The sequence below is a fragment of the Enterococcus sp. AZ196 genome, assembly GCF_050498845.1.
Classification (GTDB): Bacteria; Bacillota; Bacilli; order Lactobacillales; family Enterococcaceae; genus Enterococcus_A; species Enterococcus_A murrayae.
Map to the genome: position 1 here is coordinate 2,843,067 of NZ_JBIPAM010000001.1, position 96,934 is coordinate 2,940,000.

A 96,934-nucleotide genomic window follows, 5' to 3' on the forward strand; every position below is an offset into this window, starting at 1 on the left:
TAAGATAAGAAATTCAAATAGTGTTTGATCATCATGAACAGGAATTCCCCATTCCGTATCATGATAGATTTTCTCCAACTCATTATTGTTTGCCCAATTACAACGCTTTTTCATAAACACACTCCTTTTAAATGGTATTATATCATACGGAAAAAGTATGCAAGCGGAGGGCATGAAGGAGGAATAATATGAAACATGTTTGGACATTTTCTTGTAGTCCAGATGATGAGGGCAATTTTCCAGAGCTGTATTCATCGTTTAAAAAAGCTTTGTATCGTTTCAATGATGAATACGAATTTGTGGTAGCTAGAGGAAAGATTATTGAGGTTAGTCGTAGTGATGGAAAGATTGCAGCAAGTTGGACTGAAGGTAAAGGTTCTACACAAGAAACACAATTTTCAATTCTACTAGAAAAAATTTCAGTCAGCTAACGACTTTTAATCATTAAAAAATTACCTCATAAGGATAGGAGGTAATTAAAGTAAGTGATAAGAAATTACTATCTTTGTAGAAGTACTTTTGATACAAAGATTGCTGCTAAGTATCCCAATATTAGCAGTGCAATCCATAGCCCGGCTTTTTTTACAAGGGAAGTTTTGTTTTTCATAATGTAACACCCTTTCGCTTGTTATTTAGTAAAAGTATACATTGACTAGCTGAAAATTGATAGATAGAAAGTTAAGCTAACGGAGGAATTGTGGGAAGAAATAAAGTAGGAAAAAGCTCCATTAGTTGGAGCATTAGCATACAAAAGAAAGAGTAGAATAGCAGTGATTTTATCAAACATAACCTTGAGAAAGATACAGTTACGGCTGTCATATTAAATAGCCTATCATTACGAAACATAACAAGTATTTCTCGTTTTGCTTTGTGATCTGATATGCCATGCCAGCCAATAAGGAAAATAGCATGCAGGATATGCCATTCCAAAGATCTATCCCATTTGAAATGAAATGAAACGCACCCCAGGTTAATGAGAGAACTAAACCACCAAAGGGAAAAAGTTTAGGGCAGGATAAGTTTGGTGATGAATCAATTGATTTTTGAGCATAAATAATAATCATTGATACTAAAGCAACTTCAAAAATATAGTAGATATATTGAGTGATAACAAGATATAAGTTCTCTTTGGTTCTTATTTCTCCAATAATCTTTAAAGTCCCCCAGTCAATATAAGTAATAACTTTACAGAAAAAAAGAAGACAAATAAATATAAAAAAACCTAAATTAGTGACGTCTTCATTCTCTTTGGTTCTTATTTCGCTATCCAATTTGGATCTGTATCTGATTATGCCCATGATGGAAATCGCCCAAAGGAGTGAGGTAATAAGTGAATGAAGTCCTTTTTGAAAAATTGTGTAGTCACTGTAATAGTAGCCAAAAAGAAAAGGTTCAATTACTCCTAAAGAAAAAAGTTCTAGTGAAGCCAGAACTATGAAGCAGAAAATTGAAAGATAAAAATATTTTTTTTGAATTTTCAAAGGTTATCAACTCTTCCTATATATATTAATTTATAGTATCAAACCTGTTAGAAAGTGTAAAGAAAGCCTTTTTAGAGGGAAAACAGCACTATATATTTTAAAGCGTATTGCGCAAGTCGAGTATCAGAAGAAAATGAAAATTACCTCTGCTAACGGAGGAAATCAAGTAGGAAAGCTCCATTAATTGGGGCTATCCTACTACGAGTCAAGCAAAAAATAAAAAAAGGAAAGATTACTTTCCCTGTAATGAAAACAAATACATCAAAAATAAATTTATCATTGCTATAACAATATATAGCAATCCTATTTTGAAACCAAAGATTTTATAAAAAGAAAGGCCTCCTACACTATAAACAAAAATTTCTAACATAAGTTTGTTTAATCCGGTAAGAACGTGGGGAGATTTTGGGGCACCATAGCGAGCCCATATTAGTGTAATTAAAATACTGATTATTAAAAATAGTATTTTAATATAAATTTTTTTCTCAATGAAAATCCCGCTTAGTATCCCTAGTACAGTTACTACTTCTAAGAGAAAACGGGCAGACAATATAATCTCAGTCATTTTTTTACTTCCTCAACAATTTTCTCACATTGAATTTTCAGGTCGTGTAAGTCCTTTCTTAGTAAAAGTGGTAACTCAGATTGCATCTTGCGTTTCATTAGTTTTATAGACAAACCTTCCAATGATTCAGATACCTCAACTGTGGTTCTTGACTTATTGGTTGTCAACTTCCAATTATGAACGGCGTATGCACCAATTGTTTTTCCAGTCCAACCAAATAAAGAAGTTGTGCAAGTGTGAATCTGAGAGTTGTATTTTAAACCATTAGATTTCCACTTAAAATCAGTACCGGTACTAACGTTATTGTCGATAGATAATAACTGTACATTACTAATATCTTGACGCCAGGTAGGCCATTCTAAAATATTTGACAAAATTGACATGATGGTTTTCTTACTTGCATGTATTTCGATGGTCTCATGAGCAATAACCGGAGCCTGATAATTTATTTCTGTATTAAAAACATTTACTGAATTAGTCATAGTAATCCTCCTACTACAATATATTTATAGGTTATAAGGGACTAACTTAAGTAATCCCTTTTATCTATCATGTTGCTTAAGCTGTTAGAATGAGAAAGCAATGGTCAGGCGTAAAACCTCCTTGGACTATCACGTCCGCTATCAAGTCTGTCAACCAGCTGCTCATTCACAGCGTTCGTTTTATGCAGGTTGAACTGCTGTTTTCCAGTACGTTCGTGTCACCCCCAGTAGATTGAATCGGCAATGTGCTAATGCTGGCATTTCATTGCAATAATTTTTAAGGAGAGGATTATTTTGAACGCAGTAGGTGTTGATGTTTCTAAAGGTAAAAGCGTTATTTCGATTATCCGTCCCTTCGGTGAAGTTGTTTTGAGTCCTCGCGAGATCAGCCATACTTCTAGTGATATTAATGAGTTGATTCATTCTCTTTTAAAGCTAGAAGGAGACATCAGGATCGTCATGGAATACACAGGGCGCTATCACGAACCTGTTGCACATTGGCTTTCTGACGCAGGCTTTTATGTCAGTGTAGTAAATCCCAAACTCGTTAAAGATTTTGGAAATAACACTTTACGTAAAGTAAAATCTGATAAAAAAGACGCTATTAAGATCGCTCGCTACGCGCTTGACAACTGGAACGACCTGCGACAGTACAATCTTGTGGATAAGCAAAGAGATCAATTAAAGACCCTGAACCGTCAATTTGATTTTTATACGAAGAATAAAACTGCCATTAAAAATAATCTCATTTCTCTTTTGGATCAAACTTTCCCTGGAGCCAATACGTTTTTCTCTAGTCCGGCACGATCCAACGGAAGTCAAAAATGGGTTGATTTTGTTACAACTTTTTGGCATGTTGATTGTGTTCGAAATATGTCCTTGAACGCATTTACCGAACGGTATCGAAAATTTTGTAAGCGTAACGGATATGACTTTCAACCAAATAAACCTGAACAACTTCTTAAATCATCCAAAGAATTAGTTGCTATTTTACCCAAAGATAAAATGACTAAATTGCTTATTATGCAGGCAATTGAGCAATTAAATACTCTTTCCAAAACCGTTGAACAACTTCGTTTACAAATGGACCAACTGGCTTCACAATTGCCGGAATATCCTGTAGTCATGTCCATGAAAGGTGTTGGAGCGTCATTAGGTCCTCAGCTTATAGCAGAAATTGGCGACATTAGTCGTTTCTCTCGCAGAGGAGCATTAACTGCTTTTGCGGGTGTCGATCCTGGTGTGAATCAATCTGGCACTTATAATCAAAAGGGTGTTCGCACCTCTAAGCGTGGCTCTGCACAGCTTCGAAAGACTCTTTTTCAAGTCATGAATACTTTAGTTAAAAATTCCCCAGAAGACGATCCTGTATACACGTTCATTTCTAAAAAGAGAGCAGAAGGAAAACCTTATTATGTCTATATGACCGCTGGATCAAATAAATTCTTGCGTGTCTACTACGGACGTGTAAAAGAATACCTAGCTTCATTTCCAAAAATGGAATAGCGCCATGCACGTATGAATTAAATTAAAAACCAGCGATTTTCGGTGGTTCTATTTGTCATGCTCTCAAAACAGACAAATTTTTTAGTAATTTCTGATTGACTTTTTATTTGCAGGCTTGATACTATTTTACACTAGTGGGCTAATAACTAAAATAGGGCTTGGGACCAATTCGGTTATTGAGCAATTCTATTTGAAATAACTATAAATAGGACACATTAAATAAACCTCAGCCCTGTAAAAAAAAACTAGCTACGGCTCCTTGACTATATAAGTAAATGAATAGTTAGTTGGTTAAATTTTATTCTTTGGATACTTATAGACGGTACCTTTTAAGGCCATTGCATAAAGACACTTGATCAATTTATTAATGCAGGCTACAGTAGCAACTTTATGTTTCTTAGAATACGGGTGTTCTTTTAGTTTGTAGTAATAATCAACAATATGGTTTGGGTGCCAACGTTGTTGTCTAATCATATTTGAAATGACGACATAAAATATTTTTCTTGCGTTGGAATTCCCACATTTATTGATGTGATCGTGCCCAATAAATGTACCAGATTGATATCGCCGGATATCAATACCGATATAAGCATTCATTTTTTTTGGTGAATCAAACCTATTTAAATCGCCCAATTCTCCAATGATCAAAGCGGCGCTAAGCTCACCGATACCAGGAAAACTAGCAAAAGAGTGGAATTCTTTTGATTGCCTAGCTAAGTTAATTAGCTGCTTAGCTAATGCTTCCTTTTTGGCCAGCAATTCTTGTAGTTGATCTGAGAAATAACCGATCTTTTCTGTAAGCGTCAGATAATAAGGCGTCTCGTTTTCTCCTTCGCCGACTGCTAAACTTACTATATCAACTACAGGAGGTGTTCCAAATGGAGAAAAAAGAGATTGTGCCCATTCAGATCGTGGATCGAAATCCACCAATGGCACCCACTGCTCCCGCAAAATCGAAACTCGCTGCTCGTGTAAAATTAGGCCAAGCCGAAGCCTATATTTACAATGGAACGGATAAATATATTTTAGCTACAATCATGAAGGAGCTGAGCATCCATGCTTCTCGACTTCACTCACGTACCTAATATCTTTATCGTTTGTGGGAAAACCGATCTTCGAAAAGGAATCGATGGACTTGCGGCCTTTGTCACAGAAACATATCAACTCGATGTTTTCGATCACTCGCTCTTTCTGTTTTGTGGCTCAAAACCAGACCGCTTCAAGGCACTTTACTGGGAAGGTGATGGCTTTTTATTATTGTACAAACGATTTGAAAATGGTCGGCTTCAATGGCCGAAAAACTCTTCAGAAATGAAGAAATTAGATGTTCGGCAATTGAAGCGACTGCTTATAGGCTTTTCGATCGAAGAGAAGAAAACCATTCATTCCAGCACCAAGGGTGCCTTCTATTGAAGTAGTAGAAACGTTGGTTTTATGCGATTTCTACTACTTTTTTGTCGTCAGAAATGGTATAATAATAACAGGTGATATCAAGCGTGGAGGTGTAAATGATTGACTAAAAAGGGAAATCAGCTTCTTTTGGATAACAAGAAACTGGAGAAGCGTCTCCAAGAAATGACTGAACAATTTGAACTCGTCCTTGAACAAAATCAGTACCTTCAAGAACAGCTATTCGCGATGCAGCGTCAGATGTATGGACGAAAAAAAGAAGATACGCCATCTGTCGATGGGCAAACAAATTTATTTGATACAGACCCTTTTAAGGAACCAGAGCAGACTGGTCAGGAAAGCCAGGAATTGATTGAGGTAAAGAGCTTTAGACGGAAAAAGACAAAAGGAAAAAAAGCCTTGTCGCTTGCCCACTTACCCGCAAACCATCTTCACTATTATTTGGAGGGTGAAGACTGTCTTTGTGATGCCTGTGGTACTCACATGACTGAAATTGGCTCCACCGTCGTCCGTGAAGAACCTCTATTTATTCCTGCTCATATTGAAAAAAATTTATTTCACCAGCATGCGTACAAGTGTTGCACATGTGAAAAAGACAATGGAACAACATCAATTAAGAAAGCTCGTGTACCAAAACCTCTGATCAATAATAGTTTTGGCAGTCCTACGATGGTAGCTCAGACAATCGTTGAAAAATATATCAAGAAAGTGCCTGCCTATCGGCAAGAGAACGAATGGAAAACCTTTGGCTTTCCATTGGATCGCCAGAAAATTACACATTGGCATCTTCTGGCGACAGACTACGTCTTGTCGCCGCTGTATCAACTATTAAAAGATACCTTACAGAACCAAGAAGTCATTCATGCGGATGAGACGCACTACAATGTCTTAGACGTTCCAAAAGCCACGACCTATTATTGGCTGTATACTTCTGGAAAAGCAGAAAGCTATCCCATTGTTCTTTACCAACATGAATTATCGCGCAAATATGAAATCCCTCAGAATTTTCTTACACACTTTACTGGCTATCTACATAGTGATGCTTACGCAGCTTATGGAAAAATGGCTGGCATCAAGAATGTTTACTGCTGGGCACATGTTCGTCGGAAATTTCATGAAGCGATCGGCTCACAGCCCAAAAAATATAGCACCGCCTTATTAGGCGAGCGCTATTGCGACCTTCTTTTCAAAGAAGAGAAGAAACTACGCCATCTAGATCCAACGGATCGTCAAAAACAGCGCAGTCAATGGATCAAACCCATCGTGGATGAATTCTTTTCTTGGGCATCTAATCTATGTGTTCTCCCAAGATCAAAACTGGGAGAAGCCGTTGCATATCTGCTAAAGTACAAGGAAGGATTGTGTACTTTCTTAGAGGATGGACGGTTAGAAACCACGAACAATCGCGCGGAACGAGCCATCAAAGAATTGGTGATCGGTCGAAAAAACTGGTTGTTCTCAAAAAGCGAAAAAGGGGCGCAAGCAACAGGAATCATTCTGAGCATTCTACGGACAGCTGTAGAAAATGGCTTAGATCCAAGAAAATATCTGATCTATTTATTTGAAAATATCCCCAACCTGCCAAGTTTAACAAAACCTGCGCTGGCAGCTTATTTGCCTTGGAATCAGGAAGTTCAAAGAAAGTGCCAAGCTAACTATTAATAAAAAAAGCACGCCCATCAATCATCCTTAAGTATACAGGAGGATTGATGGGCTTTTAATACACCTTACTATCTGACGCTTACTCTTTTCTACTTGGATATCGGTAGAAGAGACCGCTGGATAAGAGTTCTTAGCGTAATTAATAATACGCAGTGCTATTTCAGTTGCTTTGTCATCAGACATTTTTTTAGCAGCATTTCGTTTTATAAAGTTTTTAATTTTTGTTTTTGAAGTTTTTAAAACTATATCCGGATGAGGAAAGACTTTAATGAAGGCTAGCGAATACGACAAAATCCGATTATCAATCAGGTAATCAAGTTCAGGAAAGCATTGATGTAATGCGTTGTGAAGACGAATACGAGTTCGTTGAGCAAATTCATCTACTTCAGTGTAGAAGCGACACAAGCTACGTAGTGAAGAATAAATTGAGGTAGGAGAGGTGCAAGCGACTCGCTCATTTCTCAAATGAGATTGAGCTAGCTTATGAGAGTCATGTTTATCTGTTTTCCAATTGCGAAGGCTTCCTTGATCTAGCTGACGCTTGGCCAAGTAGGGATTTAGGCAATAGAAAGATAGATTGTTCTCAGCGCAAAACCGATCAATTACTTTGGAATAGATACCAGTAGATTCGTAGACAATATCGGGCGGAGTGGGACAAGAGTTGACGACATCCAAAAGCGTTTGAAAACCAAGTTTAGTATGCATGATTTCAAATTCTGATTGGCAAACAGACTCTTCGTACAAAACAACATTACTTTTACCCTTGGAGACGTCTAAAGCAATAACATAGGTCATAAATTTACTCTCTTTCTAAAAGTATTTGAAAGTTCTTCACTCTGTCATTTCGATTCTACTTTCCTAAACCCGAGCTCGTAGCCCATCATACTTTAAACCGATTCGGAAATGAAAGTGAAGAAGCCCAGTTTCACGTTGGGATTCTACGATCCAGCCCCAAGATCCGAGCTTTCTTTCACTTCTAACTATAGCTTAGAAAGCTATAGCGGCAAGAAAATCCGTCAATTTTCTTACAAGTCCATATTAGTATGTTTCACGTAGAAATGCATGAATTAATTTACAAAATAGAAAAGCTTATTCTATTTTGTAAATTAAACAGATTAGATTAAAGATTTTTGACATCAACATTTTTTGCTCCATTTCTCCAATATTGACAGCTTGTGAATTGGCCTTGTCAGAAACAATACGTATGGATAAAAAGCTTATTTTATTCAAAAAGCAACATTGGGCTATTGAAGCTGATTCCATGTCAACACAATCAATGTGAAAGTCATTTATTAAAGATGTCCTTTGTTTATACGTGGTGACGAAACCTTCACCTGTACCAAAAATACCCTTTTTTAATGAAGGATCATGTTTTGAGAACGAATGAATTACATCTTTATCCGCTTCGTAAAAGAGTTGATAGGGAAATTTAAGTTGCGATTGCTTTTTTCGAATGTCGTAATGACAATACTTCTTACCGAGATAAATATCTGATAAAGAAGAATTAGAAGATATTCCTCCACAAATACCGATATTAAGAACCAGATCTGGAGAAAATTTATCAATTAATACTTGAGTAAAAATGGAACTATTTGTTTTGCCCTGACCGGAACAAAGTAAAACAAATTGATGGACACCTTGTTTTGAAACATAGAATTTTCTACTTAGATATTCGAATATTTGTACAGGAGCTAGTCTTTCTATTAACGGTTGGATTTCCAAATCCATAGCAGAAATAATTCCAATTTTCATAATAGATCCTCCAAGATGATTTTAGAAAATTGTACCATAAAAATTATTGAAAGATGCGAATGAAAAAGTCCACAAACGGAGGAGATCACGGAAAAAAATAAAGAGACTGTTGGTTAGACAGTTTCTTTATATTAATTATGAATCAAAAATTAGTGGGACTAATTTTTATCGTAACAATTCCCAAAGTGATTTTGAAAAGGCCGTCTATTACAAATAGTTGATTTATAGGTAACATAAAAAAATAATTAATCAATACATTAGATACTGTCAGGATTGATAGTACTAACATAATTTTACCGTGTACAGGTATGAAAGCTAAAAAATGAACACTGACTGCTAAAAATACCATTTTCCAAGTAAGAATAATTTGGGAAGCGAATACTACCTTTTGGCCTACTAGTGGGATCGTAGCAAGAACTATCATTGCGGTGAGTAATAACAACCCGATGTTTGACCAAGTATTTTGCTTTTTGGTGCCTTTATGAAGAGCATATTTATTTCTTGTTCTTTTATTCAATTGCCAAAACATACCTAGGCTATAAATAATTATAAATAGTATTGGATTAGGAATAACGCCAGAGCTAGTTCTTAAAGGAATTAATAGCGTTAGTGTAGAAATGCCGGCAATTACTAGCCATATGCCATTAATAAGTTGTCGAGGATAAACGTATAATGTCTCATTTTTCATAATGCAACCTTCTTTCTAAAAGGATTATATCAAAAAATCACGAAGTGAGTGTGGTAATTATTAAATGATATGGACTTACACAAACGGAGGAATTGTGGGAAGAAATAAAGTAGGAAAAAGCTCCATTAGTTGGGGCTATAAAGTAAAAAAGTCTCAAAACTGAGACTTAAATGAAAAATAATTTATGAGGATTTTCGTTTTGCAGCAACTCGACATGAAATATAGTAAAAAAGCATTGCAAACGCACCTGTTGCCCCTACAAGAAAGTACCAATTGGAAGTATATAAAGAAAGACAGAAAAAGAATGATAAGATAGTTGCTGTAATAATAATGCCCAAATTAGCTTGTTTTAGATTCAAAAAATCACCACCTATTCATAGTGTTAAGTATAGTGATTTGTACGGGAGAATTCAATCAGAAAAAGCATATATTTTTGTTTATTTTGAAGAAAGCAAAAAGTTCAGTTATAGGAAGAATTACAGGAAAAAGGTCACGTGTATGGGGCGCTATCAAGTAGAAATAGAAAAGAAAAAATGGTGCCAAAAAAAGACACCACAGCTTCTATTTTTCTCTTTTGAAAGTAATTAAAGTGGCACCTTTGAATTGAAGTGAAGTTGACATATAGGAATATGTGACAAGCTCCCAACCTTCTTGTGAGCGTTCGTTAAATAGATCATTTAACTCGAGTATGTCACTTTCTTCCGCTTTGTCAGTAGTCCATTTAGTTTTCGTATACAGTACTTCAGTTTTATATTCGTACATTTCTATTACTCCTTGTATATTAGAGTTAGGGTTTTAACCTTCCGGTTTTGATTGGATAACCCTATGAACCATCGTTATTTAAATTTGGTATTAACTCATTCATTTTGAGATAATATATTTATTGGATTGAGAGGCTATGCCGTTTACTCCTTGAGTTTTTGAAGCTCGTAATCGAAAGACTGGCACCTCTCTCTGATAAGTGGATCACGTATGAGTTAGATGTTGAAAGTTTTTGCTTTACTCCGTATCTCGTACAAGGTAGTGACGCTTTTCAGTTGAGTGGATTTCAATCCAAAATATTTTTTTAGAAAGGTCAAATGCATGTACTTCTTAGGAATTGATATCGGCAAGCGAACCCACGTAGCTTCTTTAATGAGTAAAGAAGGTAAGGTAATATTAAAAGGTTTTTCTTTCCCTAACACTACTGAAGGAGCTGACTCACTGATTGAGCGGATTTCAAAATATTCAGAGACTCCCGCTGACTTTGTTGTCGGAATGGAGGCTACAGGGCATTATTGGCTCTCTATCTTTTCATACCTCCACGAATCAGACTTTTTGATTCACGTTGTGAATCCTCTTCAAACCGATGGCTGGCGCAAAGGAACAGAAATCAGAAAACGAAAAAATGATATTATTGATTCTGTTTTGATTGCAGACTTAATGCGTTATGGTTCCTTTGTAGAAACAGTATTGTCTGATGAAAATGTTTTTTCGTTAAAACAACTTTCACGTTACCGAACCTATTTAGTAGGTACCGTAAGCGACTTCAAACGAAAAATCATAACTATACTAGATCAAGTGTTTCCTGAATATACATCAATTTTTACCAAACAAAGTATTTTCGGAAAAGCGTCTAAAGAGTTATTGCTTGAGTTTAGTTCTCCTGTAGAGCTAGAAGAAATTTCGGCAGAAACGTTGGCTCAATATTTAGCTGAGTTAAGCAGAAACCGAATAAAGCCAGAGAAAGCAGATCAATTGAAGCAAGCAGCTTCTAACTCCTTTGGAGTAAAATTTGCTCAAGAAGCTTTTACATTTCAATTACGCTCCATGATTGAACAATTGAAATTCATCGAAAGCCAAGTAAAGGAGACTGAAAAAGAAATTAAGCGCATAATGAGCGATTTAGACTCCGTTATTCTCACAATCCCTGGAATCGGTCCCATAAATGGCGCGACTATTCTTGGTGAAATTGGAGACATTCACAAATTTTCTAATCCGAAAAAACTGGTTGCTTATGCTGGCATAGACGCTTCTGTGTCCCAATCGGGGCAATATGAAGCAACACATAATGTTATGAGCAAGCGTGGATCTCCTTACTTACGAAAAGCCCTGTTTTCAGCTGCTCTGGTTGCTTCTCAATGTGATCCTGTTTTTCGCGCGTTTTATCAGAAAAAAATTTCTGAAGGTAAGCATCATCTGACGGCCTTAGGTGCTGTTTCTCGTAAGCTTTGTTATGTAATCCATGCTATTTTGACTAAAAATGAACCTTATAAGATTGTTTCCGATTAGCTATTGAACAATCAAAAAAAATCTAATAGTGGAAGGTCTATTTGTTGCACTCATTTTTAGACTTAATTGTTATAAAATATTTTTTTTATTTAGCTATTTTTCACTTGACTCTATATAGTTAGTCTTTCCTTTAATAAAAAGAATTTTAGCAAATTAGTTTTAATATATGTCTAAATCGAAACTATTTTTTCTACTGGGGTTGATTTTCTTAACATAGAGAGAAAAGAAGACAGGAAAGGAAACAATAGTTTCTAAGAACTATCAAAATAAGTATGCAATCGGAAGGAATATCACAGCTTCAGTAATTGGGGCTAGCAGAAAAAAGAACCCGCTGCGAGAATCAATATAGTCATCAAGTTATATTTATGATTGATGCAGAATACGAATAAGAAACAATCATTCATTTTCTGGATATCTAAAATGATCCTATACGTGTAACTTTTGGGTATACCGCAGGTAGACACATGAAATTTATTGATATTCTTGAACTATCATCCTCCATTTAAAGGAAAGGATTGTATTTCAATTGTTAATTCTTCTCGAGCAAGCTTGCCTAGGATTGTTCTTTTGTTATTGACATATTTCTATCGATGGAAATAAATTTTTGTTCTTTTGCCGTCATTTAGAGCTGTAAATTTTTTAATTTTGAGCTGATTTTACTAAACTTCAATCCCTTTTAAATGGATTAAATCAATGTAAGAGGTTCTTTACGTTGATAAATGTAGGAATGTAAAGTACTCTTGATAGAGGAAAAACCTAAAGTAAATTAATCTATTTCTAAGGAGGAAGTCATGAACATTGGTTCTCAGTTGCAACTGCAAAGAAAAAAACTAAATTATACCCAAGAAGAGGTAGCAGAAAAGATACATGTTTCTCGGCAAACTATCTCTAGTTGGGAAAATTCAAGAAGTTTACCTGATGTAATGAGCGTTATTTTAATGAGTGATGTTTATGGTCTCTCTCTGGACAATTTATTAAAAGGAGATAGAAAAATGATCGAAAAAATTGAAGCAGAAGAAAATTTAAGAAAAGCTAGTAAATGGATATCAGGGATAAGTTTTGGAATAAGTGGAATCGTTGTTATAATGAGTTTTATCTTTGAGCTTGGAGAGGCAATCAATCTCAATGTTCGATGGATAGCCTCATTACTTGTTCTAGTTTTAGGAGTATTAAACTTAGCGTCCATTAGTATATTTGAAAATTACAAAAGACAAATACAAAAAAGTAAGCACAAGGAAATTTCTACAAAAAAAGTGGTTTTTATTGTATTAGGATTAATTTTAATCGGATTGATTTCAGGTTTCTTATTTGCTTATTATTCGTGATTGGGTATAGGTCGAATAACAATTATTGAGGTTTTCTTTTGATGAGATTCTGAGTTGATCGAACCAATTCTATACGATACGATAAACAATATGAGTGACGAATTTTTGATAAAAATAGAAATTTATGAACGCAACACAAGGGGATTCTGTTACGTTCGTGAAATAGTAAGTAGCAGCATACATCTCAATGTATGCTGTTTTTCTTTTCAATTCGAAACTTTCCTATACCTAGATCACTTTGGTATTAACGTATTTTAACAATAAATATATGTTTAGGATATAAAAATTATCGAAAAACGAAAATAAAATGTTGACTTACGAAAAATAGAGTGTATACTTAGGTTCAGATAAAAGATTTGGAGGAAAGAAAAATGAAAAATAAACATTTGTTTGGGTTGTTACAAGGGTTGTTTACTATTGGTACTGGAATCTTGTCTGTAGGGTTTGTTGCTGTAAGTGGGTTTGGTGTTGGGATGAATTTGCTGAATTTGGAAAAGATTGCTGCTCAGTCAACGATTGATGTTCAGGGTGCTGGAAATTTAGAGGCATTAAAGGCAGCGAGTTCGCCTCTAATGATCCTGTCGGTTCTGCTAATTTTAGCAATCTTGATTGGTATCTCTCGTTTATCGAGTTTGATTTTTAAGAAGTTGAAACAGAATGAAATTTTTGTTGTCGAAAACGTTGAAAAGATGAAGTGTATTGCATTATTAGCAGGTAGTCTTTCGATCCTATCTTCGCTACCAACATTTTTGATGAATCACTCAGGAATAGGAAGTGGCTATATGTTTGATCTTGGGTATCTAATTGTTGCATTATTACTACTCTCTTTTGCAAAAGTGTGGGATCGCGCAAATGAGTTAGTTTAATCAGATAAAAGCAAAACGAAATGAAAAGTCTATTTAAAATGGAGGAAAAGAAAATGAAAAGTAAAAGCTTATTTGGATTATTGCAAGGTTTATTCACAATTGGTATGGGAATTATGATCGCAGGAGTTGCCGCTGTCACTATTTTTGGCGTAGGTATGAATTTTGTCAATTTAGATTTTATTACAGAGAATGTACAGGTCGAGGCCAATGGTATCGGAACCTTAGAAAACTTAGAGGCCTTACGTTCACCGTTAACAATTTTGGCCGTTTTATTGGTTTTTGTCATTTTGATTGTAGTATTCCGACTATCAGGCAAAATATTCAAAGAATTAAAGAATGATAATTTATTCGTTGGTGAAAATGTTGTGAGGTTAAAACAAGTAGCTCTATTAGTCGGAAGCCTATCCATCCTTTCTTCATTGCCATCATTAGCAATGAATTATGTAGGAGTGACTAGCGAACTGTATATGTTCGATATCGGCTATTTTATCACAGCGTTGATCATCTTCGCTTTTGCGAAAGTATGGGAACGAGCGAATGAAATTGCGGAAGAGAATGAGTTCACAATTTAGGAAAGGATCGTGTACAGTGATGATACGAGTAAATTTAGATGTGGAGCTAGCAAGACATAAAATGAGTTCAAAAAAATTGGCTAAAGCAATAGGGCTGACTACGACAAACCTGTCTGTTTTGAAGACAGGAAAAGCAAAGGCAATTCGTTTCAGTACGTTGGATGCGATTTGCAGAGAATTAAATTGTCAGCCTGGAGACATTTTGGAATACGTCGAAGATGAAGTTGAATAGTTAGAATGATGGGAAATGGGGAGTTGGAAAATGAAAGTAATTCTAAAAGATAAGAATAACGAAGTTCGGGTGCTTTGGGTAGTTCTGGTAAGTATAGTGAACTTTTTCGTGAGTATTGTTGGTATGAATTTATTGTTTTTAAATTTATTTCCGAACAATAAAATATTAGGATATGGACTGTACTGTGCGGCAGCATGTACGTTATCCATAGTGGTTACTCGTTTTATAGGTAACTATAGTTTTTCTAAAGATCGACTTCAAAATATGGATTTTCTATTTGGCAAAGGACTCCTATCAAAGATCACCTCGGGATTCATTATTGGATTAGTAACGAATGGCGTATGGGCATTGATTTGTTGGTATTTAGGGCAACTTGAGATTATGTATAATGGATTCAATTTGGAAGTATTTGTTATTAGTTTCTTTGCTTATTTAGCAGTTGCTGTTGTAGAAGAATGTACATTTCGTGGCCTTATTGATACCGCATTTTCTAAATTTGGCTCAGTTGTGGGAATACTATCCTCCTCGACAATGTTTGCTTTTATGCATGGTGGATTAGAAGAAGGAGGATTAGCTTTTATAGAAAGATTCGCATTCGGTATTCTATTTAGTTTATTGATGAGACGTACACATAGTTTGATCTTTGTAGTAAGCGCTCATTTTTCTCATAATTTTGTATATACCGCTATTGCAGGAATTGGTGAAACTGGAAGAAAGACGCTATTCAGCACCCTGTTTACATCTAAGGCTAATTTTTTGGCTGGTAGTGTTGATGATGGTTCTTTGATTTTGATTTTAGTTTTGATGGCCTTGGTGTGTATAACCTTGTTTCAAATGAGCAAGGATAACGGAAAATTAAATAAAGTTAGTGCTTAATGGTTTTAAACAAAGAGGATGATTCAAAATATAAATTAGACATTTAGGAAGGAAGATCATGTGGACTATCTACTTACAACTTGTTTATGGCTTATTGCTTCTCTAATAGGATGTGCTATATTTTGGAAAGGTTGGAAGAATTTAAAAGATACACAAAGATGGTTTCTGATTAGTAATTTGGTGCTTTCCATATTTGCTATTCTAGTTTACTTTTTCTAATCAGGAATGGAAATAATGCAGAAAACGATACTAAATGTGGTGGGCACCCCGTCAATAGGACAATGAAATATTTAAAGAGTTTATGAGCTGCTTTTCGGTTAGCGAAAGGCAGCTTTTTTCTATTTGAAGAAGCGTCTAAACAATCATTAAGCTGCTTCGTAGTATTGGTTGTGGTATTCCATCGGTGTTAAGATGTGCAGTTTTCGTTGATAGCGACCATTGTTATAGTAGTCGATATAAGAATCGATCATTGTCATCAATTCGTCGCGACTGATAAATTTTCTGCCGTAATACTGTTCGCGTTTGAGAATCCCCCAAAAGCCTTCCATTGGTCCGTTATCAATACATTTTCCTACTCGAGACATGCTTTGCGTCATTTCTGCTTTAACGATTTTCTTGTAAAAATTCACATGGGTATATTGAAAGCCGCGATCACTATGAAAGAGCGGATGAGCGTCTGGTTCAAGGGCAACTGCTTGATCGAAGGTATCAAAAACAAGGTTCAAGTCATTCGTATCCCGAATCACGTAAGAGACGATACGACGATCATACAAATCTAAAATGGCGCTTAGATAAAGTTTCTTCACTTCAGGTCCCACATAATATTTGAACTCCGTGACATCGGTCAGCCATTTTTGATTCGGCGCTTCAGCAGTAAACTTCCGATCTAGGATATTCTCGGCAACATGATAGGGTTGGTTCGCACGTTTCGTGATACTGTTGGCTGAATGTTTAATCGTTGACTGAATGCCTTCGTGTCGGCAGATCCGCAAGACGCGTTTGTCATTTACATGGATATCATGTTCTCGATTCAGTGTATTATTTATACTGCGATAGCCTTTTTCTGGATGGTCGTCATGAATCGTTCGGATTACTTTGGCTAATTCCATATTTTCCACTGTTCGTTCGCTATACGGATGTTTGATCCAACGAAGATAAGCAGAACGGGTAACCTGTAAAAGTTTACACATTGGGAGAATGGCATAGCCTTTTTCCTCGTGAAGCTCTTTGATTGCTTCGTAAGACACGATTTTTCGGACTTGTCCTAGTGATCCCTCCTTTCTAATTCCCTGACTTTTTTTAATAAATCAATCTCCATCTGTTGGTCCTTTACTTGTTCTTCCAGTTGGGCGATTTTGATCTGCGCTTCTTCTTCAGGCGTTCGGCTAACTTGCTTGGCTTTGCGTCGCCCTCGCCGATCTTCTAAACCAGCTTTGCCTTTTTCTTCATATCGTTTGACCCATTGGTATAAATTGGCATAGTTCACTTGGTACTTAACAGCTGTCCCGCTATAATCATACTCATTGGCAATACAATAGAGGACCATTTCGATTCGTTCATCTAGACTGAATTTTTTTGTTTGTCTCACTTTACTTCCACCACTTTCTGATTTGAAGTCTCCATGAGTATTATATATCCTAATCCAGTCTCGAAGTTGCCTTTCACTTCTTAAACCATATTTTTGAGCAACTTGATCAAGGCCTCTGTTACCATCTAAGTAATCCCGAACAGCTGTCAATTTTAGATCTTTAGAATAATGCTTATTTTTCTTGGTAGCGAGCAATCCAGTTGGTCCTTCATTTTCATAGAGAATACACCACCTGCGAATCGTTCTAATGCTTACTTGAGCTTTCTGAGCAGCTTGGCTTCTACTAATCTCTCCATTTAAACACTGTTCAACAATAGCCACTCGTTCTACTGGAGTCCCTGACATCTTTCTTTTTCCCATACTAAAAACCCCTAACTAAGATTTAATTGTTTCTTTGTCCTAGTTAGGGGTAGCATATCAATGATGAATGTCGGTGTTTTATTAAAATGTAGTTTTCGTATACAGAAAAATTCCTAAAAACAGACAGTTGTGAATGTAACACACTTAGATTATGTTGCGTTCAGAAGCTAAATCATATAGCTAAAGGCCAGTCTATTGAATTTGTTTGTCACAACTTCAATAGACTGGCCTTTATAGGATTATTTTGGAGGGATGATCGCCAATAATCCATTGTTCAAAGGAACATAGATAGAAGAGGCAGTTAATAATGAATTGTTAGGTGTCCCACTAGTCGGCAATGCGGTCATTGCTAAAGCGATCAGGCTATCTCCACGAAAGAGATTCACGAATTGTACTGTAGACATGGTATGAGGAACTCGTGGATCATTCATGCTGATAGCAATCAATTTTGATTGAAGGTCATCTTTTGTCTTAAAACTGGTTTGAGGATCTTTAACCTTAGAATCAGTCGTTGTAATCGTTGTTTTTTTCCCTTGATCAAAGGTTGTCAATTTGTACGTTTTGATGATCGCATTCAATTTTTCTGCGTATTGCTTATCTGTCGCGTAACGTCCTTGTAGGTGCTTCGTAGCGTCTTTGTAGGACGCTGTTTGTTCTTTCCAAGCAGCTTTGTAGAAAGTTGTATTACCAGAGATTCCTTTTTTGATTAATTTTGCGTAGTCTTCCAGTGATTCTTTGTAAGAAGGATACTTTCTAAACTCAGAAGTAATTTGGAAACTTGCTCCGAGAGTATCTTGTTCTAACGTTTGGAAGGTAACCGTTTGATCTTTGTATTTCCCTTTAATTCCAAAAAGATTATAGTTTGGTGCGCTGGCTAAAGAGCTGTTTCCAGACCCGCTTTCCAAAATGGCTTGTGCGATCATGACAGAAGCGTAAATGCCGTTCTTTTGTCCAATTTCACGGGACGTTTCCCCAATCTTCTTAATAAATTGATCGGTTGTTTGATTTTTATTAAAAATGAATGGTTGATTTGTGCTGTATTCACCAAATGCATTTGCTAATGAAGTCGTTGCCTTAGGCAACCCAGCGATATTCACTCGAACCGCAAATGTTGGTGTGAAAGCACTAATGCTACCAATTTTTACTACGTCGCCTGGTTGTGGTGTATGGATATAATGCCCGTTACCACTATAAATTGCGACATGTGTTGTGACACTTGTTGGTGCTCCCCAGAACAATAAATCACCGGTCTGGGCTTCACTGACGGGAATTTGTGTTCCAGCATATTGCTGATCGCCGGTCCAACCACCGATGTTATGGCCAGTCGCATTCGCGTAAACCGCATAAGTGAGTCCAGAACAGTCAAAAGCATTGGGCCCTTTAGCGCCCCAAACGTAGGGTTTGCCACGATGACGATACGCTTCTTGAATAATAGCTGTTTGTACGTCGTTACTGAAAGTTGGTGTCGCTTGATTGGAAGTAATACGGACATCTGCGGCCGCTTCTCCTTCAGGTTCGCGAGAGGGTAACTGCTGTTCATTGCTCGTTGCTGGAACATTTACCGTCGGTTTTTGTGCTGAATTACTTGTAACTTGCCCTTTCGGTACATTGTTTTGACTTCCATTGTTATTACTAGTGTTGGGCTTCGCTTCAGGCGTTGTATCTGTCTTTGAGGGCTCTACCGCTTCCGTCGAAACCACCCGCTGGAAGTCTGCTCTTGTGTGGTGAATGTTCCTTCAAGTTGAATTAGGCGTTGTTCCAATATTTGATAGCTTCTTTCCAATTGTTGGTACTTTTTCGTTAATACTTGAAGCAGTTCATCTTTATTTGCCAACGTGCCATTAACTTGTTGGATGATTTCAGTCATTAATTCACTATGCTGCATGGTATTTAAACGGTGCTGCGTATCAAAAAGTTTGCGCAAAGAAATGTCTCTGTCCAATGTCGGGATCAGTTCTACTACTTTTTGAAATTTTTGAATTTCTTCCAGTGAAAACAATCTGGTTTTACGGTGGTTCGTCATTCTTTTTGATCTAGTGCGACTAGAAAATGGAATGTAATCATAGTGAAATTGATAATCGCACTCTTTTTGAATAAAGTTTGCCCACTTGTTTAAAGTAGAGAGGGAATTTAGCCCCTCTACTTTTTCAAGAACGTCATGAGCGGTGAAGTATTCGATCATTTGTTTGGAAGGAGTGTGGCTTTGTTGGCAATCGCAGCTAGTCCATAGCTCACAAATTGTCTGTTCACACGCCCCCAACGTTGTAATCACAAGGTTATCGAAGCGAATAATTGCCATGCCTTGTTCATCTAGTGCTTCTTTCGTGATAACGGGGGTATCACTCTTCACTTTGACGCTGATTTTTTCAAATCGGAGCTTCGGAAGGACACATTCATACGTCCAACCCAATACTTCTCCATCTTTTTGCCAGCGAGTGACTTGCACAACTTGATACTCTGTTTCTAGTTTTTCTTTTGGTAAGGTTAAATCATTGATTTTTACTGCCATGTCGGCCTCTTTATTTATACGTTTTTTGTATACGATTTAGTTAAAAAATTTGTAGTGGTACCTCTACGATTTTATCATATACGAATCTATATACGATGTCAACACTTTTTGAGAAAAATATATACGAAATTATAAACGATGTGCTATAATCAAGGGTGAAGCGATATGAAGCAGCATTAGATAACATGAAATGATATAGGGGGAATTAAAGATGTTTGGACTATTAAAACCGAATAAAGAGCAAGTTGGCAGCCGTTTGAGAGAAGTGAAGGATGAACTAGGTCTTTCTTTTAGTGAATATGGCAATCGTTTGGGATTAATTAAGCCAACCATCAATTCTTATGTTCGAGGGTATTCTTTAGCATCCTTAGAAGTCGTGGAAAAAGTTTCAGAGCTGAGTGGTAAACCAGTCGGCTGGTTTTATTTTGGTGAGATAGAAGAATATATCAAAGAATATTTACTATTACGAGGACAAGAAGCTTTGTTAAAGGATCACCCCGATGTACCACTAAAAATAAAAGAAGACTTTTTAATTGGAGACTTCAAAAATCCGGGATGGGAAACAGATTTTGGTTATCCTGTAGAAGAGTTTATAGATGATTGTTATGCAGAAATTCATATTAAATTGTTAAGAGAATATGTTCAATTACTGGCGCTAAACTATCTTAACGAGCATACCGCTTTAGATGATAGTAAGAAAGAAGATGCAAGTATCTTCCTTAGTTCCGAAGTTATGGGATACTATGAGGCGACCAGAGATTTTGATTATGGTGATACTGAACAGGTTATGGCTGCTGTAGAAATCTATTATGAAGGAACATTAAAAGAGAAAGAAATTTCTTTTGATGATGGGTATCTTGTTGGGAGGTTAATTAATATTCTTGCAGATGATGATGAAACAGAACAACTTATTTCTGGTTTGTCTGAAGAATTGACAGGAAAACGTTTCTCGAATTTTTTTGGAGGAAATGAATTAATACAAGTGTTCCAGTCACTACGTCCTGAGTTATTGAAGCTGTATGCAGAAACAACCTTTGATGAGTATTATGAATGGTTTGAGAAATAAAAGCGAATGTCTAACAAAATAACACTAAAAAAGAAGTCAACAGCCATTACGTTCTCCTAACGTCGCTGTTGACTTCTTTTATTGGACATTTCGTTTTGTTTGTGCCCCGAGGAACTCACAAGATAGCAAGACTTTGGCTAATCTCGGAACATTAAGTGTGACATGTCCAACGTTTGTGGAGATAAAGGAGCTAGTCGTTGTAACAATACAATTTTTGCCCTTCTGAATCTAGCGAAATAGTAAGAAAATAAAGTGTAGCTAGTAGCCTTAAGTCTAGTCTTTAAATCTTCAATTTGGGTTTCTGAGGTGGCAGTACTATTTAAAAAATCTTGGTAGAAAGCATTGAAAATGTAGGAGCTAGAAAAAAATTCTGTCATAATTTTTTTCTTGTTTAGTGGCATCATTGTTCTATAGCTAAAAAAATTATTTAGCACAGTTAAAGAATCTTTCTATGATGTATTTCTTCTCCTAAATCTCACCAAGTAATGTTGTAGTACTTAGAGAAAAATGACCTGTATACCCAAAAGAAAAAGTATTGAATGAGTTACTCGATTGATGTAGCTGCCGAATAACTTACTTTTTTTTACGTAAAAATTTCCAGTAAGCTAAATATGGAATAATCACAAACAGTATAAGAAAATATTTATTAACTATCGTATCAGCTTCCCCTTTCATGTTAAAGTGAATAGGTATTTTTATGGGCAAGAATAAACACGCAAAAAGTATTATGAGAATTAGCAGTAATAAAATGATTAAGTCTTTAAAAATAGGTTTGTTCATAATCTTATCTCCGTTTGCGATTTTCTATTGTAAATAATGCACTTTTTTAATTTTTATTACAATGAGTACGACAGCTAAAAGTTCTACTATGGCTAGAATTGTTACACCTAATGTACCAAAAATAAGAGAACCTGCTGCTGATAATGAAATGAGTATCATACTAAGTACAGCAGTTATAATAATAGCCATACTTTGTTTAACAACTACCATCTCGTTAGACCAATTGAAATTAGGAAATTTTAAGTTAATTGCTAAACCTAAGGATGATATGAATAGCAAGCTTGTCAATAAAAAGAAGATATGGATGATAAAATCGAATCCTCTCAAACCCAAAGCACTCCAGCAAGCCACACTTGCCGCCATCAAGCCAGGAAGAAATAATAAAATATTCAGTAACCCTTTAGCAATGCTTAGCTCTTTTATCGAAACCGGTAAGCTTTGGATGATCCAAACATTTTTTCTTTCAAATGAAAAGCTACATGATGTCGTTGTTGTTAAAGTTAGACACACAAGAAAAATAATAAAATATATAAAGGAGCTTGTCATCGTTAAATTAAGCGAATCAATTACAACGGGTGAAAACTTAGGTAACAAGCCCATTGCTAAACCAACTGCTATCACAAATAATGCAATAGGTGAAATAAGCGTGTTAACCACGTAGGTGAAGGAAGAAAAATAACGACTAATTTCTTTTTTGAAAAGTGCTACCAATATAGGACGAACCTTCAAAACATAATGCTTATTAACTGCTGGTTTCACTCCGAAAAGCATTGCTAATGAATCGTATTTTTTTACGATCATTAAACACAACCCGCTAAATGCAATGAGCACTGTAGCAAATAAAAGAATGATTTTTAACCAGTTATTTTCCGTAACTACTTCCAACAATGAAATGGGTAAAAATGATGTGTTGATTATTCCTGCTTTCGAATTGAATGGAACAGTCACATAAGCATATACGAGTGGTGAAATAAAAATACCCAATGCCAAAATAGCCTCAATAAAAGTACTCCTAAAATTCAAAAAAAAGAGAAATAATTTAACCAATATTGAGACAACTATACTACAACCAATTGCAAGTAACGGAATCATAATCACATAAATCCCAACAATTAATAAATGAATCAACGGGAATGGCTGAAAGAAATACAAAGGAATTTGAACGCCGAACAAAATTACGCTACAAAGAATCAGCTGAATGATGTATGAAGAAATAATATTTACAAGTTTAGCTTGCCATTTTTTGATTGGTAAAACAAATAGTTGATCATGGTCGAACCCAACTAAAATATTTTTGACTCCAGATAATAATGTCCAAATTCCCGAAATCCAAAACAGTATAGATGCCACATAAGGATTGACCTTGTCTAATTGAAGCTCTTGATTCATTTGATAAGGTAGAGAAATAATATAGCCGATGACTAAGACGAGTGCTACAAGATAGCCAATTGTTGTGAGTAAAGCGTGCGTTCTTATCGTCATATTCTTATCAGAGAGCTTTGACCATTCAAATTGATTTCTTAAGCGTACCTGAATTAATGTTTTCATTTGCTTATTCATGAATTGTAACCCTCCTAAACAGTTCCCCTAAGGATTCTTTGGCAACCAATTCTTTCATCAAACCGTTGACTTTCACCTCTCCTTGATCGATCAATACAACTCGATTACAGATTTTTTCAGCCACTTCTAATACATGAGTAGAATAAATGATTTTTGCTCCTTTAGCTGCTCTTTTTTGCAGTTCATTGGTTAAAAAGTAAGAAGCATTTGGATCTAAACCAACAAATGGCTCATCTAGAACAATTAAGTCCGGACTATGAAGAAAAATTGAAATTAAAACTAACCGCTGTTTCATACCATGAGAATAGTTTGAAATCAACTGACTCAAATTTTCATTTAAGTCTAACTGTTCTGCTAAATACTTTACTTCATTCACAAAAACGTGTTGATCAACATTGTACATTGAACTAATAAAGTTTAAATATTCATAGCCCCGCAAATTTTCATAAATATCTGGATTATCTGGAGAATATCCTAGCATCATCTTAAATTTCTTAGAATCTTTTTGTAGGTCTACGCCATTAAGAATAATCTCTCCTTTATTATAAGGATGAATACCTACTATGGATTTCAAGGTAGTTGTTTTTCCTGCCCCGTTTGCCCCAATAAAAGCACAAATATCTCCAGTTTCTATTGTTAAGGAAAGGTCTTGAATTCCCTTTGTCGTCCCTTTGTATATCTTTCTTAAATTCTTTATAGTTAACATATTAAATTTCTCCTCCTTGACTGACAAAATGTCAGTTTGCGTTTAATATAAAACCGATGGAGAGTATCCTATCGGTTTTTATATAATAATTATTCGAATAGCCCTTCACATTTAAGTACTCTTGTCAAAATTAATTTAAAAGATTTAAGTTGAAAACTTCCATTACTTTTGATATTTGTATTATTAGATGCGAATACATAGGCCGTAATAAGCAAATATGATGTTTCTAGTGGGAATTCAACTTCTAACACATCCTCCCTTTTACCTTGTTCAAGAATGTTCGAAAAATATTCTGTTAATTTTTCAATTAAATTATGAGAAAATTTATCCATAAGATACTGGTTTTGCTCAAGGTTAAAGGCATTTTGCAGTTCTATCGTTTCGTTTGTAATATCTTCAGGAGATATCATAGTAATTGAGAAAAAATCTCTAATTTTTTGGATAGCTGATTTATTAGGATCGTACGAAAGGCTATATAAATTTTCTAATAAAGGTTTCGAATGCCTTTCAACTATACAATACAAAATGTCTTCTTTATTTTTAAAATGATAATAAAGCAATCCTCTTGAAATATGAGCTTTTTCAATAATATCTTGTGTTGTTGTGTTTATATATCCTTTTTCTACAAAAAGTAAAAATGCGCTATCCATAATTTCAGCTTTACGAATTTCAGGTTCTTTTATATCTCGCATTTTAATTCTCCTTTTTCATGATTATATATAACGACTGACAAAGTGTCAATATGTATTATAAATAAAGATAGAGTAAATTTTTTTGTAGGAAAATTTTAAGTGAACTAGTCCTTAATTTAGGAACGATGTATAACTTGAAGATAACTATGATCGCTGAATTATATGATCAATAATTTCTTTGGACAACTAATTTTTTTATATTGATAAAGCAGATAGAACTATTTGATTAATGTGTTTTGTAGTTACGTATATAAGATTTTTGGGGCTTTTAGGAATATTTTTAAAATGAATAGTATGAAGATGGTTAAAGATCGCAAAGGACCGGGCAAACGAAGAAGGCATTGTAGTGAATCCACCAAGTTTAGGCAATCGACCTAGAGAAGGCGAGGTCACCTATGCGTCTGAGGTCAAAGATGTTTTGATTCCTTATACGATACGTGAAGATACGTATAATTACTATGAAGTACGCAACTATGTCAACGACGTCAATCAGGAAAACACGCAGGTACTTCAAACCTGCGATGACGAGATAAAATCTCGTGAAACCTATACCTATGGTAACGAGCGTCTCAGCTACACAAACGAGAAGATGAGGGACGAGTATCAATACCTGACCGATGCCCGAAGCAGTGTGACAGGCATGATGCAGGACGGTGAACTAGAGAGTACCAATAGTTACTCTGTATTCGGTACACCAGAAGAAGTGGACGAAACGGGCAATCCATATGGCTATACAGGTGAAGCGCAAGATATAACGGGGTATAATTACCTAAGAGCCCGTTATTACGATAGCCAAAGCGGTACTTTCTTGACACAAGATAGCTATGAGGGAGAAGAAAACAATCCACTGAGTCAAAATGGGTATACGTATGTGGAAAATAATCCGATCAATTATACTGATCCGACCGGCCATAAGAAGAATTTCTTCCAGAAATTATGGTCTGGTGTGAAGAAGACGGCTAAAAAAGTTGCATCTAAAGTAAATAAATATATCGTAAAACCTGTTGTCAATTTTGTGAACAGCGCGAAGAAATGGGTGAGCAATAAAGTCCAAGGAGTGGCACGTGTAGCTAGTAATGTTTGGAATGGTGTTACAAGTTTTGCAAGAAATTCTCACAATACCGTGAAAAGCTATTTTAGTGGAGGAAGCAGTTGAAGAACTACTTATGGTCCGCCATATTATGGCGGTAGTGGCTTAGGGGGCTATTTGAATGCTAGTAGGGCACCAACTAGCCGTGGGTTTACAGGTCATGCACAACTAGAGGCGATTTTAGTAGCAAATCATCAGCAACGAATCAGTATAGAGTATACTAAAATAACAGGTAAAAAAGGTTATCCGAAGTCTAAGGAAGCACAACAAATGTTTAAAAACTGGGGACCGGCTTTACAAAACACAATGACGAAGTTCTGTAAAACGGCTAAAAAAGCTGTGAAGGACACTGGCAAAACAGTTGCTGCGTTTGGATTAGGTGCGATTACTCAGATTTTAGAGAATAATGGAATAACTCCGTCAATAAATTCAACCTTTAGTCTACTTGCGAATCAAGATTGGGTTAAGAAAAACAAAGGGTATAATTTTGGAGTACTTGCTGGTAAACTATCTGGTTATATGCAAGCGGCTGTGGAATATAAGACGGCATTTGGAATAGCGAATGCAGGATTTTCAGCAGCGCTTGGTCAATTTGGTGCAACGAGCTTTGCGACTGGGGGAGTTGGATCGTCTGGAGCGGCAGCACTATCAGCAGGGATTGCAACGGCGACTGCAGCAATTTCATCAGCGGTAATAAGTCATGCAAATATGGTGGCTAAGAATACTACACAGGCGTTTAAGAGTGGGAGTAATTATAGTAATTCGGGAAATAGTGGTGGATCACGTAGTTTCGAAAATAAAGAGAAGTTAGACGGTCATTATGAAAAACATGGTTCCGAGATGAAAGAGGCATTAAACAAAAAGAATTATTCGAAAAAAGATTATCTTAATGATGCAAACCATGTTATAAAAGAAGGACAATTTGTCCCAGAAATGAATGGTTATATTAAACTTATTGGTGGTAAAGGGAGTGCAAAATATGCTTTTGTAGGTTTAGACAGAAAAACTGGGAATATTACAACAATGCATTTGAAATCTGTTCAAGAACTTATGAAAAAAGCACCAAGTTTAGGTTTAAAAAAATAGTAGGAGGTAGATTATGATCACTGTAAAGGATATAATTTGGATCGATGAGAAATCAGGAGAAGCGGATGTATTATTATCTGATGAAGAATACTTTGTAGAATGTTTCTGTAGTGACTGTAGCTTATCTGTAGGCGATGTTTTTTTTGATATGGTTCATGGGTTCAACGTGACAAGCATTTATAGGAGTTTTGAAAAAAAAAGTGAAGTTGTGAGAAAAAATGGAATTTACCATCTAAAGGGACAACTTATAGACTTAAAAAACTTAACGCTTAGAATTGGAGAATTTGGTTTTGATTTATCTGAAGGGAATGTTCCCAATGATATTAAAGAAAATGAATTTGTTGAAGTAAATCTGTCAAGAATCGATATTTACTAAAAAAATATCTTGCTGTTTTTTTAGCAGGTTATTATCTAAAATACTACAAGTAACTGGTAGTTATTTATAAGTGGGAAGTTTTTCATCACATAAAATGAACTTATTTCTGGTAAAAATCAGAAATAAATTACCAGACTCAAAAAGAAATTTGAATTGGCTTACACTAAATTAGACAGAAAAAAGGTGTGTAAAGTAAATGTGGGAAAACTTCAGTAATTAAAAAAGAGTTTTTCATATCTAAAAGAGAGTATAAAATATTTTGTGTAAGTTCCAATGGTAAAATGAACTAAATCAATCAGGAGGAACAGACCATGAGTATGCTCTCTAAAGATCAAATCAAAGAAATGATTCAACACTATGATATTAAGACTACCGAAGATATAAAAGATGCATTTAAAGATATGTTTGGTGAAACGATTCAAGAGATTATGGAAGCAGAACTGGAGACACATCTCGGTTACGAAAAACACGATAAAAAGACGACGAGCACTACGAATAGGCGAAATGGTTCCAGTTCTAAGACCTTACGGTCCTCAGAATATGGCGACCTGCCGATTGCTGTCCCTAGAGATCGAGAGGGTGAATTTGAGCCTGCCATCGTTAAAAAGAATCAATCTTCTGTTTCTGGTTTAGAAGAACGAATTATTGCCATGTATGCCAAAGGCATGAGCACCAGAGATATTCAAGATCACTTTAACGATTTATATGGATCCGAAGTGTCGCCAACGCTCATTTCAAATGTCACAAATAAAGTTTTGCCGCTGGTAAAGGAATGGCAAAATCGACCTTTAGAAGCACTCTATCCAATTATTTTTATGGATGCGATTCACTTTAAAGTCCGTCATGAAGGCCGGATTCAATCGAAAGCTGCCTATGTTGTTTTAGGTATCACAGTTGAAGGTTTAAAAGAAGTTTTAGGTATTTGGATCGGCGAATCTGAATCATCAAAGTTCTGGCTATTGGTGTTGAATGAGTTGAAAAACCGTGGTGTGCAAGATATTTTGATTGCGTGTACGGATAATCTAAATGGATTCAGTGAAGCCATTCAAGCCACTTTTCCAGAAACAGAGGTTCAAAAATGCATTGTCCATCAAATTAGAAACAGTGTGAGATTTGTTGGTTATAAGGATTTAAAGGCTGTTACTACTGATTTAAAGCCGATCTATAAAGCATCTACTGAGGAACAGGCTTTAGAAGCCTTAAGTGATTTTGACGAAAAATGGGGGAAAAAATATCCAATCATTACTAAAAGTTGGATGGATAATTGGACCGAATTGGCTACTTTTTTCAAGTATCCAGAAGAATTAAGACGAATCATTTACACAACGAATCTTATTGAAGGATTTCACCGACAATTGCGAAAACAGACAAAATCAAAAAGTGTGTTTCCATCAGATGAGTCGTTAATAAAGATGCTTTATCTTGTAACAATGGACGTCACAAAAAAATGGACCATGAAGGTCCAAAATTGGGGTCAAATTCTGTCACAATTCGTCATCTTTTTTGAAACTCGAGTGACGGGCTATGATACACTTTTCTTGACTACCAGTTACGTTACCGGAAGGAATGAACTCTATTGAGAAAAACATATGATCGTGAATTTAAACTAAAGATTTCACAGGATCTCCTTGAGAAAAAAGTAACTACCAAGAGAATCGCTGAAGAATACAATATCTCTCGTCCAACCATTTCCCGATGGGTTTCAGAATATCGTCGATACGGGAAAAATGCTTTTGCTGGAAAAGGAAAAAGATTACCTGATAAAGCAGATTTCTACATTCTTGAACAGGAAAATAAGCGGCTAACAGAGGAAAATGAAATTCTAAAAAAGTTCGACACGTTTGTGAAGCAAAAAAAGTAGTTCGTTTTGAGTTTGTTCACAAACATCATCAACAATATTCAATTCAAACTTTGTGCAGGATTTTAAATGTAAGTAGGCAAGGATATTATTTATGGCGGAATCGTCGCCCCAGTAGGACTCAACTCCGCCATGATTTTTTAAAACAGAATATTAAGCGAGTGTTCTACGAACACAAAGGTCGATACGGATCTCCAAGAATCGCTCAACAACTTTACGATGAAGGAATAGAGACTAATAAACGTGTTGTGGCGGTCCTTATGCGTGGAATGAATTTATGTGCAAAAGGATTTCATCGACGCCAACCTTCTTATGGCAGAGGAAAAGCAATCGAAGAAATAATAAAAGAAAATTTATTGAATCGACAATTTGAACAGAGCCAAATTGATGCTGTTTGGGTGACAGATATTACTTACATTCCTTGTAATGACGGTCGCCTCTATTTGTCCACCTACATTGACTTAGCAATTCGTATTCCACGTTGCTATATGGTGGATTCAAACATGAAAAAAGAAATTGTCATCCATCCATTACAAATTTATAAAGGAGAATTGCCTGCGGTAATTCATTCCGATAGAGGTAGCCAATATCGGTCTCTTAGCTATCAAGAGCTGTTGACCGACCACCACATCATCCATTCGATGAGCCAACCTGGGACACCTGTTGACAATGCGGTAATCGAATCATTTCATCGATCGATCAAACGAGAATTAATCGAACCCAACAAGCATAAAAGTAAAATAGAGATGAAGGTGTTGATTCAAGATTATTTAGAAGACTACTATCCAAACAAAAGAATCCATACAAAATTTATGATGACTCCTCGACAATTTGAGGCGAAGAAAATAAGTAATCTAACCGACTGTTAACTAAACTGTTGCAGGTCCCATATAGACCTAACACATTATATTAGACAAGGGAGAATGGCGGAAAACAGGCTCTCTTGTCTATTTTCATATTCTAAACAAAGACGGCAACAATTCCCGGACAAAATCAACGCTATAGTAATCCAACAATTCCGCTACAGTTTCCATAATCTGAAGCTGTAGAAACGGTTTGATTTTTTCCCTTTCTAAAAGATCCTTAACATGGGTCAAATATTCTTTTTTAGTCAATGTGATCTCCCTTCAGCTACATATATTTATCTACAAATGCTTTTATAACAACTTCAAATCCGTGATCATTAAGCTCTTCGTAATATCCACCCTTATAGTAAGAGAGGCCCATTGTTAATGCCTGTATCTGTATCGGTGTAAATCCTACATTTTTGATCTGGCTTTCCATCAGGTTCATTGCAGTTTGCTGCACTTCATTCATACTATCACCCCAAAAAAGTATTTTTTAGATGTTCCACATAGCCTATCACAAATTATTCTGAATCATCTTCACTAATCAACCTTGCTGTCCCAAAATCTTCCTCAAGAATTTCAGCATCTGAAATGTCTTCTCCTGCACATGTCCTTCTGAACTTTCCATAACAACCGTCGTTATCTGTTGTTCTTTTAACCACAAAGCAAGTTCAGCCAGCTCAAAAGTTCGTGTTCCAAACGTTTTTAATGCCTTTTTCGCACGATTTGTTGAGAGACTACCTACAAGTGTACAAGCGACCACCGTCTTTTGATGTACATCCAATCCGCAACACCGTTCGACCATTACATCCATGATTCTCACTCCTAAAATCGTTTACGAAGCAACTGACCTATTTTGGAAAGATTCGAAGTAATTTTATATACGTGCACTTGGCGACAATTCGTTGTTCTCACAAAATAAGTCACTCGGTTTTCTGTACGGGGGCTAATCCACCATTAATAGCGTCGAGCACATGTACCTTCGTAACTTCTATTATAACAAGAAACCGTTTTCTATCCCATGTTAGAGAAGTGAAACTTCTTTTAAGTTTTCTGCATGGATATTCCAGTAACCCCAACATGGAGAAGGTCGTAAGGAAATCATTGAATCGGTGCTCAAATCTAAGGTGCTAACGCAATATTTTCATTTTATTTATACTTTTTACAAAAACCTTATTATATCAACATTTCGAAAAATAAATAACACCTATAAAAACAGGGTGATGTCAACAAAAAAGGAGGGATTTCCTTCAAATGAAAAAAACATCTAAACGCTTTTAAATAAAGCATTCAGAAAGTTTAAAATTATCAATACCTGATCTATTCATTTGGCAAAATTGACATTTTCTTTTTTGAGTGTGCGCCAAGAAATAAAGCTGATATATCACTATTTTGTACCTTTAAATCTCTTGTTATTTGACTTCTCTACCCCCCTGTTAGAATACGGGGGTCATGGCTTGTCGAGCTGTGCTCGACAAGCCTATTTTTTTCATTTGTTGCTTGAAACTGACCAAAAACCGTACTCTTTCTCAACGTTGTAACGTCTATGCTTGAGTCTCAGTCGAGGAGACCTCGACTGAGACTTTGCATTCACCGCTGGGCGCGTTAGCGCCCAGCTCTCACAAGGAGACCTTGTTCGCTCTGCACATGGACGTACAACTTTGGAAAGCGTTTCAACCCAGCAACAAATAAAAAAACTTTCGTTTGTGCTGCCAGATTAAACACGTGATTCTTCAGCTGTCCACTCTAGTCATCTTTCGCTGTCCTTTTGTTCAATGTGCCCCACACAAATTATTTTTGATAGCCTAATAACCATTTTCGAACAGCGCTCTTGCTATAAAGAACCATTCCTGAGTCTAAACGAATTTCTGGACACCCATGAATCACCCACTCTTTTAATGTATTGACACTGACATCAAAATATTGTGCACAGTACTTCTGTTTTACTATGTCATGCTCCTCTCTTGCGTTTTCCAACGCTTCTTTGGTCAACGCATAAATACGACTGTAGGTCTCTTTCTCCCAGCTCAACAATGTCTCTTCGATCGTCATACAATCCCTCCTTATTTAGTTTTCAAAGACCACTTAAATATTCATTATGTAAACTTTATTAATTCCAGTTCCATCCTATACCCATTTTTATAATATGTCAATACGCTTTTTGTTTTTTATTATATAAACTTTTTGGTTTATTTGTATTGAATTCACAGATTATGAGAGTATACTAAAGTCAAAGAGGTGAAGAGAATGATTGAAAACTTTGGTGGAAATATTGCTAGATTAAGAAAAGAACAACATCTTTCCCAAGAAGAATTAGCGGATCGAATCGGTTTTCAGAAGCAAACAATCTCCAATATTGAACGGGGAATACGCTACCCAACGTTTGAAACGTTAGAGAAATTAAGAAAGGTGTTGAATGCGGGACCAATAGAACTTTTTGGAACAGAAGAAGAAGTCGCATTAGAAGAGACTACAAAAGTCTTAGAGCGGATCGATGAAAATGAAGATAAGATTGAACGGATGGTGAGGTTTTCAAAAGCCTTCAACGAACAATATGTCCACGAAATCAATGAGGTCTATGAGAAGGCAGAAGCCATTCAACGATTATTTACAAGACAACCAAAACTTGATGAAGAGGGCTTTCCGATTACAACAAAAGATGACGAAATCATTTGGGAACCCGCCTTCTTCGATACCCTTCCGTTTGATCAATTAGACGAGGTCATAAACAAAATAGACTATATTAAAAAGAATCAAGATTTACTGTAATTTTCTTTCTTATGTGCCCCACACATAAAGGAGATAATAGACAATGCTATCAAATGAAAAAATAAAACTTTACACAACAAAAGGAGGAGAAAAGAAGTACGTATCTAAGAATACCTATATCGGTACTTATTCTGATGGAAGCCAAAAGAATACGACTATAAGAGGTAAAACAAGATCAGAGGTTAGAGCCAAATATTTAAAAATGGCGAATGAATTTAATCCCGATGTAAGACAAGTAGAGCAGGAAATTATAACATTTAATGACTTATATGGTATTTGGTTACCTCAGTACAAAAAGGGGGTCAAGCCATCAACGTATAGAGGAACAAAAATGAGAATCGAAAAATATGTACTACCTGATTTAGCTGTAACTAATCTCAATGAACTAAACGTACTTGCTCTACAAAGATATTATGATGGATTCATGGAAAATAATGGCACAAAATATTATCATCAAATTTTGCAGCTCATATCAATGATAATTCGTTACGGTGTAAGTATTGGGGTATTAGAAAATGATCCTACTAGATATGTCATTAAGCCCAAAATTGAGAAAAAGAAGAAAGAGCGTGTTTACTTAAATAAAGAAGAGTTAAATAGATTATATAAGTATTTAGATTCCTTGGACAATCGTTACATCAATGAAGTAAAAAGAACTATTTTTCGATTATTGCCTCAATCAGGTATCAGAATTTCTGAGTGCTGTGCACTGAATTGGAACGATATAGATTTTGAAAATGGTTCAATCACAATTTCCAAAGGTTTCATATTTACAGAAAATGGTTGGATGATAAGTAACCCTAAAAATATGTCATCCATTAGAAGCATCCCTATAGATATGAAGACTTTGCAACAGCTAAAAGTCTTAAGGAATAAACAAAATGAGTACTTTTCTAAAAAAGGTCAAGATAGAGATGCATATGTATTCTTGTCAAGAGATGGGCACGTACTCCACAGTGCAAGCATCTATGATATGCTAAAGCGAATTGTAAGGAAATTGGAACTCCCAGATATTAATCTACATAGTTTGAGACATACTCATGCTACGTTGTTGTTTGAGAGTGGTGCTACTCCTAAAGAGGTGCAAGCTAGACTAGGTCACTCTAGTATCAAAACAACAATGGACACTTATACACATGTCGGGGAAGAAACGGGACAGAAGACAATAAATACACTAATGCAATATCTTGAAGAATGACTAACTAAGCCAAAAACTAAGCCAAGTCAATAATTTTCCGATTCTAGAAAAAAAACAGCCCCAAAACCTTGATTTAAAAGGGTTTTGAGGCTATCCATAAAAATTACATTAATTTGTTGTAGAATTCAACGACTAATGATTCGTCGATTTCTGGGTTGATTTCATCGCGTTCTGGTAAACGAGACAATGAACCTTCTAATTTTTCATCGTCGAAGCTTACGAAAGCAGGACGACCAACAGCTGATTCAACTGCTTCTTTCACAGTAATCATGTTTTTAGATTTTTCACGGATACCGATAACTTGGCCAACTTCTACTTCATAAGAAGCGATGTCAACACGTTTGCCATCGACAGTTACGTGACCGTGGTTAACTAATTGACGAGCTTGGCGACGAGTAGAAGCCAAACCTAGACGGTAAACCACGTTATCTAGACGACGTTCTAGTAAGATCATGAAGTTAACACCGTGTTTACCTTCTTTGATTTTGCTAGCGCGTACGAATAAGTTACGGAATTGACGTTCGTTTAATCCGTAGATGAAACGTAATTTTTGTTTTTCTGACATTTGCAAGCCGTATTCAGATTTCTTTCCACGGCTGTTTGGTCCATGTTGACCTGGAGCGTATGGACGACGTGCTAATTCTTTCCCTGTTCCTGATAATGAGATACCAAGACGACGAGATTGTTTCCATGATGGTCCTGTATAACGTGACATTAAAAATTCCTCCAATAAATTGTTTTGGAGTAAAATAATCCGTTGAAAAATTCATATCCGTGTAGTTCGTTCTTCAATCTTCACCTTTGCAGCCGCGGTTACACAATTGAACCAATGCTGGCAACGAACTGGGGACGGGCTATTATTCCTCTGCTGCATTATTTTACACAAAGGTCAGTATAACGGAAAAGACTACACCGAGTCAAGTTCAGCTGTTGCTTTTTTGAAAAAAATGTGTTAATTGTTGGGTGCTGACAAAAAACGATTCCTTTTTATCAAAGACAGCAAAAAGATTGAATGAAAATTACGGAAGAAGTTTTTGCAAATTCTCTGAAACTTCTCTACAATGAAGAGGTGAAAAGAGGTGGATCAATCAATGGAAGCGTTGATTTTTCCGTATCAACCGGATCATGCAGAACCGATGGCTCGCTATATGAAAAATCTCTTTCCGTTTTGCGGCGTCAAAAAACCGCAAAGGGCCTTGTTAGAGCGTCCTTATTTAAAAGAAAGCCTAGCGCTGCCGCTGTCGGAGCTGATTCAAGAGATTTTCCGCAACTACCGCAAGGACGAGCGGGAATACCAATACTATGCCATTGATTTAGCGCAGAAAAATATCCAACGCTTCTCACTGGAGGAGCTAGCCGCTTTGCTTCCTTTATTAGCGGAAAAGAGTTGGTGGGACAGTATTGATGCCTGGCGTAAAGTTTTTTCTACGTGGGTCTTGGCTCACCCTGAGAAGTTGGAGTCTGTGTACAGCTTCTTTTATCAGCACGAGAATTTCTGGTATCGGCGTATAGCGATTAACCTGCAGCTTCTATTTAAAGAAGAAACTGATACAAAATTATTGGCACAAGCAATCTTGGCGGATCTGACGACGGAGGAATTTTTCATTCAGAAGGCGATCGGCTGGGCGTTGCGGGATTATAGCAAGGTGAATCCTGATTGGGTAAAGAGTTTTATGCAGCAGCATTCATTAAGTAAGTTAGCCCTACGTGAGGGCAGCAAATACATATAAATGGAGAGAGATATTTTGGAAAGAAAATTAATCGCACTAGACATTGATGGGACCTTGTTGAGCAGCCAAAGAAAACCTTTGGACAGCACGATGAAGGCGTTGAAAGCATTGCGTGAAGCTGGACACTTAGTGACTATTGCGACGGGACGTTCCCGCTTGTTGGCTGGTGATGTGATTCATCAGTTGGGGTGTACGAATTACATCATTTGTAATGGCTCTGCCGGTTTTTTAGATCATGAGCAGGTTTATAAGCATACGCTTGATCGTGAAGCTCTGACTCGGATGATTGACTTTGCCAGTGAGCGGAAGATCGATATCATTCTCTTTGGCCTAGATTCCTTTGGGCGTGTCACGAATTTCGACGGAGCAAAAGTCAGCAATGCCATGTCTTCTTTTGGACAGCAGGCTCCTGCATACGATGCAGATTATTTCTCTCAGCATGAAGTCTATCAAGGCTGTGCCTTTTATGACCAGTCCATGGATGAAGAATTTCAAGCGGCCTTTCCAGAATTTCGATTGGTTCGCTGGCATGAAAATAGTGTAGACATCATTCCAAATCCTGGATCGAAGGCCCAAACGATCTTAGCGTTAGCGAAGAAGGTCGGGATCAAACCAGAAAACATCGTTACTTTCGGTGATGGCAATAATGATATTGAAATGCTGAATTTGGCAGGGACAGGTGTGGCGATGGGCAATGCTGCTAACCATGTCAAAGAAGCCGCGAATCTTGTGACCGATACGAACGATCAAGACGGTATCTATAAAGCATTACGCCAATTAGAATTGGTTCATGAATAAGCAGATGTAAGAATCGGGAGTTTTTTTCCCGGTTCTTTTTTGGATTAATTAACAAATAATGAAGGGAAAGGCCTGGGATTTGTTTAATCTCCCCTTTGGAACGAGGACTATGTTCTTGAGTTCTTTCACGAAAGACGATGTTTTTTTGACAGTGTTTCTCACAAATAAGAAACCGCTCGTGTTTTATTTATTTACTTGTGGAAAACAGAAAGAAAAATGACAAATTAAACAGATTTAAATATTATAAAATCTTTTTTTAACATTTTCATTTATTAATTCTATTTGTTTTTTTAAGTTTTCTCTACTTGTTGTTAATTTCTGTAACTATGTTGACGGAGGTGTTCTTTTTCGTATATCATATAGTCAATAAATGTTTTTTTATTAACTAAAAAAGTAGTACATATAGGAGGAGAACACATGAAAAAGTTTAGGGTGCTTAGCGGAGTGGTTTTACTGAGCAGTTTGTTATTAACGATGACTGCCTGCTCAGGCGGCGGAGAGACAAAAAAAGAGGACAAAAAGGAAAATACAGCGCAAACCTCCAAGGTTGAAATGAGTGTCGAAGGAGGCAGCTACATCATTCCTGATGGGGAAAAGGTTGATGATGAAACAGGCTTTTTAGCATTAGACATCAAGGTGAAAAATAAATCAAAGGACAAATTAGATGTTTCCTCTAGTGACTTTGCTTTATATGATGAAGACGGCAAGAAGGTTTCTTCCGAGCATGTCTATGATTCTAACGATAATTTTAAGGTAATGAGTAGTGAAAGCCTGTCAGAGGATAAGAGCTTCACCGAGCCGCTGGTATTTGAAGTCAAGAAGGATGCGGAATATGAGCTGCATTATAAACCGACATACTACACAGATGAAGACAAAGATGAAGGCATCGAGCTGAAACTAAACACGAAAAAATACAGCGATGACACTAAAGCAGTGCAGGCCTTGACTAGTCAATACGTAACGAAAGTCTTTTTCGGTTCTGACGAAGTGAAGGATGAAGATAAGAAGGCGGCTGGAAAGCTTGAGCTGGCAAATGATGTGGAAGCAGAACGCAAGACCTTCAAAGATGACAGTATCAATAGCCTGAAGGATGATTTCTCAAACTACGAGCCTTCCACGGCTGAATTGGAAAAAGTCATTACTCAGATCCAACAGACGAATGCTGAAAAAGGCAAAGTGACTTACAGCTTTAAAGAATTCTTCCCAGAATCAGCAGTAATCTATGTGCGTCCGGAAATGGTATTTTTAGATGATGTCGATACGAAATCGATCACAGATAAATTCGTTGAAGAAAACAAAGGCAAATATACTGATTATACAAGTGTTCGTCGTGATGCAGAAAAATACCTGTTACAGGAATTACCTGGAAAAATCAATGAAGCGCCAATCAATACTGATGACAATATGAACGGTGAAGGCTATCAAGTGAAGCTGGAGAAAAAGGATGGCAAATGGGAAATCAACTCATCCAACGAAAGCCGAAACTACTATTTCAAATCCATGAAAGCAGCCTTCAGAGGCGGACTGAATGACTAGAAAGACTGGAACGCTGGCAGTTATTGCGTTGATAGCGGTAATTGTTTTTGGTTCCATCAGCTATTCCAGTTATAAAAATAGTGAGGATGCAACGGTCGATCGGCTTGCGGAGGCATTGCTTAAAAATGACCAGACGGAAATCAAGCGCTATATGCCAAGCTATTCGAACAAGAAGAAGATTACAAAAGATGCGCAAAAGGTTTTTTATCAGCATTTGAAGAAAATGAAGAAGGAACAAGTCGTCAAGCTATTGAAGGAAGATGAAAATTTCACGATTAAAGAAGGCTCTTCCTTTTTGAAGCCGGCGCAAATTTATCCGAATGCGCGTTTTTTAGTGATCGAGCTGCCTAAAGGAACGGAGCTTCAAGCAACGATCCAAGCACAAGATATTTCCGGCGAGTATGTTGAAGAGTGGAACAAGTATACCTTTGGCCCATTCCTGCCGGGAAAATACCAATTGACCTATGAGATGGCCCATCCGAAGTTCGGAGCTAAAAAGGACAAGGAGACCATCGATCTCAAAGCGGAAGACCAACGGGTGACGGTTGCAGAAAATAGTCTGTATGAAGGCAATCAAAAATTTCAAAAGCACCTGCTGGCTTCTGCAGTCAACTACTTCGATTCTTTCAACAAGGGCATTCGAGAAGGGCTGAATATGTCCCAATTGACTGCCTCTAAGCGGCACAAAGAAGAGATGCAGAGCAGCCTTGAAGAGCTGAAGCCGTACTTAAAAAGCTTTGATCAGCAATTTCAATCAGTTAAAATTGATTGCGATTCAATTTCGGTAAACAACGGACAAACAAAAGTACAATTAGATTTGTATATCGATCTTAAGCGCTCGATGCAATTGGTTGAGGAAGTCGGAATCGATGAGGCGCTGAGCTCAGATAAGCAAAATGCTATTGTGAGTCTAGTTTATGACGAGGATCAGAAAAAATGGCTGATGGATGAGCTGGATTTTAACACTTATCAGCAGGACCCAGAGACCTGGGAGCATGTTCAAAGCTATCGTGCAGAAAGTGAAAAGAAAGCACATTGGGATAAAGAAGGAGCAGCCGAGGTTGTTTAACAGTTGAAAACTGTGGGTGAATACTGCCCACAGTTTTTTTTATTTTTAAAATGCCTTCAGCAAGTGGAATGGAATCTTTTATTTTCAAGCAAAAACAACTATAATAAGACAAGATGCTTAACTAGAGAAGGGGAAAAAAAGTGCGCTTACTATTCATTGGGGATGTTGTTGGTTCGTTAGGTCGGCAAATGCTGAGCGATTATTTACCGCGATTAAAGAAGAAATACCATCCACAGTTGACGATCGTCAATGGCGAGAACGCGGCTGCAGGCCGTGGTATCACAGAAAAAATCTATAAGAAGTTTTTACAAGATGGGGTCGATGTTGTCACGATGGGGAACCATACTTGGGACAACAAAGCGATTTTTGAGTTTATTTCTGACGCGAAAAAAATGATCCGACCGGCGAATTTTCCGGAGGGTGCACCAGGCAAAGGGCATTTGTATGTGAAGGTGAATGAGTTGGAGCTGGCGATCATCAATTTGCAGGGCCGTTCGTTTATGACCGATTTAGACGATCCGTTTCGTATCGCCGATAATTTGATCAAGGAAGCGCGGGAGCGTACCCCCTATATTTTTGTTGATTTTCACGGTGAAACGACGAGTGAAAAGCAGGCGATGGGCTGGTTTGCGGACGGTCGTGTTTCAGCGGTAGTCGGCACACACACCCATGTTCAAACCAATGACGCGCGCATCTTGCCTAAAGGGACTGCCTATTTAACGGATGTTGGAATGACAGGACCGTATGATGGTATTTTAGGGATGAAGAAAGAGCCGATCATTGAAAAATTCTTGACGGCGCTGCCCCATCGTTTTGAAGTAATTGAAGAAGGCCGTTCGGTATTGTCCGCTTGTGTGATTGATATCGATAAAAATGGCCATGGACAAAAAATCGAAACGATCTTGATCAATGAAGATCGTCCATTTAGAGAATAGAAGCAGAGGGATAAAATGAATCTAGCAAATGAAGCCGCCGTCGATGCGGCTTTATCTCATTTAACAGCATTATTAGGTGAAAATGAAGTGATCATCCGTTACCAGCAGCTCCAAAAACGAGTAGCAGAAAACGACACACTTCAGAAATTAGAAGAAGACATCAAAGCAGCGCAAAAGGATGCGGTCCAATTTGCCCATTACGGCAAACCGGAAGCAGAGCGCGAAGCCTTAAAGGAAGCCGATCGTCTGACAAAAGAATTGAATCAGCATCCATTGGTGATCGCTTATCGTGAGCAGCTGTTTGAAACCAATGATCTGCTTCAGCATTTGACGACGATGATCCAAAAGGAAGTCAATAAAGCTTTAGAAGCAGAGGAATCTACTGGAGAAGGAGAGAACTAATGCCTCAAAAAACCAAAAATACGCCAATGATGGAACAATATTTGGCGATCAAGGAACAATATAAAGATGCTTTTCTATTTTACCGGCTAGGAGACTTTTACGAGCTCTTCAACGAAGATGCCGTCAAGGTTTCGCAGCTATTAGAATTAACATTAACGAGCCGCAATCGGAACGCCGACGATCCGATCCCAATGTGCGGAGTACCGCATCATTCAGCTCAAGGCTATATCGATACTCTAGTTGAGCAAGGCTATAAGGTCGCGATCTGCGAACAAATGGAGGATCCGAAACAGGCCAAAGGAATGGTCAAACGTGAGGTTGTCCAGTTAATCACACCAGGGACCTTGATGGAAGGCAAAGGCATTGAAGCCAAAGCCAATAATTTCTTGACCGCGGTCACTCAAGTCAAAGATAAATTTGGCTTCGCCTATGTCGATCTTTCGACGGGTGAGCTGAAGACCGCTTTATTACATGACGAAGAAGCCGTGATGAATGAAGCAACGGCGTTACAAACCAAGGAAATCGTTCTAGGCAGCGAGATTCCAGAAGGCCTGCAGAAGAATCTGGCAGAACGTCTGGGTCTGGTCTTCTCCCAGCAGGAAACGATCGAAGACAACGCGGAGTTCAGCTTCCTGACAGCGGATATCACCGACGAGCTGGAAAAAGAAGCGACAGGCAAACTATTGACCTATTTATCGGTGACACAAAAACGCAGCTTAGGGCATATTCAGAAAGCAGAAGAATACCAGCCAGAGCATTTCCTAAAGCTGGATTATTTCTCTAAGACTAACCTGGAATTGACCCGTTCAATTCGTACCGGGAAAAAACAAGGGACGCTGCTGTGGTTGTTGGATGAAACGAAAACAGCGATGGGCGGACGTTTATTAAAGCAATGGATCGATCGCCCGCTGATTCAAAAGCGTCAGATCAATGCCCGTCAAGCAATGGTGTCCTCTTTATTGAATGCTTATTTTGAACGGATGGATCTAAACGAAACGTTAACGAAGGTCTATGACTTAGAACGTTTGGCTGGACGTGTGGCCTTTGGCAACGTCAATGGCCGCGACCTGATCCAATTGAAGACGTCATTGATGCAAGTACCGCAGATTCGTCAATTGTTAACGGGTATCAATCAAGGCGAGTGGAACGATCTCTTAGTAGACATGGAGCCGATGGACGATTTGGTTGACTTGATCGAAAAAGCCATCAATGACGAAGCGCCGCTGCAGATCACCGAAGGAAATGTGATTAAGGACGGCTACAATGAACAATTGGACCAATACCGCGAAGCGATGAAGAACGGAAAAACTTGGCTTGCTGAACTGGAAGCACGGGAGCGTCAAGCGACAGGCATTAAGACGCTAAAAGTCGGATATAATCGCGTATTTGGCTACTATATCGAGATCACGAAGTCGAACCTTGCTAATTTGGAAGAAGGCAAATACGAGCGGAAGCAAACCCTAGCGAATGCGGAGCGTTTTATCACTCCTGAGCTGAAAAAATTAGAAACCTTGATTTTAGAAGCCGAAGAAAAATCCGTTGCACTTGAATATGAACTCTTCCTAGAGGTACGAAACGAAGTTAAAAAGGCCATCACCCGTTTGCAAAAATTAGCCAAAAGCTTGAGTGCGACCGATGTATTGCAAAGCTTTGCGACAGTCAGCGAACGTTATCAATATGTACAGCCGACAATGGAAGTCGGTACCCACAATTTGCAGATCACTGAAGGCCGTCATCCGGTCGTAGAAAAAGTATTGGGACATCAAGAGTACATTCCTAATAGTGTGCATATGAGTCCAGATGAACTGCTGCTGCTGATTACTGGACCGAACATGTCTGGTAAAAGTACGTATATGCGCCAGCTTGCTTTAACGGTAATCATGGCGCAGATGGGCTGCTTTGTTCCAGCGGAAAGTGCTGAACTGCCGATTTTTGATCAGATATTTACCCGAATTGGTGCCAGCGATGACCTGATCGCCGGCCAGTCTACCTTCATGGTAGAAATGATGGAGGCCAATCAAGCCCTGCGCCATGCGACACCAAACAGCTTGATTCTCTTTGATGAATTAGGCCGCGGAACAGCCACCTATGACGGAATGGCGCTAGCGCAAGCGATTATTGAATACATTCACAAAAATGTCAAAGCAAAGACGCTATTTTCAACGCATTACCATGAGTTGACTGTGTTGGAAGAAACACTGCCGCAGCTAAAAAATGTTCACGTTGGCGCGGTCGAGCAAAACGGCGAAGTCGTCTTTCTGCATAAATTGATGGATGGCCCCGCTGATAAAAGCTACGGGATTCATGTAGCCAAGATCGCCGGCATGCCGACAGATCTGCTTTCACGGGCAGCGACGATTCTATCCGCGTTAGAAGCGGACACTCCTTCTCAGAAAAATGTGGAAATCGCTGAAGAAACGGAGCAGCTTTCCTTATTCAGCGAGGTTTCCACCGCCGAGCTCGGTGTAGTGGACAGCATCAAGAAAGCCGATTTACTTGAAATGAACCCGATGGAAGCTTTAAACTTCCTATACGAATTGCAAAAACGAATTTAAAATGCTGATAGGAGGAGTTCGATGGGAAAAATCCAAGAATTATCCGAACGTTTAGCCAATCAAATCGCCGCTGGTGAAGTAGTCGAACGTCCAGCGTCAGTCGTCAAGGAATTAGTTGAAAATGCGATCGATGCCAAAGCGACGCAAATCGATATTTTGATCGAAGAGGCCGGCCTGAAGAAAATCCAGATCGTAGATAACGGTGAAGGCATCCGGCAGGACGATGTTGAAAATGCCTTTAAACGACATGCAACCAGTAAAATCCACAATCGCGATGATCTATTCCGGATTCGCACACTGGGCTTCCGCGGTGAAGCTTTGCCATCGATCGCCTCAGTTTCTGAGATGACCTTGGAGACCGCGACTGCCGATGAGACACAAGGGTCTTACTTGTTCTTAAAAGGCGGCAAGATCGAAGAGCAGCGGCCCACTTCCTTGCGTACAGGGACGAAAATCACGGTCGAGAATCTGTTCTTTAATACACCTGCTCGCTTGAAGTATGTCAAATCGTTGCAGACGGAATTGTCAAATATTGGCGACATTGTGAACCGGATGGCCTTGAGTCATCCCAAGATCGCCTTTCGGCTTGTCCATGATGGTCACAAAATGCTAAGCACCAGCGGCAGTGGAGATTTGAAGCAGACGCTTGCAGGTATTTATGGAGTTGCGACAGCGAAAAAAATGCTGAAGGTCGAAGCCAAGGACTTGGACTTCACGCTAAACGGCTATGTCTCGCTGCCTGAAGTGACACGTGCAAGCCGCAATTACTTATCCGTGATCATCAACGGCCGGTATATTAAGAATTACGCGCTGAACAAGGCGATTATCAATGGCTACCAGTCAAAATTAATGGTGGGACGCTATCCGATCGCAGTGCTTGAAATCACGATGGACCCGCTGTTAGTCGATGTGAATGTCCACCCTACTAAGCAGGAAGTTCGTTTATCCAAAGAAAAAGAATTGATGGAATTGATCAGCCGCGGGATTGCTGAGAGTCTGCGTCAGATCAATTTGATTCCCGATGTTGGTGAAAATCCCAGCTTTAAACGCAAAGTCGAAAAAATTCAAACAGAGCAATTAGACTTGGCGCTAGAGGAACAGCCGAAGAAAAAAAGCGACTTGAATTACGATCCTAAGACTGGAATTTTTTATGTCGAAGCCAAACAACCAGAAGCAAACGAAACATCTGTCCCCTTGAAAGAAGAGAGGGTCGAGGAAACAAGGCCTGTTCCATTAGAGACCGAGCAGGAAAAAGCCTCGGTCGTGGAGGAGACCCCAGAGCCGCTGGCCGAAGAAGCCCCTCAAGTTGAAGAGGAGAGCTGCGAAGAGGCGGCCAATACCGATCACCCTGAGTTTGATCTCAGCACTCAATCTGGTGAGAAGGTAATCGAACAAGCTATCACGAAGCTGGAGCAAGAACAGCCAAAAGAACGGTTTCCAATGTTGGAGTATTTTGGTCAAATGCATGGAACCTATTTGTTCGCTCAAAGCAAAGACGGCCTATATATCATTGATCAGCACGCGGCTCAAGAGCGAATCAAATACGAATATTTCCGCGAAAAAATCGGAGATGTTTCCGATGATCTGCAGGAGTTGCTGGTTCCTTTTGTCTTAGATTACCCCAACAATGATGCGATCAAGCTGAAAGAAAAAACAGAACTGCTGCAGGAGGTTGGGATTTATCTAGAGGAGTTTGGTCCAAACAGCTTCATAGTGCGAGCACATCCAACCTGGTATCCGGCAGGCCAAGAAGAAAGCATTATTCGCGAGATGATTGACATGCTGCTGATCACCGGTTCTGTCAGTGTGAAGAAATTCCGTGAAGCGACAGCAATCATGATGAGCTGCAAACGATCCATCAAAGCTAACCATCATTTGAATGAAGCACAGGCACGGGTTTTATTGACGGATTTAGCACAATGCGACAATCCTTTTAACTGCCCGCATGGCCGTCCAGTACTGATCCATTTCAGCAACAGCGATATGGAGCATATGTTTAAACGCATTCAAGACCCACACTAGATTACACGAGGAGCACGAACAAATGACAGTTATTTTAGCTTCGCAATCACCTAGGCGCCGAGAATTGCTGCATTGGCTGATTGCTGATTTCACCGTTCAGCCTGCCGACATTGATGAAGAAGTCAAAGAGCAGTATGCACCGGTAGAGTACGTGATGGAGATGGCCCGTCAAAAAGCAGCGGTCGTTGCTGCTGACCAACCAGAGGCACTGGTTATCGCTAGCGATACAGTCGTTGTGCTAGACGATCAAATCCTAGGAAAGCCAAAAAGCCGAGAGGAAGCTTTTGGCATGTTGAGGGACATGAGTGACGGCAATCATTTGGTTTATACGTCTGTAGTGATCCGCCAAGGTGGGAAAACAGCAGAGAAATTAACTTCTGCTAAAGTAACCTTTTACCCATTGACCGATGAAGAAATCAACCGCTATTTAGATAGTGACGATTACAAAGATAAAGCTGGCGCATATGGTATTCAGAATGGGGCAGGTGTCTTTGTTGAAAAAATCGAAGGCGATTATTACAGCATCGTTGGTTTTCCGGTGGGTGCGGTAAATCAGATGTTGAAGGATTTTGAGTATTGATCGATGGAAAAGTATCCATCGATCTTTTTTTGAAATCAGTCTGAGCAAATTTATCGTTTCTTTTTCTTGATGGATGTATGCTTACCTTATTCAAAGCAATCGTGAAAGAGGGAATGAAGGATGGAAAAAGAAGAATTGAGACAGAAGCTTTCACCAATGGAATATTCGGTCACACAAGAAAATGCCACTGAGCGTCCATTTTCTGGCAAGTATGATGACTTTTATCAAAAAGGCATCTATGTTGATGTGGTCAGCGGTGAACCGCTGTTTTCTTCTAGCGACAAATATGATGCTGGCTGCGGCTGGCCATCTTTTAGCCGGCCGATCGAAAAACGCGGTGTCGCAGAGAAGGCTGATTTTTCCCACGGCATGCACCGAGTAGAAGTTCGCAGTAAGGAAGCTGATTCCCATCTCGGACACGTCTTCAACGATGGCCCACAAGATCAAGGTGGATTGCGTTATTGCATCAACTCAGCAGCTCTGCGGTTCATCCCATTTGAAGAGATGGATGAAGCAGGCTACGGAGAGTACAAAACGATTGTGAAATAAACCAAGCTGTGCCTTGTTTTCGGCACAGCTTTTTTGAATCATAAAGGAATCATAAAATTTTCAAATGAATAAGTAATTTTGCAGCAGGTCTATCCATGTCTGGCTTCACGAACTAGCTTTATTGCCGATAAAGCTGAGCGAGTTCGCGAAGCCCTTCTTGTAGATGATTAAGTTTAGACTTTCGCTATCGCTTTTCAGAAAATGTATGAAATTCCGACAAAACTTGGAGAGCGAGTGATTCTTTTTTCGCTATACTAGAACTATCCTATTTTTAGAAAAGGCGATAGTTATGAAAATGTTTAAAGAATTAAGTTTGTTATTACTCTATTCCATTATTGGGGAAGGCTTACGGCTGTTTTTTAAGCTGCCGGTTCCGGGAAGTATTATCGGTATTTTGTTATTATTTCTTTCTTTCCAAACCAAGCTATTAAAGCCTTCAGCGATTGAAGATACAGCAAACTTTTTATTGAATCATTTAACGATCTTATTTGTGCCGGCAGGTGTCGGGTTGATGCAATATTATGGAGCAATCAAATATACTTGGCCTGTTTTACTTGGAGCGGTGGTTGTTTGCTCATTCGTATCTCTTGTTGCTGTTGGTAAAACAGCAGAGATTGTCGAAAAGATCGGCATGAAGAGCACTGAGAAAAAGGATCGTCTGGTTGATCAAGTTGAAAAGATACGAGGTGGAGCAGATGATCTCAGCGCTGGCGAGTAATCCGCTTTTTGGGTTAGCACTTACGTTATTGATCTACACATTGATGGAAAAATTATTGACTAAAATTAATATTCCTTTCATCAATCCTTTGATTGCTAGTGTAATCAGTATAATCATCCTGTTGAAATTCAGCGGGATCAGCTATAAGGATTACAACATGGGCGGAAATCTATTCACTATGATGATTACTCCGGCGACAGTCGCCTTGGCTTTACCGTTATACCAAAATTTCGATAAGCTCAAGAAATACTTTTTGCCAGTTATTTTAGGCACTTTAGTCGGTGTCGTTTTAAATTGCCTATTAAGCGTAGGGATTGGCCGGCTATTTTCGTTGAATAAGGGGATCATCGTTTCTTTATTGCCTAAATCTGTGACGACAGCGATCTCTGTTGATCTATCTAGTCAGATGGGCGGCATTTCACCAGTAACGTTGGCGATCGTTGTTTCTACCGGGATCTTTGGTGCTCTGGTAGGAACAAAAGTCTTCCAGCTGTTCAATATCAAGAGTCCTGTAGCGCAGGGAATTGCTTTAGGCAGCACCTCTCACGCGATCGGCACGGGTCGAGCAATTGAAATCGGTGAATTGGAAGGGATTTTGGCCGGCCTGTGTATTTGTGTCAACGGAATAGTGACTGTGGCACTGCTGCCGATTTTGTTCCATTTGTTCGAAGGTCTTTAGTAGCTGCTCCTTGCGCTCTTTTGCTAAAATAGAGCGTGAAGGAGTTTTTTTATGTATATCAAAGCGCTGGAATTACAACATTACGAAAAAGACATCTATTTCGGTGTTCGCTTACTGGAGCTGTTAAGTGATGGAAAAATCCATAAGAAGCTTGACTTGGCTGAGGAAGTAGGGCTAGATGCCCGCAGTGTCCAACGATTACTGGAGGAATTGAGTAAGAACTATTGCCGCTTCACAGAGACGGAGATTCCCTTATTTGAAAAAGAAGGGAATAATTATCGCCTGTTAATTGCCGATCAAATCATGGAGCAAAATCAATTTTTAGTTGATTTGATTCGCCATTCCTTGTCCTATCGGCTATTGCATTTATTGATTGCTGGAAAAGCCCGAACGATCAAAGAACTAAGCGAAAGATTATTTCGCAGTGAATCGACCATTCGGCGCAAATTGAAAGGCTTGTATCAAGAACTGGCGCCGCTGCAGTTAACGATTGAACGCGGAGAAGTATTTTTTCAGGCACCGGAGCCAGTCGTTCGGATGTATCTATCGGTTTATTATTGGCGCCTATTTCGAGGAAAGGATTGGCCCTTCGCACCCTTGCAGCACGAGCTCGTTGAAAAAATCAGTCATGGGATCCAACGCTTTTTTCAGGTAGCCTTGAATCCTATTAAGGAGCAGCGCCTAGAATATTTAGTAGCGGCTCATTTGTTGCGAGAAGTCCAACACTACTCATTAGAACCAAATTCAATCAGTCAGCAGACACTAGCCGGCGATTCGCTTTTTAAAGAGTTTTATCAGCAACTAAAGCCCGTGATGCCGGCCTATTTCCGTACACAAGCCTCTTTAGGAAATCTATTTTTGAATCTGCTGACGCGGGAGGAATACTACCACGTACCAGACATTACCAAAAAAATTCATCGATTACTGGCAAAGAAACCATTTCTTGTGATGGCTGAGATCGATGAGCGGTATCGGATTTTAGAAAAGAAGATCAATAATCATGCGGCATGGGAAAAATTTCAAGCCTTGCAGGCAGAAAACTATTTAATCAGCGGACATCTGTATCATCGGCTGTTTCCAATGATTCGTTTTAATATTAATGGTAAAGCCTTCTGGACGAAGATTACCCAGCAGCAACCCCAACTAGCCGCTTTTGTCTCAACTGTTTTAGCGGATCAAGGTGGTACTGAATCGATTCTTTTTGGTCGTTATCTTTCTGTTTTGCGGCGCTTGCCTGAGCTGACCATCCAACCGGTTGTGCGGATTTTTCTGCAGACAGATCTGCCAGAGTTTGAAGAAACGATTTTAAAAGACGATCTGCGCCGATTTTTGACGAATGATTTTCAAGTTGTTTTTTCAGCGACATTAGAAAACAGCGATGTATGTTTAACAACGAATCTGCTTTATGAGGATGAGGAAGTGCCGACATTAGCAATCACTCAGGAATTACGGATGACAGATTATTTTGCTTTATTACAGCTATTGGAAGGATTCGGCGGTAAGAGTTTTTAACCGCCGCCATTTGTGCTAAAATAATGAGAACATATGTGCATATATGCGGTTATGTATATGCAGTGAGAATAAAGAATTGTTTTCTTAACCAAAGAAAGGATCAACTATGTACGAATATATTACAGGTCGATTGACCTTCATCAGCCCTAGCTATGTGGTGTTGGATGTAAATGGGATCGGCTATCAAATCGCGTTAGGCAATCCCTATCGCTACAGCAGCAAAATGGAGCAATCTGTGACGATCTATGTGCAGCAGATCATTCGCGAGGATGCGCATTTATTATACGGCTTTGAGACATTGGCTGAAAAAGAATTGTTTTTACGACTGCTTTCAGTATCTGGTATTGGACCCAAGAGCGGCTTAGCGATCATGGCAAATGAGGATCATCAAGGCTTGATCCAAGCCATTGAAGCAGGCGATGTGACCTATTTAACGAAATTCCCAGGTGTAGGGAAAAAGACTGCCCAACAAATGGTCTTGGATTTAAAAGGCAAGCTCACCGAGCTCGTCGAGGATCCAATGTCCTTGTTCTATGAAGGCAATGATGATACGGCTCTGGCTGAAGCAATGGAAGCCCTACAGGCATTAGGCTACAGCCCGAAAGAAATCAAGAAAGTCGAAAAAGTTTTGGAAAAAGAAACATTGCAAAATACCGACGATTATTTACGAGCAGCTCTAAAATTAATGATGAAGAAGTAGGAGGACGAGTTAGATGGATGAAGAACGTTTGCTTTCACCAGATGCGGATGAGAGCGATAAAAGTTTAGAAAAATCACTGCGTCCTCGATACCTTGCTCAATATATCGGTCAAGACAAGGTTAAGCAAGAACTGTCGATCTATATTGAAGCAGCGAAAAACCGCCAAGAAGCATTGGATCATGTTTTGCTTTATGGGCCGCCGGGTCTGGGGAAGACCACGATGGCGATGGTGATCGCTAATGAAATGAATGTGCAGATTCGCTCAACCAGTGGACCGGCAATCGAACGTCCGGGGGATCTAGTAGCGATTTTAAATGAGCTGGAGCCGGGCGATGTACTATTTATCGATGAAATCCATCGATTGCCGCGAGTAGCAGAAGAAACCTTGTATTCAGCAATGGAGGATTATTATGTAGATATCATGGTGGGACAGGGGCCGACAGCTCACCCAGTACATTTTCCATTGCCGCCGTTTACTTTAATCGGAGCGACTACACGGGCAGGGATGCTATCGGCGCCACTGCGTGATCGATTTGGAATTATCTCTCATATGGAATATTACGAAGAGACGGATTTGCGGGAGATTGTGCTGCGCTCGGCCGATATTTTTCAAACTGAGATCGTGGAAGAAGGTGCGGTGGAGATTGCCCGACGCTCACGAGGAACACCGCGGATTGCCAATCGTTTACTGAAGCGGATTCGCGATTTTGCTCAGGTTCAATCGGATGGTGTGATCGATCGGAGAATTGCGGATCAGGCATTGGTGCTGCTGCAAGTTGATGGGGCAGGCTTAGACCACATTGATCAAAAATTATTAAAAACGATGATTGAACTGTATCATGGTGGACCGATCGGGCTGAGTACACTAGCGGTTAATATCGGTGAGGAACGTGAAACCGTGGAAGACATGTATGAACCGTATTTGATCCAAAAGGGTTTCATTAAACGAACACCGCGAGGGCGCATGGCGACCCCGTTAGCTTACGAGCATTTTGGTTATCCTTATCAACAAGTATAGAAGGTGGAAAAATGGCGGAAGGAAAAGCGACCAAAGAAACATTTGTTCAAGCGTTGATCGCGTTGTGCCAAGAAAAAAGTTATGAAAAAATCACTGTTCAAGATATCAGTCAAAAGGCCAGCTTAAACCGCCAAACATTTTATTATCATTTCAAGGATAAAAATGATCTGCTCCGTTATGCGTATTATCAACGCGGGCTGCAATACCTAATCTCGAACGAGCTGGTGTTGACGAATTGGGAAGAATCCGTTTTGAAGATGTTGAAAGAGATGCAGGTCTGTCATCAATTCTATTTGAATACCGTGGAAGTGACCCCGGAAGTATTAACAAAAGAGTTCAATGAATTGGCCCAACGTTTATTCGTTCGTTTATTTGACGAAGTCGATCAAGAAGGAGAACTCTCTCAAACAGATAAAGAATTTTATGCTCGTTTTCTTGCACATGGCTGTGGCGGGATTTTGATCGACTGGCTATTAGCCGGGGCAGATCAGCCGCCAATCACGATCGCGGCGCAATTATTTCGTTTTGCTAAGGATATCGAATTCTTTGCTTATCGTTTATATGAAAAAGATTGGAACGAGCGCTAAGCTCGATCCAATCCGTTTACGATATGCTTGATTGCTTTTCCTTCGAAGAGAGCAATCGCATTTTTAGCGACGATCTCAGCCATTTGATCTCTGGCTTCTACACTGGCGTTGCCGATATGCGGTGTCAAGATGACATTCGGCAGATCCTTTAAGCCTTCAGTGACCTCTGGCTCGAATTCATAGACATCCAGGGCGGCTCCTGCAATCTTCTTTGCCTTTAAGGCTTGAAGCAAAGCGGCTTCATCAATCAATGGTCCGCGGGCTGCATTGATCAAAAGGGCGCTGTCCTTCATTTGGTCAAAGGTTTTGCTCGTCAGTAAGTGTCTCGTATCCTCGGTCAATGGTGCATGGAGGGTCAGGATATCCGCTTGTTGAATCACTTCAGCTTGAGGATAATAGGTGGCATGTAATTTCTCCTCTAGCTCAGAAGTTAGCGGATGCCGCTGGTTGTAGAGGATTTTCATACCAAAAGCCCTCATCATTTGTGCTAAAGCTTGACCAATTTGGCCCATACCGATAATCCCTAAGGTCTTGTTCTTTAACTCATGACCTAAGAAGAATAGGGGAGCCCAGCCGTCAAAGCCCTCATCATGCATCAAATGATCGCCCTCAACAATTCGGCGAGACAAGGCAAGGATTAAACCAGCTGTTAATTCCGCAGTCGCATTAGTCGAGACTACCGGTGTGTTTGTTACATAGATATTTTTTTCTTTTGCATAAGCAGTGTCGATATTATTGAAGCCGGCTCCGAAGTTCGCGATCAGTTTCAATGCTGGTGCAGCATCGATGACGTCGCGATCAACCTGTGTCGATAGAGGACAAATCAAGGCTTCACAATCAACGATGTTTGCGATCAGCTCTTTTTTCGAAATTAACCCAGCTTTTTCATAGACTGTATATTCAAGCGCAGCTTCTTTTAACAATTTTGTGCCAAGCTCAGGCAGTTTGGCGGACAGATAAATTTTACTCATTTACGATCCCTCGTTTCATTTCGATAAATTGACTATAGCACAGGAGGAATGACATGAAAAAGATTCTATTTGTTTGCATGGGAAATATTTGCCGTTCACCGATGGCGGAAGCGATATTTCGGGATGCTTTCCAAAAAAAGCGAGAAAAGCAGTTTCAAGTTGATTCAGCGGCGACTAGCCGTTGGGAAGTCGGAAATCCGCCACATCAGGGGACACAGAGGATATTGTCGCAACACCATATTTCCGTCAAAGGAATGCGTGCGCGTCAAGTAACCACAGAAGATTTTTATGATGCAGATTATATTATTGGGATGGACAGAGACAATGTGTCCGACTTGGAATCAATCGCTCCCCACGGTACTGAAGATAAAATTTATTTGTACTTAGATCGGGTACCGGGACACGCTGGTGAAGGGATTCCAGATCCCTGGTATACAGGTGATTTTGAAGAAACCTATGATTTAATTCAAAAAGGTTTAAACGAATGGTTAACTTTTTTTGAAATGGACTAGATTCCTTGTTTTTTCTCTTGAATTTAAGTAAAATCATACTACATAACCATGCTCTTGATAGGAGGAAGCTGAATGACTAAAAACGAGAAGCCTAAAAAGAATTTAATCAAGCTGTTTTCAAATTCATCATATCGTTTCATCTCGGATTTTTTGAATGATTCTGCTGAAAAACGTGCCCAAGAGCAAGCCAATGAGAATATTTTTCTCAAACTAAAGATGGCGGCTCTACAAAATAGTTTAGTAGTCATTCAAGTTCAAGATGAAAAAGACGAAGAGAAATTCCAAACGATCTCAGGCTGGTTGCCCAAAGTAGTAACAAATGAGTCCATTGTTATTCGCACTCAGGATAATCAATTGGTGATGATGACAATTGATCGGATCAAAAAGGTAACGACCTTGTCACCAAGCGGAGATCAAGAAAGTATTTCACGATAAAAGTATTTCATACCTTTACGGGCGGACAGGCATCTGTTATACTCTGAGGGTATCAAAAAATAGAATAATACTGTCGCAAAGGGGAGCCCTCGGGCTGAGATTGAGATGACTCTAAACCCTAGTACCTGTTTCGGTTATTCGAGCGTAGGAATTGTGATGAAGTAATGATAATTACTTCTCCTTTGTGGACTGTATGTTCAAAAGGAGGAGTTTTTTTATGTATAGGACAAAAATTTTAGTAGAGGGCACGGTGGTGGCAGCTCTTTCGCTGGTACTGTCTTTTATTCCAACGACCATCGGCAGCAGCTTTTCAATTTCATTAGGGATGATCCCGCTGACGTTGTTTGCACTGCGAAGAGGCTTCAAACCAGCTTTGATGTCCGCGTTCATCTGGGGGATTTTACATTTTCCTGCAAGCCAAGTTGTTTATTTAAGTGTGATTCAAGTATTGATTGAGTATCCGATTGCCTTTACTTTTGCCGGATTTGCTGGATTGTATGCAAAGAAAGTGCAGCAAAGTCTAGTTGATCAAGACCTGCGGAACGTGCGCAAGAATATTATTTTAGGTACTTTTGTTGGTACAGGAGCAAGGTTTTTCTGGCATTTTATTGCAGGAGTGGTTTTCTGGGGAAGCTATGCATTATGGGGAATGAATCCTTGGATTTTCTCGCTTGTCATGAATGGTGTCAGTGGTTTGGCGACAGCGATAGTGACAGCGATCGTTGCGATCTTAGTAGTGGAAAAGGCGCCGCAGTTATATTTGCCAAAAGATGGCGCTCGTATCCACAAACAAAGTCACCAATAACTATCAAGAAAGGCTTCGCGAACTCACTTAGCTTATTGCCGATAAAGCTAGTTCGTGAAGCCGGACATGGATAGACCTGCTGCAAAGCGATTTATTCATGTGAGAATTTCATCCTTTCCTTGTAGCCAGTTAAAAAAGCATTTGTCCTCATCAATCGGACAAATGCTTTTTTCAATTAACGAAATGAGAATACAGGATCATCATTTTCAACTTCCAACGACCATAGCTGTTTGGCAGTATCATAGGTAATCTCTGCGATTTGTTGTTCTTTTTTATAATTTCTTGGACTGCGCCGCCAACCTTTTTCATCAGACAAAAAGATGGGGATGCGGTAAAGTTTATTTTTTAGTTCCGATAAATCAAGGCAGAAAATTGCCCCCTCTTGTAAAATCGGATATAATTCCTTCAATAGTTCACCATCTAACGGGGGAACAGAGGAACCTTTGCGGAAAAATGAACGACGATCATTGACTTTCTCCAAGACGATCCGTGTTAATTTGCTGGCAAGGATGCGATAAAATTCATCCAAGTAGCGGTAATATACGCGCATCGTGTCGTTGCCTAGATTGAAATAAACAAAATTATTTTGCAGCTTATAAAAAAAGGGAGAATGCAGGTGTGTCCGCATATGCCCAAAATACAGCAATTCTGAAATTTCTAATGGAGTCAGTTCTTTTAACATGGCCAGATCATTAAAATCGATCCATTTCGTTCCCTTTGAATGGGTGAAGGCTTTATTGTTAAAAAACTGTTGGACTTGTTCATGACTATTAATGATCTTTAAACCCGTATGCGGTTCATATTCTCCGACTTCTGCAACAGGGTCTAGCAATAACAGATGTTTAGGTTGATGAACAATTCCGTCAACAAAATCGTTGGGTGAAAAACCTTTTGAAAGCACAGCATTACTTGTGGAATCAATATATGCAAATAACGTATCTGGCACCAAAATTCACCCTTTCTAATAGTCGTCACAATCATTTTAACTCAATAATAAAAAAAAAGCTCGTATCTTTTATTTTAAAATTAGATTACAAAGGTCTTAAAAACTGCAACATAAAGACGCTTTTTTAACAATTAAAATCATTTTAATAAATAACAAACTTCTAATGCATTTATTTCTTTTTTTAATTTTTTCTCTAGTAAGTGAAAGTAGTATCACTAGAATTAATAGAATATGATATGATTAGCGGGAGAACACGGGAGGATTAAGATGAAGAAAAAAAGGAACTGGCTAATAAATATTTTTCTTTTCTTGTTGCTGTTAGTAGGTTTAGCTTTGATATTCAACAATCAAATCAAATATTTTTTGATGCAATATAATGGCGAACGTTACGCTGTAGCAAAAATGGAACGAGCTGAGATCGACAAAAATATGGAAAAAGAGGCTTCGTTTGATTTTGATGCGGTGCAGCCGGCCAGTACCGAAGCGGTACTTCAGGCGCAGCTAGACAACAAACAATTGCCGGTTATCGGTGGTATTGCGATTCCATCAGTTGAAATCAATTTGCCGATTTTTAAAGGTCTATCAAATGAAATGCTTTTGTATGGTGCAGGAACCTTGTCGCCAGATCAGAAGATGGGAGAAGGCAATTATGCCTTGGCAAGTCATCGTGCAGATCGTCCGGGCTTGTTGTTTACACCGCTTGAGAGCATCAAGGAAGGCGATTTGATCTATTTGACCGATTTGCATAATATCTATACCTATAAGACGACGCTAAAAGTTCGTGTTCAACCAACAGAAGTGAAATATTTGGATGTCCACCCAGACAAACAACAGGTTACTTTGATTACCTGTGGGGAAATCGAAGGTGTGACACGAATCATTGTACAAGGTGATTTAGTAGCTATGACACCAGTCAACAATGCAACTGGCACGATGCGCAAAGCGTTTGAAATGGAACAGCGAACATACTAAATGACAGCTAATTCAAAAACTTCAAGGCAGGTCTGTCTTGAAGCTTTTTGTTGCGAGAAAATTTCTGCTATACTGAAACAAGCAGGTTGAAAGCAATCGTTTCACAGTAAATCAGGGAGGAAGCGATGGAACTAAAAAGAATGTATAGATCAGAGTTGTTAGCAGCTTGGGATAAATTTCAGCGTTCACAGTTGCTTTTTCCTTTTTATGACTCTCATAGTCAAGCACGGACAGGATTTCTGTCAGCAGTTAAACGAGGGAACGGTTATTTTATAGAACGAAAAGCACAGTGGCTGTTAGTAGAGAAAGTTGATGAAGGCGGTACATGGCGGATCAATAATTTACTGATCTCAACAGATATTGGCTGGCGAACAGCCTTTTTATTATTGGAAAATGCTGCTCGACAAAAGTTTAAGCGTGCCCTGCAATTGAAGCTCAAGGCAAATTTCATTTTACAGCAATGGTTGATTGCACAAGGCTATCAATTTTTAGATGGCATTTGGCAAAAAGAATTGGTCTATCATACGGGCTTAGTATTGGGCGGCGGCGGTGCTCGCGGAGCATATCAGATTGGTGTCTGGAAGGCGCTGCTAGAAAAAAATATACAATTTGAAGTAATCACTGGTACCTCAGTTGGTGGTTTAAACGGGGCGTTGATCACGCAAGGTGACTATAATCAAGCGTTAGCGTTGTGGGAAGAAATAGAGACCGATAAAGTTTTGGATATTACCTTTAAAGAGGTGGAAGAGATCGATTTTGCAGCTCAGGTTGATCAGCTTCGAACCTTTCTTCGAACCTCCTTGCAGCAGCGAGGCGTTTCTTCAAAGCCCCTTAGACGATTGTTGGAAGAACGGCTGGATGTACAAAAAATCCAGAATGGGTGTCCCTTATATGTTGTCACGACGAAGGTTCCAGCTTTTCAAGAAGTCATTGTTCCGCTTAATGAGTGTAGAAAAGAGGAAATCATTGAATGGTTACTAGCTTCCGCAGCGTTTTTTCCCATGATGGCGATGACAAGAATCAAGGGCGAGAATTATGTAGACGGAGGCTATCGCAATAATTTACCAGTAGATATTACTTTACAAATGCCGATAACTGAATTGATTGTGGTGGATGTACATGGCCCTGGTTTGGATAAAAAATACCGATTGCCTGATGAGGTAACTGAGTTAGTATTGGCAAGTCCTTGGAACTTAGGAGATTTATTGCTATTCCAAAGCGGCCGGTCCTCTGAGAATATTGATTTAGGGTATTTGGAGACTAAACGGATATTCGGCGAGCTGCAGGGGTATCGTTACTTTTTCAGCTGTCGGGCTGATTTTGAATCGCTGACGAAGCATTTTTTTGTTTATCTAAGAGACAAGCTGAAGATTAATATGAGCTCGCTCTATCCAGAGCTTAGGAGATTTTTCCGACAAAGTGTACCAGTGGAAATACTTAGTTTGGCATTCTTAGAATTCTTTGCTTATTGGGTGAATGTCTCGCCCGTGAAGGTTTTTACACCTGAAGAATTCATTGAGACGATTTTAAAGCATTTTGAAATGCCGATCAAATTGGATGCAAATTTCTCAGTTCAAGAACAAATTGAAGATTTTATTGAGAATCACAATGTTTTTTCAAATTATTACTTGGTCTTACAAATTTACCAACTCGAGGGATCGTTGGAGGCGGCTTATCGTCGTTGGCCGATTCCAACGTTATTAGCACTCTTTTTTAGATATATTCACAATGAGAAGTAAACGTACTTTTTAGTAAACAGGAGGAGATACCATGGCTGAATTTAATTATGAAATCGTCGAAGAAATCGCTGTCCTATCAGAAAATCCGAAGGGCTGGCGTAAGGAATTGAACTTGGTGAGCTGGAATGAGCGGCCGCCAAAGTTTGACCTGCGCGATTGGGCACCCGGACATGAAAAAATGGGCAAAGGCGTTACTTTGAGTAACGAAGAATTTGCTGCGTTGAAAGAAACGCTGAAGAATATGTAGGGCAGTGAGTGATTTTTTTCAAAAGAAGGGACTAAATCAAATGAAAAGTATGACAGGATATGGCCAAGCGCTTCAAGCAAATGAGGCCTATGAACTGAATATTGAGTTAAAAAGCGTCAATAATCGTTTCTTAGACTTGCAGATTCGCATGCCGAAAGAGCTAAATCCTTTTGAAGCGCAGATTCGCAAAATCGCAAAAGATAAAATTCAACGAGGCAGAGTAGATGTATTTATTAACTTAACACCGTTGAAAAGCGGCAATAAAAAAGTTTCGGTTGATTGGGAACTTCTACAACAGTTAGTCAAGGAGCTGCAAAATGGGGGTAAAGAACATTTTGGACTTGTGGATTTTCCAGTAGAGCAGGTTCTGGTCAAAGCGATGGAGCAATCTGATTTCGTAACATTGGTGGATCAACCGACTGAGGAAGAAACGCTGGAGGAATTAGTTCAAACGACTGCTAGCGAGGCCTTCACGCAATTAGCGGTTAGTCGTGAACTTGAAGGTGCAGGAATTCAAAAGGTACTAGCAGAATACAGTGAAAAAGTTCAGACTCTAGTGACAGAGTTGAAGGGATTCGTAACTGATTATGAAGCAGATTTCCAGCAGCGCTATCAGGCAAAATTGGAAGAATATTTAGGAAACACCGTTGACCAAGACCGTTTGCTGACAGAATTAGCGATTTTATTGGAACGCGGTGATATTCATGAAGAGTTGGATCGCCTGACCATTCATTTAGAAAAACTAGTAAAACTTTTAAAAGCAACCGAGCCTGTTGGGCGGGAACTGGATTTCTTGTTGCAGGAAATGAACCGTGAGGTCAATACGATCGGCTCAAAATCAAGCCCAATTCGAATTAAGGATATCGTCGTTCAATTAAAGACGATCCTAGAAAAAATTCGCGAACAGATTCAAAATGTTGAATAGTTAGGTGAAATTTCTTATGAAATAAGAGCCGAGTTCACAATACCTCTTGAAATATTCACAAAAAAAGTGCACAATAGGCGTTAGCTAAAAAGAGCATGAAAGGGCGTTAGTATGTCTGAACGAGGACTGTTGATTGTATTGTCGGGACCTTCCGGAGTAGGAAAAGGAACGGTCAGAAAAGCCATTTTTGAAAGAGATGATAATGAGTTCCAATACTCTGTCTCAATGACCACCCGTCCGATGAGGGAAGGGGAAGTCGACGGTGTTGATTACTATTTCCGCACGAAAGAAGAATTTGAAGCAATGATCGAAGCGGGAGAAATGCTGGAGTACGCCGAGTATGTTGGAAATTATTATGGCACACCGCTAACTTATGTAAACAAAACATTGGATGAAGGCAAGGATGTCTTTTTAGAAATCGAAGTCCAAGGTGCCCAACAAGTAAAAGAAAAAGTACCAGATGGTGTTTTTATTTTCCTAACACCGCCAGATTTAGCGGAGTTAAAAGCACGGATCGTTGGACGTGGTACCGATAGCCCTGAAGTGATCGAAGAACGGATGCGGGTTGCGCGCCAAGAAATTGAAATGATGGCACTCTATGATTATGCTGTTGTTAACGATCAAGTATTAAAAGCTGTTGATCGTATCAAAGATATTATCGTCAGTGAACATTACCGAGTTGACCGAGTAATTGGCAAATATATAAAAATGTTAAAGGAGATATAAGCTTATGATGTTAAAACCTTCAATTGATACGTTGTTAGACCATGTAAATTCAAAATATTCTTTAGTAATTTTAGCTAGTAAACGTGCACATGAATTAGATTCAGGTGCTCAACCAACCTTGGACTCATTTGAATCTGTTAAAAGTGTTGGGCAAGCGCTAGAGGAAATCGATGCAGGTGCTGTAATCAATGATCCTCATCCAGAAATCAAACGAGAACGCTTGAAAATGGAAGAAGAAGAACGTCACTTGCAACGTGAACGTGATCAGCGCGATTTAGAAGAACGGATTCGTAACGAACAAAACTAAGCGGAGAATTGTTTTCGCTAATGAAGCGTAAGTGGGATTGTACCAAATACTTTTGGCGCAGTCCCTTCTTTTTGTGTTAAAGATTTATTTACGCAATTTCATAAATTTAGACGTACATATATAAAATTTAGTACACTGTTAACGAATGGAGGCGGATAGAATGAAATTAGCGCAAGTGATTGTAGATGTGCCGACGATGCAGACGGATCAGCCGTTTAGTTACTTGATCCCGCCTCAATTAGCGGTAGAAGTCGGGATGCGAGTAGAGGTCGGGTTTGGCCCGCGACATGTTCAAGGCTTTGTAGTCGGCTTTGAGACGGCACCAGAACCTCTGCCAGATAATTTGAAACCGATTATTAGAGTATTGGATCTAACCCCTGTTTTAAATCAAGAATTACTGGCGTTGGCTGATTATATGAAAGCGACCACCTTTGCCTTCAAAGTGACGTGTTTGCAGACTATGCTTCCTAGTGTAATGAAAGCCGATTATCAAAAACGCTTGTATCTAGTCAACGATGATCCAGCGATTCGGACCAAATACTTTGGTGATTCAGAGTCGATAACTTGGGAAGAAGCAGAGGCTCAGGCCTGGTTGAAAGAATTGGCGGCTTTACGTGAACAAGGCAGCATTGAACTGCGTTATGAAGTTCATACTAAAAATAAAATAAAGACTGAACGCTATATCAAACGAACCTTTGTACCGGAAAAGGTGGAAGAATTGAAGGCAGAGCTGCGGAAAAATTCCTATAAGCAAGAGCAATTATTGGATTATTTAGCAGAACTTACGGATGATGCTCTGATTTCTGTTAAGCAAATGAAGGCAGAAGATTTCACGGCAGCAAATTTGAATCAAGCAAAGAAAAAAGGCTGGTTGGAATTTGTTGCGGTAGAAAAATATCGTGATCCTTATGCTGAACGAGAAATTAAAAGAACTTCAGCATTGGATTTGAATGCCGAGCAAAAAACTGCGTATGAAGCCATCAGTCAAAAGAGTGCAGCCAATGAGCATCAAGTTTTTCTATTAGAAGGTGTGACCGGCAGCGGCAAGACTGAAGTATACTTGCAGGTTATTCAAGATGTACTGGCAAATGGACAGACGGCGATGATGCTGGTACCGGAGATTTCTTTGACCCCACAGATGGCTACGCGTTTCAAAGAACGGTTTGGTAGTGAAGTAGCCGTCCTACATAGTGGATTGTCGCAAGGGGAGAAATACGATGAATGGCGTAAATTAGAACGTGGTGAAGCCCATGTAGTTGTAGGAGCTCGCTCCGCTATCTTCGCTCCGCTTGAAAATCTTGGTGTGATTATTATTGATGAAGAGCATGAGACAAGCTATAAACAAGATGAATCCCCGCGTTATCATGCTAGAGATTTGGCTATCTGGCGCGGGAAATATCATAAATGTCCAGTCGTGTTAGGTAGTGCGACACCTTCCCTGGAATCCCGTGCGCGGGGACAGAAGGGTGTTTATCACTTGTTGAAGCTGACTGAACGAGCGAATGTTCAGGCCAAGTTACCGACAGTTGAGATTGTTGACATGCGAGAGGAAATGCAGCGGCGCTTGAATTCTTCTTTTTCTGAAGCGTTAGAAGTAAAATTACGAGATCGTTTGGCCAAAGGTGAGCAAAGTGTCCTTTTACTAAACAGACGGGGCTACTCTTCGTTTGTCATGTGTCGGGATTGTGGATTTGTCTTGCCATGTCCGAATTGCGATATATCGTTAACGCTTCATATGGATACAAAGACAATGCGCTGTCATTATTGCGGACATGAAGAGAAAATTCCTCACCAGTGTCCAAATTGTGGGAAAGACAAGATTCGCTACTTTGGAACCGGAACAGAAAAAGTTCAAGAGGAATTAGAGCAGCTGATTCCAGAGGCGCGCGTATTGCGAATGGATGTTGATACGACTCGGCGCAAGGGAGCCCATGAAAAAATCTTAACAGCTTTTGGCGATAAAGAAGCAGATATCTTGTTAGGTACACAGATGATCGCAAAAGGGTTAGATTTTCCCAATGTGACTTTAGTAGGAGTGTTAAATGCGGATACAGCATTGAATCTACCAGACTTTCGTTCCAGTGAAAGAACGTTTCAATTGCTGACGCAGGTCAGTGGACGCGCAGGACGTGGTGATAAAGCCGGTGAAGTAATTATTCAGACGTTTAATCCAGAGCATTATACAATTCAACTAGCGCAGCACCATGACTATGAACGTTTTTTCCAGCAGGAGATGCGCATTCGGCATCAAACGGATTATCCGCCCTATTATTATACGGTCAAGGTGACCGTCTCCCATCAAGAAGAGATGCGGGCAGCTCAAAAAGCCTTCCAGCTAGCGGAACAATTGCGGAAACAATTAAGTTCGCAAAGTATTTTGCTAGGGCCTACTCCAGGAGCGATCTTGCGGATTAAAAATCGTTACTATTACCAAGTAATCATCAAATATAAAAATGAACCTAAATTACAAACGACCTTGGAAGATATTTTACAAGTGAGTCAAAAAGACCAGCGTCAAGGCTTATTGATCGCTATTGACAACGAACCTATGTATTTTATTTAAGAAGTCGCAACAAGGAGGATGTTATGCGTTATCCAATTATTCTTCACCCTGATGACCGTCTATTAAAAAAAGCTGAGTCTATTGAATACATCACTGACGAGGTTGTCACACTGCTAGATGATATGTATGAAACGATGGTAGCCCATGATGGGATTGGGCTTGCGGCACCCCAAATCGGAAAAAACTTACGAATCGCTGTCGTGGAAGTTGAAGAAGGGGATCGTTTTGATTTTATCAATCCTGAGATCATCGAACGTAAAGGAACGAGTATTGATGTTGAAGGGTGTCTCTCGATTCCAGAAGTTTATGGAACAGTTGAACGCGCCGACGAGGTCACTGTACGTTATTACGATCGTGAGGGTTCAGAGATGGAAGTCACAGCCTATGGGTATTTAGCTCGTGCTTTTCAACATGAAATCGACCACTTAGACGGCAAATTATTTATCGATCAAGTAATTGATAAGATCGAACCTGAAGATTTAGAACGTTATATGGAGGAACATGCTGATGACTAAAATTATATTTATGGGAACCCCGGCTTTTTCAGTGCCGATTTTAGAAAGCTTAATCGCAGCTGGTTACGATGTCGCTGCTGTTGTAACACAGCCTGATCGCCCAGTTGGACGAAAAAAAATTATTACACCGACACCAGTAAAAGAAGCAGCATTGAAGCACGATTTATTGGTGTTGCAGCCAGAAAAAATCAGTGGTTCGCCTGAAATGGAGAAAATCAAAGAATTAGCACCTGATTTATTAATCACAGCTGCTTTTGGTCAATTTTTACCGGAAAAGTTGCTGCAGGTTCCTAAACTAGGTGCGATCAATGTTCATGCTTCCTTATTGCCAAAATATCGTGGGGGTGCACCAGTGCATTATGCGATCATGGAAGGTGAAACTGAAACCGGTGTAACAATCATGGAAATGATTAAAAAAATGGATGCAGGCGGTATTTTCAGCCAACAAAAAATTGCGATCACTAAGCAAGATGATGTTGGAACGATGTTTGAAAAGCTAAGCCAAGTGGGAAAAGAGCTGTTGTTAGCAACGCTGCCTAAAATCATCTCAGGTGAACTGAAGCCGACTCCTCAAAATGAAGAAGAAGCGACTTTCTCACCAAACATCAGTCGTGAGCAAGAGGCAATCGATTGGCAGAAAACAGCTGAGGAAGTGGATAATCAAGTGCGCGGAATGCATCCTTGGCCTGTAGCCTTCACAAGCTATGAAGGCGTTCGCTGGAAAATTTTCCATACGACACCGTTAGAAGAAACAACGACAGCAGCACCTGGGACGATTGTTGCTCGTACGAAAAAAGCTTTACATATTGCTTGTGGAAACGGTACAGTCCTGGCAGTAGATGAGCTGCAGCCAGCTGGCAAAGCAAAGCAAACGATTCAAGCTTTCTTAAATGGCAGCGGGCAAGCAGTCGCTGAAGGGCAGCAGGTGGGTTAGATGGCAAAGATTCCAAAGAAATTACTACACTCTGTCCGCTTTACGGCTCTCGAAGCCATTGAACGCATTAATCGCGGCGGTGCTTATTCAAATCTGTTATTAAACGAGCTGATTCAAAAAAATCAAGTTGATGGCAAAGACACTGGACTATTAACAGAGCTTGTTTATGGGACGATTAGCCGTCAGCTGCTATTGGCTTACGAGGTAGAACCATTTATTAAAAAAGCTAAGAAAGTAGATCCGTGGGTCAGAAGTCTATTGCAACTATCCGTTTATCAAATGCTTTATTTGGATCGTGTACCGGATCATGCCATTATCAATGAAGCGGTTGAGATTGCCAAAGCCAAAGGAAACCCAGGTACCGGAAAATTCGTTAATGGTGTCCTGCGCTCAATTCAGCGTGAAGGAGTGCCTTCGTTGGATTTAATAGAGGACCCAATAGAACGTTTAGCAACAGAAATCAGTTTGCCAAGATTTTTAACTGAAAAATTTGTCACCGAGTTGGGCGAAGAGGAAACACGAAAGCTTGGTCTATCTTTACTTGAACCGAGTCGAGTGAGCGCAAGGATCGATCTACGCTTTTTAACACGGGCAGAGGCGATTGAAGCATTGGAAGAAGACGGAATTGAAGCGCGTATCAGTGACCTTACACCTTATGGCATTGTCGCTGATAAAGGTTTTTTAGCTGGTAGTGAATTGTTTGAAAATGGCTGGCTGACGATTCAAGATGAAAGCTCCATGCTTGTTGCTCAAGCGCTGCAAATCAAGCCAGGTCAAAAGATTTTAGATGCGTGTGCTGCTCCAGGTGGAAAAACTACCCACATCGCGGCTTTGCTGCAGGATGAGGGGTCAGTCACTGCGTTAGATATACATGATCATAAACTGAAATTAGTTCAGGAAAATGCAGAACGGTTACGCGTGGCAGATACAGTGGTGACGAAAAAAATGGATGCTCGAGAAGCAGCAAATAATTTTTCGCCAGAAAGTTTTGATCGTATTTTGGTGGACGCACCTTGCTCCGGTTTGGGTTTAATGCGTCGGAAACCAGATATCAAATATCAAAAAAGACCACAAGATTTTGTTCAATTGCCTAAAATCCAGCTAGAAATTTTAAAGAATTGCGCTCCCACATTGAAATCTGGTGGGATTATGGTATACAGTACATGTACGATTGCTAAGGAAGAAAACCAAAAGGTGGTTGCAGAATTTTTAGCAGCACAGCCTGAGTTTGAAAAAATCGATTTAGATTTAGAGACGAAATTACAGCCGGCGATCCATGAACAAATGTTGGTTTTATATCCAGAAATGTTTATGACGGATGGCTTCTTTATTTGTGCAATGCGGAAAAAATAGATAAATGAGGTGGACAAAAAAGATGGAGATCCAATTTCAATCAGACATCGGTAAGCGGCGCAACATGAATCAAGACTATGCAAATGTTTTTACTAATCAAGCAGGTATGTATTTGGCGATACTAGCCGATGGCATGGGTGGTCACTTGGCTGGCGATGTTGCTAGCAAAATGGCTGTTGACGGTTTAGGCGCTGCTTGGTCGACCTCGACTATCGCGCAGCCGGAAGAAGCTTCCCAGTGGTTTTTAGAAGAAATTCAAAAAGTGAATGAAGCGATTTATCAAGAAGGTGTTGCTCATCCGGAAATGCAGGGAATGGGGACAACGATTGTCAGCACTGCTTTGTTAGATGAGAAATTTGTATTGGCTCATGTTGGTGATAGTCGTGCGTATTTGATTCAAAACAATGAATTGCAGCAGTTAACGGATGATCATTCATTAGTCAATGAGTTATTGAAATCTGGTGAGATCACAAAAGAGATGGCAGCGATCCATCCACAAAAAAACGTGTTAACACGTTCAGTAGGAATAGCTGGAACGATTAAAACAGATGTTTCAGAACATGAATGTCGCCAGAACGATTATTTGTTATTGTGTTCAGATGGTTTGACAAATATGGTGAGTGAAGAAAATATTCTCGCAATCGTGGAAAGTGATCAAACATTGGAAGCAAAGACCAAGCAATTGATCAATGCGGCTAATGATGCTGGTGGTGCGGATAACATCACTGTCTTGTTGATTCATTTTGAAGAGGAGGCTCGTCCATGATAGAAATAGGCAAATTGGTCAATGGACGGTATAAAATTATCGCCAGTATCGGTAGTGGCGGTATGGCTAACGTCTTCTTGGCCCACGATTTAATTTTGGATCGTGATGTTGCCATCAAAATATTACGTTTTGACTTTCAAAATGATCAAACTGCGATTCGACGTTTTCAGCGTGAAGCGTTGGCAGCAACAGAAATGGTGCATCCGAACATCGTTGGTGTATACGATGTAGATGAAGAAAGCGGTATGCAATATTTGGTCATGGAATACGTGAAGGGAATGGATTTGAAACGCTATATTCAAACGCGTTCACCGATCCCTTACGGAAAAATTGTAGATATTATGGAGCAAATCCTATCTGCAGTAAGTTTGGCTCATGCACATGGAATCATTCACCGTGACTTGAAGCCGCAAAATATTTTGATGGACCAGTCAGGTGTAGTAAAAATCGCCGACTTTGGCATTGCGATTGCCTTATCTGAGACTTCTTTGACTCAAACGAACTCCATGTTGGGTTCCGTGCACTATCTGTCACCAGAGCAAGCACGAGGCAGTATGGCAACAAAACAATCGGATCTTTATGCTTTAGGGATTATCTTGTATGAAATGATTACTGGCAGTGTGCCCTTTGATGGAGAATCAGCTGTGACCATTGCGTTGAAGCATTTTCAAGATGAGATGCCATCGGTAAAAGGTTTTGATCCAGAGGTTCCTCAAGCGTTGGAGAATATCGTTATGCATGCTACTGCGAAGGAGCCGGCTGATCGCTATAAAACAGCAGATGAGATGGCGGCCGATCTTTCAACTGCGTTGTTGCCAGAACGATCAAATGAACTGCCTTGGCGCCCAACAGCGATGTTAGATGAAACAAAAGTACTAACTCCGATTCAGCCTGAAGATATTCCAGTTGAGCAGCCGAAAGAAGAGCCTCCGGTTTCTGAGGAGAAGCCGAAGAAGAAAAAAGGCAAAAAACGATTTATTGCTATTTTTTTGTTGCTGATGTTAGCAATCGGCGGAGTAGTTGGATATCTATTAACTAGCTCAGCCGAAGTTTCGATCCCGCAAGTTGAGGATATGACTGAAGCAGAAGCACGAACGACATTAAAAGCGGCAAAATTAACCATTGACAGTAAAACAGATGAAGTAGCAAGTGATACGATTAAAAAAGGGCGTGTTGTCAAAACGAACCCTGGAGCAGGAACGATGATCAAAAAGAATCGCCCTGTCCGTCTGTATATTAGCTCTGGCACAAAAAAAGTGACCCTGAAAGATTATGAGGGGGACTCGATTGAAGATGCGAGAGAAGAATTGGAAAAAATTGGATTTTTAGAGAAGAACATTCGCATTAAGAAGGTTAACGATGAGTCAGCTCCTGTGGATCAGATTTTGACCCAAAATCCTAAGGAAGGGACAAAAGTTGATCCAAAAGAAGACGAGATTACTTTTGAGGTTTCAAGTGGTCCTGAGACATTCAAAATTGGCGACTATTCCCAGATGACTTATGCAGATGCCGAACAGCGATTGATACAACTTGGACTTACAAAGAATCAGATCAATCGGGTGGATGTATCAAGTGAGACAGCACCAGCAGAAGAAGTTATCAGTCAAGATCCAGTTAGCGGAACTGCTTTGACTTCAAAGGATACGATTACTTTGAAGGTCAGCTCAGGGTCTAGCTATGTTGAGTTAGATGATTTAAGCGGTCAGGATAGAGCTGCTGCAGAAAGTAAAATTTCAAGTTTAGGATTAATTTATTCTGAAAAACAGGAATTTTCTGATGATGTGGAAGCAGGCAAAGTCATTCGAACAGATCCCGGCGCAGGCTCAAATTCATTAAAAGCTGGTGATACTGTGACAGTGTACATTTCAAAAGGTCCTGAAAATAAAGAAAATACTTTTGATGTAACGATTTCGGCTAAGTTTACAGGTTCTGAAGGTCAACAAGATAAGATTACTGTATTGGTAAAAGATGCTCAAAGACCAAGTTTGACAGGGGTCTTAGATTTTCCATTGGATAAGAATACCTTATCAACCGAGCAAACCGTATCTGTAACAACTACAGAAGGCGGTTCGGCTACGATCGAGGTCCAACGAAACGGCAAATCAGCTGTAACTAAGACCGTTCAAAAAGCAGAAACAATCACTGTCCCTTAGACAAAACCTTTCCTAATTTTTTAGGAAAGGTTTTTAGGTTATTTGTACTGTAATTAGATTTGAAGTATGCTACAATAAAATTGAAATTAAAGGAGATGAGCCGGATCGAAGGACAGATTCGTAAAGCCCTCAGCGGTTTTTACTATGTTGCTAGCGAAGGAAAGATTCATCAAACAAGAGCAAGAGGAAATTTTCGTAAAAAGAAATTGACACCTTTAGTCGGAGACGAAGTAGTTTTCAGTAGCGAAGAAAATAGTGAAGGCTACATTCTTGAACTGCTGCCTAGAAAAAATGAATTGATTCGACCGCCTGTTGCTAACGTAGATCAAGGAGTAGTCGTGACAAGTCTTGTTGAGCCAAATTTTTCTTATAACTTATTGGATCGCTTTTTAGTGACGTTAGAAAATAAATACATTCATCCAATTATTTATTTGTCAAAAACGGACCTGGTTACTGATCAAGCATTGGTGGAAGAAATTCGTTCAGTTTATGAGCCCCTTGGTTATCCGGTAATTGACGGCGAACAAGACAAGCAAAAATTAACAGATTTATTCGCGGACAAGCTGACAGTTTTTATGGGGCAGTCAGGCGCTGGTAAGTCTACATTATTGAATGATGTATCACCAGATTTAAATTTAGAGACTGGCGAAATTTCTGATTCATTGGGAAGAGGACGGCACACTACCCGACATGTAGAATTATTAAATCTGTTTGGTGGTTTGGTAGCTGATACTCCCGGATTTAGTTCAATTGATTTCTTGGAGATATCTGCTGAAGAGCTGCCTAAAGAATTTCCTGAATTTCGTGACGCTGCAGCAGAGTGCCGTTTTCGCGAATGTCGACATGTTAAAGAGCCTGGCTGTGAAGTGAAACGACGCTTAGAAGAAGGGAAAATCGCGAAAACACGTTATGATAATTATTTGCAGTTTTTGCAGGAAATTGAAAAACGTCGACCTGTTTATAAGAAAAATAAATAATTATAAATTAATATGGAAAAGGAGTACAGACTATGAAAATTGCACCATCGATTTTAAGCGCAGATTTTGCACGTCTAGGTGAAGAAGTGAAAATGGTGGAGGATGCAGGTGTTGATTACATTCATATTGATGTGATGGATGGAAATTTTGTTCCGAATATTTCTTTTGGTCAAGTAGTTGTGAACGCATTGCGCCCAGTTACTAAGCTGCCATTGGATGTGCATCTGATGATTGCTAATCCCGAAAATTACATCAATGATTTTGTTAAAGCCGGAGCAGACATCATTATGGCACATGTGGAAGCGACTCCTCACATTCATCGTGTCGTTCAAATGATTAAAGCCGCAGGGGTTAAACCAGGTGTTGTTTTAAATCCAGGGACGCCAGTGGAATCGATTAAGTATGTTTTAGCTGATGTGGATCAAATCTTGGTAATGACCGTAAACCCAGGTTTCGGCGGACAGTCATTTATCGAAAGTACTGTCGATAAAATTGCAGAACTTGATCGTTTGAGAAAAGAGCATGGTTATCGCTATGAAATCGAAGTGGATGGCGGGATTCAACCTGAGTCTGCCAAAAAATGTGCAGCGGCAGGGGCAGATGTTTTTGTTGCTGGCTCATACATTTATGACGCAGAAAACCCGCAGGAAAAAATCAATGCATTGCGGGCTGCTATTAACTAATGAAAATTTTACTTGTTGCAGGCGGTGACCCAAATCACTGGCCTGCTTTTTCTCATGAATTTGATAAAATTATCGGTATTGACCGCGGCAATCTATTTCTTTTGCGTCAAGGAATAGTGCCTGATTTGGCAATCGGAGATTTTGATTCATTGAATGAAGACGAGAAAAAGGAAGTCTTTAATGCGGTTGATGAAGTGGTGACTTCTCCAGCGGAAAAGGATGATACGGATACACAATTAGCATTAGAAATAACTTTCAGACGATTTCCTAAAGCAGAAGTAACACTGATTGGAGCAACTGGTGGACGCTTGGATCACCTATTAGCCAATCTATGGTTGGGCGTTGAACCACGTTTTTCACCGTTTCTGTCTCAAATAAAGATTGCTGATAAAGGAAATGTTGTAAGTTATATTGCATCAGGAAGTCATCAAATCCCAAAAATTTCTGATATGAAATATTTGGCTTTTTGTTGTTTAACATCTGTCAAAGAACTGACATTGAAGAATGTAAAGTACGAACTTCTAAATGCAGATTTTTTACAACCAACTAGTTTAGCCAGTAATGAATTTTTGACTGGGAACGCTGAAGTCAGTTTTTCAAAAGGACTGATTGCTGTGATTCAAAGTCGAGATGTTTAAAAACGGGCAGCTAAGATTCGTTTTTTTTGAAACGAATCTGCTGTTCTTTTTTATTTATAAGAGATACTAAAATTCTTTAAAATCAACCGTCCACGCTTTTTAATCCCGGCGTTTAGTGGTAGAATTTATTCTATATTATAGCGTTCAGAGGTGCCTAAGTGAGAAAGTTTAATCCAAATAAGAATATTATTATTATATTAATTGTTGTTATTATAGTTGTGGCAACTGTTTCGATTACTGCTGCAAATCGTGCAAAAGACAGTGATACGAACGTTGTTCAATCAGCTGTGAATGACACTATCAGTGTTGTTGATAAAGTAATTACAGCACCTGGACGTTGGCTTAGCAGCGGTGTTCAATCTGTTTCTAACTTGATTAACACTTACGATGAGAATCAAAAGCTGAAAAGTGAAGTCGATCAATACGATGAAGTGAAGCAACAAACGAAGAATCAAGCGCAAGAAATAGAGCGTTTAAAAGATGAACTTGAATTGAACCAAACACTGACCAGTTATGAAAAGGTGACTGCAAATGTAATTACGCGTTCTCCAGATACGTGGCAGGATATGCTGATCGTTGATAAAGGGAGTGCAGATGGGGTAGAAGGCAACATGGCGGTCATGTCTCAAAAAGGACTGATTGGCCGCGTAATGGAAGTGAATGCTCATTCATCCAAAATTCAATTATTAACATCAGATAATAAAAGCAGCAATCATTTTCCGGTAAAAATAAGTTCCGATAAAGGGAATTCCTTTGGTCTTTTGAATAAGTATGATACAAAGGAGCAACGGCTGATTGCGGAAATTAACGATAAACAGGAAATTAAAGAAGGTGATATCGTTCAGACTTCTGGTTTAGGCGGTAATTCACCTGCAGATCTTGCTATCGGCACTGTTGAGAAAGTAAAATCAGACAGTTTTGGCTTAAATCGCGAAGTATACATTAAGCCTTATGCGCAGATGTATGATATCTCAGTCGTAACGATCATCCAAAGAATGGCGGGAGCGACCGAATGATTAGACGGAAAACCTTAAAATACATCACGCCCTTCTTACTGTTTTTCTTATTTTTGCTAGATGCGCATGTGACTCGGATCATTGCATCTTTAACAGATAATGTTTATGTGGCGAATGCACATTTAGCACTGTTGGTGTTAATGATTATTTCAAGAGTTGTAAATGAGCGTTTTTTACTGGGCACTTCCTTGGTTTTGGGGATTTTGTATGACCTATACTATATTGGCGTTATTGGAATTTATGCTGTGATTTTTCCATTGCTAGTTATGCTCCTTTATTTCTTTAAGAAAACGATTCAGCAAAATATTTTGACACTCTTTTTTACAGTTGTAATTAGTGTTACTATCTTTGAGCTGATTAGCTTATTACTGCAAACTATTTTTGGTTTAACTGGGGTTAACAGCGACTTTTTTGTTCCGCGATATTTAGGTCCGACACTACTTTTTAATATTTTGACTTTTGTAATTTTAATCTTTCCATTAGAGAAAATTTTGATTGGTCCTCCAGAAGAAGAACTTGGTATTTAAAGGGAAAATAGAACCATTTGAATGAAGGTAAAAAACAGAAGAAAAAATCTTCTGTTTTTTTGTGCGCTCGATTTGTAACTGAAAAATAGTGAAATGAAATGTTTTTGTAACAAAGCTATTATATGGATGACATACAGCTATGGTAAACTCATGAATGTGTTAGAAAAAAGTCTAATAAAATTTTAAATAAAACATTTAAGTAGTCGGAGGACATTAGAGTGAAAAAAAGTTTGTTATCAGCATTAATGGTATGTTCAGTAACATTAAGCGCATTAGCAGCTCCAGCCGCAGCTTCTGCCGATGAATTTGATAGTAAAATTGCTGATCAAGATGCAAAAATTTCAAGTTTACAAAACCAACAAACTGATGCACAATCACAAATCAGTGCATTAGAAGGTGAAGTTGCTTCAATTAACGATAAAGCGCAAGGTCTATTAAACGAACAAGCATCGTTAAAACAAAAATCTCAAGAATTGCAAAAGCAAATCGAAACATTGCAAAAACGGATCGAAAAACGCTCAGAAGCAATCAAAGAGCAAGCACGTAATGTGCAAGTAAAACAGTCATCAGCAAATGTTATTGATGTGGTATTGAATGCTGAATCATTCACCGATGCTGTTAGTCGTGTTCAAGCAATGTCAACGATCGTGAAAGCAAACAACGATTTAGTTGAACAACAAAAAGCAGACAAAGCTGAAGTTGAGAAAAAACAAACTGAAAATCAAAAACAACAAGAACAAATCACGGCAAACCAAGCAACATTGGAAAGTCAAAAAGGTGATTTAATTGCTAAACAGGCAGATCTGAATGTTCAAACAACGACATTGGCTGCTGAACAAGCGACTGCTGAAAGTGAAAAAGCAAGTCTGAAAGAAAAACAAGAAGCTGCAATCAAAGAGCAACAACGTGTTCAAGAAGAAGCACGTAAAGCTGCCGAAGCACAAGAAGCAGCTCAAAAGGCAGAAGCAGATAAAGCAAAAGCTGATGCGGATGCTAAAGCAGAAGCAGATCGTAAAGCACAAGAAGAGGCTGCTGCAAGTACTACAACTGAAAGTTCAACGGTTGAGTCTTCGTCTACAGTAGAATCTTCATCAACAGAACAACAAACAGAATCAAGTACAACAGAGTCTTCAACAGCATCAACTAGTGAAGATAATTTCCAAGGCGGCGGAGCAACACCTACACCAGCGCCTACGACGCCATCAACACCGGAGACACCAGCTGTACCTGAAACACCGGCTCCAACACCAGCGCCAGCACCATCTGGTAATACTGGAGGAGTTGTTGCTGAAGCAATGAAATATATCGGCACACCTTACGTGTGGGGTGGAAAAACACCAGCAGGTTTTGACTGCTCTGGTTTTACATCATATGTGTACCGTCAAGCAACTGGTCGTGAAATCGGCGGATGGACTGTTCCTCAAGAGTCAGCTGGAACACGTATCTCTGTTGATCAAGCACAAGCTGGAGATTTATACTTCTGGGGTAGCCCTGGCGGTTCATATCACGTAGCTATTGCAATGGGCGGCGGACAATATATCCACGCACCTCAACCAGGTGAAACAGTTACAGTAAGTTCTGTAAGCTATTATGCACCAAGCTTTGCGGTTCGTATGTAATCTAACTTAATCAATCATGACCGGTACGAAATTCGTACCGGTTTTTTTATGGAGGAAAAGCAATGCAGAAACAGATAAAAAACGGTAATTTCTATTTTGGACTGGCCATTTTGATGATGGCGATTTTATTTATTAGCTCTTCGATGACTTATCAGCAGCAAAGCCAGGTCTCATTAATTGAAAGAATATTGTCAAATGAACCGCTGAAAGTTTTTTTTAGTCAAGTATCATTTAACTATGCCGGTAGTGAAGTAAGTATAGCTGCAAAAGGCTATGTTAAATTTGTTGAATTCTTTATTCGCAAGGCAGCCCATTTTATGACTTATTTTATTTTAGGCGGTAGCCTATACTTAGGATTATTACCCAAATTGAAGCAAAAATCATCGGTCTTAAGTCTGTTTTTCGCTTGGTTAGCTGCAACTGGTTATGCAGCGACAGATGAATTTCATCAAATGCTGACTGGCGGTCGTACGCCATTATTCCAAGATGTGATGCTGGATTCATGCGGCGCATTGACGGCCTGTTTGATTATTCTCATTTATCGATTTATTCGTAAGAAGCGTTGATTGGGGATAATTCTTGACGAAAAATGGTTTCAGACGGAAAATATAAGGGATCAAAATATATAGGAGGAATGTAATCATGTCAGGACATAGCAAATGGCATAATATTCAAGGGCGGAAAAATGCTCAAGATGCAAAAAGAGGAAAAATTTTTCAGAAGATGTCGCGAGAAATTTATATGGCAGCTAAAGCTGGCGGTCCTGACCCGAGTACGAATCCTGCCCTGCGATTAGTGATTGATAAAGCTAAATCGGCCAATATGCCAAATGATAATGTTGATCGAGCAATTAAGAAAGCAACATCCGCAGGTGAAGGTGAGCACTATGATGAAATCACTTATGAAGGATATGGTCCTGGAGGTGTAGCAATTTTGGTTCATGCACTAACTGACAATCGAAATCGAACAGCGACAAACGTTCGTGTGGCGTTTACTCGAAATGGTGGTAATTTAGGAGAGACTGGTTCGGTAAATTACATGTTTGATCGAAAAGGGTACATCGCCATTGAGCGTGAAAACTTGACTGTGGACGAGGATACGATGTTTGAAGATGTGTTGGAAGCCGGTGCAGAGGACATGGAGATTTTGCCGGAGGTTTTTGAGATATATACAGCTGCTGAGGATTTTTCTAGTGTGCGGGATCAATTGGAGGCAGATGGGTTTACTCTGGCGCAGGCAGAACTAACAATGATTCCCCAAACGACGGTTAGTCTGAATGAGGAGCAACAGGAAAAACTGGAGCGTTTAGTTGAGAAATTAGAGGACGATGATGACGTTTCAGAAGTATTTACTTCGGCTGAATAGAGCTTCAAGCATTAAACAAAATCGAAACTATCTTTATAAAGTAATAACAACGAATTGTACCGCCCCCCAAAAGTTAGACTAAAAATCGAACTTCTGGAGGTTGGTATTTTTTATAGCTTGAATTGTCAAATCAAGTGCAACACTTTATCAAAGAAGCCAGAAATAAAGTCAGATAGACAAGTGAAAGGTTGGATCATTGCTTATCGAGAATTCGGAAATGAGGGGGTTCTTCGAAAACGACAAAATCAAAGTTATACTGTTTTATTTAAGATAGCTGCGAAGTTATATCAAACAAGTGAGTTATCTTACCGTGAAGCGACTTAGAATAGAATCATCAAAAAAGCAAAGAAAAACGGAGTGGATTTCTCCACTCCGTAAAAGTCTATTTTTGTCGATACATTTCACTGTTTTTTACTAAAAGACCAATACAGGTGTCCCGACTTCTACCATATCAAAAAGTTGGGCCATTACAGCTGGTGGTGTATTCACACATCCATGAGATCCGCGGGTTTTCCAAAGCTCGCCCCCATATTCAGGTTGCCAGTCAGAATCGTGAAGTCCTACACCAGTCCAATCAATCGGCATCCAATATTTAACGGGACTTGCGTAATCTGACCCATCATCATTTTTTCCTCGTAGAGTCTTGTTGGTTTCTTTTGACCAGACATAATCGACACCAGCAGGAGTTGGTGAGCTTGGTTTTCCGCTGACGATATCTGTTTCTAAAGCGACTTTACCATCTTTGTAATACCACATATGTTGATTTTGCAAGTCTACTTCAATATATGTTTTATCTATTAGCGGTTTATCTGCTGTTGTTGCACCAGTAACAATTGGTGAACGTGTGAAGTCTTTTCCTTCTAATATCTGTTTCGTTAAAGCATCCACTTCTTCAGAAGTATTGATTGTCCAACTATACGTACCTGATGGGACTGAAACCTTTCCGCGACGAGTACTATTGAATTCGGTTGGTTTAGAACTTGTGTTGTATTTTTCGCCTAAGTTCGTAACATAGGCAGTCACTTTATCTTTATCAAGTGACATCGTGCCATTTTCATCGATTAACCAATTATTGATGTCTGATGAAGGAATTTGGAAATTTTCTCCATTGATACTATAGTTTGCTTTGATTTTTGCTACGGCATTCATTTTTTCCATAGTTTTCTTTAAATCAGCATCATCTTTGGTAATAGTTGGTTTGATAAGATAATCATCAAAATCAATATCATGTTTGCCATTTTTTGCCGCCTCTTTAAAAGCAGTTACGGCAGCATCGACATCGATCGTGTTCCCTTGTTTTTCAGGAGTGATCTCAAAACCATCATTTGACCGAGTGACCTTCGCATTTTCTGTTGCAGTTCGAGTTGAATTGGCTTGAGTTAATTCTGCACGAACTGCTTCGCCAACAGCATTCAATTTATTTTCATCTAAAGTGTTGCCGTCGACATCTTTTGTATCTGCTGCGGAGACTAGCTGCATACCCCAGCTAAATGGATTTTGTTTTTTCTGCATCTCTTTTAATCCAGGCAGATAATTATTTTGCCAGCCTAAATCCTTGCGATTGATTTCTTTCCAATTTTCTTTGTCGATTTTAATTAGGAAAGGGGAATCTGTCAGCTCGCGAGTAATCTTTCGGTTGGCTTCACTCACCGTCAAATTATTAATTTTTACTCCATTCACTACCGTGTTGGGAAGGAACCTTTGAGCATAATATGTACTGCGAACAGTGTATCCGCCAATTGAAACTACCAATAAACCTAATACAACAATCACACCGATTCGCGTTCGGCTACGAGAATTTCTTCTTTCATTTCTTGTCATCGAAATAACTCCTCATTGCATTTCCTTTTATTTGGTCTTCATTAACTATCGAAGTATTTCTATTTAAAATAATAGTCGATTTTCAAAATGATATACCGAATATAAATATACCACAGAATGGTTGAAATACGAGTAATATGTTTTGAAACGTTAGCAAATATTAAAAAAGGCCGCAAAGAATATTCATATTCTTTACGGCTTAAGAATTCTTTATTTTCCTTCAGCTTCAAGATCAGCGAAAGCTTTTTCCATAACTTCTTTAAGTTCTTTAGCAGAAGCATCCATACGATCTTTTTCAGCATCAGTTAATGGAATTTCAATGATATTTTGGATTCCTTTAGCATTGACAACTGCTGGAGCACCAATGTAAATATCATTTTGTCCATATTGACCTTCTAGGTATACAGATAGTGGGAATACGGCACTCTCATCATTTAAGATAGCACGAGTAATACGAGCTAGGGCAACGGCAATACCATAGAAAGTTGCCCCTTTTTTCTCGATGATTTCGTATGCAGCATCACGTACACCAAAGAATAGATTAACAAGGGCTTCTTCATCAACTTCTGGATTATCTTTTACCCATTCATAGATTTGTAAACCAGCAACATTAGCATGTGACCAAACTGGGAATTCTGAGTCGCCGTGTTCCCCTAAAATATAAGCGTGGACATTACGAGCATCAACATTAACCAATTCTGCGATTGCTTGACGGAAACGAGCTGTGTCTAAAGAAGTACCTGAACCAATAACACGTTCTTTAGGGAAGCCAGAGAATTTCCAAGTAGAGTAAGTTAAAATGTCTACAGGATTTGCTGCGACTAAAAAGATACCGTCAAATCCAGAGGCAACAACTTGCTCTACGATACTTTTGTTGATGCGTAGATTTTTACCAACTAAGTCTAAACGAGTTTCGCCTGGTTTTTGTGGAGCACCAGCAGTAATGACAACTAAGTCTGCATCGTGACAGTCTTCGTAAGAGGCTGAATAAATTTTCTTAGGTGACGTAAAGGCCAATGCATGAGATAAATCAATTGCATCCCCTTGTGTGCGATTACTATCGATATCGATAATACCGATTTCTTGAGCGATATTTTGATTGACTAGAGCGAAGGCATAACTTGAACCTACTGCGCCGTCTCCGATTAACATTACTTTTTGATGGGTTTTACTAGCTGCTGTTGCAGTCATGTGTACCAATCCCTTCTTATATTTGTTTTTCCAGTGGAATGATAACACTAATTAATGAAACTTGTCACGTATTTTACTCATTAATAATACAGTTATTTTTGCTGTTTCAAAAGAAAACGCTTCATGTACTAACAGCTCAAGATACTGGTAACATAAACTTTTTTCAAAAATAACAGAATCTTAATGGAGTCTTAAAGCACTGAAAACGGTCACTACAGGGGAGTTTGTGTTATACTGTATAAAGAAAATTTTGGACTGGGTAGTCATTTGACTATCCAGCATTTTGTCATGCGGATGAAAATCAATTGAATTTCAATAAATAATAGCAGAAGAATTTATTTAGAAGAACGAGGCGAGATAGTATGAAAATGATCGTAGGTTTGGGAAATCCAGGAAAAAAATATGAAAATACAAAACATAATGTCGGCTTTATGGTCGTGGATCAATTGGCGAAGGAACATGGAGCTGTTTTTAAAAGAAATACATTTGAAGCAGAAGTAGCTGATTATTTTGTGAATGGTGAAAAAATTTTATTGGTCAAACCATTAACTTTTATGAACGAGTCCGGCAGAGCAGTGGGTCCGTTGATGACATATTTCGGTGTTTATTTAGAAGAGCTGGTAGTGATTGCTGATGACTTGGACATGGAGCTTGGAAAATTACGATTGAGGCAAAAAGGCAGCGCTGGAGGACATAATGGATTGAAAAGCATTATCTCGCATATCGGGACGCAGGAGTTTAATCGAATTAAAATCGGCATTGGTCGACCAAATGGGAAGACGGTTGTGAACCATGTATTAAGCACCTTCAGTAAAGAGGATACAGCAATCATTGCAGACAGCGTTGCACGTGCTGGTGAAGCCATAGATGATTTTGTCTCAAGTAAAGATTTCCTGCAAACGATGAATAGGTTTAATTAATGCGGACTTTTTATAAATAAGCTCGTTGAGTTTGGCAGTTTAAATGGAATATATAAGGAGCAAGAAAATGAACTTGATTGAATTTATAAATCAGCTGTCATTGGTTAAAGAATGGCAAAATAATTTAAATAAACAGGCGAAGCGACAATTGTTGATCGGACTTTCTGGTTCGGCGAAGGCTTTGGTAATGGCCGCCACACATCAGGTAAGTCAAAAACAGACGGTGGTCGTTGTGCCAAATCTCTACTATAGTAATCAATTAACTGATGAGCTGAGGAATATAGTTGACGATGTTCATCTGTTTCCAGTAGATGAGGTGCTTTCTGCAGAAATGGCCTTCGCGTCACCAGAAGCAAGAGCAGAGCGCGTGTCGACATTACAGGCATTATCTCAAGGAGAGAATGGCATTTATGTAGTGCCAGTTGCGGCATTGAGAAAATATTTACCAACGGCTAAAACGTGGAAAGAGAACCAGCTGCATTGGAAAATTGGCGGCGAGGTTGATTTAGAGAACTTGGCACAACGGTTAGTGTTGATGGGGTATGAACGTCAAACGATGGTCGGTAAACCAGGTGAATTTAGTATGCGTGGAAGTATTGTTGACATCTATCCATTGACGACAGAATACCCTGTTCGTGTGGAGCTTTTTGATGTAGAAATTGATTCACTGCGCTATTTTGAACCAGAGACCCAACGCTCAGTAGAAAATCTAAATGAAGTTTTTATTACACCAACTACAGATCTTGTATTCTCTGCAGAGGATCTGACTCAAGGTGCTCAGAAGGTGAATCATCTTTTGCAAAATCGCTTAGCGGTTACGAAAGAAAAAGAAGACTATAACTTTTTGAACGATTACTTTGGTCAATTGATCGCTTCCTGGGAAGACGGAATACCGACAGAGCACGCAAAATATTATACGGATCTATTATATGAAGAAAAAGTTTCGTTATTGGATCATTTTTCTAAGGATGCCTTACTGTTTGTAGATGATTATCCTCGTATGATGGAGACACATCGTGAAATGGAGCGGGAGGAAGCTGAGTGGCATACTCAAAAAATTGAAGAGCTGCGCGTTTTTTCTGAACAGAGCTTTAGCATGAATGCACATGAGCTGATTAAAAAGACTAAGCTTATTACAAGCTTTTTCTCACTATTTCAAAAAGGGATGGGAAACCTGCGCTTTGAAGCGATCCATAATTTCCAGTATCGTTCGATGCAACAGTTTTTTGGACAAATGCCATTGCTAAAAACAGAAGTGGATCGTTGGCAAAAACAAGAGCAGACGGTTTTATTTCTTGTATCAGACCAAGAACGACAAGAAAAGTTGACTCAGGAGTTTCATGATGTAGATATCAAAGCAGTCCAAACGACACCTGATCGTTTATTAACTGGACAAACGCAGATTGTCACGGGAGCTTTAACAAATGGATTTGAATTACCGCAGGATAAATTGGTTGTAGTGACAGAACGAGAGATTTTTCAAAAAGTCACTAAGAAACGTGCTCGCCGACAGACGATATCAAACGCAGAACGTCTGAAGAGCTACAATGAGTTAAAACCTGGGGATTATGTAGTTCATGCTAATCATGGGATCGGTAAATATATCGGGATGGAGACGATTGAAATTGATGGTGTCCATCAAGATTATATGTCGATCATGTACCAAAAAGACGATAAGCTGTTTATTCCCGTTACGCAATTAAACTTGATTCAAAAATATGTTTCTTCTGAAGCAAAGCCGCCGAAGATTAATAAACTGGGCGGCAGTGAATGGACTAAGACAAAGAGTAAGGTTTCGAAAAAAATTGAAGATATTGCAGATGATTTGATCGAGCTATACGCAAGACGCGAAGCAGAGCGTGGTTATGCATTTGGGCCAGATGATGAGTATCAAAAGGAGTTTGAGGATGCCTTTCCATATAGCGAAACAGATGATCAGCTGCGAAGTACTGCGGAAATCAAGCATGATATGGAAAAAACTCGTCCAATGGATCGTTTGTTAGTGGGGGATGTTGGTTTCGGTAAGACCGAAGTAGCATTGCGGGCGGCATTTAAAGCAATCAAAGAAAATAAGCAAGTTGCTTTTCTCGTACCAACGACTATCTTGGCGCAGCAGCACTATGATACGATGACGGAACGTTTCGAAAATTTCCCCGTAAATGTAGCCATGCTGAGTCGATTCCGTACAAAGAAACAGCAAAATGAAACAATTGAGCAGATTCGCACTGGGCAAGTTGATATTGTGGTAGGTACGCACCGTCTATTGTCGCAAGATTTACAGTTTGCAGACTTGGGATTATTAGTCATTGACGAAGAACAGCGTTTTGGTGTGAAGCATAAAGAGCGTTTAAAACAATTGCGTTCCCAAGTGGATGTGCTGACTTTAACAGCAACACCGATTCCCCGAACGTTGCATATGTCTATGTTAGGTGTGCGGGATCTGTCTGTGATTGAAACCCCGCCGGAAAATCGTTATCCAATTCAAACGTATGTGATGGAGACTAACCCAGGAGCGATTCGCGAAGCAATTGAGCGTGAGATGGCTCGTGGAGGACAGGCCTTTTACCTATATAATCGAGTAGAGACAATTGAACGAAAAGTCGAAGAACTGCAAATGTTGGTTCCCGACGCAAAAATAGGATTTGCACATGGACAGATGACGGAAGTTCAATTAGAAAATACATTGATGGACTTTATTGATGGGCAATTTGATATTTTGGTCACCACGACGATTATCGAAACGGGTGTAGATATACCTAATGTGAATACATTGTTTGTTGAAAATGCTGATTATATGGGCCTGTCAACTTTATATCAATTACGTGGACGGGTTGGACGAAGCAATCGGATCGCTTATGCTTATTTTATGTATGAGCCGCAAAAAATACTGAATGAAGTTAGTGAAAAACGTTTGCAGGCAATCAAAGATTTTACCGAATTGGGTTCCGGATTTAAAATAGCGATGCGAGATTTATCCATTCGTGGAGCAGGGAATCTTTTAGGTGCACAGCAACACGGTTTTATCGATGCAGTCGGTTTTGATATGTATTCACAAATGTTGTCTGAAGCAGTGGATCGCAAACAAGGGAAAAATACTCAAGTTGAACGAACTTCAGTAGAAATCAATTTAGGAATCGATGCGTATATTCCAGGAAACTATATTGAAGATGAACGACAAAAAATTGAGATTTATAAACGAATCCGCGAGTTAGAGAGTACGGAGATGCTGGATGAAGTAGAAGCTGATTTGGTAGATCGTTTCGGAGACTACCCTGATGAAGTAGCAAATCTATTAAATGTTGGACAAATCAAAATGGATGGTGATCGAGCGTTAGTCGAAAGCATTCAAAAACGCCAGCAACAGATTATTTTTACCTTAAGCAAGGTTGGAACGAAAGCCTATAAAGTTGAACAGCTTTTTGAGGCGTTGAGCGCTACGAAAATGAAAGCAACATTAGGTGTTGAAAAGGATAAAATGGTTATCAAATTGACAATCGCAAATAATATGGATGAGGCTGTTTGGCTACGAGAAATTAGTAAGTTTGTCCGTGCGATGCGAGAACAAAAGTACAAAGAATAGGCGGTGGAGGCACTGGCGAATAAAGAAATGCGGATCATGATGCAAGGAGCCTTCGTCTTGACTGCCGCGTCATTTGTAGCAAAATTACTAAGCGCTGTTTATCGAGTGCCGTATCAAAACTTCGCTGGTGATGAAGGATTTTATGTTTATCAACAGATTTACCCGATTTATGGCATTGCTATGACTTTAGCTTTATCAGGCTTGCCCCAATTCATTTCCAAATATGTGGCAGAGCAAAAGAAACCACGGGAACAACGTCAAGCGTTGGAGGAACTATTTCCTTTGATCAGTGGTTTTGGATTGATTTTGTGGGCACTGTGCTTTTTCACAGCGCAACCATTAGCTAATTGGATGGGAGATGGTGAACTGGCACCATTAATTCGTGTAGTATCTTTCACCTTTGTAATTATGCCGTTTCTTTCAATTACAAGAGGAGAATTCCAAGGGAAATTACTAATGGTACCAACTGCGGTATCGCAAGTAGTTGAACAGCTGATTCGAGTAGCAGTAATTGTATTTGCTGCTTGGTCGTTTAAGCAATTCGGATGGAGTGTTTATCGCACGGGAACAGTGGCGATGTCAGGAGCCTTAGTTGGCGGCATCGTTGCGGTGATGGTTTTATGGTACTACCGTCGGAAAGTATTTGGTGCAAGTATCGTACGAAAGTTGCCTGACCTTGGCAACATTTCGTGGCCCTTAGGCAAACGTCTAGTACTTGAGGGCGGCCTGATGACGATTTATAGCGGATTGTTGATTTTGTTTCAACTAATTGACTCTTTTACCGTTAAAAAAGCGTTAGTTGATTTTGGTTTGAGTGAGCATGGAGCAAAGCTGGCCAAAGGGGTCTATGATCGCGGACAACCGTTAGTGCAGTTAGGTCTAGTAGTAGCCTTGGCAATGAGTTCAAGCTTCTTACCTCTATTGACACGCTATCTTGTGAGTCGTGATCGTAGGATGTTTATTAAAACCAGTCAAATCTTTTTACGTTTGACTTGTGGGATTGCAGCAGCAGCCTCGATTGGCTTGGCAATGTTGCTGCCTTATGTAAATTATGCATTATTCAAAGACTATAAAGGAAATGAGACGCTGGTTTTATTTGTGTTTGCTATTTTTTTTATGGCAATGGTGCAGGCTTATCAAAGCATTGCTCAAAGCCAAAATGAATATCGGAGCTCGTTACAAGCTGCCGGAGCTGGTTTGCTATTGAAAATAGTTGTTACCGGCGGATTGACAAAACATTTCGGGACGGTCGGTGCGAGTCTTTCAACTTTACTTGGTTTGATAACGGCCTTGTTCATTTTACATCTTTCTTGCGATCGTGAAACACGAACTTATGGTAGTCAACGTCATTTTATACGCAATCTACTCATTTGTTTAGCTGGCATGGTCGCCGTGTTATTATGTTATTATGGCGGTATCAGTATTGTTTTTGGAGTGGTCCAAAAAAGAAGTATTGCATTGCTAGTGGCAATTACAGGTGTATTCATTGGCGGAAGTGCCTTTTTGATTTTAGCTATTCAGTTGCGTTTATTAACAATTCGTGAATGGTTGATGCTGCCATTCGGTAGTAAATTATTGAGATTAAACTGGAAAAGAGGGTAATTTATGCGTTTAGACAAATTTTTAAAGATTTCACGGATCATCAAACGTCGGACAGTGGCGAAAGAAGTTGCTGATAAGGGACGGATTCAAGTGAATGGAAAATTAGCAAAATCTTCAACAGATGTGAAAGTTGGGGATCAATTGAGAATCCAATTTGGAAACAAAGTTCTAGAGGTCGCAGTAGAAGAGTTGCATGAATCTACAAAAAAAGACGATGCTGCAAAAATGTATCGTATCATTAGTGAGACTCGTGTGGAAAATAACGGGAATTAGGGATAATTCAAATAGACAATTATATCCTGAATTGATATAATAGTAAAGAATTTCATGGTAAGGAGCGAATAGGAATGAATGAAAACGAGACGCAGAAAATTGCTTCGTTAGATACGCCGTACGCAAAAGAGCAATATCGCAAATTTCAAAAGCAACATCGTCAGTTAATTTTTAAACGTCGTCGTTTAGCAGCACTTTTTGCTGTTGCAGCCTTTGTCGCAATTGTCATGGGAGTTCAAATCTTTAACGAGCAACGTCATTTGAGCGAACTAAATGATATTAAAGTCAAGACAGTCGCAGAATCTGCTAAGGTAGATGATCAGGTGGACAGTTTGAAACAAGACGTTAAATTGTTAAAAGATGATAACTATGTGGCGAAGTTGGCCCGTAGTCGTTTCTATTATTCAAAAGACGGCGAATTGGTTTTTGTTTTACCGGATTCAGCGAATACGCCTAGCAAAGATAAGCAATCTGCTGACGAAGTAGTAAAGTCCGAAACTGTCAAATAGGTTTAGAAGCAGTTTTAAAATAAATTGGAAAAAAATTAGGAGGAACATTTTTTTTATGTCAATCGAAGTAGGAGCTAAGCTGCAAGGAAAAGTATCAGGAATCACCAATTTTGGTGCCTTTATTGACTTGGGAGAGGGTAAAACGGGCTTAGTCCATATCAGTGAAATATCTAATGGTTTTGTCAAAGACATTCATGATGTTTTGACTGTTGGCGATGAAGTGACGGTAAAAGTAACTTCTGTGGGAGATGACGGAAAAGTCGGTCTTTCAATCCGTAAAGCCCAAGACCAGCCACAACCAGAAAAGAAACCTTTCAAACGTGAGTTTCGAGATAATAGTCGTCCGAAACCAGCTGCCAAAGGCAAACCCCAAACTAGCGGCAAACAAGACTTCGATTCATTGATGAGTTCCTTTTTAAAGGATAGCGATGATCGTTTGTCATCGATCAAACGTAATACCGAAGGAAAACGTGGAGGCCGTGGAGGTCGCCGTAGTTAAAAATAGAGAAGCTGAAATTCTTACAGGATTTCAGCTTTTTTTATCGAAATGAAATATAGGCTCAGTTCTTTATTTTTCAATACAGTAGTAATTATGTGCGAGGATGCTATTTTTTACTGAGAAAAGGACTAGTCACGAAGGGTAAGGAGTGTAACATGGAACGAGCATTTTTTCATGAGAATCCCGAGTTGATGACAGATCAGAAAATTTTACTGGCAGTTTCAACAGGTGTTGATTCAATGGTACTGTTACATTTGTTAGAGCAGCAGAACGCAGATATAGGTGTGATTCATGTAGATCATCAGCTGCGTCCAGAATCAAAGAAAGAAGCAGCTTTTTTGCGAGATTATTGCGAAAAGAAGCGTTTGCCGATGTATTCGAAGGTTTGGGAGCATCCTGCAAAAAGAAATATTGAGGCCGAAGCAAGGCGGATTCGCTATGATTTTTTTAAAGAAATCATGGAGCAAGAAAAATATGATTTTCTCTTGACTGCTCATCACGGCGATGATCAGCTAGAAACGCTATTAATGCGAATGGTTCGCGGCGGTTCTTTCGCAGGTCATAGCGGAATTGCTCGTCAGCAAGATTTTGGTCCAGGGATTTTGCTGCGCCCGCTGCTTTCGTTTTCGAAAGAAGAAATTTATTGTTACGCTAAAAAAGAACGATTGATCTATTTTGAAGATGCCACAAACGAAACGCAAGACTATTTTCGTAATCGCATTCGCAAGAATGTCGTCCCTGAACTAAAAAAGGAAAATCCACGAATACTAGTCCATGCTCAACAGTTTCATCAGCAGTTGACTTGGGCTAACCAGATGATTGAGCATATGCTAAAAGAAAATTTAAGAAATATCGAATTTGATGGACAGCGTTGGTCTTTTTTGTATGAAAATATGCCTGTTGAAGAGGGAGCTCGTTATTATTTTCTTTCTGCTTTCTTTCAGCAAATAGAAGAACAGACAAGCTTAGTGGCTTCTCAACGACAGATATTTTTGATCCTAGAGCAAATGGAACGTTCCGTTAGTCAATGGTCTATAGATATTGGAGAGAATTGGCAGTTTATGCGAAGCTATCAACAATTCTACCTTAGCAAGAAAGAATCAATCAGTCGTGGGATATTTACTCTAGGGGAAAATGAGCAAATCGTGTTGTCCGATGGAGGGACAATCGCATTGAGAAGAAGTGATGTATATTCAGAAAATAATGGACTACATGTATCGTTACCGCTCTCAGTGAAATTGCCTCTAACAATTCGACGAAGATCCGCAGGGGATCGGATTCGATTGACAAAAACGTTATTTAAACGAATCAATCGTTATTTTATCGACAAGAAAATTCCAACTGATCAACGAGATCAAGCATGGGTAGTGGAAGATTCTGCGGGAGAAATAGTAGCGCTTTTACCTTTTGTTAATTCCTATTTGAGTATTACAACTGAAACTGATAGAATACACTACATACTTGACTATAAGCTTCAAGTAGCGAAATGAAAGGAGTTTCTACATGCTAGCAAAAGATATTGAAAAAGTATTGATTACTAGAGAAGATATTCAAAAACGTTGCGTTGAGTTAGGCGCACAATTAACTACAGATTATACCGATAAAAATCCTTTGGTGGTTGGTATTTTAAAAGGAGCCGTACCTTTTATGGCCGATATCGTTCGTGAGATCGACGCACAGCTTGAACTGGATTTTATGGATGTATCAAGTTATGGCAATCAAACCGTTTCTTCAGGTGAAGTAAAGATTATTAAGGACCTAGATACGAATGTTGAAGGACGTGATCTATTAATTGTGGAAGATATCATTGATAGTGGCCGTACATTGGGTTATTTAGTCGATTTATTTAAATACCGTAAAGCCAAATCAGTGAAGATCGTCACATTGTTAGACAAACCAGAAGGACGTGTAGTAGATATTCACGCTGACTATGTTGGGTTTGATGTACCGAATGAGTTCGTGGTCGGTTATGGGCTAGATTATGCGGAAGCGTATCGCAACCTGCCATACGTAGGTGTATTGAAGCCAGAAATTTATCAATCAAATTAGTGACCGAAAAAATCACAGTATGATATACTTAAAAGGTCAAAATTGATAAAACTTTTTTAACAAGCTAATAAGCTAACAAGCGCGAGGAGGACGCAGATGAACAAAAACAATAAGGGAGTAAAAAATGCTCTCTATTATATTCTCGTCATCTTGGCTATGGTCATGGTTGTTTATTTCCTTTTTGGAGATAACAAATCAGCTTCGCCAGATATCGAGTATTCAACCTTTACAGAACAGATGCAAGCAGGCAAAATTAAGAACGTCAAGATCCGACCTGCTGGTGGCGTATATAAGATCACCGGTGAGTATAAGGAAAAACAAGAGGTTTCAAATTCTGGCGGCTTAAGCATCATCGGTGGTACCGAATCAAAAACCACTAACTTTTCAACAATTGTTTTGCCAAATGATTCGACATTGAGTCAAGTAACTGACTTAGCAAAGGATAATAAGGTAAAGACAACAGTTGAAGAGGAATCAAGCAGCGGTATGTGGGTTACTTTACTAGTAAGCTTCCTACCAATCTTGATTATGATTTTCTTCTTCTATATGATGCTAGGACAACAAGGCGGCGGTGGCGGCGGTAATGGCCGTGTTATGAATTTTGGTAAATCGAAAGCCAAAGAAGCTGACAAAAAAGCCAACCGTGTACGCTTCTCTGATGTTGCCGGAGCAGAAGAAGAAAAACAAGAACTAGTCGAAGTAGTAGAATTCCTAAAAGATCCGCGCCGCTTTGTAGAATTAGGTGCTCGGATTCCTGCAGGTGTTTTATTAGAGGGACCTCCGGGAACAGGTAAAACTTTATTAGCGAAAGCTGTAGCTGGTGAGGCAGGAGTGCCTTTCTACTCAATCTCTGGTTCGGATTTCGTGGAAATGTTCGTTGGGGTCGGAGCCTCTCGTGTACGCGACCTATTCGAAACAGCTAAGAAAAATGCACCGGCGATTATCTTTATCGATGAAATCGATGCTGTCGGTCGTCAACGTGGTGCCGGCATGGGCGGAGGCCACGATGAACGTGAACAAACCCTGAACCAATTGCTAGTTGAAATGGATGGATTTGATGGTAATGAAGGTGTTATCGTCATTGCCGCAACGAACCGATCAGATGTTTTGGACCCAGCGTTATTAAGACCAGGTCGTTTTGACCGTCAAATTTTAGTTGGTCGCCCAGATGTTAAAGGTCGTGAAGCGATTCTTAAAGTTCATGCTCGTAATAAACCGTTGGCAGATGACGTTGATTTGAAAGTTGTTGCTCAACAAACACCAGGGTTCGCTGGTGCTGATTTGGAAAATGTCTTGAACGAGGCAGCGTTGGTTGCTGCTCGTCGGAACAAGAAAAAAATTGATGCTTCTGACGTGGATGAAGCTGAAGATCGCGTAATTGCGGGACCTGCTAAGAAAGATCGTGTCATCAGCAAGCGTGAACGTGAAATGGTTGCTTATCATGAAGCGGGACACACTATCATCGGAATGGTCTTGAACCGTGCTCGTATTGTCCATAAAGTAACAATTATTCCTCGAGGACGTGCCGGTGGATACATGATTGCTTTACCAAAAGAAGACCAAATGTTGATGTCTAAAGAGGACATGTTTGAACAAATCGTTGGTTTGCTAGGTGGGCGTACCGCTGAAGAAATCGTCTTTAATGCTCAAACGACTGGTGCATCAAATGACTTTGAACAAGCAACTTCATTGGCTCGTAGTATGGTTACTGAATACGGGATGAGTGATAAGCTTGGTCCAGTGCAATACGAAGGGAATCATCAAGTCTTTGTTGGTCGCGACTATGGTCAAACAAAAGCATACTCTGAACAAGTGGCTTTTGAGATCGATGAAGAAGTTCGCAGTATCTTGATGCAAGCTCATGAAAAAGCACGTGAGATCATTGAAACTCACCGTGAACAACATAAGTTGATTGCTGAAAAATTATTGGAATTTGAAACCTTGGATGCTAAGGCAATCAAGTCGTTGTTTGAAACAGGTAAAATGCCAGAAGGTAAAGATAGTCTTTATCCTAGTGAAAAAGCTCAAGCGCAAACTTTTGAAGAAGCAAAACGTGCTTTGGAAGAAAAAGATGCTGAGAAGCAAGCAGAGGATAAAGCGCCTGAACATAAAGACTCAGACGATAAAATTGAACCTGATGACACAAACGATAATCAAGAATAAAAATAAAACGGTATGTCCTTGGAGACATGCCGTTTATTTTATCTTTTTATATTAGCTGACAGAGAATGATCCTAGTCAGCCTAAAGAGGGGTAAAGATGGAAGGAAAAATTAGATTATGTACATTGGAAGATTTAACAAAATTACGGGAAATTAGTATAGAAACCTTTAGTGATACTTTTGCATTGGATAATAATCCAGCTGATTTGCAAGAGTACTTGTCAAATGCTTACGGGTTAGATGAATTAGAAAAGGAAATGCAGAATCCTGAATCGCGCTTCTTCTTTGTCTATTTGACAGATGAGTTAGCTGGATACTTAAAATTGAATACTGGAATCGCGCAAACGGAAACATTAGCTAAGAATGGATTAGAAGTTGAGCGAATTTATATTCGTAAATCTTTCAAGCGTCATGGATTAGGTCGGCAATTAATAGATTATGCTTTGGAACTGGCTTGTAAAGAAAGACGCGATAGCATATGGCTAGGTGTGTGGGAAAAGAATGTGAATGCTTTGCGATTCTATCGAACATTTGGTTTTGAAAAAGTTGGTGCACATGATTTTACTGTCGGAAAAGATAAGCAAACTGATTTGATTATGATGAAGCCCCTTCTTTAATTGGTGAAGCGACTATCACAAGCTAGAGTATTAACGAAGAATAAAAGCGTGCCATGGTGTTCAAGAGCTTTTTGTGGAAATACATAAATTTTTACTAGCAGTATAGTTTTTAATAAGCTGGGATTGGCTTGCTTGTTCTCTACTAGCTATACGGGGACGTTTATTAAGCTTTTCTATGAAGCTTATACAGAGAAGTTGAAAAAAGTTGGAACACCTAGTATGATGCAATCACGAGTAAATTAGAAATAAGGAGCAGGTAGATGAATGATTATTTAGTAAAAGCCTTAGCCTATGAGGGCTTTGTCCGCGCGTATGCGATAAATGCAACAGAAACAGTAGCAGAGGCACAACGACGTCACGATACATGGAACACGTCCTCTGCGGCTTTAGGTAGGACGATGATTGGAGCCTTGATGTTAGGAGCTACTCTAAAAGGCGAAGATAAAATGACTGTGAAAATAGAGGGAAACGGACCTGCTGGGGCTATTGTAGTCGATAGTAATGGTAAAGGTGAGGTAAAAGGCTACATCAAAAACCCTCATATCAGTCTGCCCTTAAATGAGATTGGAAAAATCGATGTACGTGGTGCGGTCGGTACAGAAGGTATGTTTACCGTTATTAAGGATCTGGGACTAAAAGAACCATTTTCTGGTCAAACTCCGATCGTCTCAGGAGAAATCGGCGAGGATTTTACTTATTATTTAGCTGTATCAGAACAAATACCATCTGCAGTTGGTGTGTCTGTCTTAGTTGATACAGATGATTCTATCAAAACAGCTGGTGGCTTTATGATTCAGATTATGCCAGGAGCCAGTGATGAGATTATTGATCAAATCGAAGAACGGCTAAAAGGAACAGCTCGTATTTCCACACTATTAGATGAAGGTAAGACACCAGAAGAAATTCTGCAAAATTTGTTAGGTATTGATAATGTAGAATTTTTAGAAACGATGCCAGTCGGCTTCAAATGCGATTGTTCAAAAGAAAAATTTGCTTCAGCTATCATTACGTTGGGAGCAGAACAAATTCAAGAATTGATTGATCAAGACCACGGTGCAGAAGCAGTCTGTGCCTTTTGCAACAATAAATATGAGTATAGTGAAGCTGACTTATATGATTTGAAACAAGAAATTTTGGGGGAATAATAGTGAAGCCGTTAAATGGTACATGGAGAATTGGCGATGTTGAAGTACCGAATCGAGTTGTTGTAGCACCGATGGCAGGCATCACGAATGCTGCATTTCGTGTGACAGTGAAAGAATTTGGGGCTGGATTAGTTGTTTGTGAGATGATCAGTGACCAAGGAATCCATTTTAGAAATAAAAAGACACTGGAAATGCTGTATATCGATAAACGCGAACACCCATTGAGTGTCCAAATTTTCGGAGGTAATAAGGATTCGTTAGTGGAGGCCGCACAATTTGTTCAAGCAAATACAGAAGCTGATATTATTGATATCAATATGGGTTGTCCGGTAAACAAAGTCATCAAAGCTGAGGCTGGAGCAAAATGGTTGCTGGATCCAAACAAAGTTTATGAAATGGTCGATGCAGTCTCTTCAGCAGTGGATATCCCAGTTACTGTCAAAATGAGGATCGGTTGGGATGATCAGCATATATTGGCTGTAGAAAATGCTTTGGCAGCTGAAAATGCAGGTGCTTCAGCCATTGCAATGCATGGTAGGACGCGCATTCAAATGTATGAAGGCCAAGCTAATTGGGAGATTTTGAAGGAAGTAGCAGATAAGATTACTATTCCATTTATGGGGAATGGCGATGTTCGCACACCGGAAGATGCTAAACGTATGATTGAAGAAGTTGGTGTCGATGCTGTAATGATCGGTCGGGCCGCACTAGGAAATCCGTGGATGATCCATCGAACACAGCATTACTTGGAGACAGGCGAGCTGATCTCAGAACCTAGTGCTGGAGAAAAGATTGAAACAGCTAAGTTGCATTTAGAGCGTTTGATTAATCTAAAGGGTGAAAAAATCGCTTGTCGTGAATTTCGTCAACATGCCAGCTACTATCTAAAGGGCATCCCTCGTGCAGCAAAAGCTAAGGTCGCAATCAATCAGACGGAAAAGAAACAAGCCATTTTAGATATTTTAGATCAACTTGCAGAAAAGACTGAATTAAGAGAGAAAATTAGCTAATATTCAAGCCGAATGAGGAATTCGGCTTGATTTTTTGCCTATTCATTGGCATTATAAGTAAGAGTAATTACATACTGAGGAGGAACATTCGTGACTGAGGAACAAACAAATTTGACAGAAATGAACGACCAGATGCGTGTTCGCCGCGAAAAAATGGAACACCTTCGTGAAGAAGGAATCGATCCGTTCGGCGCACGTTTTGAACGTACAACAAATTCAAAAGAGCTGCATGAAACATATGATGCTAATACTAAAGAAGAGCTTCTTGACAAACAATTAACTGCAAGTGTAGCAGGTCGTATGATGACTAAGCGTGGAAAAGGAAAAGTTGGTTTTGCCCATCTACTAGATCGTGAAGGGCAAATTCAGATTTATGTCCGAAAAGATGAAGTCGGAGAAGAACCTTATGCTATTTTTAAAAAGGGAGACTTAGGTGATTTCTTTGGTGTAACAGGAGAAATAATGAAGACGGATACTGGTGAAGTATCAATTAAAGCAAAAGAGATTACTCTCCTTTCAAAAGCATTACGTCCGTTACCAGAAAAATATCATGGCTTGACGAATGTTGAACAACGCTATCGCCAACGCTATTTGGATTTGATTAGTAATCGCGAAAGTTTCGACCGTTTTACTAAACGCAGTCAAATTATCAGTCAAATTCGCCGTTATTTAGATGGATTAGGGTATATCGAAGTAGAAACGCCTGTCTTACACAATGAAGCTGGAGGTGCGACTGCACGGCCGTTTATTACACATCATAATGCGTTAGATATGGATTTGTATTTGCGTATTGCTCTTGAATTACATTTGAAACGCCTAATCGTTGGCGGAATGGAAAAGGTCTACGAAATTGGACGAGTGTTCCGTAATGAAGGGATTGACACTACTCATAATCCAGAATTTACTATGATGGAAGTCTATACTGCGTATCAAGACTTTTTAGATGTTATGAATTTAACAGAAGGAATTATTCGTGATGTAGCGCAGAATGTTCTTGGCGAGACGACTCTTTCTTATGATGGGCAAACGATTGATTTAGGCTCTGAGTTTAGGCGTGTCCATATGGTAGATGCTATCAAAGAACAGACTGGTGTAGATTTCTGGCCAGAAATGACTATCGAAGAAGCGCGGTCATTAGCAAAAGAGCATAACGTTGAAATTAAAGAGACAATGGAAATTGGACATATTATTAATGAATTCTTTGAGACGTTTGTTGAAGAAACACTTGAACAGCCAACCTTTGTTTTTGGACATCCTGTGGAGGTATCGCCGCTTGCGAAGAAAAATAGCGAAGATGGAAGATTTACCGATCGTTTTGAACTATTTATCGTAGGGCGCGAATTTGCTAATGCTTTCACTGAGTTGAATGATCCAATTGATCAAAGACAACGATTTGAGGCACAGGAAAAAGAACGCGAGCAAGGAAATGATGAGGCGCATGGTGTAGATGAAGACTTTTTGGAAGCTCTAGAATATGGGATGCCGCCAACTGGTGGATTAGGTATTGGAATTGATCGTCTTGTAATGTTGCTAACAGATGTTCAGTCAATCCGTGATGTTTTACTGTTTCCAACGATGCGTTAAAATTAAAAAAACTAGTAAAAAAAGATGTTCAGCTTGGCTGGATGTCTTTTTTACTAGGGTTTAAACAAATTATTAGAAAATGATGTCAGCCGCCAGAACAAAAAACGATTGAGTCGTTTGTGAAAAGGTAATTTTCATTCAGCTTTCATGTTATTTACGAACATTTACATGGAGGATAAAGAACAATGGTCAGTAATGGGAAAAACTTCAAAAAACTCTCTATTTTTGATTGACCAGACAAGATAATGTTGGTATATTATTTTATGTTCCAAAGCGAGCAAACATTGCTCAAAAAAACTTAAAAATTGTTATTGACAGATAGCTGATTTTCAGTTATTCTATCAAAGTCGCATGAAACAAGGTTAATAACTTCTTCGAAAAAAACTTCAAAAAAGTTATTGACATCAACTTGGCAATCTGTTATGATTTAAAAGTTGCTGAAACAAAGCGACGAACAATGTAGACCTTTGAAAACTGAACGAATAAAACAAACCAAATGTGTAGGGCGTTTCTATTTAATAGAAACAAACAACATAGCAAGCAATATGCTAGCAAGTCAATTAATACAATTGAGCTTAACAGTTTAACGACTGTTTCAAACACTTTATATGAGAGTTTGATCCTGGCTCAGGACGAACGCTGGCGGCGTGCCTAATACATGCAAGTCGAACGCTTTTTCTTTCACCGGAGCTTGCTCCACCGAAAGAAAAGGAGTGGCGAACGGGTGAGTAACACGTGGGTAACCTGCCCATCAGAAGGGGATAACACTTGGAAACAGGTGCTAATACCGTATAACAATCGAAACCGCATGGTTTCGGTTTGAAAGGCGCTTTTGCGTCACTGATGGATGGACCCGCGGTGCATTAGCTAGTTGGTGAGGTAACGGCTCACCAAGGCAACGATGCATAGCCGACCTGAGAGGGTGATCGGCCACATTGGGACTGAGACACGGCCCAAACTCCTACGGGAGGCAGCAGTAGGGAATCTTCGGCAATGGACGAAAGTCTGACCGAGCAACGCCGCGTGAGTGAAGAAGGTTTTCGGATCGTAAAACTCTGTTGTTAGAGAAGAACAAGGATGAGAGTAAAATGTTCATCCCTTGACGGTATCTAACCAGAAAGCCACGGCTAACTACGTGCCAGCAGCCGCGGTAATACGTAGGTGGCAAGCGTTGTCCGGATTTATTGGGCGTAAAGCGAGCGCAGGCGGTTTCTTAAGTCTGATGTGAAAGCCCCCGGCTCAACCGGGGAGGGTCATTGGAAACTGGGAAACTTGAGTGCAGAAGAGGAGAGTGGAATTCCATGTGTAGCGGTGAAATGCGTAGATATATGGAGGAACACCAGTGGCGAAGGCGGCTCTCTGGTCTGTAACTGACGCTGAGGCTCGAAAGCGTGGGGAGCAAACAGGATTAGATACCCTGGTAGTCCACGCTGTAAACGATGAGTGCTAAGTGTTGGAGGGTTTCCGCCCTTCAGTGCTGCAGCTAACGCATTAAGCACTCCGCCTGGGGAGTACGACCGCAAGGTTGAAACTCAAAGGAATTGACGGGGGCCCGCACAAGCGGTGGAGCATGTGGTTTAATTCGAAGCAACGCGAAGAACCTTACCAGGTCTTGACATCCTTTGACCACTCTAGAGATAGAGTTTCCCCTTCGGGGGCAAAGTGACAGGTGGTGCATGGTTGTCGTCAGCTCGTGTCGTGAGATGTTGGGTTAAGTCCCGCAACGAGCGCAACCCTTATTGTTAGTTGCCATCATTTAGTTGGGCACTCTAGCGAGACTGCCGGTGACAAACCGGAGGAAGGTGGGGATGACGTCAAATCATCATGCCCCTTATGACCTGGGCTACACACGTGCTACAATGGGAAGTACAACGAGTCGCGAAGTCGCGAGGCTAAGCTAATCTCTTAAAGCTTCTCTCAGTTCGGATTGTAGGCTGCAACTCGCCTACATGAAGCCGGAATCGCTAGTAATCGCGGATCAGCACGCCGCGGTGAATACGTTCCCGGGCCTTGTACACACCGCCCGTCACACCACGAGAGTTTGTAACACCCGAAGTCGGTGAGGTAACCTTTTGGAGCCAGCCGCCTAAGGTGGGATAGATGATTGGGGTGAAGTCGTAACAAGGTAGCCGTATCGGAAGGTGCGGCTGGATCACCTCCTTTCTAAGGAATCAGTTCATCTAAGATGAACGTTACGGAAACTACACAGGCTTGCTTTTATTCGTTCAGTTTTGAGAGGTTTACTCTCAAATCGTTCATTGAAAACTGGATACAGAAACGTAATTTTAAACAAACCGAGAACACCGCGTTGAATGAGTTTTTTAATACGTTCAATTGCTTATTTTTTTCTGATTGGGAAGTCTATCGCTAGATGGAACAATCAAACCCCTAACGCAAGTTAGGATAAGGTTAAGTGAATAAGGGCGCACGGTGGATGCCTTGGCACTAGGAGCCGATGAAGGACGGGACTAACACCGATATGCTTCGGGGAGCTGTAAGTAAGCTTTGATCCGGAGATTTCCGAATGGGGAAACCCAGCATCTTTTATAGGATGTTACTTTTCAGTGAATACATAGCTGATTAGAGGTAGACGCAGAGAACTGAAACATCTAAGTACCTGCAGGAAGAGAAAGAAAAATCGATTCCCTGAGTAGCGGCGAGCGAAACGGGAAAAGCCCAAACCAAGAGGCTTGCCTCTTGGGGTTGTAGGACTCC

At 39.4% G+C, this 96,934-nt stretch carries 96 protein-coding genes, 2 rRNA genes, 1 pseudogene and 1 riboswitch (2 of these 100 only partly in view); of the genes and pseudogenes, 73 read left to right on the top strand and 26 right to left on the bottom strand.

Annotated features, from left to right (window positions below):
• A protein-coding gene (locus tag IGI67_RS13695) for a DNA-3-methyladenine glycosylase I (RefSeq protein WP_429958070.1) crosses the window boundary here: on the bottom strand, window positions 1-114 show its 5' end (the start). The gene continues 438 nt to the left of window position 1, outside the view; 114 of the gene's 552 nt are visible here — the first part of the coding sequence; the start codon lies at window positions 112-114; its stop codon lies off the left edge, out of view.
• A 74-nt stretch (window positions 115-188) separates the two neighbouring features.
• On the opposite strand from IGI67_RS13695, the gene IGI67_RS13700 reads away from it, so the two are divergent.
• Window positions 189-431 (top strand): hypothetical protein, encoded by a 243-nt coding sequence (locus IGI67_RS13700; RefSeq protein ID WP_429958071.1) that lies wholly within the window; start codon window positions 189-191, stop codon window positions 429-431.
• Window positions 432-815: 384 nt separating this feature from the next.
• Here the strand turns inward: IGI67_RS13700 and IGI67_RS13705 are convergent, their stop codons facing one another.
• The 3 genes from IGI67_RS13705 to IGI67_RS13715 all read right to left on the bottom strand — a co-directional run bounded on the left by IGI67_RS13705 (window position 816) and on the right by IGI67_RS13715 (window position 2,528).
• A complete protein-coding gene (locus tag IGI67_RS13705) occupies window positions 816-1,481 on the bottom strand; it encodes a hypothetical protein (RefSeq protein WP_429958072.1) in 666 nt (221 codons plus the stop codon).
• A 232-nt stretch (window positions 1,482-1,713) separates the two neighbouring features.
• Window positions 1,714-2,046 carry a DUF2568 domain-containing protein gene (locus tag IGI67_RS13710; RefSeq protein ID WP_429958073.1) on the bottom strand — a complete coding sequence of 111 codons (333 nt, stop codon included), beginning with the start codon at window positions 2,044-2,046 and terminating at the stop codon, window positions 1,714-1,716.
• Window positions 2,043-2,528 carry a hypothetical protein gene (locus tag IGI67_RS13715; RefSeq protein ID WP_429958074.1) on the bottom strand — a complete coding sequence of 162 codons (486 nt, stop codon included), beginning with the start codon at window positions 2,526-2,528 and terminating at the stop codon, window positions 2,043-2,045. The genes IGI67_RS13710 and IGI67_RS13715 overlap by 4 nt, the downstream gene beginning before the upstream one ends.
• Before the next feature lie 294 nt (window positions 2,529-2,822).
• Here IGI67_RS13715 and IGI67_RS13720 point away from each other — a divergent pair, with 294 nt between their 5' ends.
• Window positions 2,823-4,034 (top strand): IS110 family transposase, encoded by a 1,212-nt coding sequence (locus tag IGI67_RS13720; protein WP_429958075.1) that lies wholly within the window; start codon window positions 2,823-2,825, stop codon window positions 4,032-4,034.
• A gap of 291 nt (window positions 4,035-4,325) precedes the next feature.
• Here the strand turns inward: IGI67_RS13720 and IGI67_RS13725 are convergent, their stop codons facing one another.
• A complete protein-coding gene (locus IGI67_RS13725; RefSeq protein WP_429958076.1) occupies window positions 4,326-4,970 on the bottom strand; it encodes a transposase in 645 nt (214 codons plus the stop codon).
• Window positions 4,971-5,090: 120 nt separating this feature from the next.
• Between IGI67_RS13725 and tnpB the strand changes: the two genes are divergently transcribed.
• Both tnpB and tnpC read left to right on the top strand, forming a co-directional pair.
• Window positions 5,091-5,447, top strand: a complete 357-nt coding sequence (gene tnpB / locus IGI67_RS13730; RefSeq protein WP_216411126.1) for an IS66 family insertion sequence element accessory protein TnpB — start codon at window positions 5,091-5,093, stop codon at window positions 5,445-5,447.
• Between the two features lie 99 nt (window positions 5,448-5,546).
• Window positions 5,547-7,106, top strand: coding sequence for an IS66 family transposase (gene tnpC / locus IGI67_RS13735; RefSeq protein WP_429956874.1), 1,560 nt, complete (start codon window positions 5,547-5,549; stop codon window positions 7,104-7,106).
• A gap of 27 nt (window positions 7,107-7,133) precedes the next feature.
• Here the strand turns inward: tnpC and IGI67_RS13740 are convergent, their stop codons facing one another.
• The 4 genes from IGI67_RS13740 to IGI67_RS13755 form a co-directional block, all read right to left on the bottom strand.
• Window positions 7,134-7,901, bottom strand: coding sequence for an IS110 family transposase (locus IGI67_RS13740; protein ID WP_429958077.1), 768 nt, complete (start codon window positions 7,899-7,901; stop codon window positions 7,134-7,136).
• Between the two features lie 294 nt (window positions 7,902-8,195).
• The gene (locus IGI67_RS13745) at window positions 8,196-8,858 is read right to left on the bottom strand and encodes a 5'-methylthioadenosine/S-adenosylhomocysteine nucleosidase (protein WP_429958078.1); all 663 of its coding nucleotides are present in this window, start codon (window positions 8,856-8,858) and stop codon (window positions 8,196-8,198) included.
• A gap of 142 nt (window positions 8,859-9,000) precedes the next feature.
• Entirely contained in the window at window positions 9,001-9,546 is a 546-nt protein-coding gene (locus IGI67_RS13750; protein ID WP_429958079.1) for a DUF6609 family protein, read from the bottom strand.
• A 561-nt stretch (window positions 9,547-10,107) separates the two neighbouring features.
• The gene (locus IGI67_RS13755; protein WP_429958080.1) at window positions 10,108-10,308 is read right to left on the bottom strand and encodes a DUF4177 domain-containing protein; all 201 of its coding nucleotides are present in this window, start codon (window positions 10,306-10,308) and stop codon (window positions 10,108-10,110) included.
• Between the two features lie 321 nt (window positions 10,309-10,629).
• Here IGI67_RS13755 and IGI67_RS13760 point away from each other — a divergent pair, with 321 nt between their 5' ends.
• The 6 genes from IGI67_RS13760 (at window position 10,630) to IGI67_RS13785 (ending at window position 15,688) form a co-directional block, all read left to right on the top strand.
• Window positions 10,630-11,817, top strand: coding sequence for an IS110 family transposase (locus IGI67_RS13760; RefSeq protein WP_429956489.1), 1,188 nt, complete (start codon window positions 10,630-10,632; stop codon window positions 11,815-11,817).
• Window positions 11,818-12,608: 791 nt separating this feature from the next.
• Window positions 12,609-13,142, top strand: a complete 534-nt coding sequence (locus IGI67_RS13765; protein ID WP_429958081.1) for a helix-turn-helix domain-containing protein — start codon at window positions 12,609-12,611, stop codon at window positions 13,140-13,142.
• Window positions 13,143-13,513: 371 nt separating this feature from the next.
• Complete coding sequence (locus IGI67_RS13770; RefSeq protein ID WP_429958082.1) at window positions 13,514-14,008, top strand: hypothetical protein; 495 nt, start codon at window positions 13,514-13,516, stop codon at window positions 14,006-14,008.
• A gap of 53 nt (window positions 14,009-14,061) precedes the next feature.
• Window positions 14,062-14,580, top strand: a complete 519-nt coding sequence (locus IGI67_RS13775) for a DUF2975 domain-containing protein (protein WP_429958083.1) — start codon at window positions 14,062-14,064, stop codon at window positions 14,578-14,580.
• Between the two features lie 19 nt (window positions 14,581-14,599).
• Complete coding sequence (locus IGI67_RS13780) at window positions 14,600-14,812, top strand: helix-turn-helix domain-containing protein (RefSeq protein ID WP_429958649.1); 213 nt, start codon at window positions 14,600-14,602, stop codon at window positions 14,810-14,812.
• Between the two features lie 30 nt (window positions 14,813-14,842).
• Window positions 14,843-15,688, top strand: coding sequence for a CPBP family intramembrane glutamic endopeptidase (locus IGI67_RS13785; protein WP_429958084.1), 846 nt, complete (start codon window positions 14,843-14,845; stop codon window positions 15,686-15,688).
• 365 nt (window positions 15,689-16,053) lie between these two features.
• Here IGI67_RS13785 and IGI67_RS13790 read toward each other — a convergent pair whose 3' ends face one another.
• The 4 genes from IGI67_RS13790 to IGI67_RS13805 form a co-directional block, all read right to left on the bottom strand.
• A complete protein-coding gene (locus IGI67_RS13790) occupies window positions 16,054-16,935 on the bottom strand; it encodes an IS3 family transposase (protein ID WP_429956747.1) in 882 nt (293 codons plus the stop codon).
• A gap of 17 nt (window positions 16,936-16,952) precedes the next feature.
• The gene (locus tag IGI67_RS13795) at window positions 16,953-17,636 is read right to left on the bottom strand and encodes a transposase (protein ID WP_429956748.1); all 684 of its coding nucleotides are present in this window, start codon (window positions 17,634-17,636) and stop codon (window positions 16,953-16,955) included.
• A 239-nt stretch (window positions 17,637-17,875) separates the two neighbouring features.
• Window positions 17,876-19,336: a glucosaminidase domain-containing protein gene (locus IGI67_RS13800; protein WP_429958085.1), complete on the bottom strand. Its 1,461-nt coding sequence runs from the start codon at window positions 19,334-19,336 to the stop codon at window positions 17,876-17,878.
• Window positions 19,315-20,145 carry a hypothetical protein gene (locus IGI67_RS13805; protein WP_429958086.1) on the bottom strand — a complete coding sequence of 277 codons (831 nt, stop codon included), beginning with the start codon at window positions 20,143-20,145 and terminating at the stop codon, window positions 19,315-19,317. The genes IGI67_RS13800 and IGI67_RS13805 overlap by 22 nt, the downstream gene beginning before the upstream one ends.
• A 211-nt stretch (window positions 20,146-20,356) precedes the next feature.
• On the opposite strand from IGI67_RS13805, the gene IGI67_RS13810 reads away from it, so the two are divergent.
• Window positions 20,357-21,211, top strand: coding sequence for a helix-turn-helix domain-containing protein (locus IGI67_RS13810; protein ID WP_429958087.1), 855 nt, complete (start codon window positions 20,357-20,359; stop codon window positions 21,209-21,211).
• A 573-nt stretch (window positions 21,212-21,784) separates the two neighbouring features.
• On the opposite strand, the gene IGI67_RS13815 is transcribed toward IGI67_RS13810, so the two are convergent.
• From IGI67_RS13815 to IGI67_RS13830, 4 genes are all read right to left on the bottom strand, one after another.
• Window positions 21,785-21,991, bottom strand: coding sequence for a DUF1648 domain-containing protein (locus IGI67_RS13815; RefSeq protein WP_429958088.1), 207 nt, complete (start codon window positions 21,989-21,991; stop codon window positions 21,785-21,787).
• A 24-nt stretch (window positions 21,992-22,015) separates the two neighbouring features.
• Window positions 22,016-23,551: a hypothetical protein gene (locus tag IGI67_RS13820; RefSeq protein WP_429958089.1), complete on the bottom strand. Its 1,536-nt coding sequence runs from the start codon at window positions 23,549-23,551 to the stop codon at window positions 22,016-22,018.
• Window positions 23,544-24,257 (bottom strand): ABC transporter ATP-binding protein, encoded by a 714-nt coding sequence (locus IGI67_RS13825; RefSeq protein WP_429958090.1) that lies wholly within the window; start codon window positions 24,255-24,257, stop codon window positions 23,544-23,546. The genes IGI67_RS13820 and IGI67_RS13825 overlap by 8 nt, the downstream gene beginning before the upstream one ends.
• 89 nt (window positions 24,258-24,346) lie before the next feature.
• A complete protein-coding gene (locus IGI67_RS13830; protein ID WP_429958091.1) occupies window positions 24,347-24,949 on the bottom strand; it encodes a TetR/AcrR family transcriptional regulator in 603 nt (200 codons plus the stop codon).
• Window positions 24,950-25,295: 346 nt separating this feature from the next.
• Here IGI67_RS13830 and IGI67_RS13835 point away from each other — a divergent pair, with 346 nt between their 5' ends.
• The 6 genes and pseudogenes from IGI67_RS13835 to IGI67_RS13860 all read left to right on the top strand — a co-directional run.
• Window positions 25,296-26,105 carry an RHS repeat-associated core domain-containing protein gene (locus tag IGI67_RS13835; RefSeq protein WP_429958092.1) on the top strand — a complete coding sequence of 270 codons (810 nt, stop codon included), beginning with the start codon at window positions 25,296-25,298 and terminating at the stop codon, window positions 26,103-26,105.
• Window positions 26,106-26,156: 51 nt separating this feature from the next.
• Window positions 26,157-27,125 (top strand): hypothetical protein, encoded by a 969-nt coding sequence (locus IGI67_RS13840; protein WP_429958093.1) that lies wholly within the window; start codon window positions 26,157-26,159, stop codon window positions 27,123-27,125.
• Window positions 27,126-27,138: 13 nt separating this feature from the next.
• A complete protein-coding gene (locus IGI67_RS13845) occupies window positions 27,139-27,501 on the top strand; it encodes a hypothetical protein (RefSeq protein ID WP_429958094.1) in 363 nt (120 codons plus the stop codon).
• Window positions 27,502-27,812: 311 nt separating this feature from the next.
• Window positions 27,813-29,081, top strand: coding sequence for an IS256 family transposase (locus IGI67_RS13850; RefSeq protein WP_429958095.1), 1,269 nt, complete (start codon window positions 27,813-27,815; stop codon window positions 29,079-29,081).
• A complete protein-coding gene (locus tag IGI67_RS13855; protein ID WP_429958096.1) occupies window positions 29,078-29,362 on the top strand; it encodes a transposase in 285 nt (94 codons plus the stop codon). The genes IGI67_RS13850 and IGI67_RS13855 overlap by 4 nt, the downstream gene beginning before the upstream one ends.
• Window positions 29,363-29,385: 23 nt before the next feature.
• Window positions 29,386-30,228, top strand: a pseudogene (locus IGI67_RS13860) (IS3 family transposase); the annotation flags it as partial.
• Between the two features lie 84 nt (window positions 30,229-30,312).
• On the opposite strand, the gene IGI67_RS13865 reads toward IGI67_RS13860, so the two are convergent.
• The 4 genes from IGI67_RS13865 to IGI67_RS13880 form a co-directional block, all read right to left on the bottom strand.
• Window positions 30,313-30,474 (bottom strand): hypothetical protein, encoded by a 162-nt coding sequence (locus IGI67_RS13865; RefSeq protein WP_429958097.1) that lies wholly within the window; start codon window positions 30,472-30,474, stop codon window positions 30,313-30,315.
• Window positions 30,475-30,490: 16 nt separating this feature from the next.
• Window positions 30,491-30,676: a hypothetical protein gene (locus IGI67_RS13870; protein WP_429958098.1), complete on the bottom strand. Its 186-nt coding sequence runs from the start codon at window positions 30,674-30,676 to the stop codon at window positions 30,491-30,493.
• Window positions 30,677-30,751: 75 nt separating this feature from the next.
• On the bottom strand, window positions 30,752-31,021 hold the full coding sequence (locus IGI67_RS13875; protein ID WP_429958099.1) for a hypothetical protein: 270 nt from the start codon (window positions 31,019-31,021) through the stop codon (window positions 30,752-30,754).
• Between the two features lie 977 nt (window positions 31,022-31,998).
• Entirely contained in the window at window positions 31,999-32,259 is a 261-nt protein-coding gene (locus IGI67_RS13880) for a DNA-binding protein (protein ID WP_429958100.1), read from the bottom strand.
• 195 nt (window positions 32,260-32,454) lie between these two features.
• Here IGI67_RS13880 and IGI67_RS13885 point away from each other — a divergent pair, with 195 nt between their 5' ends.
• Window positions 32,455-32,976 carry a helix-turn-helix domain-containing protein gene (locus tag IGI67_RS13885; RefSeq protein WP_429958101.1) on the top strand — a complete coding sequence of 174 codons (522 nt, stop codon included), beginning with the start codon at window positions 32,455-32,457 and terminating at the stop codon, window positions 32,974-32,976.
• Window positions 32,977-33,019: 43 nt separating this feature from the next.
• On the top strand, window positions 33,020-34,174 hold the full coding sequence (locus IGI67_RS13890) for a tyrosine-type recombinase/integrase (protein ID WP_429958102.1): 1,155 nt from the start codon (window positions 33,020-33,022) through the stop codon (window positions 34,172-34,174).
• Window positions 34,175-34,277: 103 nt separating this feature from the next.
• On the opposite strand, the gene rpsD is transcribed toward IGI67_RS13890, so the two are convergent.
• Window positions 34,278-34,889, bottom strand: coding sequence for a 30S ribosomal protein S4 (gene rpsD, locus IGI67_RS13895; RefSeq protein WP_207109601.1), 612 nt, complete (start codon window positions 34,887-34,889; stop codon window positions 34,278-34,280).
• 376 nt (window positions 34,890-35,265) lie between these two features.
• Between rpsD and IGI67_RS13900 the strand changes: the two genes are divergently transcribed.
• The 16 genes from IGI67_RS13900 (at window position 35,266) to IGI67_RS13975 (ending at window position 51,564) form a co-directional block, all read left to right on the top strand.
• Window positions 35,266-35,904 (top strand): DNA alkylation repair protein, encoded by a 639-nt coding sequence (locus IGI67_RS13900; protein ID WP_207109600.1) that lies wholly within the window; start codon window positions 35,266-35,268, stop codon window positions 35,902-35,904.
• Between the two features lie 15 nt (window positions 35,905-35,919).
• Entirely contained in the window at window positions 35,920-36,702 is a 783-nt protein-coding gene (locus tag IGI67_RS13905; RefSeq protein WP_207109599.1) for a Cof-type HAD-IIB family hydrolase, read from the top strand.
• A 417-nt stretch (window positions 36,703-37,119) separates the two neighbouring features.
• Entirely contained in the window at window positions 37,120-38,238 is a 1,119-nt protein-coding gene (locus tag IGI67_RS13910; RefSeq protein ID WP_207109598.1) for a DUF4352 domain-containing protein, read from the top strand.
• Window positions 38,231-39,307 carry a hypothetical protein gene (locus IGI67_RS13915; RefSeq protein WP_429958103.1) on the top strand — a complete coding sequence of 359 codons (1,077 nt, stop codon included), beginning with the start codon at window positions 38,231-38,233 and terminating at the stop codon, window positions 39,305-39,307. The genes IGI67_RS13910 and IGI67_RS13915 overlap by 8 nt, the downstream gene beginning before the upstream one ends.
• 140 nt (window positions 39,308-39,447) lie before the next feature.
• Entirely contained in the window at window positions 39,448-40,242 is a 795-nt protein-coding gene (locus IGI67_RS13920; RefSeq protein ID WP_207109596.1) for a TIGR00282 family metallophosphoesterase, read from the top strand.
• A gap of 15 nt (window positions 40,243-40,257) precedes the next feature.
• On the top strand, window positions 40,258-40,644 hold the full coding sequence (locus IGI67_RS13925; RefSeq protein WP_207109595.1) for a YlbF family regulator: 387 nt from the start codon (window positions 40,258-40,260) through the stop codon (window positions 40,642-40,644).
• Window positions 40,644-43,199, top strand: coding sequence for a DNA mismatch repair protein MutS (mutS, locus tag IGI67_RS13930; protein WP_207109594.1), 2,556 nt, complete (start codon window positions 40,644-40,646; stop codon window positions 43,197-43,199). The genes IGI67_RS13925 and mutS overlap by 1 nt, the downstream gene beginning before the upstream one ends.
• A gap of 21 nt (window positions 43,200-43,220) precedes the next feature.
• Entirely contained in the window at window positions 43,221-45,221 is a 2,001-nt protein-coding gene (gene mutL, locus IGI67_RS13935; protein ID WP_429958104.1) for a DNA mismatch repair endonuclease MutL, read from the top strand.
• Window positions 45,222-45,243: 22 nt separating this feature from the next.
• Window positions 45,244-45,801: a Maf family protein gene (locus IGI67_RS13940; protein ID WP_207109592.1), complete on the top strand. Its 558-nt coding sequence runs from the start codon at window positions 45,244-45,246 to the stop codon at window positions 45,799-45,801.
• A 120-nt stretch (window positions 45,802-45,921) separates the two neighbouring features.
• Window positions 45,922-46,350, top strand: coding sequence for a peptide-methionine (R)-S-oxide reductase MsrB (msrB, locus tag IGI67_RS13945; protein WP_207109591.1), 429 nt, complete (start codon window positions 45,922-45,924; stop codon window positions 46,348-46,350).
• Window positions 46,351-46,639: 289 nt separating this feature from the next.
• Entirely contained in the window at window positions 46,640-47,068 is a 429-nt protein-coding gene (locus tag IGI67_RS13950) for a CidA/LrgA family protein (protein WP_207109590.1), read from the top strand.
• On the top strand, window positions 47,049-47,747 hold the full coding sequence (locus tag IGI67_RS13955) for an LrgB family protein (protein WP_429958650.1): 699 nt from the start codon (window positions 47,049-47,051) through the stop codon (window positions 47,745-47,747). The genes IGI67_RS13950 and IGI67_RS13955 overlap by 20 nt, the downstream gene beginning before the upstream one ends.
• Window positions 47,748-47,798: 51 nt before the next feature.
• On the top strand, window positions 47,799-49,259 hold the full coding sequence (locus tag IGI67_RS13960; RefSeq protein WP_207109589.1) for a helix-turn-helix domain-containing protein: 1,461 nt from the start codon (window positions 47,799-47,801) through the stop codon (window positions 49,257-49,259).
• A 106-nt stretch (window positions 49,260-49,365) separates the two neighbouring features.
• Window positions 49,366-49,959: a Holliday junction branch migration protein RuvA gene (ruvA, locus tag IGI67_RS13965; protein ID WP_010741129.1), complete on the top strand. Its 594-nt coding sequence runs from the start codon at window positions 49,366-49,368 to the stop codon at window positions 49,957-49,959.
• Window positions 49,960-49,972: 13 nt separating this feature from the next.
• On the top strand, window positions 49,973-50,977 hold the full coding sequence (gene ruvB / locus IGI67_RS13970; protein ID WP_207109588.1) for a Holliday junction branch migration DNA helicase RuvB: 1,005 nt from the start codon (window positions 49,973-49,975) through the stop codon (window positions 50,975-50,977).
• An 11-nt stretch (window positions 50,978-50,988) separates the two neighbouring features.
• On the top strand, window positions 50,989-51,564 hold the full coding sequence (locus IGI67_RS13975) for a TetR/AcrR family transcriptional regulator (RefSeq protein WP_207109587.1): 576 nt from the start codon (window positions 50,989-50,991) through the stop codon (window positions 51,562-51,564).
• Here the strand turns inward: IGI67_RS13975 and IGI67_RS13980 are convergent.
• On the bottom strand, window positions 51,561-52,535 hold the full coding sequence (locus IGI67_RS13980; RefSeq protein WP_207109586.1) for a 2-hydroxyacid dehydrogenase family protein: 975 nt from the start codon (window positions 52,533-52,535) through the stop codon (window positions 51,561-51,563). The genes IGI67_RS13975 and IGI67_RS13980 overlap by 4 nt on opposite strands.
• Before the next feature lie 53 nt (window positions 52,536-52,588).
• On the opposite strand from IGI67_RS13980, the gene IGI67_RS13985 reads away from it, so the two are divergent.
• The 3 genes from IGI67_RS13985 to thiT all read left to right on the top strand — a co-directional run bounded on the left by IGI67_RS13985 (window position 52,589) and on the right by thiT (window position 54,287).
• Entirely contained in the window at window positions 52,589-53,047 is a 459-nt protein-coding gene (locus tag IGI67_RS13985) for a low molecular weight protein-tyrosine-phosphatase (protein ID WP_207109585.1), read from the top strand.
• A gap of 72 nt (window positions 53,048-53,119) precedes the next feature.
• The gene (locus IGI67_RS13990; RefSeq protein WP_207109584.1) at window positions 53,120-53,482 is read left to right on the top strand and encodes a hypothetical protein; all 363 of its coding nucleotides are present in this window, start codon (window positions 53,120-53,122) and stop codon (window positions 53,480-53,482) included.
• 69 nt (window positions 53,483-53,551) lie between these two features.
• Window positions 53,552-53,650: riboswitch (TPP riboswitch) on the top strand.
• A gap of 49 nt (window positions 53,651-53,699) precedes the next feature.
• Window positions 53,700-54,287 (top strand): energy-coupled thiamine transporter ThiT, encoded by a 588-nt coding sequence (gene thiT / locus IGI67_RS13995; protein ID WP_207109583.1) that lies wholly within the window; start codon window positions 53,700-53,702, stop codon window positions 54,285-54,287.
• Window positions 54,288-54,462: 175 nt separating this feature from the next.
• On the opposite strand, the gene IGI67_RS14000 is transcribed toward thiT, so the two are convergent.
• On the bottom strand, window positions 54,463-55,233 hold the full coding sequence (locus tag IGI67_RS14000) for a hypothetical protein (RefSeq protein ID WP_207109582.1): 771 nt from the start codon (window positions 55,231-55,233) through the stop codon (window positions 54,463-54,465).
• A gap of 267 nt (window positions 55,234-55,500) precedes the next feature.
• Between IGI67_RS14000 and IGI67_RS14005 the strand changes: the two genes are divergently transcribed.
• The 20 genes from IGI67_RS14005 to IGI67_RS14100 all read left to right on the top strand — a co-directional run bounded on the left by IGI67_RS14005 (window position 55,501) and on the right by IGI67_RS14100 (window position 75,258).
• Window positions 55,501-56,205 carry a class A sortase gene (locus IGI67_RS14005; RefSeq protein ID WP_207109581.1) on the top strand — a complete coding sequence of 235 codons (705 nt, stop codon included), beginning with the start codon at window positions 55,501-55,503 and terminating at the stop codon, window positions 56,203-56,205.
• Between the two features lie 125 nt (window positions 56,206-56,330).
• Window positions 56,331-57,944, top strand: coding sequence for a patatin-like phospholipase family protein (locus IGI67_RS14010; protein WP_207109580.1), 1,614 nt, complete (start codon window positions 56,331-56,333; stop codon window positions 57,942-57,944).
• 31 nt (window positions 57,945-57,975) lie between these two features.
• Window positions 57,976-58,191: a YdbC family protein gene (locus tag IGI67_RS14015; RefSeq protein WP_207109579.1), complete on the top strand. Its 216-nt coding sequence runs from the start codon at window positions 57,976-57,978 to the stop codon at window positions 58,189-58,191.
• Between the two features lie 40 nt (window positions 58,192-58,231).
• Window positions 58,232-59,116: a YicC/YloC family endoribonuclease gene (locus IGI67_RS14020; RefSeq protein WP_207109578.1), complete on the top strand. Its 885-nt coding sequence runs from the start codon at window positions 58,232-58,234 to the stop codon at window positions 59,114-59,116.
• Window positions 59,117-59,227: 111 nt separating this feature from the next.
• The gene (gene gmk, locus IGI67_RS14025; RefSeq protein WP_207109577.1) at window positions 59,228-59,842 is read left to right on the top strand and encodes a guanylate kinase; all 615 of its coding nucleotides are present in this window, start codon (window positions 59,228-59,230) and stop codon (window positions 59,840-59,842) included.
• Between the two features lie 4 nt (window positions 59,843-59,846).
• A complete protein-coding gene (rpoZ, locus tag IGI67_RS14030; RefSeq protein ID WP_207109576.1) occupies window positions 59,847-60,149 on the top strand; it encodes a DNA-directed RNA polymerase subunit omega in 303 nt (100 codons plus the stop codon).
• A gap of 160 nt (window positions 60,150-60,309) precedes the next feature.
• The gene (gene priA / locus IGI67_RS14035; RefSeq protein ID WP_207109575.1) at window positions 60,310-62,712 is read left to right on the top strand and encodes a primosomal protein N'; all 2,403 of its coding nucleotides are present in this window, start codon (window positions 60,310-60,312) and stop codon (window positions 62,710-62,712) included.
• Between the two features lie 23 nt (window positions 62,713-62,735).
• Window positions 62,736-63,227: a peptide deformylase gene (gene def, locus IGI67_RS14040; protein WP_207109574.1), complete on the top strand. Its 492-nt coding sequence runs from the start codon at window positions 62,736-62,738 to the stop codon at window positions 63,225-63,227.
• The gene (fmt, locus tag IGI67_RS14045) at window positions 63,220-64,161 is read left to right on the top strand and encodes a methionyl-tRNA formyltransferase (protein WP_207109573.1); all 942 of its coding nucleotides are present in this window, start codon (window positions 63,220-63,222) and stop codon (window positions 64,159-64,161) included. Before def ends, fmt begins: the two co-directional genes overlap by 8 nt.
• Complete coding sequence (gene rsmB / locus IGI67_RS14050) at window positions 64,162-65,514, top strand: 16S rRNA (cytosine(967)-C(5))-methyltransferase RsmB (RefSeq protein WP_207109572.1); 1,353 nt, start codon at window positions 64,162-64,164, stop codon at window positions 65,512-65,514.
• A 22-nt stretch (window positions 65,515-65,536) separates the two neighbouring features.
• Window positions 65,537-66,280: a Stp1/IreP family PP2C-type Ser/Thr phosphatase gene (locus tag IGI67_RS14055; RefSeq protein ID WP_429958105.1), complete on the top strand. Its 744-nt coding sequence runs from the start codon at window positions 65,537-65,539 to the stop codon at window positions 66,278-66,280.
• Window positions 66,277-68,433: a Stk1 family PASTA domain-containing Ser/Thr kinase gene (gene pknB, locus IGI67_RS14060; RefSeq protein ID WP_429958106.1), complete on the top strand. Its 2,157-nt coding sequence runs from the start codon at window positions 66,277-66,279 to the stop codon at window positions 68,431-68,433. The genes IGI67_RS14055 and pknB overlap by 4 nt, the downstream gene beginning before the upstream one ends.
• A gap of 95 nt (window positions 68,434-68,528) precedes the next feature.
• The gene (gene rsgA, locus IGI67_RS14065; RefSeq protein WP_429958107.1) at window positions 68,529-69,410 is read left to right on the top strand and encodes a ribosome small subunit-dependent GTPase A; all 882 of its coding nucleotides are present in this window, start codon (window positions 68,529-68,531) and stop codon (window positions 69,408-69,410) included.
• Between the two features lie 32 nt (window positions 69,411-69,442).
• A complete protein-coding gene (rpe, locus tag IGI67_RS14070) occupies window positions 69,443-70,093 on the top strand; it encodes a ribulose-phosphate 3-epimerase (RefSeq protein ID WP_429958108.1) in 651 nt (216 codons plus the stop codon).
• On the top strand, window positions 70,093-70,731 hold the full coding sequence (locus tag IGI67_RS14075; RefSeq protein ID WP_429958109.1) for a thiamine diphosphokinase: 639 nt from the start codon (window positions 70,093-70,095) through the stop codon (window positions 70,729-70,731). The genes rpe and IGI67_RS14075 overlap by 1 nt, the downstream gene beginning before the upstream one ends.
• 158 nt (window positions 70,732-70,889) lie before the next feature.
• A complete protein-coding gene (mreC, locus tag IGI67_RS14080) occupies window positions 70,890-71,747 on the top strand; it encodes a rod shape-determining protein MreC (protein ID WP_429958110.1) in 858 nt (285 codons plus the stop codon).
• Window positions 71,744-72,274, top strand: a complete 531-nt coding sequence (gene mreD / locus IGI67_RS14085; RefSeq protein ID WP_429958111.1) for a rod shape-determining protein MreD — start codon at window positions 71,744-71,746, stop codon at window positions 72,272-72,274. Before mreC ends, mreD begins: the two co-directional genes overlap by 4 nt.
• Window positions 72,275-72,492: 218 nt before the next feature.
• On the top strand, window positions 72,493-73,893 hold the full coding sequence (locus IGI67_RS14090) for a PcsB-like coiled-coil domain-containing protein (protein ID WP_207109564.1): 1,401 nt from the start codon (window positions 72,493-72,495) through the stop codon (window positions 73,891-73,893).
• Between the two features lie 62 nt (window positions 73,894-73,955).
• Window positions 73,956-74,459, top strand: coding sequence for a VanZ family protein (locus tag IGI67_RS14095; RefSeq protein WP_429958112.1), 504 nt, complete (start codon window positions 73,956-73,958; stop codon window positions 74,457-74,459).
• A 76-nt stretch (window positions 74,460-74,535) separates the two neighbouring features.
• Window positions 74,536-75,258 carry a YebC/PmpR family DNA-binding transcriptional regulator gene (locus IGI67_RS14100; protein WP_207109562.1) on the top strand — a complete coding sequence of 241 codons (723 nt, stop codon included), beginning with the start codon at window positions 74,536-74,538 and terminating at the stop codon, window positions 75,256-75,258.
• A 414-nt stretch (window positions 75,259-75,672) separates the two neighbouring features.
• On the opposite strand, the gene IGI67_RS14105 is transcribed toward IGI67_RS14100, so the two are convergent.
• Together IGI67_RS14105 and IGI67_RS14110 are read right to left on the bottom strand one after the other, a co-directional pair.
• A complete protein-coding gene (locus tag IGI67_RS14105) occupies window positions 75,673-77,079 on the bottom strand; it encodes a L,D-transpeptidase family protein (RefSeq protein WP_207109561.1) in 1,407 nt (468 codons plus the stop codon).
• A 210-nt stretch (window positions 77,080-77,289) separates the two neighbouring features.
• Window positions 77,290-78,270: an L-lactate dehydrogenase gene (locus IGI67_RS14110; protein ID WP_207109560.1), complete on the bottom strand. Its 981-nt coding sequence runs from the start codon at window positions 78,268-78,270 to the stop codon at window positions 77,290-77,292.
• A 362-nt stretch (window positions 78,271-78,632) separates the two neighbouring features.
• Between IGI67_RS14110 and pth the strand changes: the two genes are divergently transcribed.
• The 15 genes from pth to IGI67_RS14185 form a co-directional block, all read left to right on the top strand.
• Window positions 78,633-79,190, top strand: coding sequence for an aminoacyl-tRNA hydrolase (gene pth, locus IGI67_RS14115; protein ID WP_207109559.1), 558 nt, complete (start codon window positions 78,633-78,635; stop codon window positions 79,188-79,190).
• Between the two features lie 67 nt (window positions 79,191-79,257).
• Window positions 79,258-82,770 (top strand): transcription-repair coupling factor, encoded by a 3,513-nt coding sequence (gene mfd / locus IGI67_RS14120; RefSeq protein WP_207109558.1) that lies wholly within the window; start codon window positions 79,258-79,260, stop codon window positions 82,768-82,770.
• 39 nt (window positions 82,771-82,809) lie between these two features.
• On the top strand, window positions 82,810-84,372 hold the full coding sequence (locus IGI67_RS14125) for a putative polysaccharide biosynthesis protein (RefSeq protein ID WP_429958651.1): 1,563 nt from the start codon (window positions 82,810-82,812) through the stop codon (window positions 84,370-84,372).
• Window positions 84,373-84,375: 3 nt separating this feature from the next.
• Complete coding sequence (locus tag IGI67_RS14130) at window positions 84,376-84,645, top strand: RNA-binding S4 domain-containing protein (RefSeq protein ID WP_088933631.1); 270 nt, start codon at window positions 84,376-84,378, stop codon at window positions 84,643-84,645.
• 74 nt (window positions 84,646-84,719) lie between these two features.
• Window positions 84,720-85,154 carry an FtsB family cell division protein gene (locus tag IGI67_RS14135; protein WP_207109557.1) on the top strand — a complete coding sequence of 145 codons (435 nt, stop codon included), beginning with the start codon at window positions 84,720-84,722 and terminating at the stop codon, window positions 85,152-85,154.
• A 55-nt stretch (window positions 85,155-85,209) separates the two neighbouring features.
• Window positions 85,210-85,653 carry a S1 domain-containing RNA-binding protein gene (locus IGI67_RS14140; protein WP_207109556.1) on the top strand — a complete coding sequence of 148 codons (444 nt, stop codon included), beginning with the start codon at window positions 85,210-85,212 and terminating at the stop codon, window positions 85,651-85,653.
• Between the two features lie 155 nt (window positions 85,654-85,808).
• Entirely contained in the window at window positions 85,809-87,143 is a 1,335-nt protein-coding gene (gene tilS, locus IGI67_RS14145; protein ID WP_429958113.1) for a tRNA lysidine(34) synthetase TilS, read from the top strand.
• A gap of 13 nt (window positions 87,144-87,156) precedes the next feature.
• The gene (hpt, locus tag IGI67_RS14150; RefSeq protein ID WP_207109554.1) at window positions 87,157-87,702 is read left to right on the top strand and encodes a hypoxanthine phosphoribosyltransferase; all 546 of its coding nucleotides are present in this window, start codon (window positions 87,157-87,159) and stop codon (window positions 87,700-87,702) included.
• Between the two features lie 96 nt (window positions 87,703-87,798).
• Window positions 87,799-89,865, top strand: coding sequence for an ATP-dependent zinc metalloprotease FtsH (gene ftsH, locus IGI67_RS14155; RefSeq protein ID WP_207109553.1), 2,067 nt, complete (start codon window positions 87,799-87,801; stop codon window positions 89,863-89,865).
• 96 nt (window positions 89,866-89,961) lie between these two features.
• The gene (locus IGI67_RS14160; protein ID WP_207109552.1) at window positions 89,962-90,480 is read left to right on the top strand and encodes a GNAT family N-acetyltransferase; all 519 of its coding nucleotides are present in this window, start codon (window positions 89,962-89,964) and stop codon (window positions 90,478-90,480) included.
• A 260-nt stretch (window positions 90,481-90,740) separates the two neighbouring features.
• The gene (gene hslO, locus IGI67_RS14165) at window positions 90,741-91,625 is read left to right on the top strand and encodes an Hsp33 family molecular chaperone HslO (protein WP_207109551.1); all 885 of its coding nucleotides are present in this window, start codon (window positions 90,741-90,743) and stop codon (window positions 91,623-91,625) included.
• Window positions 91,626-91,627: 2 nt separating this feature from the next.
• Window positions 91,628-92,635, top strand: a complete 1,008-nt coding sequence (dusB, locus tag IGI67_RS14170) for a tRNA dihydrouridine synthase DusB (protein WP_207109550.1) — start codon at window positions 91,628-91,630, stop codon at window positions 92,633-92,635.
• 120 nt (window positions 92,636-92,755) lie between these two features.
• Window positions 92,756-94,219, top strand: coding sequence for a lysine--tRNA ligase (gene lysS / locus IGI67_RS14175; protein WP_207109602.1), 1,464 nt, complete (start codon window positions 92,756-92,758; stop codon window positions 94,217-94,219).
• A gap of 604 nt (window positions 94,220-94,823) precedes the next feature.
• Window positions 94,824-96,382 (top strand): 16S ribosomal RNA (locus IGI67_RS14180).
• Window positions 96,383-96,626: 244 nt separating this feature from the next.
• A 23S ribosomal RNA gene (locus IGI67_RS14185) occupies window positions 96,627-96,934 on the top strand (it continues 2,605 nt past the right edge of the window).
• Together the 16S and 23S rRNA genes form the textbook arrangement of a ribosomal RNA operon.

Excerpts from the sequence above, each read along its gene's own strand:
- mutS (WP_207109594.1), top strand. The coding sequence starts at position 40,644 with ATGCCTCAAAAAACCAAAAATACGCCAATGATGGAACAATATTTGGCG.
- IGI67_RS13870 (WP_429958098.1), bottom strand. The coding sequence starts at position 30,676 with ATGAATGAAGTGCAGCAAACTGCAATGAACCTGATGGAAAGCCAGATC.
- IGI67_RS13775 (WP_429958083.1), top strand. The coding sequence starts at position 14,062 with ATGAAAAGTAAAAGCTTATTTGGATTATTGCAAGGTTTATTCACAATT.
- IGI67_RS13880 (WP_429958100.1), bottom strand. The coding sequence starts at position 32,259 with ATGACGATCGAAGAGACATTGTTGAGCTGGGAGAAAGAGACCTACAGT.
- IGI67_RS13700 (WP_429958071.1), top strand. The coding sequence starts at position 189 with ATGAAACATGTTTGGACATTTTCTTGTAGTCCAGATGATGAGGGCAAT.
- IGI67_RS14005 (WP_207109581.1), top strand. The coding sequence starts at position 55,501 with ATGAAGAAAAAAAGGAACTGGCTAATAAATATTTTTCTTTTCTTGTTG.
- IGI67_RS14100 (WP_207109562.1), top strand. The coding sequence starts at position 74,536 with ATGTCAGGACATAGCAAATGGCATAATATTCAAGGGCGGAAAAATGCT.
- lysS (WP_207109602.1), top strand. The coding sequence starts at position 92,756 with ATGAACGACCAGATGCGTGTTCGCCGCGAAAAAATGGAACACCTTCGT.
- gmk (WP_207109577.1), top strand. The coding sequence starts at position 59,228 with ATGTCTGAACGAGGACTGTTGATTGTATTGTCGGGACCTTCCGGAGTA.
- IGI67_RS14095 (WP_429958112.1), top strand. The coding sequence starts at position 73,956 with ATGCAGAAACAGATAAAAAACGGTAATTTCTATTTTGGACTGGCCATT.
- tnpB (WP_216411126.1), top strand. The coding sequence starts at position 5,091 with ATGCTTCTCGACTTCACTCACGTACCTAATATCTTTATCGTTTGTGGG.
- IGI67_RS13925 (WP_207109595.1), top strand. The coding sequence starts at position 40,258 with ATGAATCTAGCAAATGAAGCCGCCGTCGATGCGGCTTTATCTCATTTA.
- ftsH (WP_207109553.1), top strand. The coding sequence starts at position 87,799 with ATGAACAAAAACAATAAGGGAGTAAAAAATGCTCTCTATTATATTCTC.
- priA (WP_207109575.1), top strand. The coding sequence starts at position 60,310 with ATGAAATTAGCGCAAGTGATTGTAGATGTGCCGACGATGCAGACGGAT.
- IGI67_RS13780 (WP_429958649.1), top strand. The coding sequence starts at position 14,600 with ATGATACGAGTAAATTTAGATGTGGAGCTAGCAAGACATAAAATGAGT.
- thiT (WP_207109583.1), top strand. The coding sequence starts at position 53,700 with ATGTATAGGACAAAAATTTTAGTAGAGGGCACGGTGGTGGCAGCTCTT.
- def (WP_207109574.1), top strand. The coding sequence starts at position 62,736 with ATGCGTTATCCAATTATTCTTCACCCTGATGACCGTCTATTAAAAAAA.
- IGI67_RS13745 (WP_429958078.1), bottom strand. The coding sequence starts at position 8,858 with ATGAAAATTGGAATTATTTCTGCTATGGATTTGGAAATCCAACCGTTA.
- IGI67_RS13825 (WP_429958090.1), bottom strand. The coding sequence starts at position 24,257 with ATGTTAACTATAAAGAATTTAAGAAAGATATACAAAGGGACGACAAAG.
- IGI67_RS13915 (WP_429958103.1), top strand. The coding sequence starts at position 38,231 with ATGACTAGAAAGACTGGAACGCTGGCAGTTATTGCGTTGATAGCGGTA.
- IGI67_RS14135 (WP_207109557.1), top strand. The coding sequence starts at position 84,720 with ATGAATGAAAACGAGACGCAGAAAATTGCTTCGTTAGATACGCCGTAC.
- IGI67_RS13830 (WP_429958091.1), bottom strand. The coding sequence starts at position 24,949 with ATGCGAGATATAAAAGAACCTGAAATTCGTAAAGCTGAAATTATGGAT.
- IGI67_RS14075 (WP_429958109.1), top strand. The coding sequence starts at position 70,093 with ATGAAAATTTTACTTGTTGCAGGCGGTGACCCAAATCACTGGCCTGCT.
- IGI67_RS13875 (WP_429958099.1), bottom strand. The coding sequence starts at position 31,021 with ATGGATGTAATGGTCGAACGGTGTTGCGGATTGGATGTACATCAAAAG.
- IGI67_RS13990 (WP_207109584.1), top strand. The coding sequence starts at position 53,120 with ATGACTAAAAACGAGAAGCCTAAAAAGAATTTAATCAAGCTGTTTTCA.
- rpe (WP_429958108.1), top strand. The coding sequence starts at position 69,443 with ATGAAAATTGCACCATCGATTTTAAGCGCAGATTTTGCACGTCTAGGT.
- IGI67_RS13980 (WP_207109586.1), bottom strand. The coding sequence starts at position 52,535 with ATGAGTAAAATTTATCTGTCCGCCAAACTGCCTGAGCTTGGCACAAAA.
- IGI67_RS13710 (WP_429958073.1), bottom strand. The coding sequence starts at position 2,046 with ATGACTGAGATTATATTGTCTGCCCGTTTTCTCTTAGAAGTAGTAACT.
- IGI67_RS13850 (WP_429958095.1), top strand. The coding sequence starts at position 27,813 with ATGAGTATGCTCTCTAAAGATCAAATCAAAGAAATGATTCAACACTAT.
- IGI67_RS13940 (WP_207109592.1), top strand. The coding sequence starts at position 45,244 with ATGACAGTTATTTTAGCTTCGCAATCACCTAGGCGCCGAGAATTGCTG.
- hpt (WP_207109554.1), top strand. The coding sequence starts at position 87,157 with ATGCTAGCAAAAGATATTGAAAAAGTATTGATTACTAGAGAAGATATT.
- IGI67_RS14140 (WP_207109556.1), top strand. The coding sequence starts at position 85,210 with ATGTCAATCGAAGTAGGAGCTAAGCTGCAAGGAAAAGTATCAGGAATC.
- IGI67_RS13985 (WP_207109585.1), top strand. The coding sequence starts at position 52,589 with ATGAAAAAGATTCTATTTGTTTGCATGGGAAATATTTGCCGTTCACCG.
- IGI67_RS13950 (WP_207109590.1), top strand. The coding sequence starts at position 46,640 with ATGAAAATGTTTAAAGAATTAAGTTTGTTATTACTCTATTCCATTATT.
- IGI67_RS14055 (WP_429958105.1), top strand. The coding sequence starts at position 65,537 with ATGGAGATCCAATTTCAATCAGACATCGGTAAGCGGCGCAACATGAAT.
- rsmB (WP_207109572.1), top strand. The coding sequence starts at position 64,162 with ATGGCAAAGATTCCAAAGAAATTACTACACTCTGTCCGCTTTACGGCT.
- IGI67_RS13890 (WP_429958102.1), top strand. The coding sequence starts at position 33,020 with ATGCTATCAAATGAAAAAATAAAACTTTACACAACAAAAGGAGGAGAA.
- IGI67_RS13770 (WP_429958082.1), top strand. The coding sequence starts at position 13,514 with ATGAAAAATAAACATTTGTTTGGGTTGTTACAAGGGTTGTTTACTATT.
- IGI67_RS13760 (WP_429956489.1), top strand. The coding sequence starts at position 10,630 with ATGTACTTCTTAGGAATTGATATCGGCAAGCGAACCCACGTAGCTTCT.
- IGI67_RS14110 (WP_207109560.1), bottom strand. The coding sequence starts at position 78,270 with ATGACTGCAACAGCAGCTAGTAAAACCCATCAAAAAGTAATGTTAATC.
- IGI67_RS14015 (WP_207109579.1), top strand. The coding sequence starts at position 57,976 with ATGGCTGAATTTAATTATGAAATCGTCGAAGAAATCGCTGTCCTATCA.
- rsgA (WP_429958107.1), top strand. The coding sequence starts at position 68,529 with ATGAGCCGGATCGAAGGACAGATTCGTAAAGCCCTCAGCGGTTTTTAC.
- mfd (WP_207109558.1), top strand. The coding sequence starts at position 79,258 with ATGAACTTGATTGAATTTATAAATCAGCTGTCATTGGTTAAAGAATGG.
- IGI67_RS13885 (WP_429958101.1), top strand. The coding sequence starts at position 32,455 with ATGATTGAAAACTTTGGTGGAAATATTGCTAGATTAAGAAAAGAACAA.
- IGI67_RS14105 (WP_207109561.1), bottom strand. The coding sequence starts at position 77,079 with ATGACAAGAAATGAAAGAAGAAATTCTCGTAGCCGAACGCGAATCGGT.
- IGI67_RS13805 (WP_429958086.1), bottom strand. The coding sequence starts at position 20,145 with ATGGCAGTAAAAATCAATGATTTAACCTTACCAAAAGAAAAACTAGAA.
- ruvB (WP_207109588.1), top strand. The coding sequence starts at position 49,973 with ATGGATGAAGAACGTTTGCTTTCACCAGATGCGGATGAGAGCGATAAA.
- IGI67_RS13900 (WP_207109600.1), top strand. The coding sequence starts at position 35,266 with ATGGAAGCGTTGATTTTTCCGTATCAACCGGATCATGCAGAACCGATG.
- rpoZ (WP_207109576.1), top strand. The coding sequence starts at position 59,847 with ATGATGTTAAAACCTTCAATTGATACGTTGTTAGACCATGTAAATTCA.
- IGI67_RS14010 (WP_207109580.1), top strand. The coding sequence starts at position 56,331 with ATGGAACTAAAAAGAATGTATAGATCAGAGTTGTTAGCAGCTTGGGAT.
- IGI67_RS13740 (WP_429958077.1), bottom strand. The coding sequence starts at position 7,901 with ATGACCTATGTTATTGCTTTAGACGTCTCCAAGGGTAAAAGTAATGTT.
- pknB (WP_429958106.1), top strand. The coding sequence starts at position 66,277 with ATGATAGAAATAGGCAAATTGGTCAATGGACGGTATAAAATTATCGCC.
- mutL (WP_429958104.1), top strand. The coding sequence starts at position 43,221 with ATGGGAAAAATCCAAGAATTATCCGAACGTTTAGCCAATCAAATCGCC.
- IGI67_RS13845 (WP_429958094.1), top strand. The coding sequence starts at position 27,139 with ATGATCACTGTAAAGGATATAATTTGGATCGATGAGAAATCAGGAGAA.
- tilS (WP_429958113.1), top strand. The coding sequence starts at position 85,809 with ATGGAACGAGCATTTTTTCATGAGAATCCCGAGTTGATGACAGATCAG.
- fmt (WP_207109573.1), top strand. The coding sequence starts at position 63,220 with ATGACTAAAATTATATTTATGGGAACCCCGGCTTTTTCAGTGCCGATT.
- IGI67_RS14160 (WP_207109552.1), top strand. The coding sequence starts at position 89,962 with ATGGAAGGAAAAATTAGATTATGTACATTGGAAGATTTAACAAAATTA.
- IGI67_RS13910 (WP_207109598.1), top strand. The coding sequence starts at position 37,120 with ATGAAAAAGTTTAGGGTGCTTAGCGGAGTGGTTTTACTGAGCAGTTTG.
- IGI67_RS13765 (WP_429958081.1), top strand. The coding sequence starts at position 12,609 with ATGAACATTGGTTCTCAGTTGCAACTGCAAAGAAAAAAACTAAATTAT.
- mreD (WP_429958111.1), top strand. The coding sequence starts at position 71,744 with ATGATTAGACGGAAAACCTTAAAATACATCACGCCCTTCTTACTGTTT.
- IGI67_RS13810 (WP_429958087.1), top strand. The coding sequence starts at position 20,357 with ATGTTTGGACTATTAAAACCGAATAAAGAGCAAGTTGGCAGCCGTTTG.
- IGI67_RS13820 (WP_429958089.1), bottom strand. The coding sequence starts at position 23,551 with ATGAATAAGCAAATGAAAACATTAATTCAGGTACGCTTAAGAAATCAA.
- IGI67_RS14130 (WP_088933631.1), top strand. The coding sequence starts at position 84,376 with ATGCGTTTAGACAAATTTTTAAAGATTTCACGGATCATCAAACGTCGG.
- IGI67_RS13755 (WP_429958080.1), bottom strand. The coding sequence starts at position 10,308 with ATGTACGAATATAAAACTGAAGTACTGTATACGAAAACTAAATGGACT.
- hslO (WP_207109551.1), top strand. The coding sequence starts at position 90,741 with ATGAATGATTATTTAGTAAAAGCCTTAGCCTATGAGGGCTTTGTCCGC.
- IGI67_RS13750 (WP_429958079.1), bottom strand. The coding sequence starts at position 9,546 with ATGAAAAATGAGACATTATACGTTTATCCTCGACAACTTATTAATGGC.
- ruvA (WP_010741129.1), top strand. The coding sequence starts at position 49,366 with ATGTACGAATATATTACAGGTCGATTGACCTTCATCAGCCCTAGCTAT.
- rpsD (WP_207109601.1), bottom strand. The coding sequence starts at position 34,889 with ATGTCACGTTATACAGGACCATCATGGAAACAATCTCGTCGTCTTGGT.
- IGI67_RS13785 (WP_429958084.1), top strand. The coding sequence starts at position 14,843 with ATGAAAGTAATTCTAAAAGATAAGAATAACGAAGTTCGGGTGCTTTGG.
- pth (WP_207109559.1), top strand. The coding sequence starts at position 78,633 with ATGAAAATGATCGTAGGTTTGGGAAATCCAGGAAAAAAATATGAAAAT.
- IGI67_RS13715 (WP_429958074.1), bottom strand. The coding sequence starts at position 2,528 with ATGACTAATTCAGTAAATGTTTTTAATACAGAAATAAATTATCAGGCT.
- IGI67_RS14125 (WP_429958651.1), top strand. The coding sequence starts at position 82,810 with ATGCAAGGAGCCTTCGTCTTGACTGCCGCGTCATTTGTAGCAAAATTA.
- IGI67_RS13815 (WP_429958088.1), bottom strand. The coding sequence starts at position 21,991 with ATGAACAAACCTATTTTTAAAGACTTAATCATTTTATTACTGCTAATT.
- IGI67_RS14020 (WP_207109578.1), top strand. The coding sequence starts at position 58,232 with ATGAAAAGTATGACAGGATATGGCCAAGCGCTTCAAGCAAATGAGGCC.
- IGI67_RS13975 (WP_207109587.1), top strand. The coding sequence starts at position 50,989 with ATGGCGGAAGGAAAAGCGACCAAAGAAACATTTGTTCAAGCGTTGATC.
- msrB (WP_207109591.1), top strand. The coding sequence starts at position 45,922 with ATGGAAAAAGAAGAATTGAGACAGAAGCTTTCACCAATGGAATATTCG.
- IGI67_RS13795 (WP_429956748.1), bottom strand. The coding sequence starts at position 17,636 with ATGGGAAAAAGAAAGATGTCAGGGACTCCAGTAGAACGAGTGGCTATT.
- IGI67_RS13960 (WP_207109589.1), top strand. The coding sequence starts at position 47,799 with ATGTATATCAAAGCGCTGGAATTACAACATTACGAAAAAGACATCTAT.